This window comes from Flavobacterium sp. TAB 87 (assembly GCF_001529295.1).
Lineage (GTDB): Bacteria > Bacteroidota > Bacteroidia > Flavobacteriales > Flavobacteriaceae > Flavobacterium.
In genome coordinates this window covers 173,014-288,356 of sequence record NZ_LLWK01000037.1, presented here as the reverse complement: position 1 = coordinate 288,356, position 115,343 = coordinate 173,014, and the positions used below count along the sequence as shown (strand labels likewise).

The window sequence follows — 115,343 nt, the reverse complement described above, 5'->3', positions numbered from 1 at the left end:
TCATGAGACCAAATAGACATATCGCCACGCCAATGACCGGCAACATAACCAGATTCCCATTGTGAGGCTAACGGGCCCCCGCCTAATGCAGCTTCTCCACCAACCATTGCCATGTTTAACGTTCTTCCGTCAAGGTAATTCCAATAAATTTGTTCTATTTGCGTTTGAGATAAATAGTCATAAGTTCCGTTGGAATCGTCTGCGTTACCATGCCAATTGGTAGCGCCGTTAACAGCTCTTCCTGCCACGGTAGCTTGATCTTGTTTGTATTTGTCAAAATTCACAAAAGCTTCGTAGTATAATGGATGACTAAGAGCATAGGAATAATTTAGAATCATCGTTATTGCTTCTTTTGCTAAAACAGGATTCATTGGTAAAAATTTACCTAATTCTCCTTTATGGTATTGATCGCTAAACTGTACTAGGTGCGATGACTTAATTTTTTTCAACTTGGTATACAAGGAATCAGTTGACTCAATAGAAAATTCGATCGAACCAGTTGAAAACCCCTCAATTTTATCAATAGTAACTGTCTTTCCGTTTTCTAATAAATAGTCATTTTTACCAGCTGTCAAGGGAAGTTGGTGAAAAGAACGATGGAATGCCGGAACTTTACTAAAATGGTACAAGACAAAGCGTTTGTCATAATTTGGAAGTTTAGCATATACCTTTACATCCGTAAGTCCGACAGGAGAATACAGAGATAATTGTACTGAATCTTTACCTTTTTGAAGCACCTGCAAAGGTTGATTGACTCTAAACCATCTGTCACTATTATTGTACATTTTTGCAGAGCTTTCCCCATCTTCAAACATGGTCATTGCATGGTTTCCCGCGGGTAAATTACTAGCGTCTATGATAGCCAAGTAGTTGGCATTGTAATTTGTTTCGTTACTGTTATCGTCGCAGCTGCTGAATAACAAAATGTTGGCAAGTAGTAGGTTTAAAACTAGCCATTTGTTTCTTTTTAAGTTCATTTAAATAAGTTAGAGCATTTAGATTTTGGGTTATTTTTAATTTATGCAAAGATTAACAGTACTTTTATTAAAAAAAAATTGTTTTTTTAGTTTATTGTTTTCGAACACAAGTAAGTGCAATCGTTATAGTTGATTTGCTTGTACTTGAAAATCGTGAAATTAAAAAACAATAGGAATTATATTACATTTACATTTATAATACTATAATTATCAAACATGAAAACATTGTTTTTAGGTCTTACTATGCTGTTTTTTAGTTCTTGTCAAGTTACAGAAACGCTCGTTATTAATTCAGATGGAAGCGGTGAGATCACAATAGAAGAACTTCGCGTAGAGAATAGTTATATGAAACTAGCAGGAGAAAATTATTCAAGAGAAGATGTTTTTGTTGATACTACAACGGTATTTAAAGAGTACATTTTTAAATACATTGAAAATTATTTAAAATACTTGCCAGAGGAACGGAATTTATTCGACCGTTATAATGACGTGTTACTGTCTACTAAAAAAAGCTCTTTTGATAAAGAATTTATAGACCAAACATCACTAGCTTTTAAGGAGGTAAGTGCCATTCCCGATTTATATAAAGCTAAAAATTATGCCGATGATATAAAATTCAATTATGCTTTAACGGCCGAGAAACACTATTATAAAGTACAGTATGAATTTGATGGTACAACTTTTAAGCGGAAAGTTATTATTACAAACGAAAATTTGCTGCAAGAACAACAGGAGCAAATAGATTTGATAATCAAAAAAATAGCAGGCCAAAATCTTATAGAAGAATATGTTTTGCGGTATCAGTTTCCACGAAAAATAAAATCGGTATCCAATTCAAAAGCAGTTATTAGCAGTGATAAAAAATCAATTCATCTTACTTTTTTATTGACAGAGTGTTTGAGAAATCCCGAAAGCACTGCTGTCGAAGTGATTTTAGAGAATAAAATTTAATTATTTAATGTAGAGCCAATTTATAGACAAGCTCTAATTGTCTTTGTATCTTTGCAAAAAAAGAACCAAAATGAAAATTCATTACCTATTACTGGCCCTGCTTAGTGCTGTTTTAACGAGTTGCACTTTTACGGAAACTGTTACTATAGATGAAAATGGCACCGGACAATATACTGTAAATATGGATGGTTCTGCTTTAATGGCGATGGCCGGAGAGCAAATGGCTGCTGGATTGAGTGAAGAACAATCTAAAAATATTGATACTACTTTTGCTTTTAAACAAGTGTTTGCCAAAAAAAAAGATAGTATTGCTAAACTGCCGATTAAAACACAGCAAGAGTTAAAAAAGCTAGAGAACGTTGTTGTAGAGATGAAAATGAATGCAGAACAAAAGCAGTTTTTAGTAGCGCTTAAAAGTAATTTTACCAATGTGAATGAACTACAAGATATGCTAAAAGCGATGCAAACGTTGCAAAAATTAGATAAAAAATCAAATAGTGAAAATCCACTTGGAATGGGTAGCGATTTTGCTAATAACAATTCGAATGTAACCTATTCTTATACTGCAAAAAAATTCAACAGAGTAGTGACTGTAGCTCCAAAAGACAGCAATACAGTAAGTGAAGATTCGCTTGGAATGTATAAAATGATTTTTGCCTCGTCTAATTATGTTCTAAAGTATAATTTTCCAAAACGCATCAAAAAGGTTTCTAATCCCGATGCGCTTTTTAGTGCTGACCGCAAATCAATAACTGTTCGATATCCGTTTACTGATTATATGGAAAACCCCAAAAAGCTGGATCTAATTGTTGAGTTTGAATAATATTAAGTGAGATGAATAAAAAAATAAAACTGCAAGATCTAGGTCAGAAAGATTATAAAGACACGTGGGAGTATCAAGAAAAAATATTCAAGGATATCGTTGATTTAAAGATCAGAAACCGCCGCGAAGAATTGAATTTGCCGACTCCAAATTACTTACTTTTAGTCGAGCATCCGCACGTATATACGCTAGGGAAAAGTGGAGATCTACAAAACTTGCTCTTATCTGAAAAGCAACTCGAGGCCAAAGGAGCTACTTTCTACAAAATTAATCGAGGTGGAGATATTACGTACCACGGTCCAGGACAAATTGTAGGTTATCCTATTCTAGATCTAGAAAACTTTTTTACTGATATTCACAAGTACTTGCGTTTCCTAGAGGAAGCAATCATTTTAACCCTAAAAGATTTTGGTTTAGAATCGGGTAGAAGTGAAGGCGAAACAGGAGTTTGGTTGGGAGTAGGAACTCCATTTGCTCGTAAAATTTGCGCTATGGGTGTCCGAGCATCGCGCTGGGTTACCATGCATGGTTTCGCTTTAAATGTAAACGTTGACTTAGGCTATTTTGATAATATCATTCCCTGCGGAATACGCGGTAAAGCAGTTACTTCGCTACATGTCGAACTAGGAGTAGAGAATGTCGACGAAGCTCAAGTGAAAAAGCAAATAATCAAGCATCTTTCAGAATTGTTTGAAGCGGATTTTGACCATTGTGAAGCTTGAATACAGTTCTCCAAGTTTCAAATTTTGAGAGTATCACGCTAGTAAACTTGGAAACTAGAGAGGTTTTTCCACTTTTTTAGAATGTTTGAATCTTTAGTGCTTCTCATAGATATCTTATACTTTTTAAACGAGATATAAGTTTAATATTACAAGTCCAATACGAGTTGATCTGGCAAAAGACGAAAACTCATTCGGTGGTATTTGGTAGTTCCGTATTTTTTAATAGCCTCCCGATGTTCTTTGGTAGGATATCCTTTATTCTTCTTCCAATTGTACATTGGAAACTCTTCGTGTATTGTATTCATATATTCATCTCGATAGGTTTTTGCCAGTATCGAAGCCGAAGCAATACTTAAATACTTGGAATCTCCTTTTATAATACTTTCATTTGGAATAGATTGTAAGAGATCCATTTCGAGTGTAGAAAATTGTTTTCCTGTCTTGCTTTTTATTCCCAACTTGGCATTCAATGCCCGATTTCCATCTACAATAATAAATTCAGGGACCGGATTTAAACGCAATATGCTTTCTTGCATGGCTTTCATCGATGCATTCAAAATATTAATTTCATCGATCTCTGGCGGATAAAGATGTGTCACTGCAAACGATATTGCCTCAAATTCAATAAGTGGCCGCAGTATTTCTCTAGTTTTTTCAGATAATTGTTTGCTGTCGTTTACTAATAGGTTATTAAAATTTGTAGGAAAAAGAACCGCAGCTGCTGTAACTGGTCCAGCCAAACACCCTCGACCAGCCTCATCTGTCCCAGCCTCGTAATCTGCGGTAGAATGGGAAATTTTTAACAAAATATATACTTTATGTGTTAATAATCTATGATAATGAAAATCAGTAGCTCACGTTTTTATTTGTAGGACAAAATTAGCATTTAATATTTAATTAACACAAATGTTAATTAAATATTAAATAAAGCGACCCTACCTGTTGCTTTATTAAGATATTATTATGATTTTTGCGTTCTAACTAATTCAAAACTTAAATGTATGAAATTAAAATTTAAATGGATTTTTACGCTATTGATAGCGTTATCTGTACAGTTTTCTTTTGCACAAGAAAAAACTGTTTCTGGAGTTGTTTCAGATTCATCTGGACCTATACCAGGTGTAAATGTACTTGTAAAGGGTGGTAAAATTACTGCTCAAACAGATTTTGACGGGAGCTATTCCGTTAAAGCAAAAACGGGTGATGTTTTGTTATTTTCATATGTGGGTATGAACGACAAACAAATTACCGTTGGCGCAACTAATGCAATAAATGTTAAAATGGAATCTTCAGCTCAACAAATGGATGAGGTTGTTGTTGTAGCATATGGACGTGTTAAAAAATCTGAATATACTGGTTCAGTTTCGTCAATAAAAGCAGCAGACATCGAAGATAGAGCTTTAACAAATGTTTTAGCAGGATTGGATGGAGCTACTTCTGGTTTGCAAGTTCAAAGTTCAGCAGGTCAGCCAGGTTCTGCACCAGCAATTAGAATTAGAGGTTTTAGCTCGATAAATGGCTCTAATACACCTTTATATATTGTCGATGGTGTTCCTTACACCGGAGACATTAGCACTATTAACAGTGCTGATGTTGAAAGCATGAGTGTTTTAAAAGATGCGGCATCAACTTCTTTATATGGGTCAAAAGCTGCGAATGGTGTAATTATTATTACAACAAAAACAGGAAAATCTTCAAAAGATAAATTTACTTTAAACATAAGCCAAGGTTTGTCGTCAAGGTCAATTCCTGAATACAATAGAGTTAATGCGCAACAATATTACCCATTAGAGTGGGAAGCAGTAAGAAATAGTAGACCAATGAGTACTCCAACTCAAATGGATGCTGCTAATCTTTATGCAAGTAATAATATTGCTGCTTTGTTATACACAAACCCATTTAATGTGGCAGATAATCAAATTGTTGGCGTTGATGGTAAATTGAATCCAAATGCATCATTATTATATCCTGGTGATTTAGATTGGGAAAAACCACTTTCTAGAGCTGGTGTAAGAAGAAATGTAGATTTCTCGTACCAAGGAAAAAGCGAAACTTCTAATTATTTTGTTTCGATAAGTAATTTAAATGAACAAGGAAATATTAAGAAGTCAGATTACGAAAGAACGACTGCGCGTGTTAATATCAATTCAAAATTTAAAGAATGGTTTAAAACTGGTTTGAATTTATCAGGAGCGCTTACAGATTCTGATCGTGCAGTTGATGGAGCTGATAATAGTTCATCATTTAATAATCCATTTAGAACGATCAGATACATGGGGCCAATTTATCCTGTTTTCGATCATAATGCTGATGGTAGTTACCTAGTGGATGACGCTGGTGATAAAGTATACTCTACATTAAGAGGTACGGGAGCATCAAATGGTCGTAATGTTATTTATGAAACTTTATACAATAGTGATCGTGCGGAATCGATAGCTTTATCAGCAAGAACTTTTGCTGAGTTTAATCTTTACGAAGGACTTAAATTTACAGCAAACTACGCTATCGATAAGAGATCTGTAAATTCATCAGATTACAAGAACAAAGTTATCGGAGATGCAGCTGGTTTAGGTGGTGCATCAAAAGATTCTAATGGATATACAGGCGTTACTTTTAATCAAATTTTAGATTATTCTAAATCTTTTGGTGTACATAATTTAACAGCGTTATTGGGTCATGAAAGTTTTGATTATGAAACTACATACGTAACAGGTACTAAAAGAGGACAGGTTGTAAATGATAATTCAGAATTAATTAATTTTGTTACCGTAACTAACTTAGAATCGTATAAAAGAAATTACGCTACAGAAGCTTATTTCTCAAGACTTGGATATGATTACGACGGAAGATATTTAATTTCTGGGTCGTTCCGTAGAGATGGTTCTTCTAAATTTGCAAAAGACAACCGTTGGGGTAATTTTTACTCTGTTGGAGCAGCTTGGAACATTTCAAAAGAAAATTTCTTAGCAGATAGTTCATGGATTGATGATTTAAGAATTAGAGGTTCGTACGGAGAGGTTGGTAATGATTCTCATATCAGCAATACAGGATTAAGTTTTTACGTAAGTCAGCCAACTTATGCTTTAGGTTATGACAATGATTCAGAAGGAGGTATTCTTTCTAACGGTATTGGAGCTCCTAATTTAAAATGGGAAAAAAACACACAATCAGACCTAGCGCTTGAATTTGCTGCTTTTAAAAACCGATTTACTGGTACAGTTGAGTATTACAATCGTAAAACAGACGGATTAATTTTTGATGTTCCTAATCCTTTGTCATTAGGTTTAGATACAAGAGTTGAAAATATTGGTTCTATGTTTAATCAAGGTATAGAAGTTTCATTAAATGCAGCGATCATTAAAACAAATGATTTCTCTTGGGATTTCACTGTTAACGCTTCAACAATAACTAATGAAATTACTTCTCTTCCACAGAAAGAAATTATCAATGGTACTAAAAAATATACAGTTGGTAGTTCTATTTATGAATATTGGTTGAGAGACTGGTACGGTGTTGATTCTGCAGATGGTTATGCATTATATGTTGCAGACCCAGCACTAATTGTTGCAGGAGATACAGAGCAACGCGTTGTAAATGGTATGAATGTTACGACAAACCATACGAAAGCTTTATACAAATATGCCGGTTCTGCATTGCCAGATTTATATGGTAGTTTTTCGAATACCTTTAATTATAAAGGCTTAGAATTAAGTGTAATGTTTACGTATCAAATGGGTGGTAAAACTTACGATAGTAATTATCAATCTTTAATGCATACAGGAAATGATTATGGATCAGCTTTAAGTACTGATATTTTAAACAGATGGCAAAAAGCGGGAGATGTAACAAATGTACCGAGGTTAGACGTTACCACAAATACAGCATCTTCAGCATCTTCAGACAGATGGTTAGTTGATTCAGATTATTTGTCATTTAGACAAGCCAACTTATCGTATAAATTACCTATAAATTTTACAGAAAAAATTGGTGTTGATAATATGAGATTTTTTGTAAATGGAGAAAACTTACTTCTTTTTACTAAGAAACAAGGAATGGATCCAACTCAAAATTTTAATGGTACTACTCAAAACAGGTTTTCTCCTGCTAGAATTTTTTCATTAGGACTTAATTTAAACTTTTAATTTTAAATAGTATGAAAATTAATTTATCAAAATATATAATAATCGCAGCTTCAACTCTAGTATTAGGGTCGTGTTCAAGCGATTTTTTAGACCAAACTCCTACTGAATTTATCAGTGAGGATGCTGCCACCGCAGACACCGATGCATTGTATTTGGCATTGAACGGTATTCACCGTTCGATGTACATTAGATATGAGAGTCAAGGACAAACTGGCGTGGGAGGAATCATGCAGCAAATGGATATTGCAGGAGAAGACTTAGTGTACACCGCTTCGAATAGCTGGTTTTCTAGTGTTTATAACTGGACTGCTCCTTCCAATGAAAATTCATCTGAAGTACGATTTCCTTACAGAACATTTTATCAAATTATTAGAAACGCAAATGCAATTATAAACAATGCAGATGCAGCTTCAGGACCTCAAGCAGACAAAGACATTACAAAAGGGCAAGCACTGTTATATAGAGCTTTCGGCCACTTTCAGTTGGTTCAGATCTATGGTAAAAGATACGTTAGTGGTGCTGCAAATACTCAAGATGGAGTACCTCTTGTTTTATCAACTACAGATATTGTTGGAAGATCTTCTGTTGAAGATGTATACAAACAAGTTAATGAGGACATTGATGTAGCTATTGGATTATTGAATGGATATAAAAAAAAGAACAATTCTCATCTAGATTTACCAGTAGCTTATGGATTAAAAGCTCGTGTTAATTTGGTACAAGGAAATTGGTTAATTGCGGCGGATAATGCAGCTAAAGCGAGAGCAGGAAAAAATTTAATGACCATTGCAGAGTATACTGCTGGTTTTAATGATAACTCTAATAAAGAATGGATGTGGGGAAGCCACGTTGTTGAGGTTCAAACTGCTTATTTTGCAAATTTTGGAGGATACATGTCTCGTAATTTTAACTCGGCTGTAATTAAGGCGTGTCCAAAAGCAATAAATAGCAAATTGTACAATCAAATTCCTGCTACAGACGTTCGTGCTGCTATATTTAGTAAAACGGGTGCTCATCCAAATGTGGTTTTAGTTGCTGCTGCTAAAAAATTTCCTTATACAAGTCAAAAGTTTTTATCAGTAAGTACTGGAGATAGCCGTTGTGATGTTCCTTATATGCGTGCTGCAGAGATGTATTTAATTGAAGCAGAAGCAAAAGCTAAATTAGGTGCTGCTGATGCCGCTCAAGTTTTATTTGACTTGGTAAAGAAGAGAAATCCATCATATGTACTGTCAACAAATACAGGTCAAGCTTTAGCAGATGAGGTAATGTTTCAACGTCGAATTGAATTATGGGGAGAAGGATTTAGATTTATGGATCTAAAAAGAACCAATTCAGATTTAGATCGTACCGGAGCAAACCATAACTCGACATTAACTGGAGGTGTTTTATCTGTACCGGCATCAGATAAAAGATGGCAATGGCTTATACCTCGCGATGAGATTAATGCAAATCCATTAGTAAAACAAAATGATTTGTAGTTTACTCTATAATAAAAATTTTAAACCCGATTACTTTATGTAATCGGGTTTTTTCTTTAAGAACTAATTTTTTATTTATACCTTTTTATATTTTACCTTTGCTTTACTAAAAATTATTCAAATAATTACCCATATAGCGATCATACAATGAGGATTCTCTTTTTTTTATCTTTTTTAATACTGCCTTTAGTGTTATTTGCTCAAGGAAAACCGAATTCGAAATTTGATATACACGATACGCATAAAAGTATCAATGACACCGTTCAAAAAGTAAAACAAAAGGTTGCTACTATAGATCAGTATCAAATTTTTACTTTAGAACATGATACTATTTATGCCGATACGTCGCTCACAATACAAAAGTATTACAAGCACAATTACTTACGAAAAGATAACTTTGGACTGTTAGCTTTTTCTAATATTGGACAAACGTATAATACGCTCGATTATAGTTTGACTAGCTTTGATCCTTATCCTGAATTTGGATTTAAGGCCAAGCATTTTAATTTCTTAGAAGCCAATCAAATTCAGTATTATTCGGCTGCAACGCCATTTACCGAATTATTTTTTAATAGTACAATTGGTAAAGGACAAAATGTCGATTCTTTCATTACTTTAAATACATCTAAGAACCTTAATTTTTCTGCAGCTTATCGTGGTTTACGTTCGGAAGGAAATTATATTAATCAATTGTCAAGCACAGGCAACTTCAGATTTACGACGAGCTATCATACTACTGATAAAAGATACGTTCTTAATTTGCACGTAACCTATCAAGATATCTTAAACAGTGAAAATGGTGGAATTACCACACCAGATGATTTTGAAAGTGGTAATGCCGATTATAAAAACAGACAGCGTTTACAAGTTTTTTTAACAGATGCCCGTTCTTTTTTAAAAGGAAGACGCTTTTTTGTAGATCATGCTTTTAGAATCAACACTAACGATGTCAATAATAATTTATATGTTACGCATCAGTTCAATTACGAAAATAAAGATTTTGAGTACACGCAACCCACAGTTGCATCGACGGTAGGCACAAGTCAGGCAGTTCGTTTTGGTCAACCTTATATTTTTAGTGATATTAATGATCAAACGCATTACAACAAAATGTATAATAAATTTGGTTTAGCATACGAAAATGTACTTTTAGGAAAGTTTTACTTTTTTGCAGATGATTTTAGAAGCAACTATTATTATAATCGTGTGCTTATTAATATTGATCCAAATACAGGTGTTGAAGATATTATACCAAGTACTTTAAGTCAGAATATAAATAATGTTGGAGGACAATATGAATACCAAAAGAATGATTGGAATGGACGATTTTTATACTCTCGCTCAATAACAGAGCAATCGTTGTCTAATTTGGACGCTCAGTTAAAATACTCTTTTAATGAAAAGATTCAGGTTGAGCTGCAGTATCAAAATATAAATAAATTACCCAACAACAACTATAATTTGTTTCAAAGTAGTTACGTACAATACAATTGGTCCAATAATTTCAAGAACGAAAAAATAAATTCGCTTCACGCTTCAATTATTAATCCGTGGGTTAATTTCTCGGCGACTTATTCAGTTTTAGACGATCATTTGTATTTTGAAGATAGCAGTACAATTCAAGAAAAAGCAAATTTCACACAAATCATCGCTCCACAACAATATGAGAATAGTATCAATTATCTCTCGGTAAAAGTAGGTAAAGAATTTAAATTTGGTCGCTTTGCTCTCGATAATACTCTTTTGTATCAAAATGTGAAACAGTCTGATTTGGTCTTGAATGTGCCAGAATTTGTTACTAGAAATACGATTTATTACACCAATTATTTGTTTAAAAAAGCATTGTATTTGCAAACTGGTATTTCATTCAATTACTTTACTAAGTACTACGGTAATAATTACAATCCGTTGATTGGAGAATTCTTTGTTCAAAATGAAAAGGAAATAGGCAATTATGCTAATTTCGACTTTTTTGTAAACGCACGCATTCGTCAAACTCGTTTGTTTTTTAAAGTGGAGCATTTTAATGCAGCTTTCACAGGAAATGAATATTATGCAGCACCAGATAATCCGTATCGTGACCTAACGATTCGCTTTGGTCTGGTTTGGAATTTTTTTCAATAAAATTTATAAGTAGCGTACAACCAAACTCAACACTAATGAATTATTCAAATAACATATTAGGAACTATCGGGAACACCCCTTTGGTTAAATTAAATAAAATAGTAGCAGGAGTAGATGCTTTAGTTTTAGCTAAAATCGAAACCTTTAATCCGGGTAATTCTGTCAAAGATCGAATGGCCGTAAAAATGGTGGAAGATGCAGAAGCCGATGGTCGATTAAAACCTGGTGGAACGATCATAGAAGGAACTTCTGGTAATACCGGAATGGGATTAGCTTTGGTTGCTATTGTGAAAGGATACAAATTAATTTGTGTAATTTCTGACAAGCAATCCAAAGAAAAGATGGATATTCTTCGTGCTGTTGGAGCCAAAGTAGTGGTTTGTCCAACCGATGTAGAGCCAACCGATCCGCGTTCGTATTACTCGGTTTCAAAACGATTGGCCGAAGAAACTCCAAATTCGTGGTATGTGAATCAGTACGATAATTTGTCTAATTCGTTAGCACATTATGAGCAGACTGGTCCTGAAATTTGGGAACAAACCAATGGAAAAATAACTCATTTTGTTGTTGGAGTGGGAACAGGTGGGACAGTTTCTGGTGTTGCTAAATTTTTAAAAGAAAGAAATCCAAACATTAAAATTTGGGGAATAGATACCTACGGTTCAGTCTTTAAAAAATATCACGAAACGGGTATTTTTGACGAAAATGAAATCTATTCCTATATTACTGAAGGCATCGGTGAAGACATTTTACCTAAAAATGTAAACTTTTCTTTAATTGATGGTTTTACCAAAGTAACCGATAAAGATGCTGCTGTTTATACGCGTAAAATTGCTTTAGAAGAGGGAATTTTTGTCGGTAATTCTGCTGGTGCTGCGATTAAAGGATTGTTGCAATTAAAAGAACATTTTAAACGAGAAGATGTGGTTGTAGTGTTGTTTCATGATTCGGGAAGTCGCTACATAGGTAAAATGTTCAATGATGATTGGATGCGCGAACGTGGTTTTCTTGAAGAGAATATTACCAAAGCCGAAGATGTAATTAAAGATCATTTGCATAGGGAATTGATTGTTGTTCGTACAGAAGAATTGGTTTCGCATGCCATTGAAAGGATGCGTAAGTATAAAATTTCGCAAATTCCCGTAGTTGATATTTCTGGCTTTGTTGGTTCTGTAGATGAAACGGATTTGTTTCAGAGCTATGTAGCTGATAAAGACGTGGCTGATCGACCAATAAAAGAAGTAATGGGAGAACCTTTTCCTATTGTAAAATTAGGAACACCAATTGAATCCGTTTCTAAATTATTTACCAAAGAAAATGCCGCTGTTTTGCTCGATTTAGGAAATGGTAAGCATCATATCATCACAAAGTATGATATTATAGGGGCAATAAAATAGCATACAATTTATGGGTAATTTTGCAGCAATAGATTTTGAAACAGCCACAGCTTATCATCCGTGTTCGGTAGGTATTGTCACTGTCGAAAATGGAATTATTGTGGATGAGTTTGTTACGCTTATTAAGCCACCAAACAATACTTATTCGCCATTTACAATTGCAGTTCATGGTATTCGTCCTGATCAAACAATAAATGCGAAGAGTTTTTTAGAAGTTTTTCCAGAAATACAAAAACGGTTAAAAAATCGTATTGTTGTGGCACACAATGAAAGCTTTGATCGCAATGTTTTAATTAAATCTATGGCGCTCTATGGTTTAGATTATGAGTCTTTAAATATTAACTCGCGGTGGGAATGTACTGTAAAGATTTATCGTGCGAAAGGAATTAAACCAACAAAGTTAAGTGATTGCTGTCGCGAAATGAAAATTGATCTCAATCATCATGAGGCTCTTTCTGATGCTCGTGCTTGTGCGAAGTTATTCTTAAAAAAATAAATATCTAGAAGTAATTATTGTAAGTTTTTTCATTAATTTAGTATTTATAATAAGCAGAAATTGTTTATTTAAATCTAATCTATGAAAGAAGATTTTTTACATTATTTATGGAGGTATAAAAAGTTTGATGTTTTAAATCTTAAAACTACTATTGGTGAAACTGTTCAAATTATTTCGTCCGGAAGTTACCTCGAGTTAGCGGGCCCAGATTTTTTTAATGCTCAGTTAGTAGTTGGGAATCAAAAATGGGCTGGTAACGTCGAAATTCATATCAAATCGTCTGATTGGTATGTTCACAATCACGAAAAAGATAATGCCTATCAAAATGTAATTTTACACGTGGTGTGGGAGCACGACACAATTATTTTTAGAGAAGATAATTCAGAAATTCCAACTATTGAGTTGCGCGATTTCGTCTCTGCTGAAGTGCTTGTAAATTATAAAAAGTTAGTTCAACCTAAAAGCTGGATTTATTGTGAAAAAGAAATTGCTACGATTGATAATTTCATCTTTAGTAATTGGAAAGAGCGCTTGTTTTTTGAGCGTTTAGAAAGAAAATCTAAATTAATATTTGATTTATTATCGAGCACCAATAATGATTGGGAAGCTGTTCTTTTTTGTCTTCTAGCTAAAAACTTTGGATTGAATACGAACGGTGAATCCTTTCTTGCCATCGCAAAAGCGTTGCCTTTTTCTATTATTCGAAAAGAAAGCTTTGAAGTTGAAAATCTAGAAGCACTCCTTTTTGGGAAAGGTCAATTGTTGGTCGACGAAAAAGAAGATGTATATTTTAGCGATTTAAAATTTCGATACTATTACATGCTTCATAAATATCGAGTAGAGGAAGGATATGTGCAACCGTTGCAATTTTTTAAACTTCGCCCAGATAATTTTCCAACGATTCGTTTGTCACAATTGGCACATTTGTATCATCACCATCAAAACTTATTCACTAAAGTTATTGACTTAAAATCAAATGTTGATGGCTATGAATTGCTTCAAGTAAGTGTTTCTGATTACTGGCAAACGCATTACACTTTTGATAAAGTAAGTTCGAAAAAAAGCAAGAAACTCTCTAAAGCATTTATTGACTTGCTACTCATTAATACGGTAATTCCGATTCAGTTTGCGTATGCACAATCTAGAAGTGAATCTAATTCTGAACAATTATTACAATTTATGAATCAAATTGTTGCCGAGAAAAACAGTACAATAGATAAATTTACTTTCTTTAAAGTTGCCGTAAACACTGCTTTTGATTCGCAATCGCTATTGCATCTTAAAAAAGAGTACTGTGCTAAAAATAAATGTTTGTCTTGTGCGGTTGGAATGGAGTTATTGAAAGTAAAAAGCGAAATGAAAGTACTTTAAATATTTTGTACTTTTGTAGGCAATTATAAAATAGAGAAAGAAAATGTCTGCAATTTTAAAATTAAAATTTTTTTTCGAAAAATATGGTTTTCATGTATCGTCACGTTTAGCTGATAAGCTAGGAATGCGTGTGACGAGCGTTCGTTTGTTTTTTATTTATATTTCGTTTGTAACAGTAGGTTTGGGTTTTGGAGTATACTTGACCTTGGCGTTCTGGATTCGATTAAAAGATTTAATACGTGCCAAACGTACTTCGGTTTTTGATTTATAAAGAATTTTACATGCATAAAAAAACGGATTAAGAAGCTATTCTTAATCCGTTTTTTTTATTATCTCAAAAAAGTTATTTGTCAGGGTTGTTCAATTTACTGTTTTTCTTTCCGTAAACGAAGTAGATAATTACACCTAATGCCATCCAGATTACTAAACGTGCCCAACTCTCGTTAGGAAGCGAATACATTAAACCTACACAAACTAATACGCCTGCAATTGGAACATAAGGAACAAACGGTGTCTTGAACGCTCTTGGGGCATCTGGCATTTTTACGCGCATCACCATCACTCCAATACAAACCAATACAAACGCTAGTAAAGTACCGATGCTCACCATATGGCCTAAATCACTTACCGGTACAAAACCAGCAAATAAACTTACAAAGAATAAAAAGAAAACATTTGTTTTCCAAGGCGTGCGAAAGCGGGGGTGAATATCACTAAAGAATTTTGGCAACAAACCATCTTTACTCATGGTATAAAAAACACGACTTTGTCCCATTAACATTACCAACATTACAGAAGTATAACCGGCGAGAATTGCAACAATTAACCCGGTTTGTAAAAAGTCATATCCTGTTTTAGCAAAAGCTGTTGCTGCTGGTTTAGCGTCACCTGCAAATTCGTAATACGGAACTAAACCGGTCATTACATACGCAAATAATACATACAAAATGGTACATACAACTAATGAACCTAAGATTCCGATAGGCATTCCTTTTTGAGGATTTTTTGCTTCTTGGGCGGCTGTAGAAACTGCATCAAAACCGATGAAAGCAAAAAATACAGTTCCTGCCCCTGCAGCAATACCCGACCAACCAAAATGTCCAAATTCCCCTGTGTTTTCTGGAATATATGGAACATAGTTTTCAGGATTGATATAACTCCATCCTAAAACAATAAAAACAATAACTACCGCTACTTTTAGAATTACCAAAAAGTTGTTTATAGAAGCTGATTCTTTTGATCCGCGAATTAATAATAAGGATAACATAGAAACGATAAGAACAGCTGGGAGATTAATTATGCCTCCTTCTATTACCGTTCCATCACTTAATTTTAAATGTTCCCACGGAGAACAAATTAACTGCGTGGGCAGGTGAATGTCGTATTTGCTAAGTAATTCGAGTAGATACCTGGACCAGCTCACACCAACCGTTGCCGCACCCAATGCATATTCTAAAACTAAATCCCAACCAATTATCCAAGCCATAAATTCTCCCATAGTGGCGTAAGAGTATGTATAGGCACTACCCGCAACTGGAATCATCGAAGCAAATTCTGCGTAACAAAGTCCTGCAAAAGCACAACCTACTGCTGCCAATATAAAAGATAAAGTTACTGCTGGACCAGCGTGATCTGCAGCGGCAATTCCGGTTAGTGAAAATAACCCCGCACCAATAATGGCACCTACACCAAGAGCAACAAGTGATCCTGAAGAAAGAGTCCTTTTTAGGCCATCTTCTGTTTCAGATGATTCGCCAAGCAATACCGAGAGAGGTTTGGTTTTCCAAATAGACATAAAATTGTTGGTTTAAAATTACTAGGCCTCAAATGTATCGTTTTTTCGAAAAAATAAAAACAAATTAAGATATTTAAGTTACAAAATTGACTGTGTAAGACTTAATTAAATACGAATAGCTCTCTAACTGCTGAGTTTTGTTACGGTTACTTCGTTTTTTTTTGAATAATCCTGCATAGTATTTAGTTTGTATTCAATTTTTTCTTACAAAAAATAAATTTTAGTGTTATTTTTATATTCGAAATCTTATGAACCATGAACTTTCAATTTTTAAACTCTTTTTTCAAATATACCAAAGCACAACAAATAGGGATTTTGCTGCTTTTTACTATAATTGTTGCTTTGCAATTTGTATTTCGCTATTCTGATTTTACAGAAGTTCAATTGGTAACTAAAGAAGAAAAAGAATGGCTGGGCTTGCAGCAGAAACTCGATGTAATTAAAGAAGAGAAATCTGAATCTACATTAAAAAGACGGCCTTACAATCCCAATTTTATTACAGATTACAAAGGGTATAAGCTGGGGATGTCGATAAATGAAATTGACAGACTATTCGCTTTTAGGAAACAAAATAAATACGTGAATTCCGCACAGGAATTTCAAGATGTAACGAAAATTTCAGATTCTCTACTCAAAAGCATGGCTCCTTATTTTAAGTTTCCAGATTGGGTTAAAACCAAGAAAAGTAGTATCAGTAACTTACCTGCCAAGAAAGAAGCTACTATTAAAACAGTAATTGTAAAAGATATCAACCTGGCAACTGCCGAAGATTTAATTGCAATTTATGGCATAGGTGAAGCATTGTCGCAACGTGTTCTGAGTTACAAACAAACTGTTGGTGGTTTTGTTTCTATGAATCAAATTAATGAGATTTGGGGACTTTCGCCCGAAGTTATTTATATGATTAATAAAAACTTTAAAATTATTTCTAAACCAACAATTTCTAAAATTGCTATAAACGATGCTTCTTTGAAAGAGTTGAGTCAGTTTTATTATTTTAAAAATGGCCTAGCTAAACAAATACTGATTTATCGAAGTATGAACGGAAATTTTAATAATATTGAGGATTTAGCAAAAATTAAAGGTTTTCCTGTTGATAAGGCAAGTATAATTGACTTATATTTGGAGTTCTAAAACAAATAGCAACATGGATTTTAATTATAATGAAACGCAATCGATGATTGCACAGTCAATAAAGGATTTTGCAGCTGTACATATTCAACCATTTATAATGGAGTGGGACGAAGCACAAACATTTCCTGTTCCGTTATTCAAAAGATTAGGAGAAATGGGTTTTATGGGTGTTTTAGTACCGGAAGAATATGGTGGTGCAGGTTTAGGTTATCATGAATATATTACTATTGTTGAAGAAATATCAAAAGTAGATCCTTCTATTGGTCTTTCAGTTGCGGCGCATAATTCGTTATGTACTAATCATATTTTAACTTTTGGAAATGAAGAACAAAAGAAAAGATGGTTGCCAAAATTAGCTACCGCAGAACATATTGGAGCTTGGGGGTTAACCGAGCATAATACAGGATCTGATGCTGGAGGAATGAATACTACAGCAAAAAGAGATGGAGATGATTGGATTGTAAATGGAGCCAAAAACTTTATTACACATGCCATTTCTGGCGATATTGCAGTAGTGATTGTTCGTACAGGAGAAAAGGGAGATTCGAAAGGAATGACTGCCTTTGTATTCGAAAAAGGGATGGCTGGTTTTACTTCGGGTAAAAAAGAAAATAAATTAGGAATGCGTGCTAGTGAAACTGCCGAACTAATTTTTGATAGTTGCCGTATTCCCGATGCAAATCGCTTAGGCGAAGTCGGACAAGGATTTATTCAGGCCATGAAAATTTTAGATGGTGGTAGAATATCGATCGGAGCACTTTCTTTAGGAATTGCAAAAGGAGCTTATGAAGCCGCTCTAAAATATTCTAAAGAACGCCATCAATTTGGACAGCCGATAAGTAGCTTTCAAGGTATCTCATTTAAATTGGCCGACATGGCTACCGAAATTGAAGCTTCGGAATTGTTGTTACACAAAGCGGCTTTCTTAAAACAAGACCACAAGCCAGTTACCACTATGGGAGCTATGGCCAAAATGTTTGCTTCGGAAGTGTGTGTTAAGGTCGCAAATGAAGCCGTACAGATTCACGGAGGTTACGGATATACCAAAGATTATCCGGTCGAAAAATTCTATCGTGATTCTAAATTATGTACTATTGGAGAAGGAACGACCGAAATTCAGAAACTTGTAATTTCACGAAACTTACTAAAAGAGTAAGCTCTTAAGCGACTTTAAAATTTATTTGTACTTTATAAGTCATAAGTGGTATTTAATAGCTACTTTTGCAGCCTTAACGAGAGGAGGTGTCAAAATTATGTTAATTATACCGATTAAAGACGGAGAAAATATCGATAGAGCGCTAAAACGCTACAAAAGAAAATTTGATAAAACAGGAACTGTTCGTCAATTAAGATCACGTACTGCGTTCTTAAAACCATCAGTTGTGAAAAGAGCAAAACTTCAAAAAGCTGCTTACATTCAAAACATGAAAGACAACTTAGAGAATTAATCTTTTTTCTATGTTAAAAATAAATACCGTTAGTGGTCAAAATTTTATAATTTTGATGCTAACGGTTTTTTTATGAAAAAAAATACAGCAGCATTTCAGGATTATTTGCAATTAGAGAAAAAATATTCTTTGCACACCGTAAATGCGTATCTTAAAGATATAGCAGATTTTGAGTTGTTTAATACAATCAATTTTGAGCAAGATGTAATCGACACTGCAAATTACAGTCAAATTCGATCTTGGATTGTTTTTTTGATAGATGCAGGTTTAGAAAACATCTCTGTTAATCGTAAGATGGCATCTCTAAAAGCTTTCTATAAATTTTTATTAAAAACAAAACAATTGGATGTGAGTCCAATGTTAAAGCATAGAGCTTTAAAAGTTTCAAAATCAATTCAAATTCCATTTTCTGAAAATGAATTGCAGTTGGTTTTAAAGGAGTTTCAAAACGCAGTTGGTTTTGAAGAAATTCGAGATAAGTTAATTATTGATTTATTGTATGCTACTGGAATTCGGCGATCCGAATTAATTGGTCTTCGTTTGGATGCTGTAGATTTATACCAAGATAGTTTGAAGGTTTTGGGAAAGAGAAATAAGGAACGAATAGTGCCTTTATTGCCTGTGATAAAAGAACAAATTAAGAGGTATTTGGGCGAGCGTATATTGCTAGAGGTTATTATAGATGAAAGGTATTTTTTTGTTTCTAAAAAGGGCGTAAAATTGAATGAAACTTTTGTCTATCGATTAATTAATTCTTACTTTAGTAGAGTCTCCGAAAAAGTAAAAAAGAGTCCGCACATGCTTCGGCATACATTTGCAACTCATTTGTTAAATAACGGAGCAGATCTAAATTCGGTAAAAGAATTATTAGGACATTCAAGTTTGGCTTCTACCCAAGTATATACGCATAACAGTTTAGCTGAACTTCAAAAAGTATATCAGGAAGCGCATCCTCGAAACAAGAAATAGTTTTTTATGTTTAATCTTAAAATTTTGTATTATGAAGGTAAATGTTCATGCAGTTAACTTTGTTGTTGACGGAAAGCTGTTAGATTTTATTCAGTCACGAATGGATAAATTAGAAAAGTATTATGATAAGGTGGTCTCGGCTGATGTGTATTTGAAGGTCGAGCGAACGAGTGATAAAGAAAACAAGTGTGTTGAGATAAAGGTTAATGTACCAGGAGATGATTTTTTGGTTAAAAAACAATGTAAAAGTTTTGAGGAAGCAGTGGAGCTTTCGGCCGAATCATTGGAGCGTTCGCTTGTGAAAAGGAAAGAAAAAATAAGAACTCATATTTAATGTCAAAATTTTTTTAAAAAAATGTTTTGAATCAAAGATAAAATCTATACATTTGCAGTCCGTTAGAAATAGCGGACTTTTTTATTGATATTGCCAGCGTAGCTCAGTTGGCTAGAGCAGCTGATTTGTAATCAGCAGGTCGTGGGTTCGAGTCCCTCCGCCGGCTCTAAAATTCCAACGCGATTTGGAAGGTTCATGGTTTTATTGATAAAAGAAGGGGAGATACTCAAGCGGCCAACGAGGGCAGACTGTAAATCTGCTGTGTAAACTTCGCAGGTTCGAATCCTGCTCTCCCCACAAAATTGATTGGAGGTTTAGATTTCTAAATTGAAAATCAAATATCCTTAACAAGGATTCTGCCGACTTAGCTCAGGGGTAGAGTGCTTCCTTGGTAAGGAAGAGGTCACGGGTTCAATTCCCGTAGTTGGCTCAAGTAAGTAGGAAATTGAAAATTAATATATAACTAAGATTAAAAATTAAGTAAAATGGCAAAAGAAACCTTTAACCGTTCGAAACCACACTTAAATATTGGTACGATCGGACACGTGGATCACGGTAAAACTACTTTAACAGCAGCAATCACAAAAGTGTTATCTGATGCTGGTTACTGTCAAGCTAGATCATTTGATCAAATTGATAATGCTCCTGAGGAGAAAGAAAGAGGTATTACAATTAATACATCTCACGTTGAGTATGAAACTGCTAATCGTCATTACGCTCACGTTGACTGTCCAGGTCACGCGGATTACGTAAAAAACATGGTTACAGGTGCAGCTCAAATGGATGGTGCTATCTTAGTAGTTGCTGCTACAGATGGTCCAATGCCACAAACTCGTGAGCACATCCTTTTAGGACGTCAGGTTGGTATTCCAAGAATCGTTGTTTTTATGAACAAAGTGGATATGGTAGACGATGCTGAGTTGTTAGAGCTTGTTGAAATGGAAATTAGAGATTTATTATCTTTCTACGAATATGATGGAGATAATGGACCAGTAGTTCAAGGATCTGCTTTAGGTGGATTGAATGGAGATGCTACATGGGTGCCAAAAATCATGGAATTAATGGCAGCTGTTGATGCTTGGATCGAAGAGCCAGTGCGTGATATCGCTAAGCCATTCTTGATGCCAGTTGAAGATGTATTTACAATTACAGGACGTGGAACTGTTGCTACAGGTCGTATCGAAACTGGTATTGCTAATACAGGAGATGCTGTTGAGATCATTGGTATGGGAGCTGATAAATTAACTTCTACTATTACAGGAGTTGAGATGTTCCGTAAAATCCTTGATAGAGGTGAAGCTGGAGATAACGTAGGTTTATTGTTAAGAGGTGTTGATAAAGAATCTATAAAAAGAGGAATGGTTATCGTTAAGCCAGGATCAGTAAAACCACACGCTACTTTTAAAGCAGAGGTTTATATCTTGAAAAAAGAAGAAGGTGGACGTCATACTCCATTCCATAATAACTACCGTCCACAGTTTTACGTACGTACAACTGACGTAACAGGAGTTATTACTTTGCCAGAAGGAGTAGAGATGGTAATGCCAGGAGATAACTTGACTATTAATGTTGCTTTGTTAAGCCCAATCGCAATGAGCGTAGGTTTACGTTTCGCTATCCGTGAAGGTGGTAGAACAGTAGGTGCAGGTCAGGTAACTGAAATCGTAGGATAATCCTATAAAAATTATAAGGCCAGTTGATTTTCTTAACTGAAATAATACTGGCTTTTACTACGGGCGTAGTTCAAGGGTAGAATAGCGGTCTCCAAAACCGTTGATGGGGGTTCGAATCCCTCCGCCCGTGCAATAAAAAAATTAGATCAAATGGCAAAAGTTGTTAATTACATATCGGAATCATTCGAGGAATTAAAGTCAAATGTGACTTGGCCTACATGGGCAGAAGTGCAAAAATTGACAATTATTGTCGCTGTTTTTTCAGTCTTATTCGCTTTGGCAACATGGGGAGTAGATGAGTTTTTTGCAAGTGTATTGGAGAAATTTGCCATCTGGATAAAAGCTTAATTTTTTTTATGATGACTGAAAATAGTATTAAAAAGTGGTATGTAGTTCGAGCGGTAAGCGGTCAAGAGAATAAAGTGAAAGCTTATATCGAAACTGAGATTGCTAGATTGGGTATGGAGGATTACGTTTCTCAAGTCTTGGTGCCGACAGAAAAAGTGGTTACTGTAAAAGACGGAAAGAAAATAGCGAAGGATAAAGTTTATTTTCCGGGCTATGTAATGATCGAAGCTAATTTAGTGGGTGAAATACCTCATATTATCAAGTCTATAACGAGTGTGATTGGTTTTTTAGGTGAGGTGAAAGGTGGAGAACCTGTGCCGCTTAGAATATCAGAAGTGAATAGAATGTTAGGTAAAGTTGACGAGTTGGCAGTAAATACTGATACGCGAGCAATACCTTTCAACTTAGGGGAAACGGTAAAAGTGGTCGATGGTCCTTTTAATGGTTTTAACGGAACAGTTGAAAAAATAAATGATGAAAAGCGTAAGCTTGAGGTAATGGTTAAAATTTTCGGAAGAAAAACACCATTAGAGTTAAGTTTTATGCAAGTTGAAAAAGTATAATTTTATTGTTACATATAACAACCATTGCAATCGCTTCCAAGAGATTGTAATGTTTAAATTTTTTTAAAAATGGCTAAAGAGATAAGTAAAGTAGTTAAACTACAAGTTAAGGGAGGTGCTGCGAATCCGTCGCCACCGGTTGGACCTGCTCTAGGAGCTGCTGGTGTTAATATCATGGAATTCTGTAAGCAATTTAATGCTAGAACTCAAGATAAACCTGGCAAAGTTTTACCAGTACAAATTACTGTGTACAAAGACAAATCATTTGACTTTGTTGTTAAAACACCTCCGGCGGCAGTACAATTGATGGAAGCTGCAAAGCTAAAATCAGGTTCTGGTGAGCCTAATCGTAAAAAAGTAGCTAGTGTTACTTGGGAACAAATTAGAACTATTTCTGAAGACAAAATGCAAGATTTAAATGCATTTACGATGGAATCTGCTATGAGTATGATTGCTGGAACAGCTAGATCTATGGGTATAACAGTATCAGGAGACGCTCCTTTTTAATTTAAAAAAAGACATGGCAAAATTAACAAAAAAGCAAAAAGAGGCTGCTTCGAAAATTGAAAAGAACAAACTATATTCTCTTAAAGATGCTGCGGCATTATTAAAATTAGTTGCTTCTGCAAAATTTGATGAGTCTGTTGATATCGCAGTTCGTTTGGGTGTAGATCCAAGAAAAGCGAATCAAATGGTTAGAGGAGTGGTAACATTACCTCATGGAACTGGTAAAGACGTTAAAGTATTAGCATTGGTTACTCCAGACAAAGAAGCGGAAGCTAAAGAAGCTGGTGCAGACTATGTAGGTCTTGATGAGTACTTGCAAAAAATTAAAGACGGTTGGACAGATGTTGATGTAATTATCACTATGCCTTCTGTTATGGGTAAATTAGGTCCATTAGGTCGTATTTTAGGACCTAGAGGTTTAATGCCAAACCCTAAAACAGGTACTGTAACTATGGATGTTGCAAAAGCTGTTCAAGAGGTTAAGGCTGGTAAAATTGACTTTAAAGTTGATAAAACTGGTATCGTGCATGCAGGAATTGGGAAAGTTTCTTTTGGAGCTGAGCAAATTTATGATAACGCACACGAAATTATTCAAACATTAATCAAACTTAAACCAACTGCTGCTAAAGGTACCTACATTAAAGGTATTCACCTTACAAGCACTATGAGTCCAGCGATTGCGTTAGACCCAAAAGCAGTATAATTAGTAGTTAAAAATTTTTAGTATGACTAGAGAAGAAAAATCAATCGCGATTGAAGATTTAACTGCACAGTTAGCCGGGGCAAATATTGTTTATGTAGCAGATATTTCTGGACTTAATGCAGAGACTACTTCAAACTTGAGAAGAGCTTGTTTTAAAGCAGGTGTTCAATTAGAGGTGGTAAAAAACACATTGCTTGCAAAAGCGATGGAAGCATCTGATAATGATTATGGAGATTTACCTTCTGTATTGAAAGGGAACACTTCTATCTTAATTGCAGATATTGCTAATGCACCTGGTAAAATTATTAAGGATTTCCGTAAAAAATCGGATAAACCTATTTTAAAAGGAGCTTTTATTAATTCTGAAGTTTATATTGGAGATGATCAATTAGATGCATTAGCAACTATCAAATCTAAAGAAGAACTTCTTGGAGAGCTTATCGGATTGTTACAATCACCAGCTCAAAGAATTATTGCTGCTCTTCAAAATAAATTTGCAGGAGAAGAAGCATCTGAGGAAGTATCAGAATAATACAAACAACATAGTTGCTTGTATTTAAAAAGAACGCACATAAATAAATTATATTTTTACAAATCATTTTAAAACGATAGAAAAAATGGCAGATTTGAAACAATTCGCAGAACAATTGGTTAACCTAACAGTTAAAGAAGTTAACGAATTAGCAACAATATTAAAAGACGAGTACGGAATTGAGCCTGCTGCAGCTGTTGTAGTTGCTGGTGGTGGTGGTAGCGAAGCTGCTGCTGAAGAAGCTCAAACTGAATTTACAGTTGTATTAAAAGAAGCTGGTTCTTCTAAATTAGCAGTTGTTAAATTAGTAAAAGAACTTACAGGTTTAGGTCTTAAAGAAGCTAAAGACATAGTTGATAGTGCTCCAAGCAATATCAAAGAAGGTGTTTCTAAAGAAGAGGCTGATGGTCTTAAAAAATCTTTAGAAGAAGCTGGAGCTGTTGTTGAGCTTAAATAGTAAAACTCAGTTTTAAGAAGTAGGTTTAGGTCTTGAGTTTTATTGCTCAATGACCTAAACCATTTTTCGTATAACAAATGTTTGTCTTATTTCTTTATAAGATACCGTTTGAAATTAGATTCATTTTACCCATTACGAGGAAAAAAAATTAACAGATAATAAGAAAGTAGTTATCTTAAAATTGGTTTTTAAAGATGTAGTGGTTGTAAAAGAAGCGCATAAATACAATCGTATGTATGCAAAAAAATTACTTTTTTAATCAAAATTTTGTCCATTGATGTTAACAAATCAGACTGAAAGATTGAATTTTGCCTCAACGAAAAATATTCCTGCATATCCAGACTTTTTGGATGTACAGGTTAAATCGTTTAAAGATTTTTTCCAATTGGAAACTAAATCTGACGAAAGAGGCGACGAAGGGTTGTACAACACCTTCATGGAAAACTTTCCAATTACAGATACAAGAAACAACTTTGTATTGGAGTTCCTCGATTATTTTGTTGATCCTCCACGTTATACTATTCAAGAATGTATAGAAAGAGGTCTTACGTATAGTGTACCTTTAAAGGCTAGGTTAAAACTATATTGTACAGATCCAGAGCACGAAGATTTTGAAACTATTGTACAAGACGTTTATCTTGGTACAATTCCTTACATGACGCCAAGTGGTACTTTTGTTATCAACGGAGCAGAACGTGTTGTTGTTTCGCAACTACACAGATCACCAGGTGTATTCTTTGGACAATCGTTCCATGCAAATGGTACTAAATTATATTCTGCCAGAGTAATTCCTTTTAAGGGATCTTGGATAGAATTCTCTACAGATATTAATAGCGTAATGTACGCGTATATCGACAGAAAGAAAAAATTACCAGTTACTACTTTATTCCGTGCAATTGGGTTCGAGAGAGACAAGGATATCCTTGAGATTTTTGACTTAGCTGAGGAGATTAAAGTTTCAAAAACAGGTATTAAAAAATATATTGGTAGAAGATTAGCTGCTCGTGTGTTAAATACATGGCATGAAGACTTCGTAGATGAAGATACTGGCGAAGTTGTTTCTATCGAACGTAATGAAATCATCCTTGATCGTGATACTATTATCGATAAAGATAATGTTGAAGAGATAATTGATGCTAACGTTAAATCTATTTTGTTACATAAAGAGGGTAGTAATCAATCTGATTACGGAATTATCCATAATACGTTACAAAAAGACCCGACAAATTCAGAAAAAGAAGCTGTTGAGCATATTTACAGACAACTGCGTAACGCAGAACCGCCTGATGAGGAAACTGCTCGCGGTATTATTGATAAATTGTTCTTCTCAGATCAACGTTACAACTTAGGTGAAGTTGGTCGTTACAGAATGAACAAAAAACTTGGTCTAGATATCCCAATGGAAAAGCAAGTGCTTACCAAAGAAGATATTATTACTATTGTGAAGTATTTGATTGAATTGATCAACTCTAAAGCAGAGATTGATGATATTGATCACTTATCAAACCGTCGTGTTAGAACAGTTGGAGAACAATTGTCACAACAATTTGGTGTTGGTTTAGCTCGTATGGCTAGAACTATTCGCGAGAGAATGAACGTTAGAGATAACGAGGTGTTTACACCAATTGACTTGATTAATGCTAAAACATTATCATCAGTTATCAACTCGTTCTTTGGTACAAACCAGTTGTCTCAATTTATGGATCAAACGAATCCATTAGCTGAGATCACGCACAAAAGAAGATTGTCTGCACTAGGACCTGGAGGTCTTTCGAGAGAGAGAGCTGGTTTCGAAGTACGTGACGTTCACTATACACACTACGGACGTTTATGTCCTATTGAAACTCCAGAGGGACCAAACATTGGTTTGATTTCATCTCTTGGAGTATATGCTAAAGTAAATGGAATGGGATTCATTGAAACACCGTACCGTAAGGTAACTAATGGTGTTGTGGATTTGGTATCTACTCCTGTTTATTTAAGTGCAGAAGAAGAAGAAGGAATGTTGATTGCTCAGGCAAACATCGAAATGGAAGATTCTGGAAAAATTATTGCTGAAAATGTAATTGCCAGAGAAGAGGGAGATTTCCCTGTGGTTGAGCCATCACGAGTAGATTATACTGATGTTGCGCCAAACCAAATTGCTTCTATTTCAGCTTCTTTGATTCCTTTCTTAGAGCATGATGATGCGAATAGAGCCTTGATGGGATCTAACATGATGCGTCAGGCAGTACCTTTAATTCGTCCAGAAGCTCCAATTGTTGGAACTGGATTAGAACGTCAAGTTGCTTCTGACTCTAGAGTATTGATCAACGCTGAAGGAGAAGGTACGGTAGAATATGTTGATGCTAATATCATCACCATTAAATACGATCGTACGGACGAAGAAAGAATGGTTAGTTTTGAGAATGATGATAAAACGTATAATTTAATCAAATTCAGAAAAACGAATCAAGGTACAAGTATCAACTTGAAACCAATCGTTAGAAAAGGAGACAGAGTTACTTTAGGTCAAGTATTATCAGAAGGATATGCTACTCAGAACGGAGAATTGGCTTTAGGTCGTAACCTAAAAGTGGCGTTTATGCCATGGAAAGGATACAACTTTGAGGATGCAATTGTAATTTCAGAGAAAGTAGTTCGTGATGATATATTTACTTCTATTCACGTAGATGATTATTCGTTAGAGGTTAGAGATACGAAATTAGGTAACGAAGAGTTGACTAATGATATTCCTAACGTTTCTGAAGAAGCGACTAAAGATTTAGATGAAAATGGTATGATTAGAATTGGAGCCGAGGTTAAACCTGGTGACATTTTGATCGGAAAAATTACACCAAAAGGGGAATCAGATCCTACTCCTGAAGAGAAATTGCTTCGTGCAATCTTCGGTGATAAAGCAGGTGATGTAAAAGATGCGTCGTTAAAAGCATCTCCATCTTTACATGGTGTAGTTCTTGATAAAAAATTATTTGCAAGAGCCGTAAAAGATAAACGCAAACGTACCCAAGATAAAGATGCTTTAGGCGCTTTAGAAATGGAATTTGAAACCAAATTTGTTGAATTAAAAGACAGATTAGTAGAAAAATTATTCGTGATCGTCAACGGAAAAACGTCTCAAGGTGTAATGAATGATTTGGGTGAAGAAGTATTGCCAAAAGGTAAAAAATACACTCAAAAAATGCTTTATGCTGTTGAAGATTTTGCTCACTTAAGCAAAGGACAATGGGTTGCTGATGATGCTACAAATAAAATGGTCAATGAATTAATTCATAACTATAAAATTAAGCTGAACGACCTACAAGGTTCTTTACGTAGAGAGAAATTTACAATTACGGTTGGAGACGAACTACCAGCAGGTATTTTGAAATTAGCAAAAATTTATATTGCTAAGAAACGTAAATTGAAAGTTGGGGATAAAATGGCAGGACGTCACGGTAACAAAGGTATTGTTGCTCGCATTGTTCGTCATGAAGATATGCCTTTCTTAGAAGATGGAACACCAGTTGATATCGTATTGAATCCACTTGGAGTACCTTCTCGTATGAACATCGGACAAATTTATGAGACTGTTTTAGGATGGGCTGGACAAAAATTAGATAGAAAATTTGCTACTCCAATTTTTGATGGTGCTTCTCTAGATCAAATTAATGAGTTTACCGATGAAGCTGGAATTCCAAGATTCGGTCATACGTATTTGTATGATGGAGGAACTGGAGAACGTTTCCACCAAAGAGCAACCGTTGGAGTTATTTATATGTTGAAATTAGGACATATGGTTGACGACAAAATGCATGCTCGTTCTATCGGACCATATTCGTTGATTACACAACAACCACTTGGAGGTAAAGCTCAATTTGGAGGTCAGCGTTTTGGAGAGATGGAAGTTTGGGCACTTGAAGCTTATGGAGCATCAAGTACGCTAAGAGAAATTTTAACAGTTAAATCTGATGATGTTATTGGTAGAGCTAAAACTTACGAAGCTATCGTAAAAGGAGAAGCAATGCCAGAACCAGGACTGCCAGAATCATTTAATGTATTAATGCATGAATTGAAAGGTCTTGGTTTAGATATTCGTTTAGAAGAATAAATTTATAGTATTCAGTGTTCCGTTTTTTAGTTTTCAGTTGGTAACTGTTTACTAATTACTGAACACTGAACACTTTTTTTAATTAGTTTTCAGGATTTATACCCGTCAACCGTTCCGATTTTTTATAAATACGTTTATAATTAGCGCTTCACATTTAATTATGAAGTTTAGAGAAGTAATCCGAGGTAGAAGTAAAAGTCTTAGAGTCGCAAGTCATAATTGTTTAAAGTCTAAATAGGCTTTTGATGTTTAACTTTCGATGTTCAACTTTTTTTCACAATCAATTTTTAATTGCAAATAAATCAATAGTAAAAACTATGATGAATAATAGAAATAATAACAACAACAATAAAGATAAGAATCCTGTTAAAAGATTCAGTAAAATATCTATTGGATTATCTTCACCTGAGGCGATTTTAAAAGAGTCTAGAGGAGAAGTTTTAAAGCCAGAAACAATCAACTACAGAACGCACAAACCGGAACGCGATGGTCTTTTTTGCGAAAGAATCTTCGGACCTGTTAAGGATTTTGAGTGTGCTTGTGGTAAATATAAAAGAATTCGTTACAAAGGGATCATTTGCGACCGTTGTGGTGTTGAAGTTACAGAGAAAAAAGTACGTAGAGACAGAGTAGGACACATCAATTTGGTAGTGCCTATTGCTCATATCTGGTATTTCCGTTCTCTTCCAAATAAAATTGGATATATCCTTGGATTACCATCTAAGAAATTAGATATGATCATTTACTACGAAAGATACGTAGTAATTCAAGCAGGAATTGCTAAAAATGCAGAAGGTGAATCAGTAAAAAGATTAGATTTCCTTACGGAAGAAGAGTATTTAAATATTTTAGATACACTTCCGCAAGACAATCAATATTTAGATGATATGGATCCTAATAAATTTGTTGCCAAAATGGGAGCAGAATGTATTATGGATTTATTAGCACGTATTGACTTAGACGAATTGTCATATCAGTTGAGACATAATGCTAATAACGAAACATCTAAACAACGTAAAACAGAAGCGTTAAAACGTTTAAATGTTGTAGAATCTTTCCGTGAGTCTAACTTAAACCGTGAAAACCGTCCAGAATGGATGATTATGAAAGTGGTTCCAGTTATTCCACCAGAATTACGTCCGTTAGTTCCACTTGATGGAGGTCGTTTTGCAACTTCAGATTTAAATGATCTATACCGTCGTGTAATTATACGTAACAACCGTCTAAAAAGATTAATGGAGATTAAAGCTCCAGAAGTGATCTTGAGAAACGAAAAACGTATGTTGCAAGAATCAGTAGATTCCTTATTTGACAACACACGTAAAGCGTCTGCTGTTAAAACAGAATCAAACAGACCATTAAAATCATTATCAGATTCCCTTAAAGGTAAGCAAGGACGTTTCCGTCAAAACTTACTTGGAAAACGTGTGGATTATTCTGCTCGTTCTGTAATTGTTGTTGGACCAGAATTAAAATTATTTGAATGTGGTCTTCCTAAAGATATGGCTGCCGAACTTTACAAGCCTTTCGTTATTCGTAAATTAATCGAAAGAGGTATTGTTAAGACAGTTAAATCGGCTAAGAAAATCATAGATAAAAAAGAGCCTGTAGTTTGGGATATTCTTGAAAATGTAATTAAAGGACACCCAGTATTACTGAACCGTGCACCTACTTTGCACAGATTGGGTATTCAAGCTTTCCAACCAAAATTAATTGAAGGAAAAGCGATTCAATTACACCCATTAGTATGTACGGCGTTTAACGCGGATTTTGATGGAGATCAAATGGCAGTTCACTTGCCATTAGGACCAGAAGCTATTTTGGAGTCACAATTGTTAATGTTGGCTTCTCATAACATCTTGAACCCTGCAAATGGTGCTCCAATTACGGTACCATCTCAGGATATGGTCTTGGGTCTTTATTATATGACTAAAGAACGTTTGACTACACCAGAACACCCGATTTTAGGAGAGGGTTTGACTTTCTATTCTGCTGAAGAAGTAAATATTGCTTTGAACGAAGGAAAATTAGAATTGAATGCTCGCGTTAGAATTAGAGCTAAAGATTATAATGACGAAGGAGATTTAGTTTATAAAATTATTCAAACAACTGCAGGACGTGTATTATTTAATGAAGTAGTACCAGAAGCAGCTGGATATATCAATGATGTATTAACTAAGAAAAACTTAAGAGATATTATTGGGCACGTTTTAAGCGTTACTGATGTACCTACAACAGCTGGTTTCTTGGATAATATGAAAGATATGGGGTATAAATTCGCCTTCCGAGGTGGATTATCATTCTCATTAGGAGATATTAGAATTCCAGATCAAAAACCGAAGTTAATTGCAGATGCTAGAGAGCAAGTTGAAGGTATCTCTGCAAACTACAACATGGGGCTTATTACCAATAACGAACGTTACAACCAAGTTATTGATGTATGGACTTCTGCGAATGCACAGTTAACCGAGTTAGCAATGAAAAATATTAGAGAAGACCAACAAGGTTTCAACTCTGTATACATGATGCTTGACTCTGGTGCAAGGGGATCTAAAGAACAAATTCGTCAGTTAACTGGTATGCGTGGTTTGATGGCTAAGCCTAAAAAATCGACTGCTGGTGGTGGTGAAATTATTGAAAACCCGATTCTTTCTAACTTTAAGGAAGGTCTTTCAATTTTAGAGTACTTTATTTCTACTCACGGTGCTCGTAAAGGTCTTGCAGATACGGCGCTTAAAACTGCCGATGCGGGTTACTTAACGAGAAGGTTACATGACGTTTCTCAAGATGTTATTGTAAACATCGAAGATTGTGGTACATTACGTGGTGTTGAAGTTTCTGCATTGAAGAAAAATGAGGAAATTGTTGAAAGCTTAGGTGAGCGTATCTTAGGACGTGTTGCTTTGCAAGATGTTATTAATCCGCTTACAAATGAGGTTATTGTAACGTCTGGTACGCAAATTACTGAAGCACTTGTAAAAGCGATTGATGCGTCTCCAATCGAAAGATTAGAAGTTCGTTCTCCGTTAACATGTGAAGCTCTAAAAGGTATTTGTGCGAAATGTTACGGTAGAAACTTAGCTACTGGAAAAATGACACAAAGAGGTGAAGCAGTTGGTGTAATTGCAGCACAATCAATTGGAGAGCCAGGTACACAATTAACACTTCGTACGTTCCACGTTGGAGGGGTTGCTGGAGGTATTTCTGAAGAGTCTAGCATTGTTACTAAATTTAAAGGTCGTTTAGAAATCGAAGATTTAAAAACGGTTAAAGGTGAAAATAATGAAGGTGTTGAAGTTGATATTGTTGTTTCTCGTTCTACTGAATTAAAATTAGTTGATGAGAAAACAGGTATTCTTTTAAATACACATAATATTCCTTACGGTTCAAGTATTTTTGTAAAAGACGGTCAGTCAGTTGCAAAAGGAGATGTGATCTGTAAATGGGATCCATATAATGGAGTTATTGTTTCTGAGTTTACTGGTAAGATTGCTTACGAAGAGTTAGAGCAAGGTCAATCGTTCATGGTTGAAATTGATGAGCAAACTGGTTTCCAAGAAAAAGTAATTTCTGAGTCAAGAGCGAAGAAATTAATTCCAACTTTATTGGTTTACGGTAAAGACGGAGAGTTAATTCGTTCTTACAACTTACCGGTTGGAGCTCACTTAATGGTTGATGATGGAGAGAAAATTAAAGCAGGTAAAGTATTGGTTAAAATTCCACGTCGTTCTTCTAAATCAGGAGATATTACAGGAGGTTTACCAAGAATTACAGAATTGCTTGAAGCTCGTAACCCATCTAATCCGGCTGTGGTTTCTGAAATTGACGGTGTTGTTTCATTCGGTAAAATCAAACGTGGTAACAGAGAGATTGTTATTGAGTCTAAATTTGGAGAGATTAAAAAGTATCTAGTTAAACTTTCTAGTCAAATTTTAGTTCAAGAAAATGACTTTGTTAGAGCGGGAGTTCCTTTATCTGATGGAGCTATTACTCCAGAAGACATTTTAAGAATTCAAGGTCCAGCTGCTGTTCAACAGTACTTGGTTAATGAAATTCAAGAAGTGTACCGTTTGCAAGGGGTAAAAATTAACGACAAGCACTTTGAGGTAGTTATTCGTCAAATGATGCGTAAAGTAAGAGTTCAGGATCCAGGTGATACTTTGTTCTTAGAAGATCAATTGATACATACAAAAGATTTCATCGTTAGAAATGATGCATTGTATGGTATGAAAGTAGTAGAAGATGCTGGAGATTCTTCAGTGTTGAAACCAGGTCAAATTGTATCTCCTCGTGAATTGCGTGATGAAAACTCACTTTTGAAACGTACAGATAAAAACCTAGTGGTTGCAAGAGAGGTAGTTACCGCAACTGCAACACCAGTTTTACAAGGTATTACAAGAGCGTCTCTTCAAACTAAATCATTTATTTCTGCTGCTTCTTTCCAAGAAACAACAAAAGTATTAAATGAAGCTGCTGTTGCAGGTAAGATTGATTACTTAGAAGGATTGAAAGAAAATGTTATCGTTGGACACAGAATTCCTGCAGGAACAGGTATGAGAGAATACGATAATATTATTGTAGGATCGAAAGATGATTACAACGAAATGATGGCTAATAAAGAAGAATATATTTACTAATTAGGAAATAACTATGAGTAATTCGAAACAACAACAAGAGCAAATTAATATTGAGTTAGATGAAACTATTGCTGAAGGAATTTATTCCAATTTGGCGATTATCAATCACTCGTCTTCTGAATTTGTTTTAGATTTTGTAAGTATTATGCCAGGTATTCCTAAAGCCAAGGTAAAGTCAAGAATTGTCTTGACACCACAACATGCTAAACGATTGTTGACTGCGATAGGTGAAAATATTCACCGATTTGAACTTGCCCATGGCGAGATTAAAGAAGCTGAACAAGCACAGATTCCGTTGAATTTCGGTCCTCCAGGACAAGCATAAAAATTAAAAGCTCCAGAAATGGAGCTTTTTTTATATCTTAAAATGTAGTTTATCTGAAGTTTAATGCCATTGGTCGACTATTGTTTTTTAAGATTTGCATTCGTCGTACTTTAACAGCTGTTAGTTTTAACTTCTGTTTAATTGATTTTTAAATTTGGTTAATTTATAATTCAAAAAAAAGCGCTACAATAATTGTAGCGCTTTTTTATTTTTATTCCTTTTTTTATTCGAATTCCGAAGTAAAATATAGTTTTACCGTGGGATATTTGCTTTGAGTCATTTGAATGGTAAAATCAGAATCGGCTAAGAAAACCAATTGCCCGTATTTATCATGTGCTAAGAATTTCTGTTTAATACGTCTAAATTCTTTAAATTGATCATTTTTTGCGTCATCAGGTTTTACCCAACAAGCCTTATGAACGGGAAAGTTTTCATAGGTACATTTCGCTCCATATTCATGCTCTAAACGATATTGAATTACCTCATATTGGAGTGCTCCGACGGTTCCAATAATTTTTCTGTTGTTCATTTCTAGTGTAAACAATTGTGCAACACCTTCATCCATTAATTGGTCGATACCTTTGTCCAATTGCTTGGCTTTCATAGGGTCGGCATTATTGATGTATCTAAAATGTTCAGGAGAGAAACTCGGAATTCCTTTAAAGCTCATCACTTCGCCTTCGGTTAATGTATCGCCAATCTTGAAGTTTCCGGTATCGTGCAGACCAACAATATCACCTGGATAGGAAATATCTACAATTTCTTTTTTCTCAGCAAAAAATGCATTAGGACTAGAGAACTTCAAATTCTTTTTTTGGCGTACATGTAAATACGGCTTGTTTCTTTCAAAAGTGCCCGATACAATTTTTATAAATGCCAAACGGTCGCGGTGTTTAGGATCCATGTTGGCATGGATTTTAAAAACAAATCCAGTCATTTTTTCTTCCTTGGGATCAACCAATCTCGATTCCGATTCTTTTGGTCTTGGCGATGGTGCGATAGTAACAAAACAATCTAATAATTCACGAACACCAAAATTGTTTAAGGCAGAACCAAAGAAAACAGGCTGTAAATGACCATCCAAGTATTCTTGACGATCAAATTTGGGATAAACTTCATCAATTAATTCCAACTCTTCACGCAACCTATCGGCTGGTTTTTGACCAATTATTTTCTCTAATTCGGGATTTTGGACATCCGAAAAAGCAATGGTATCTTCAATGTCTTTGCGGCTGTCTCCAGTATATAGATTTATATTTTTTTCCCAGATGTTATAAATACCTTTAAAATCGTAACCCATTCCAATTGGAAAACTCAATGGTGTGACGCGCAAACCTAGTTTTTGCTCCACTTCGTCCATTAAGTCAAAAGCATCTTTTCCTTCACGGTCTAGTTTGTTGATGAAAACGATAATTGGAATTTTGCGCATTCTACAAACCGAAACTAATTTTTCTGTTTGTTCTTCGACTCCTTTTGCAACGTCGATCACAACAATTACACTGTCAACCGCAGTTAAAGTTCTAAAAGTATCTTCTGCAAAATCCTTATGACCAGGGGTGTCCAGAATGTTTATTTTTTTGTTTTTATAGTTGAAGGCCAATACAGAGGTCGAAACAGAAATCCCCCTTTGACGTTCAATTTCCATAAAGTCACTGGTTGCTCCCTTTTTTATTTTATTGTTCTTTACGGCTCCTGCCTCTTGAATGGCACCACCAAAAAGCAACAATTTTTCTGTTAATGTTGTCTTACCTGCATCGGGATGCGCGATGACTCCAAATGTTCTCCTGCGCTGTATTTCTTCTAAAAAACTCATACTTTATCAATAATGTGCAAAAGTACTATTATTTAACACCGAATAAAAATATTCGTTTCTATAAATCATACTCTTTTTTTGAAAAAAGAAGAGTTGTAATTCTCTAGTATCTGCCACAACAGATCCGGGAATTTACTGATTAATGGACCAAATAGAGTAGCCATTAGGTGGACATTGAATTTTTACCCATTTATCTGCTTGAGTAGTTGGATACCAGGATGAATTACCAGTAAAATCTTTTAGTTGTTTATTAGACCAATTAGTCTCTATCCACCTTTCTTGCCATGAATTCGAGTTATTGATATAAACTATAAGGCCAGGATTTCCATTGTAACCATTTCTTCTCGCTACATATTCATCATTGTCACAAAACAAAATGGAGGTGTTTCCTGTAGCTTTATTGTTATGGATCCAAATCAGATTATTTAATTTGTTTTTATCTAATGAGTGCTCATAATCACTATAAAAAATTGTTGGATAACCTTCGTGAGTTAGTATATAGGAATAAGCTAGCATTTTATTGCTTATTTCGTCAGTGTCGTGATTAGCGACAAAAGTGACAGATTTGTACGGATTTCTTTTCCACATCATATCGTCATTTAATGCATTTAAATTATTTCCATCAAATGCATCGTTCATTTTATAGTAGCAAGCAAAATCAAAAACACTGCTATTGGCATTATTTGCCCACCACTCCAGAGTATTAACATTAGAATCCCAATATTCTCCTACTGAAAAACCGCCGACGTTAGCGTTCCACGAATTTACAACCCATGGTGCAAAACCTTTTACGTAGTCAAATCTCCAACCGTCAAATTTCATAATGTTTTTATAGTATTTACCTACGCCGTCTGTTCTATTCCACAGCCAATCTTGTACATATGGATTGGCGTGACACAAATCTGGAAACCCACCAAAAGATCCTTCGTCGTTATTTCCGTAGCTATTTTTATAAAAGTCGTTGTACGTTCGTTTAAATTTGCCTGATGCCACTGCAGTAAAATCGGTCCAAGTACTTGTCCCTGTAAAGGGGTTAGTTTCTGATTGACCACCACTGTTGTGATTGAGTACTATATCTGCATATACTTTTAAGTTTTCTGAATGTGCTTTGGTAATTAAACTAATTAGTTCCGATTTAGATCCAAAACGTGTTTCTGTAGTTCCATTTTGATTGTAATTACCAAAATCAAAATAATCTGTTGGATCATAGCCCATGGAATATGGTCCGTTCTGCGCTTTAGATACTGGAGGTAACCAAATAGCTCCAATACCAGCGTTTGCCCAAGAAGATAATTTACTATTAATTGTATTCCACCAGTTACCACCAGCAGGCACATCCCAGTAAAAGGCTTGCATCATCACTCCACCACCTGGATTCGTAACATACTTACGTGTTAAATTAATTTGAGAATCTCCGGTACTGAAAGATTTTCCATCATGAGTTGTTACATGAACAGTTTTAAAAGATGCATCATCGTTTTTTGACTGGTATTCGAGATTGTTTTCATTTGAAGTGCACGAGAAGAAAAGCGCACCAAAAGCCGATAATAAGATTGCTTTTTTGATTTTTTTCATAATAAATTTTATTTGTTAGGCATCTGATTCCTTTGTCATTAATTCTTATTAAATGTGTTTATTTTACGGTATTGCTAATTATGTATGACTTTAATTGTCTTATTGTCGAAAGTAATACATTTTCATATTCAAGCTTTATTTTTAAAATAATTGTAGGTACTCAAACGTTGTAGTATTGATAACTTTTTGATTATGTGAGTTTTAATTTATTCCTTGTTCTTGTTTTTTATGGAATGAAAACTAATTCTGTTTTTTGTTGAAAGGATTTCAGTTTAAATAACATTTTTAATTCACAGATAAAACAATATTATTGCTGTATAATTTTTTGTTAATAGTATAACGTATAGTTGCATTATGTAATTGAATTGTTATTTTTGTTGCGCATAAATTAGTTTTTGACTACGTTAGAGGTGATTTACGTGATTGAAAACGATGCGACTACGAGTTTTACATTTAAATTAAATTAATATAAATAATGTTTTTAAAAAAATCAGTGAATGCCACAATGAATTATAGAGCTGTAATTGCATTGTGTTCTCTTCTTTTGTTTGGTTCGTTAGCTCAAGCACAAGAGATTCTAAAAGAAGATGTTGCTGAAAAACCAACAGAGACTTTATCTAATCAAAAACGTAAAATAGATGGAATAATCGCTACAGTTGGAGATTATATCGTTTTAGATTCGGATATCGATAAGGCTTTTTTAGAAATTACGGTACAAGGAGGGTCTGTAAAAGACATTACGCGTTGCCAGATGTTGGGTAAGCTTTTAGAAGATAAATTATATGCTCACCAAGCTATTCAAGACAGTATAATCGTTACTGACGCAGAAGTTAAAGGCTTAATGGATCAGCGTTTGGATTATATGTTGCAGCAAGTAGGTACGATGGATAAGATCGTAGAATATTATAAAAAAGGTTCAGTAGAAGAATTTAGATCGTACTTTTTTGATATTTTGAAAGAGCAAAAATTATCTTCAGAAATGAGAGATAAGATTGTGAAAGATGTTGAAATTACGCCTGAAGAAGTTAGAAATTTCTTTAAGAAAATTCCAAAAGAAGAATTACCTCAATTTGGTGCCGAAATGGAAGTGGCACAAATCGTAATAAAGCCTAAAGTTTCTCAAGCCGAAAAGCAGAAGATAATTGACAAACTTAATGAGTATAAGAAAGAGGTAGAGGATGGCGCAAGTTTTGCGACAAAAGCGGTATTGTATTCTCAAGATAAGGGTTCAAGTTCAAACGGAGGATATTACAAAATGAATCGGAAAACTGCCTTTGTAAAAGAATTTAAGGAGGTCGCTTTTAGTTTGCAAGAAGGTGAAATATCAGCTCCTTTTGAAACAGATTTTGGATACCATATTATAAAGGTCGAAAAAATAAAAGGACAAGAAGTTGAGTTACGCCACATATTAATATCTCCAAGTGTTTCTGAAGAAGCTCTAACGGAAGCAAAAGATAGAATAGCAGTGATTCGCAATAAAATTGTGAGTAAAGAAATTTCTTTTGCAGATGCTGCGCGAACAGAATCGGATGAAAAAGAAACGAGAGCAAATGGCGGAACCTTGATTAATCCGAATACCCAAGACACTCGTTTTGAGTTGACAAAAATGGATCCAGCGCTTTACGGTCAAGTTTCTAATTTAAAAGATGATGAAGTTTCGCAGCCACTTTTAGACGTTAGTGAACGTGAAGAAAAAAGTTATAAGTTGATAACAGTGACTAATAGAATTAACGAGCATACTGCAGATTATTCACAAGATTACATTAAAATTAAAGACTTAGCTCTTAAAGAAAAACAGATCGATGCTATTGGTAAATGGTTTGACGAAAAAATTAAAGAGACTTACATTAAGATTATTGGTGAGTATAGAGATTGTGAATATGTAAACAATTGGTTAAAAAAATAATGTGTTATAAATACAGAAAAAGAGTTAGTTTTATGAGTTCATAAGACTAACTCTTTTTAATTTAAATCCTTTTAATAATGTCTGACGTAGCAGCGATTAATAACTTAGTACAGAAAAGAAATCAACTTAAAGCAGAGATTGCAAAAGTTATTGTTGGGCAAGACGATGTAGTTGATCAAATTTTGGTTTGTATTTTTTCAGGTGGGCATGCCTTGTTAATTGGTGTTCCTGGTTTGGCAAAAACACTATTGATTAACACGCTGTCGCAAGCTTTGGGGCTGAATTTTAAAAGAATTCAGTTTACGCCAGATTTAATGCCTTCTGATATATTAGGAAGTGAAATCTTGGACGAGAACAGACATTTTAAATTTATAAAAGGTCCTGTTTTTTCAAATATTATTTTAGCAGATGAAATTAACAGAACGCCACCTAAAACTCAGGCTGCACTTTTAGAAGCCATGCAGGAACGTTCGGTAACTATTTCTGGACATAATTATAAACTAGACTTGCCTTATTTTGTTTTGGCTACTCAAAATCCAATTGAGCAAGAAGGAACTTATCCTTTGCCAGAAGCACAATTAGACCGTTTTATGTTTGCGGTAAAGTTAGAATACCCAAGTTTTGAAGAGGAAGTAGAGGTTGTTAAACGCACGACTTCAGGTCAAAGTCAAGTCATTAACCCGTTGTTTACTGCTGAAGAAATAATCGATTTTCAACAATTAATTAGAAGAATTCCTGTTGCAGACAATGTAATCGAATATGCTGTTCAATTGGTTTCTAAAACAAGACCAGACAATATGTTGGCAAATGAATATGTGAAAAATTATTTAGATTGGGGAGCTGGTCCAAGAGCGTCTCAAAATTTAATATTAGCTGCAAAAACATTTGCTGCTTTCAAAGGAAAATTTTCGCCAGATATCGAAGATGTTCAGGCTGTTGCGGTTGGTATATTGCGACACCGAATTATAAAGAACTATAAAGCGGATGCTGAAGGGATTTCGGAAGAAATGATCATTCAAAAACTATTGTAAAATAAGCGTAGAGTCAATTAATAGCGGTTCTTTGTCGATATTTAGACAAAGAACTTTTGTAATTTTTATCAGTACTATCGACTTTGATAATGATGAGAATAAAATTTGCTAATACTTCATTATTTTAACTTAAAAATGATGTTTTGCTATTATTATTCGGTGATAATTCGTTTTTAATAATAATAATTTTTCAAAAGGTGTCTTCTGTTATATTTTTTTTAAATGTCATCTTTAATTTTTAAATTTGCGTACAAAAAATAACAGACTCCTACATATTATGAATACTTATAACGATTACATTAAAGAGATCGAAGATAGAAAAGGCCAGGGACTTCATCCAAAGCCTATTGATGGCGCTGAATTACTAAGCGAAATTATTGCACAAATTAAAGATTCAGATAACTTAAATCGCGAGGATTGCCTTAAGTTTTTCACCTACAATACTGTTCCAGGAACTACGCCGGCAGCTGCTGTGAAAGCAAAATTTTTGAAGGAAATTATCGTAGGAGAATCTACATTAAAAGAAATAACCCCTGCTTTTGCTCTAGAGCTATTAGCACACATGAAAGGTGGACCTTCGATTGAAGTACTTCTCGATTTAGCCTTAGGTAATGACGTTGCTATTGCAAAAGAAGCTGCTGCAGTTCTTAAAACACAATTTTTTCTGTACGATGCTGATACGAATCGTTTAGAAGAATCATTTAAAAAGGGTAACGAAATAGCAAAAGACATCTTAGAAAGCTATGCTAAGGCAGAATTTTTCACGAAACTTCCAGAAGTAGTAGAAGAAATTAAAGTGGTTACATATATCGCTGGCGAAGGAGATATCTCGACAGATTTACTTTCTCCAGGAAACCAAGCGCACTCGAGATCAGACCGTGAGCTTCATGGTAAATGTTTAATTTCTCCAGAAGCACAAGAGGAAATTAGAACGTTACAAATGCAACATCCTGATAAAAGTGTGATGTTAATTGCAGAAAAAGGGACTATGGGTGTTGGTTCATCTAGAATGTCAGGTGTAAACAATGTCGCTCTTTGGACAGGAAAACAAGCAAGTCCGTATGTTCCGTTTATTAATATCGCTCCAATTGTAGCGGGTACAAACGGTATTTCGCCAATCTTCTTGACAACAGTTGATGTTACAGGTGGTATTGGTTTAGATCTTCAGAACTGGGTAAAAGTTGTTGACGAAAATGGAAATGCAGTTCGTAACGAAAATGGTGATGTTGTTTTAGAAGAGGCATACTCTGTTGCTACTGGAACAGTATTAACTATCAATACAAAAAGTAAGAAATTATATAATGGTGACAAGGAGCTAAAAGATATTTCTAAGGCATTTACCCCTCAGAAAATGGAGTTTATTAAAGCTGGTGGTTCTTACGCTATTGTATTTGGTAAAAAATTACAAACTTTTGCTTCTAAAGTTTTAGGTATCGATATACTTCCTGTTTTTGCTCCTTCTAAGGAGGTTTCTGTCGAAGGGCAAGGACTTACAGCAGTAGAAAAAATATTTAATAAAAACGCAGTAGGAACAACTCCAGGTAAAGTTTTACATGCAGGTTCTGATGTGCGTGTAGAGGTTAATATTGTAGGATCACAAGATACTACTGGTTTGATGACATCTCAGGAATTAGAGTCTATGGCGGCAACTGTGATTTCGCCAATTGTTGATGGTGCATATCAATCAGGTTGTCATACTGCATCAGTTTGGGATAATAAGTCTAAGGCTAATATTCCGAGATTGATGAAATTTATGAATGATTTTGGTTTAATTACAGCGAGAGATCCAAAGGATCAATACCGTCCGATGACCGATGTAATTCATAAAGTTCTTAATGATATTACTATTGATGAGTGGGCTATTATTATTGGTGGTGACTCTCATACAAGAATGTCAAAAGGAGTAGCTTTTGGTGCAGATTCAGGAACTGTTGCTCTTGCACTTGCAACTGGTGAGGCTTCTATGCCAATTCCGGAGTCAGTAAAAGTGACTTTTAAAGGAGAAATGAAAACATACATGGATTTCCGTGATGTCGTTCATGCTACACAATCTCAGATGTTGAAGCAATTTGGTGGAGAAAATGTTTTTCAAGGAAGAATCATTGAGGTTCACTTAGGAACTCTTACTGCTGATCAAGCTTTTACGTTTACAGATTGGACTGCAGAGATGAAAGCGAAAGCTTCTATTTGTATTTCTGAAGATGATACTTTAATCGAATCTTTAGAGATTGCTAAAGGTAGAATCCAAATTATGATTGATAAAGGAATGGACAATGCAAAACATGTCCTTCAAGGTTTAATCAATAAAGCTAGTAAGAGAATTGAAGAGATTAAAACAGGTATTAAACCTGCTTTGACGCCAGATGCAAATGCGAAATATTACGCAGAAGTTGTTATAGATCTTGATGTGGTTGAAGAGCCAATGATTGCAGATCCAGATGTTAATAATGCGGACGTTTCTAAACGATATACGCACGATACGATTAGACCACTTTCTTTTTACGGAGGAGTTAAAAAAGTAGATCTTGGTTTTGTGGGATCGTGTATGGTTCACAAAGGAGATTTAAAAATCCTTTCTCAAATGCTTAAGAATATTGATGAGCAATTTGGTAAAGTAGAATTTAAAGCACCTCTTGTTGTAGCGCCACCAACATACAACATCGTTGATGAGCTTAAAGCAGAAGGTGATTGGGAAGTTTTACAAAAATACTCTGGTTTTGAATTTGATGACAATGCTCCAAAAGGAGTGGCACGTACAGGGTACCAAAACATTCTATATTTAGAACGTCCAGGTTGTAATTTGTGTATGGGTAATCAAGAAAAAGCAGCGAAAGGAGATACCGTAATGGCTACTTCGACACGTCTTTTTCAAGGTAGAGTTGTTGAGGATTCTGAGGGTAAAAAAGGAGAGTCATTACTTTCTTCTACGCCAGTTGTTGTATTGTCAACAATATTAGGTAGAACGCCAACAATGGAAGAGTACAAAGCAGCGGTGAAAGGAATCAATCTTACTCAATTTGCTCCATCTCATAAATTATTAGTGCAATAATAGTACGATTTTTTTCTAAAATAGAAGAAAGCCTGAGCAATAAACTCAGGCTTTTTTTATTATAAATACTCTATTTTTTTGTATCTTGTGATGTATAAAATAACAAAACAAAACAATTATACTATGGCTTTTGATATTGAAATGATTAAAAAAGTGTATGAGAACATGCCAAGCCGTGTTGATAAAGCACGCGAAATTGTCGGACGTCCACTTACCTTAACTGAAAAAACGCTGTACAACCACCTTTGGGACGGAATGCCAACGCAAGCCTTCGGAAGAGGAGTTGAATATGTTGACTTTGCGCCAGATCGTGTCGCTTGTCAAGATGCGACCGCACAAATGGCATTGTTGCAATTTATGCACGCTGGAAAACCTAAAGTTGCAGTTCCTACAACAGTACACTGTGACCACTTGATTCAAGCGAAAGTTGGTGCTGAAGCCGACTTAAAACGTGCGAAATCGCAAAGTAATGAAGTTTTCGATTTCTTATCTTCTGTATCAAATAAATATGGTATCGGTTTCTGGAAACCAGGAGCTGGAATTATTCATCAAGTTGTTTTAGAAAATTATGCTTTTCCAGGCGGTATGATGATTGGTACCGATTCTCACACTGTAAATGCAGGTGGTTTAGGTATGATTGCCATTGGTGTTGGTGGGGCTGATGCAGTTGATGTGATGTCTGGAATGGCATGGGAACTAAAATTCCCAAAATTGATTGGAGTGAAATTAACTGGTAAATTATCAGGTTGGACGGCTCCTAAAGATGTGATCTTAAAAGTTGCTGGAATTCTTACTGTAAAAGGTGGAACGGGAGCAATTGTTGAATATTTTGGTGAAGGTGCAACAGCTATGTCATGCACAGGAAAAGGAACAATTTGTAATATGGGTGCCGAAATTGGAGCTACAACTTCTACTTTTGGTTACGACGATTCTATGGGACGTTATTTACGTGCTACTAATAGAGCAGATGTTGCAGATGCTGCTGATAAAATAGCGCCTTATTTAACTGGAGATCCTGAAGTGTATGCAGAACCAGAAAAATATTTTGATCAAGTAATTGAAATTAATCTTTCTGAATTAGAGCCTCATTTAAACGGTCCATTTACACCCGATTTAGCTACGCCAATTTCTAAAATGAAAGAAGCAGCAATTAAAAATAATTGGCCTTTGCAAATTCAAGTAGGATTAATTGGTTCTTGTACGAACTCTTCATACGAAGATATTTCTCGTGCAGCATCATTGGCTAAACAAGTTGCAGATAAAAAATTAAAAACAAAAGCAAAATTTGCCATTAATCCAGGTTCAGAAACGATTCGATATACAATTGAACGTGATGGATTTATTGATACTTTCGAAAAAATTGGAGCTACTGTATTTGCTAACGCGTGCGGACCATGTATTGGAATGTGGGATAGAGAAGGAGCTGAAAAAGAAGAACGCAATACGATTGTGCACTCTTTTAACCGTAACTTCTCAAAAAGAGCAGATGGTAATCCAAATACACTCGCTTTTGTTGGTTCACCAGAATTGGTAACTGCTTTAGCGATTGCTGGAGATTTAGGGTTTAATCCTTTAACAGATACTTTAATTAACGAAGATGGAGAAGAAGTACGTTTGGAAGAGCCAACGGGAGATGAATTACCTCCCAATGGTTTTGATGTCGAAGATCCAGGTTTTCAAGCTCCTGCACACGATGGTTCTAATGTAGTAGTTTCTGTAAATCCTGAATCAGAACGTTTGCAGTTATTGGCTCCATTTAAACCATGGGATGGTCAAAATATTGTAGGTGCTAAATTATTAATCAAAGCATTTGGAAAATGTACTACTGACCATATTTCTATGGCTGGGCCTTGGTTGCGTTTCCGAGGACACTTAGATAATATTTCAAATAATATGTTGATTGGTGCTATTAATGCATTCAACCAAAAAACAAATAGCGTTAAAAACCAATTAACAGGTGTTTATGATGCCGTTCCTGCTGTAGCTCGTGCTTACAAAGCAGCTGGAGTTCCCTCTATTGTAGTTGGAGATCATAATTATGGTGAAGGTTCTTCTCGTGAGCATGCGGCTATGGAGCCCCGTTTCTTAGGGGTAGAAGCGGTCTTGGTAAAATCTTTCGCTCGTATTCACGAAACCAATCTTAAAAAACAAGGTTTGTTAGGATTGACTTTTGCTAACGAAGCTGATTACGATAAAATTCAAGAGAATGATACCATCAACTTCCTTGACTTAGTTGATTTTGCACCCGGAAAACCATTATCAATTGAATTCGTGCACGAAAATGGTTCTAAAGATGTAATTGTTGCTAATCATACGTATAATGAAGGGCAAATTGGTTGGTTTATTGCAGGTTCTGCATTAAACTTGATTGCCGCTGATAATGCATAAATATCAGATTTTATAACTATCAACGCGCTGTGAAAATGGCGCGTTTTTTATTGTTTTTAATTTGAGCAAAAACAGATGTTAAAAAACTGGGTGTTATTATTATAAAAAGTTAAATTCGCAAACATAATAGTTTTCGATATTTTTCGTTTCGATAGTAAGACGAATTTCGAATGAGTAGTTAAAGGAGAAGTAACGAAAGGAAGTAATGATGGGATTTAAATTATTTTTAGGATTGTTTTTTTGTAGTATTTTGGCTTTTTCTCAAGAAAAGTACACCAAGCACGTAATATCAAAAGGAGAAAGTGTTTATCAAATAGCAAAAAAATATAATGTCAAGCCACAGGAGATTTTAGACGCAAATCCTAAAACTAGTGCTGTTTTAAAATTAAATTCAGTTTTGTTAATTCCTAATCTGGCAAATACTGTGATCGCTGTCAGCGAAGCAAAAAAAACAAGCATACACGAAGTCCAACAAAAACAGACATTATACGGAATTGCAAAAGAATATAATGTAAGTGTTGCTGATTTACAAAAAGCAAATCCACTTATCGAAAGTGAAAACTTAAAAGCAGGACAAGAGCTTATAATTCCAAATCAAGAAAATAAGAGTGTTGCTGAAAACCCTCAGTTAACAAAGCCTCAAATCTCAAGTAAACCTGCTGCCTCAAAGCTTGAAGCTGTATTAGAGACTCCAATAGCTGCCGAACCAGCGATAGTTAAAAGTTTTACGCACGAAGTTTTACCTAAAGAAACAAAGTACGGAATAGCAAGACAATATGGTATCTCGGTTGCCGAATTGGACAAACTAAATCCTGGAGTAAAAAATGCATTACGCGTTGGGCAAAAAGTGAGTATTGTTACAAGTAAAGAAGTGCAGATTCCTACTCAAGATTCTCCAAATAAAATAAATGCATTTCAAGTTCTTGCAGAAAATGATAATGTAATAAAAGATGCAAACGCGTCTATGTATACGTACGATGGCGATTTTGTGAATCAATTAATTTCGACTGCATCTGACAATATAGGAACGCGTTATCGCACTGGCGGAACGTCTAAATCAGGCTTTGATTGTTCTGGCTTAATGATGACCACTTTTGGTAATTTTGATATAAAATTACCTAGAACTTCTGTAGAGCAATCGCATTATGGAACCAAGATTGATTCGGATGAAGCGCAAAAAGGAGATTTGATTTTCTTTAAAACTAACGGCCGTCGTCAAATAAATCATGTCGGAATGGTTGTAGAAGTGAACGATGGAGAGATCAAATTTATTCATGCTTCGGTAAGTAGCGGAGTAATAATCTCCTCTACAAAGGAATCTTACTACGAGAAAAAAATCGCACAAGTAAACCGCGTTTTAAGTCAAAGAAGTCAAATTAGATAAAACTTTCACTGCTAAGCATAATTTTTAAGTGGAGCACTTTCTTCAGTTTATCTTAAAAATTTTCTCAAACATAAATAGAAATCAGGACATCGATTTTAGTGTCTAATTCGACAATTAAAAGTAGCAATGCATTTGCAAGATGTACCCGCGACCGATTCTCTTAAACTTTGTGTTTTTTCTTATTATGTAAAAGTCTTATAAAGAAATTATGATGGAGCGGGGCATAATCAGGATATTATTCACTTTTATTAAATCCAATTGTTCAGAAAACAAGCTAAACCTTTCGACGAAATCCAATTCATTGATTTGATGTCTTAAACTGATATTTTCTAGGTGCTTAATTATTAATTTTAATTGTTCTACCCATTTATCATCTAGCGAACTGGATTTTAACTTCTGAAAGGAAACTACAAACTAGACAAGATTATTTCTAAATTGGATGTAGTATTTACCAACTATTTTTAGAAAATACCGATGCATTTGCAAAAGCGGTGAAGAAAGCAGTTTGCACTAAATTTTGTTCGGTAAAGATTGCTATCAGTCGAATTCGTTTGGTTTTTTCGATAATTTGATCGATTTTCTGCTTGATTTTTTTGGGAATTAAAGTAGAGTCCGTTTCCTGAAAGAATGTAACTGCAATTTCTTCATAAATTAAATATTGATTTACATCCTCAATAAAAAACCACTCTTTTTATCGTTATGCTTTTCTTCGTTTACAGATAGCAGAACCACATAGACTAAGCTATGATATTGATTGAGAAATACATTAAATGAACCTCTATTATTTGCTGTAAATAAATTGACTCATTCGGTTGACTCTTGTTCGATATTTAAATTTTTGTCCAACTGTACAAGACAGGATAGGAGCGTTTTATATTTAACTATTATTTAATGTTTCGATTTGAAACATATACAAAGTAGGTAAGTACAAGGAATTGTGGTCATAAGAGTATAAATGAACAATATAATTAATGTTTTTTAAGAAGAATAATAGAAAGAACGGTTGTTATTTTGTGATCGTAACGATAGTTCGGTTACGGTACGGAATCAAAGCCACTAGCAATAATAACGACGATTAATACACTAACTGCTTCGTAATAATCGATGCCGTACCGAATTTGATTTTGTGAATTTATCGAATTGATGAGCATTTTGTCTGCCGCTTTTTTAGCATAGGTTGTCGTGGTTCCATACTCTAGTAAAATTGCTTCACACTGTTTTAGCTTTTCAAGAGTGCTAATAGAGTCATATGAAATGTTATTTTGAAAAGTATTGTAATGTTTACTCTGTCTGAACTAATTTTTTATAACACTCTAATTCTAATTTTTGGTTGGTTTGTTCGGCTTTGGATACATTAATTTTAGAGCTGTTGACTTTAGTAATTTCTTTCAAACTTTCGACCTTTGTTTTCCAAACTTGCCATTGCGCTTTGGCATTTATCAAGGCATTTATCGGTCACAGTGTATTGATTTTTAGTTCTCATTTTTTAAAGTTTTTCTAAGTGCCATGTTTCCAAAAGCGGGCGGGCAATAGGTGTGTCTTCAAGAAGCTTACAATAAATTAATTGCTTTTTTGTATGGATGGAGCTTCTGTGCTGTCATTCAAACGGGTACAATTGCGGCTGTTGGTGTGGCATTTTCTAATTTTTCTGCTTATTTGTACGAGCCACTTGGCGAACAAAATATCTTATTTAGCATTGCTTCTTTTCAAATTAATGCAGCCCAAGTTTTAGCCATTGTGATGATTGTAATTTTGACCAACATTATGTACCTCGCAGTAGTTCCTTTTGATGCTATTGCCACAGCAAAATACGATAGAGTAGCGGTAGTAGTAGCCGATAGCATTTTTGGAAATATCAGAACTTTAATTATCGCTATAATCTTCATGATTTCAACCTTTGCCTGTAACAATGGTCTGATTATGGCCAGAGCACGAGTATATTATACGATGGCACAAGATGGTTTATTCTTTAAAAAAGCTGCTGATTTAAACCGCTCAAATGTACCTGCTTGGGCATTGTGGTTGCAGTGTGTTTTGGCGTCTGCATTGTGTTTGACAGCAACGTACGGTGCGCTTTTAGATTTTGTCATTATTATCGTTTACATTTTTTATATTTTAACCATTTACGGGATCTTTATTTTACGCAAGAAAAGTCCAAATTTAGAGCGACCGTATACAGCATTTGGTTATGCTTTTATACCGATGATTTATATTGTTTTCTCCACCGCACTTTGCATCGCGTTATTGCTTACTGAATTTTCAACTTGTGGTTGGGGAGTTTTAATTATGCTTAGTGGAATTCCAATTTACTATTTAACGAAATCAAAAGTTTAGGAAAAACAAAAGGCCTCTCAAACAATTTTTGAGAGGCCTTTTTATATTGATTATGTTTACTTACAATTTAAACCCGTAAGCTAATCTTAATGCAACTTGGTTCGTATGAAAATCAGGTAAATCTTCGTATCGAACACTTACATCTACATATTTATTTGCGTAACCAATTCCTGGTGCCCATAAAAAAGTAGTTTTATTATTTCCTTCAGTAACGCCAAATCCAGCACCTACTTCTCCTAAAAGGTAAAAACTGTCTTCCCAAACAAAAGCTTTAAAACCGGCCTTAGCTGGAATAAATCCTAAGTCTTTCACTTTTACTCCATCAACTTTATCGTTGTTAAAAAGATTAGTATAACCAGTTGTCAATGTCAAGGACGTTTTTTTAGATAAATCGTATTGTAAACGAACATCACCACCTAAAGCCCAATTGTAATCTCCATCTGTTGGAACTCCACCATTAAGTCCAACTCCTAAACGGAATCCTTGATCGTAGTTTCTAGCTTCTGTAGCTGTTTGAGCTTGAGTACTTGAGGTAATAAAAAGTGCGCAAACCGCTATTGCTACTGTGTTGATTTTTGTTGTAATTTTCATTTTCTAATTTTTTGAGTTTGTAATGATGCAAATGTAAACGGTGCATATTGCTATATTCTTATAGAATTTTTCATAATTATTACATAAATGTTAGTTCTAACATTATTGCAAGGCATAAAAAAAAGCACCAGTATGGTGCTTTAGCATTGAAAGGAGAAAAAGTCTTTATATCTTAAAACTATAAGCAACTCTGAAAATAATTTGATTACTCTCAAAAGCCGATAAACTCTCATATCTAATACTTAAATCATAAGCAGATGGTGTAATGTATCCGATAGTAGGCGCCCATAAAAATCCAACACCATTATAACCATTCGTTGTAGCGACTCCCATTCCAGTTTCGCCTAATAAATAAATTTTACCAGTCTGTACAAAAGTTTTAAATCCTGCTTTTAACGGGATGTATCCTAATGCTTTAGCATCGCCATCAAAAGTATAATTGTAACCAAAGGATAAAGTAGCCGCGTTTTTTTTAGAAAAATAATACTGTAAACCAGCTTCGGCCCCAACAAGCCAATTGAAGTTTTTTGTGGTAGAAAAACCTAGATTTCCACCGTATTCAAAGCGCAAATGCGGTTCAAATTTTTTAACTTCCCCTTCGTTTTCAAGAAAAGTCTTTTTTTGAGCAAATACATTGGGAGTACACATCAAAATAAAAAGTAGTAAAGAGACTATTGTTAATTTTTTTGCTTGTTTCATAAATAAAATAGTTTTTAAATAAAGACTGTAAGTATTTCTGTTGTAGGCTATTACTTTATTTTGTTGCTTGTAATAGTATAAAAAAAAATTAAAAGTAGTATATAATATCAATAATGCAATAGAATTGCTGCGTTCTAATTATCTTTGCCGACCTAAAATACCCTCAAATTGAATTTATCGCAATACACCAAAGAGTTCTCGTATAATCTAAAATTAGCCTATCCCATTATTTTAGGAATGGTCGGGCATACCGTTGTCGGAATTGTAGATAATATAATGGTCGGACAATTGGGCCCAACCGAATTAGCAGCCGTCTCTTTAGGAAATAGCTTTGTATTTGTGGCCATGTCTATTGGTATCGGATTTTCAACTGCAATTACACCTTTAGTTGCCGAAGCCGACGGTAAGAAAGACATTGCCAACGGAAGAAGTGCGTTTCATCATGGATTGTATTTGTGTAGTATTTTAGGAATCGCTTTATTTTTATTAATTTTCTTTTCAAAGCCACTTATTTCATTAATGGGACAACCTGACGACGTGGTCGAAATGGCAAAACCTTATTTGGATATTGTTGGATTTTCTTTGATTCCGATGATTATGTATCAAGCCTATAAGCAATTTGCAGATGGGTTAAGCGAGACTAAATATTCAATGTGGGCAACTATTTTGTGCAACATAACCAACATAATTATCAATTACTTTTTAATTTACGGGATATGGATTTTTCCAAAAATGGGAATTATTGGGGCTGCAATCGGTACGATCGCCTCGCGCTTTGTGCTTTTGGGTTTTATGCATTATATGATGCAACTGAAACCAAAATTCCACCCTTACTTTAAAAATTTTAGTTTCAAAGAAATAAATAAAAATGTAACTCGGAAGATTATTAATTTAGGAACACCATCGGCCTTACAAATGTTTTTTGAAGTGGCTTTGTTTACCGGTGCTATATGGTTGTGCGGAATGGTTGGAATTACCAGTCAAGCAGCCAATCAAATTGCATTGAGTTTAGCATCGCTTACCTTTATGGTTGCCATGGGATTAAGCGTGACCGCAATGATTCGCGTAGGAAACCAAAAAGGTTTGGGAGATTACGTTAAGTTGCGACGTGTTGCGTTCTCGATTTATTTGCAAGCCATTATTTTAGAAATTATTTTTGCAATCATATTCATTGCCTTTCACAACCAGATGCCCAAACTTTTTGTAGATTTGAGCGATGTTGAGAACCTTGCTAAAAACAGTGAAGTTATGGTTATTGCCTCGCAACTTTTATTGGTTGCTGCTATTTTTCAAATTTCAGACGGAATTCAAGTGGTCGTTTTGGGTGCTTTGCGTGGATTACAGGACGTAAAAATTCCGATGTATGTAACTTTTCTAGCTTATTGGGTAGTTGGTTTTCCAATTTCAATTTATTTAGGATTGTATACAGAGCTTAAAGCAGTTGGAGTTTGGATTGGATTATTGGCTGGTTTAACTACCGCTGCCATATTTTTATATTGGAGATTTGATAGACTTACCAAACAATTAATAAAAAATCAAACAGTTTCTACGTCGGTTATCGAATAGAGACTTTAATATTTATACTATGGAATTACCAAAATTTTTACTTGGAGACAATACCGATTTTCCTGAAGATATTTTCATCATTCATTTGGATTATCCGCGGTTTATTATCAATCTTAAAGATGATGAGGTTGAGTTTTTAGAAGATGCAGAAGATCTGGATGAAGCAGAATTAAATGCCGAAATGGAAGGATTGATAGAGTTAGCCAATAGCTTTTACGATCGTGAAATGGAACTTTACGAGAAAGAATAAACGTGTTCAAAATACGTTAATAAAGTGCTGATACATTTTGCTTACCGATTCGTAAAGCAAAATGTATCGGCTTTTTTACTTTTAGATATTTTATTTTTTTACTTAAATGAGAAAGTTAGCTTACTTAAAACCTGTTCTTAATTTCATAGTAATCGGTTTGTTGATCACCACATTAAGCCGTTTATTTTTGTTCTTTGCTTTTAAGGAACGCGTGATAGAAACTGAAAATTTCTGGTATATTTTTCCAATCGGATTACGAATGGACTTGATTTTACTTTGCTATCTCGTTTTGCTTCCAGCACTGCTTGTTACTTTTGTACCTAATAAATGGATCAAGTTTGTCAATTCATTCGTAGTGGGGTATAGCTTTTTATTCCTAATGCTGCTCTTGTTTGTCGAATTGGCAACTCCCGATTTTGTGCAACAATACGATACGCGACCAAATAAAATTTTCTTAGACTATCTTATTTATCCAAAAGAGGTGGTTGGTATGTTACTTAAAAGTTATCTCACCTCAATTATTTTCACTCTTTTAATTTTAGCTTTAGTACTTTTCTTAGCGATCAAAAAAGGAAAATTTTTGTTTCAGACAACTGTTGCTCCCTATAAAACTAAACTAATTTTATTTCCGTTAGTTGCTTTTCTGCTGTTTTTTGGGGCACGTTCTAGTTTAGTTTCTAAACGACCAATAAATGCAAGTAGCGCTGTTTTTTCTACCGACCAACTGACCAATTGTTTGGGGCTAAATTCACTGTATACTGTTGCATTTGCGGCTTATTCTATGAAAAACGAAGGAGACAGCAAGATGTATGGCAAGATGGAAGAAACTGAAGCCATTGCGCGTGTTAAGAAATATATGAACGTCGCAAATGTGCATTTTAATGATCCTGAAATTCCGTTTTTACACGTTCAAAAAGCAGATTCTCTTCGAAATAAACCCTATAACCTAGTGATCTTTTTGCAAGAAAGTTTAGGTGCAGAATATGTTGGTATTTTAGGAGGCAAACCTTTGACGCCAGAGTTTGATAAATTGTCAAACGAAGGATTATTATTTACCAACTTGTACTGTACAGGAACGCGAAGTGTAAGAGGAATAGAAGCGGTTGTTACCGGATTTTTACCGTCCCCGTCAGAGAGCGTTGTAAAATTAGGCAATTCGCAACAAGGCTTTTTTACTGTAGCGGAAGCGTTGAAACAGAAAGGATATGATACCAGTTTCATTTATGGCGGACTATCAAATTTTGACAATATGGCTTCGTTCTTTAACGGTAATGGGTTCGAAAATATTATCGATCAAGACGATTTAGATAGCGATGGAAAAAAATATGCATTTAAAGGAACGTGGGGATATTCAGATGAAGATTTAGTGATAAAAGCGAATGATTACTTTAAAAAGCAAGGAGATAAACCTTTTTTCTCCTTAATGTTTTCGACCAGTAATCACGAACCTTTTGAATATCCTGCGGGTCGATTTAAACCGTATGATACAAAACCAGCAACCGTTAACAATGCAATGAAGTATGCCGATTTTGCAATTGGTAAGTTTTTTGAAATGGCCAAAAAAGAAGCCTATTTTAAGAATACTATTTTTATCGTAATTGCCGATCATAATACCAGAACCTATGGTAAAAACCTAGTGCCTATTCATAAGTTTCATATTCCGGCTTTAATCATTGGACCTAATGTTCCTAAAGGGAAAAGCTATGATAAGTTGGCATCTCAAATTGATATTCCGCCAACATTATTAAGTTATTTAGGAATAGATATTGAAAACCCGATGGTAGGCCGAAATTTGAATGACATGTCTGCGACCATAAAAGGAAGAAGTATTATGCAGTTCAATGACATCAACGCTTTTAGAGTCGAAAATCAAGTAGTTATTATGCAGCCTAATTTAAAACCCTTGCAATTTGAAATTAAAAACGACACCACTTTGGTTCCCGTAACTTTAGATCAAGAATTAGCCAAAGATGCACTAGCACATGTAATAACCGCTGGAAATTTATATAAAAAACGGAATTATACATTACCAAAAGTTAAAAAGTAAACTTTTAGGTTTAAAGTGAAAGGGAGAAAGGTGCGTAGGAAGAAAGTTGTATCAGAGTCCTAGAAGTTAAATGTTCACTTTCCAAAATGACCTCTTTGTTACCTTGTAACTTTTTTAAAATTACTTTATATCTTTCTCAAAATAGAACGACAACAATTCGTGAGCTGCTTCAAAAGGTGATTTTTCATTATTTTGAACAGCTGTTTTGTTGCTTTCAATTTGATCGATCATATTCGGATTGTTATAAAATTGAGACTGCAATTGCTCATTAATCGTCTCGAACATCCAAAACTGATTTTGGCTTTGACGCTTTTCGTCAAAAAAAGAAGTACTTTTCACTAAGTCAAAATATGAGGTAAGCGTTTCCCAAACTTCTGGAATTCCCTCAGTAGTGATAGCGCTGCACGTACTTACTTTTGGAATCCAGCCTGAAGATTTGGCAGGAAATAAATGCAAAGCTCTGTTGAATTCTACTTTCGCAAGCTTTGCTTTTTTAATATTATCACCATCTGCTTTGTTAATCACAATCGCGTCGGCCATTTCCATGATGCCCCGTTTGATGCCTTGTAATTCATCTCCTGCACCTGCAATTTTAAGGAGTAAAAAGAAATCGACCATACTGTGCACCGCAGTTTCACTCTGTCCTACGCCAACGGTTTCAATAACAATGGTATCAAAACCCGCCGCTTCGCATAAAATTATAGTTTCTCTTGTTTTTCGGGCAACTCCACCTAAAGTTGTTCCAGAAGCGCTCGGTCGAATAAAGGCGTTGGGATCTTTTACTAATTCTTCCATTCGGGTTTTATCGCCAAGAATACTCCCTTTAGAAAATGAACTACTAGGATCAACAGCAAGAACGGCTACGTTTTTCCCGAGCGAGGTCAAATATTTACCAAAAGATTCAATAAAGGTACTTTTTCCAACACCAGGAACACCTGTTATTCCAATGCGAAGAGATTTATTTGAATGAGGCAAACAGCCGTTAATTACTTCATTAGCTTTTTCAAAATGAATAGAGTTTGTACTTTCAATTAAAGTTATAGCGCGACTTAGAGCAGTGCGATTTTTGTTTAAAATGCCAGAAATTAATTCAGCTGCAGCAGGTTGTTTTCGTCTGAATTTCTGAATGGTAGCAATACTTTTGTCACTGGTCATTTCGGGAGACGAAATTCCAGCTTTTTCATTTAAAGCGCTTTTTTGTGAAGGGGTGGCTTTCAAAATAAATTGTTTTGAACTGTAAAAGTAATCAAAACAAAAACAGTTTCAAAAGTACAGAAATAGCTTTGCTGAAAAATAGCAAATTGTAGTACTTTAGCCTTTTTTACTTAAATGAAAAACATAATAATCATTTTTGTCAGTTTATTTCTGGGAATTGCGTGTCAGTTTGTTGGGAGATTTCCAAAAGAAATTTATAAAACGTTAAACAAAATTGTTCTATACTTTTGTTTACCTGCTTTGTCATTATATTTCATTCCAAAAATAGTATGGCAAAACGAATTATTATATCCCATTGGTGCGGCTTGGATTAGTTTTGCCCTATCAATTATCTTTTTTGCTTCAATAGGATCTTATTTCCGATGGTCTAAAAAACTCACGGGTTGCCTTATTATAACGGGAGGTTTTAGTAATACCTCTTTTCTTGGCTTTCCAATAATTGAAGCTTTGTACGGTAAGCCAGGATTAGAAACTGCTATTTTAGTTGATCAACCTGGTGGCTTTGTGGCCATGTCTACTTTGGGAATTCTAGTCGCTATTTTTTATTCTTCAGGCAGTACAACTGCTACTTTGATTGCGAAGAAAATTTTACTTTTCCCTCCGTTTATTACTTTCTGCATTGCCGTTTTGATGAATGTATTTGAGTATGATTTTCTTGATAACATTCAATTTGGACTGCTAAAAGTGGGCAGTTTAGTTACTCCTTTAGCTCTATTTTCAATTGGACTCCAACTTAGTTTTGATCGTAAAAGCAAGCATTTTAAATTTTTAACACTTGGTTTAGTTTTTAAACTGATCCTAATGCCTTTATTTTTACTCGTTTTATATGTTTTTATTTTAAAGCAAAAAGGATTGCAAATTGAGGTATCAATTATGGAAATGGCTATGGCTCCAATGATTACAGCCAGCATATTAGCATCTGCGTACGGATTGAAACCGAAATTATGCAGTTTAATGATTGGTGTTGGAATACCGCTCTCCTTTATAACGTTATTTTTCTGGTGTATTATACTTAATTTCGTGAAATAATTATTTTTAGGACTCTTATGAATTCATCTACAGCTACCGTTAAAATTGACAACGGTACATTAGCTCAAAAAACTGTTTATTCCGTTTTATTTTCTATCGCATTTGCACATTTGCTGAACGATTTGATGCAGTCCGTCGTTCCGTCAATTTATCCAATTTTAAAGGAAAGTTTTAGCTTGAGTTTTACGCAAATCGGATTAATAACTTTCGTTTTTCAACTCACAGCTTCTTTATTACAACCTTTTGTTGGTTTGTACACCGATAAAAAGCCATTGCCGTATTCGCTTGTTTATGCAATGGTTTTTACTATTGTAGGATTGAGCTTATTGTCTATTGCTACATCATTTTATATGCTGTTGGCCTCCGTAGCATTTATTGGCATTGGCTCGTCTATTTTTCATCCAGAGGCTTCTCGCGTTGCCTTTTTAGGTTCTGGTGGTAAACGCGGTTTAGCACAATCTATCTTTCAGTTGGGAGGAAATGCTGGTAGTGCTATTGGTCCTTTGCTGGTTGCATTGGTTGTTGCGCCTTACGGTAAATCGTATGTAATTTGGTTTGTAATTACCGGCTTTATCGGAATTGCTCTTTTGTCGAGAGTGGCTTTATGGTATCAAAATCATCTGAGCTTGCGTGCAGCTAATAAATCAAGTTTTGAGGAAGATAAAGTGGAGTTGTCTAACAAACAAATTACGATTGCCATTATTGTTTTATTAACTTTAATTTTCTCTAAGTTTTTTTACATGACTAGTATGACTAGTTATTTTACTTTTTATTTAATTAGCAAATTTGGGGTAAGCATTCAAGATTCTCAATTTTATTTGTTCTTGTTTTTGGCTTCTGTTGCTGCAGGAACTTTAATAGGAGGCCCGTTGGGTGATCATTTTGGAAGGAAATATATTATTTGGTTTTCTATATTAGGCGCCGCTCCGTTTACGCTTTTATTGCCACACGCTAACTTATTTTGGACTGCAGTTTTAGCGGTTGTTATTGGTGTAATAATTGCATCTGCATTTTCGGCTATTTTAGTTTTTGCACAAGAACTAAAACCAGGAAAAGTTGGAATGATTTCGGGCTTGTTCTTTGGATTTGCTTTTGGAATGGCAGGATTAGGTTCGGCTATTCTAGGATATGTAGCCGATCAAACGAGTATTGAATATGTGTATCAGCTAAGTGCTTATCTTCCTTTAATTGGTGTTCTAGCTTATTTTTTACCTAATTTGAGAAAGAAAAAGAATTAGAGTTAGATGGGATTTTTCGCTTTATTTTAGATATTCTCCGTAATTTTTTGATTAACTTTAGGGGAATTTAAAAACTATACAATCATGTCAACATTACGTTTAGGGGATATTGCTCCCGATTTTGAAGCTGTAACAACACAAGGAAAAATTAAATTTCACGAATGGTTAGGTGATTCTTGGGGAGTTCTTTTTTCGCATCCAGCTGATTTCACACCCGTTTGTACCACAGAATTAGGAACAGTAGCCAACTATTATCCTGAGTTTGTGAAAAGAAATACTAAAGTTATCGCATTAAGTGTCGATGGTTTACAATCGCATTTAGATTGGATTAAAGATATTAATGAGACTCAAAATACAGTTGTTAATTATCCTATAATTGCCGACGAAGATAAGAAAGTAGCAAATTTGTATGATATGATTCATCCAAATGCAAATGATACTTTTACAGTTCGCTCAGTTTTTGTTATTGGTAATGACAAGAAAATTAAATTGATTTTAACTTATCCGGCTTCAACAGGTAGAAACTTTGATGAAATTTTACGTATAATTGATAGCTTGCAGTTAACAGCTAATTACAGCGTGGCAACTCCAGCGAACTGGAAAGATGGTGAAGATGTAGTTATCTCGCCAGCAATTAAAGACGAAGATATTCCGACTAAATTTCCAAAAGGACATACGCCTATCAAACCGTACTTGCGCATGACGCCACAACCAAATAAATAAATTTTTTATTTTTGTAACTTGTCTCAGCTCTTCTCATTCAACTATTTTATTTTAAATAGGCAGCGAGGAAAGTTGAGACATTTTTTTGTCTCTCTTGACTTATACTTTCTTGGTATATTGCGCAATAAGTTTTTTATCGCCAACGATCCATAAAATATCATTTTTTTCTAAAACGACATCCGATTCTGGATTTAAAAGTCTTTTTCCATTTCGTTCGATTCCAACAACTAAGCCATTGGTTTTAGAGCGCATATGGCTAATATTTTTTCCAACAAATTCTTGCTCATCGAGTTCTAATTGTCGCAAAACAATATCACTTTTTTCTTTTATTTCAGGTACTTCAATTTCATTCTGGTTCAAATAGTCTCTAAACTCATCTACTTGTTTGTCTGTTCCAATGATACAGATTTCATCACCAGGAAAAAGTCTTTCATTTTTACTCGGAATTTTGATCGTTATGTCTCCTCTTTTAATGAAAGCAATATTGACTCCCATCTGTTCTCTCATTTTTAATTCTAGCAACGTTTTGCCCGCTAAGTTTGATTCTTTTGCAATTCCAAAAGTGGTCATATGTCCGTCCCAAGGCGTTAAATTGGCGTAACGTCTGTCAATTTTAGCAATCTCACGATCGTGAAAGTTTCTTAAAAAGTGACTTTCAATTTTATGGTACTGTTCGTGTAATTTCTTCGGGAAAAATTGATAAAACGCAATTGCAATTACGAGCGCTACAAAAGAAACCAATGGAGAAAAGAAAATATTAAGTAAAAAACCAATGTAAAATATTCCGAGTCCAATTCTAAATAAAAACATCATTGTAATTGGTCCTCTGTATTTACGCTCTCTCCACAGCGTCTCTACTTCTCTTACAGAAACGCGTCTTAGCGATAGCGCCCATAAAAACGGCGAAATTGCAATTAGCGTAACGATCGCTGCAATGCTATTTCCAAAGCGAATGTTTGCTACTAAAGGGACTAGATATTTAGAAGAAAGCAATATGATTGCTAATATAATAATAGTATGCAGTATAATTTGAGTCAGATACGATCGAATTACAATTTGCCAGATACTAACCGATTTAATGGCTTGCGTGTTGGTGCTATAGCGACTGATGTTTTTAAGCCATTTTCGCGGCAACTTTCGTTCTAAAAACTCAGAAAATGGTAAGGCAGCCTTGATCATAAAAGGAGTTGTGAAAGTAGTAATAGCAGATACAGCGACCACAATTGGATATAAAAATGAACTCGTTACATGCAAGGTCATTCCTAAAGTCGCAATGATAAATGAGAATTCTCCAATTTGTGCTAAACTCATTCCCGTTTGCACGGATTGTTTTAATGGTTGCCCTGATATTAATGCACCTATAGTTGAACTAAACGATTGGCCAAAAATAGTAACTACAGTTAAAATAAGTACTGGAAGCCAATGTTCAGCCAACATCTCTGGATCAATTAACATACCAACCGAAACAAAGAAAATAGCACCAAATAAATCCTTTACTGGCTTTATTAAATGTTCAATGTGTTCTGCTTGCGTAGTTTCAGCAATAATGGAGCCCATTATAAAAGCACCTAGTGCAGGAGAAAAACCGACATTTGCAGCCAAAATTACCATCGTTAAACAAAGCGCTAAGGAGATGATCAGCAACATCTCGTCTGTCAATAAATGTTTCGTTTTTTTAAGAAGTGTCGGAATAAAAAAGATTCCACCTACGAACCACGCTGTCAAGAAAAAGATCAATTTTAAAAATGAAAATAACAATTCACTACCCGAAAATTGCTGACTTACGGCCAATGTTGAAAGCAAAACCATCAGCAAAATGGCCACAATATCTTGTACGATCAGTGATCCAATTACGATACCTGCAAACTTTTGTGCCTTCACACCGAGTTCATCAAAGGTTTTTAAAATAATAGTTGTAGAGGAAATGGATAAAATAACTCCCAAGAAGATACTGTCCATCGACGACCAATCCATCCATTGACCGACGAGATACCCAATTAGTATCATGGTTATTATTTGGGTCAGCGCAGTAATGGAGGCAGTTCCACCAACTTTCATGAGCTTTTTAAAACTAAATTCGAGCCCGAGACTAAATAATAGAATAATTACACCAATTTCGGCCCAAGTTTCTACACTTTTAATATCAGAAACAGAAGGAAAAAAGTCAAAATTATTACCCGCCAAAAAACCAGCAATTAGATAGCCTAAAACTAAAGGCTGTTTCATTTTTTTAAACAATAAAACAGCAATCCCTGCGGTCATTAAGATTAACCCCAGGTCAGTTATTAACGGTTTTAAATGTGTGGTGGCTTCGGCCGCAGCGAATAAAGAAATCATAGATTAAATGGTTTTTTTGGCAAAAAAAGCTATCGATAAAGATAGCTTTTTTTCTGAAATATATTTTTAGATCAAACTAAATACCGCAATAATTGCTCGGTGTTATATTTAATAGTTCGTCTTTTATGTCATCTGATACGTTAAGTGTGTTGATAAAACTATGCATAGAGGCTTTTGTAATTGCTTCGTTAGTTCTCGTCAACCCTTTTAAAGCTTCGTACGGATTAGGATAGGCTTCACGACGTAATATGGTCTGAATAGCTTCTGCAACAACTGCCCAGTTTCTCTCTAAATCTTCTGCAAACTTAGGTTCGTTCAATAATAATTTATTCAAACCTTTCAAAGAAGCCTCAAACGCAATGATTGTGTGCCCAATTGGAACACCAATATTTCTTAAAACTGTACTGTCAGTCAAATCGCGCTGTAGTCTAGATACGGGTAATTTTGCTGCCAAATGTTCAAAAATAGCATTTGCAATACCTAAATTTCCTTCAGAATTTTCAAAGTCAATTGGATTCACTTTATGTGGCATCGCCGATGAACCAATTTCACCTTCTTTGATTTTTTGCTTGAAATAATCCATAGAAACATACGTCCAAATGTCTCTATCTAAATCGATAACTATAGTATTGATTCTTTTTAAAGCATCAAAAAATGCAGCAAAATGATCGTAATGTTCAATTTGTGTGGTTGGGAACGAATGGTGTAAACCCAAAGCATTTTCTACAAAGTTATTTCCAAACTTTTTCCAGTCAATTTGTGGATAGGCCACGTGGTGTGCATTATAGTTTCCAGTTGCTCCACCAAATTTGGCTGCAAATGGAATATTGAATAGTAATCGAATTTGCTCTTCTAAGCGTTCTACGAAAACTGCGATTTCTTTTCCTAAGCGAGTAGGTGAGGCAGGTTGTCCGTGCGTACGAGCCAACATCGGGATGTCCTTCCATTCTACACTTAAATCCTTCAATTTTGCAATTAAAGTAATTAGCGACGGCATGTATACTTTCTCAAAAGCTTCTTTAGTAGAAAGTGGAATCGCGGTATTGTTGATATCCTGAGAAGTTAATCCGAAGTGAATGAATTCTTTATGTGCTGATAAACCTAATTTTTCAAAAGCTTCTTTTACAAAATATTCAACCGCTTTTACATCATGATTAGTCACTTTTTCGGTTTTTTTTATCCAAAGCGCATCTTCGGTAGAAAAATTTCTATAAATGTCACGTAAACTTTCAAATACATTTGAATTTACATCTTTTAACTGTGGCAATGGTACTTCGCATAAAGCAATGAAATATTCAATTTCAACCAGTACACGGTATTTGATTAAAGCTTCTTCAGAAAAAAAAGGAGCTAATGAAAGCGTTTTGTTTCTATATCTTCCGTCAATTGGAGATATAGCATTCAGTTCGTTTAAAGTAGTCATTGTTATGTTGTTTGTTCGAAAAGCACAAATATAAGGTATTGGCAAAACTTTTGAAAGCTACCGATGAGTTATTATATCTTACCTAATGTCTTAAATCAGAGTTTTAAATATTTTATCCCAAATAGTGAAATAAAAACCGTAGTTGTGCGATTTGTTTTTATGATGATTGTTGTGAAATTGTGTGCTTGAAATCCATTTTCTGATTGTGTTGTTGTACCAAAAAGTAGGAAAGTGATCTTTTTTTAGGTGGCCAAACATGCCATACAGTAAGTTTAAAATGAGATAGATAATAATGCTTAGATAATTTAAGCGAATTACTATGAGTAAAGAGAGCCAAATTAATTCAAAGCCCAGCGTTTCGATGGGATGAAGTACAAAAAGACGGTACACATTGGTGTCGATATCCGTACGATGCAACTTGTGAATGGATTGTAACAATTTGAGTCGATGCGCTAAGTAATGAAAGCAAAACATAAAAAAATCCATGGCACAGTAGATCTGTGCATACGGCAAGTAGAGAAGGTGTATAGTCTATTTTTAGTAGATTCAATTGATACAATTCAAATCCCAGTACAGTAATTATAGTATTGCAAATTTGCGTATAAATTACCCATTTGCGGTCGTTTTTTGAAGTAACGTATTTTTAGGTTCAATGATTTTACCGATTGCTATCGATAAACAAATCAAAAGTAAGTTTTGAAATGAGAAGAAAGTAAAAAAACTGAGGAAATTATTTGGAGATAATTGAAACAGCCAATTTTGAAAAATTTTATCTTCTAAATGTTAGTGTATAATTTATCTCTTAAAATACCTACGCCTTTTGACGCTATTTCAGGAATAACTTGCAGAGGGTTTCTTAAATTCGGAATCGAAATTGGTTTTGGGTCAATGTAAAATATAGGCGTTTTTGAGGTTGTGTAAGAAATCAATCCTGCTGCTGGATAAACCTGCAGAGAAGTTCCGATTACGGCAAAATAATCGGCACTTTCTGTAATTTCTATGGCGGCTTCTAGTGCTGGGACAGCTTCTCCAAACCAAACAATATGAGGTCTCAATTGATGTCCTTTTTCATCTAAATCTCCTAAAATTAGATCGTGCTTCCAATCTTGAATATCGTCTTCAAATTGAGTGCTGCGAGCTTTTAATAATTCACCATGCAAATGCAAAACCTTTGTACTTCCAGCACGTTCATGCAAATCGTCGACATTTTGAGTAATAATAAATACGTCAAAATCGTTCTCGAGTTCCGCTAAGATTTGATGTCCAATATTAGGCTTAACCTCTTTTAGTTGCACTCTTCGTTTGTTGTAAAAGTCTAAAACTAGTGCTGGATTTCTGCGAAAGCCTTCAGGAGTTGCTACTTCCATAATGTCGTGTCCTTCCCATAAACCATCACTATCTCTGAAGGTTTTAATTCCACTTTCGGCACTGATTCCTGCGCCTGTTAAAACTACTAATTTCTTTTTCATCTGTACTTTAAATTGTAGAATTTCAAATTTAAGACAATTAATTTAGAAAAGAGTAATCGCTTTGAAAAGCCTTCTTTTTTGTTATTTTTGTGGCAAATTGAATTATAATGACTGATGTAAAGTACCTCGAATTTTTAGAAAATATTTTAACTGATAATAGAAAAGAGCGTTTTCTAAACGTTTTACAAAACCGAACGAAGCATTTTACGGTTGCTGTCGAAGACGTTTTTCAAATGCACAATACGAGTGCTGTCATGCGCAGCTGTGAGATTTTCGGGGTACAAGAGTTACAGGTCATCGAGCAACGGTATGGAAAAAGTATTGATAAAGAAATCGCTATGGGAGCCCAAAAGTGGGTAGATATTCATCAATACAATACGGTTTCTAATTGCGTTGAGTCCTTAAAAAGCCAGGGCTATCAAATCATTGCCACGACTCCACATGAAAATGATTGCTTGTTAGAAAATTTTGACATTTCAAAACCAAGTGCTCTGTTTTTTGGAACCGAAAGAGATGGATTATCCGAAGATGTTTTAAAGCAGGCAGATGGGTTTTTAAAAATTCCGATGGTTGGTTTTACAGAAAGTTTAAATATATCTGTTTCGGCCGCGATTATTCTACAAGATTTAACCAATAGACTGAGACGGTCTGATATTCAATGGCAATTGACAGAAGATGAAATTTTAGAAAAAAGAATGGTTTGGGCAAAAAGTTCGATTAAAGATATCAAACGAATTGAAGCCAGGTATTTTGAAGAAAATTCTCTTTAGAATGGGAGATGAATTTTATAGTTTAAGCGATTTAAAGTTTGGAAATAAAAGAGGATTTGAAAAGTGAAATTTAGCGTTATGCTGCTATTATTTACCGTTTTAGACCTTGTTGATGTTGCGGACTTCGAAGACTAGTGTTTTCGGCTAATCGAAAGTAGAATTTAAAAAGACGAATTCCACTAAATTCCGCAATAGCCGCAGAAGTATGTTAGCAAATGGCCATTTTTTTTTATTAATCAATTTCGATTTTATTATAAATAATCCATCGTTTTAGATTACCTACAAATCTTTTTAAATGGTCTTCATTTAAAAAAATGTTTGTCCAATTTTCATACCTGTCACATTGAATACTTATATAATATAGCATAATTGATAGGCAAACAAACGGCAAAATACGTTTTTCTTCTTTACTAATTTCAGTTATATTTTCATATCCTTTTAGAAAATTTTCTGCTTTTAGTACGTAATCATTGTCATTCGGATTTGTAGTGAATAACTGAAATAAAAAGTATGAAATATCTAGACATAACCATCCATTGCCACAGAAATCAAAATCAAAAAGCGTAACTTTATTTTCATCATTAAAATGCATATTATCAAACCAAACGTCGAGATGAACGGCTCCAAATCTTATTTGTTCATTTTTTACATTGTTAAATTTATTTTGAAGAAATTTAGCGGTTCTTTCTAAAAATTTTATCTCGTCATTTTCTTCTTTAAAGAATTTACGTGTTTGTTTTAAAGAATGTATAAGCAAAACATTATTGTCGTATGTTATTCTGTTTAAAGTGAAGTTCTCTGTCGATTTGTGAACTTTTGCTAAGGCTTGCCCAATAAAAAAGCTTGTTTCTGCTGTAAATTTTGCTGATTTTGCTCCATCGGCAAAAGAAAATAATACACCAAATCTCTTTCCTTCAGGAGCATTTAATTCTTGAATATATTCATTAAAATTATCTGCAATTGGGAAAGAAACTGGAGCTTTGTTTTTATTTAAATGACTTAATAATCTCAATTCTTCGCCTATTTCTATTTTTGTTCTCCAATCAAAAGTATAGACACGAAAAACATATTTTTCATTAACATCCGTAACCATATAAATGTGGTTCATTCCTGTTCTGAAAAGTGTACATTGAGTGTTGTTGCTTAATTTATATTTTCGCTGAATAAATTCGCCAAGTTTATTTGCTGAAAGTGTTGAGTTTATTACAGGAAATTGTGTTGTCATTTACTTTGTTTTTCTAGCTATCTGCTAACTACTAATTATCGATTCAATTAAATATATTTTAAAATATATTTATGCAAAATTTAGTGCAGTATTATATTTTAAATTCAATTTTACTAATGAAATTTAGATAAAAAAAGGCCTCAATTTCATTTGAAATTGAGGCCTACTACTTTATAAGTATTCGTGAATTATTTTACTAAAACCCACGTGCCAGAAGCGATTAAAGTTTCTGCTTTTTTAAATTTCATCGTTTCGATTTGACCATTTGCTACGTTTTGAACGGTAACAGTGTCATTGCGATTGATTTTTGGCATATCTCTTACAATTGTTTCTGTAATCTGACGCTCTTGCGTTTGTCCCGCTTCACGGTTGGCGCTTTCGCTGTTTACGATTTCGTCTTTACTTGTTTGGTAATTTTCTGGTTGACGACGCTCAACTGCTTCTTGAATTTCAGGAACGTTTTGAGCGGGCAAATCTCCCTTAAATAAAAATGAAATAACATCTTTATTCACGTTGTCTAACATTGCTCTAAACAAGTTAAATGCTTCTAATTTGTAAATTAGTAATGGATCTTTTTGTTCGTGAACTGCCAATTGAACTGATTGTTTCAATTCGTCCATTTTACGTAAGTGCTTTTTCCAAGCTTCATCAACAATAGAGAGCGTAATGTTTTTCTCAAAATCAGAAATTAGCTGTGTTCCTTGAGAATCGTATGCTTTTCTTAAGTCAGTAACAACGTTCAGCGTTTTAATTCCATCTGTAAACGGAACTACAATACGCTCAAAACGGTTGTTTGGTTCTTCAAATACGTTACTGATTATTGGGAATGCCTCTCTTGCGCTGCGTTCTGTTTTTTCAGTGTAATATGCTAAAGTTGCTTTGTATATTTTTCCTGTAATTTCAAGATCTGTTCCTTTTACGAAATCAGCTTCTGAAATTGGAGAAGTAATAGAGAAGTAACGAATCAATTCGAATTCAAAATTTTTGAAATCGTTCGTCATTTTATTTTCACTCACAATTAATTCGCAAGTATCATACAACATATTAGCAATATCCAGTTTTAAACGTTCTCCGAATAAAGCGTGACGACGACGTTTGTATACTACTTCACGTTGTGCATTCATCACATCATCATATTCTAACAAACGTTTACGAACTCCAAAGTTATTTTCTTCTACTTTTTTCTGAGCACGTTCAATAGATTTGGTCATCATAGAATGCTGAATCACTTCACCTTCCTCTAATCCCATTTTATCCATTACTTTGGCTACTCTTTCTGAACCAAATAAACGCATTAAATTGTCTTCAAGAGAAACATAAAACTGTGAGCTTCCTGGATCTCCTTGACGACCAGCACGACCACGCAACTGTCTGTCTACACGACGCGAATCGTGACGTTCTGTACCCACAATTGCTAAACCACCAGACGCTTTTACTTCGGCAGATAATTTAATATCGGTACCACGACCAGCCATATTGGTTGCAATAGTAACTACTCCTGGTTTTCCTGCTTCTTCAACAATTTGTGCTTCTTGCTTGTGCATTTTTGCATTCAAGACGTTGTGTGTCACACCTCTCATTTTAAGCATACGGCTTAATAATTCAGAGATTTCTACCGAAGTGGTACCAATTAATACGGGTCTTCCAGCTTTTGATAATTCACTAACGTCTTCAATTACCGCGTTAAATTTTTCACGAGTCGTTTTATATATAAAATCTTCTTTATCGTGTCTTGCCATCGGACGATTCGTTGGAATTTCAACAACGTCCAATTTATAAATTTGCCACAACTCACCAGCTTCAGTAACAGCAGTACCTGTCATTCCACCTAGTTTATTGTACATTCTAAAGTAGTTTTGTAACGTTACTGTAGCAAATGTTTGCGTAGCTGCTTCAATTTTTACATTTTCCTTCGCCTCGATCGCCTGGTGTAAACCGTCAGAATAACGACGACCATCCATGATACGACCTGTTTGCTCATCGACAATCATAATTTTATTGTCCATGATCACATATTCTACATCTTTTTCGAACAAAGCGTATGCTTTTAAAAGTTGTGTCAATGTATGTATGCGCTCACTTTTTATTCCAAAATCTTGAAATAAGCGTTCTTTCGCTTCCGCTTCCGCATCTTTATCTAATTTTTGTCTTTCAATAGCGGCGATTTCAGTTCCGATATCTGGAAGTACAAAGAAATTAGAATCTGTATCTCCAGAAAGGAAAGATATTCCGTTATCTGTTAATTCAACTTGATTGTTTTTTTCTTCAATCACAAAATACAACGGTTCATCTGCTTTTGGCATTTCACGATTGTTGTCTTTCATGTATTCGTTTTCGGTTTTTTGAAGCAAATGCTTGATACCGTCTTCACTTAAAAACTTAATTAAAGCTTTATTCTTTGGTAAGCTTCTGTAAGCTCTTAATAAATAGAGACCACCTTCTTTAGTGTTTCCTTCTTTGATTAAGCGTTTCGCTTCCGTTAAAAAGCCAGTTGCCAATTGACGTTGTAAACCAACTAATTTTTCAATATTTGGTTTTAATTCGTTAAATTCATGACGATCTCCTTGAGGAACTGGTCCAGAAATAATAAGTGGTGTTCTTGCATCATCAATTAAAACCGAATCGACCTCATCGACAATAGCATAATTGTGTTTTCTTTGCACAAGATCACTTGGCGAATGGGCCATATTATCTCTCAAGTAGTCAAAACCAAACTCATTGTTTGTCCCGTAAGTAATATCAGAGTCGTACGCTTTTTTTCTAGCTTCTGTACTTGGTTGGTGGTTGTCAATACAATCGACAGTCATACCATGAAACTCAAATAAAGGTGCTTTCCAAGTACTGTCACGTTTGGCCAAGTAATCATTCACGGTTACTAAATGCACTCCGTTTCCTGTCAATGCGTTTAAATATAAAGGTAGTGTTGCTACCAAGGTTTTACCTTCACCCGTTTGCATCTCTGCAACTTTACCTTCGTGTAACACCATTCCACCAATTAACTGAACGTCGTAGTGAATCATGTCCCAAGTTATTTGCTTTCCAGCCGCATTCCATGTATTTGACCAAAATGATTGCTCACCTTCAATTGTAATGTACGGTTTGATCGCAGATAATTCGCGGTCTTTAGCAGTTGCTGTAACTACAATTTGAGAATTGTCTTTAAAACGACGTGCTGTTTCTTTTACCACTGCAAATGCTTCAGGTAAAAGGTCTAATAATGTTTTCTCAGATATTTCGTAAGCTTCTTTTTCTAAAACATCAATCGCATCATAAATGTCTTCGCGTTTGTCAATGTCGCTTATGTTTTCAACCTCAGTTTTAAGAGAAGCAATTTTAGCATCTTTATGTGCTCTAGCTTCTTTTATTTGCTCTTTAAAAAAAGTCGTTCGAGCGCGCAATTCATCGTGTGAAAGGGCTTGGAGACTGGTTTCAAAAGTTTTAATTTTTGTTAAATAAGGTTGTAAAGCTTTGACATCTTTTTGTGATTTATCACCTACAAAGACTTTAATTATGCTGTTTATGAAGCTCATGATTTGTTGGTATTTTTAATTTTTGTAAACTAATGCAAAAAAAAAGCCTCTTTGTTGAGACTTTTTCTTTGATTATTTTTTAATATTCATCCTCATTCCAAAGATAGTCTTCGTCAGTCGGATAATCTGGCCATATTTCTTCCATTGATTCGTATATCTCACCTTCGTCTTCAATCGACTGTAGGTTTTCTACTACTTCCAAAGGAGCTCCTGCTCTAATTGCGTAGTCGATAAGTTCATCTTTGTTAGCAGGCCACGGTGCATCACTTAAATATGAGGCTAATTCTAATGTCCAATACATGTTTAGTCGATTTAGTTTGTGCAAAAATAATTTTTTTACCGAAAAATACAAGTAAAAAACGATTTATTTTTATAAAAATTTAAGAACGTGTTATTTTTTAATTTTCAAATGCCGAATTTACCGAAGTTCTTCTCAAAAACTTTTAATATTTTGTTATTTTTTTAACGAATTTTAAGAAAGATTACTTTCTTGGAATCCACTGTACTTCGTCAGCTTTGAGGTCTAAAGTCAACTTCCGTGCCAACACAAAAAGGTAGTCAGAAAGTCTGTTTAAGTACTGAATTGCGATTTCAGGAACAACTTCATTGTGACTTAAATGTACAGCCAAGCGTTCTGCTCTGCGACATACACAACGGGCAATGTGACAATATGACACAGTTGGATGGCCTCCTGGTAATACAAAGTGTGTCATTTGAGGCAAAGATTCATCCATAGAATCGATTTCTTTTTCGAGGAATTCAATATCAGTTGGAATTATACCTAATTTTTTTAAGCGTAATTCGCCATTTTTCAGTACTTCTTTTTCTGCTGGAGTAGCTAAGATAGCACCAACTGTAAAAAGGCGATCTTGAATTTCAATCAACACAGATTTATAGTGGGCACTCATTTCTTGATCGCGAATGAGTCCGATATGCGAATTTAATTCGTCTACCGTTCCGTAACTTTCAATTCTTATGTGATCTTTAGGAACGCGATCTCCACCAAAAAGAGATGTGGTTCCTTTGTCTCCTGTTTTTGTATATACTTTCATTTGTTTAAAATTTGTAACGGAAAATTTAATTACTGTATACTATTTACCTATTTAAATTATCGCTTTCGATAAGTCCATCTCTTAATCGAATAATTCTATGAGCGTATTCGGCAATTTCTTCTTCGTGTGTAACTAGAATTACAGTATTTCCTTGAGCATGTATTTCATCAAAAAGGGCCATAATTTCTAGAGATGTTTTACTGTCTAGATTTCCTGTTGGCTCATCTGCAAGAATAATAGATGGTTTATTGACCAAAGCTCTAGCAATAGCAACACGTTGGCGTTGTCCTCCAGAAAGTTGGTTGGGTTGGTGATCCATCCGGTCGCCAAGACTCACTTGTTGTAAAACTTCGGTAGCTCTTGCCACGCGTTCCGATTTTGAATATCCTGCATAAATCATGGGTAATGCAACGTTGTCCAATGCAGTAGTTCTTGGCAATAGATTAAATGTTTGAAATACGAAACCAATTTCTTTATTTCGAATACCTGCCAACTCATCGTCTTTCATTTGACTAACGTCTTTACCATTTAAGATGTAATTTCCTGAAGTAGGCGTATCCAAACAACCGAGCAAATTCATTAAGGTTGATTTTCCTGAACCCGAAGGTCCCATCAATGCGACGTATTCTCCTTTATTAATTTGTAAATCGATGCCTTTTAGTACGTATACGATTTCATTACCAAGTACGAAATCTCTTTTAATATTGGTAATATTGATTAGCGGATTTGCCATATTATTTCTCAAAATGAGTTATTGATTCAATTTTTAAAAGTACAAAAATGATTTTTGTTACAAGCATTGGTTGTCATTTTTACTTTTTTGTTACAGTACCTATATATAAGGTATAAATCAACTGGAATTTTATTTGTAAAAACTGGACTACAAGTTTGGTTTTTTTCGTGGAATGTAAAATGCCTGAAACTTCTCTTACATAATTTTTTAATCCGTTTATATAATTATCATTTTTTATAAAAATAATTGAATTTAATTTCTTAAAATTTGTAAAAAACTGATAATTATATATTTTTATTTAAAATATTGTGTATATTTGCTAAACAATAATCAAAAATTAAAATTATGAAAAACGCAAAATTATTAGTAGGAATCGCATTTATAGGTTTGGCATTTACATCTTGTAAAGATGAAAAAGAAACTCAAGCGGAGAAAAAAGTAGATCGTTACGTGAGTTATGTTGACTCAGTAAAAAATGTAGCTGAGGAAGATGTTAAAGCAAACTGGGAAACAGTAGAATCACAATACGACATGCGTGTTAGCGAAGCAGAATTAGCTTTGGCAGATTTAAAAGACAAAACAAAAGCAGAAGAGCGTGTAAACGAAGCTAAAGCTAAGTACGATACTTTTAAAGCTAACTTGACACCAACAGCTCCTGTAGTGACTAAAAAGCAAGTAATGCGTGATAACTTATTTGGTGCTGGAAATGTAGGTGATGACATGAGTTTTGCTTGGGTAAATGCAAAAAACATTCACGAAGTGTATCAAAATTTTGTTCATACAGTAGAGAACAATAAAGATAATTATTCTCGTGAAGATTGGGATGAAATTAAATTAATGTATGAAGCATTGGATAACCGTAAAAATACAGTTGAAAAAGAAGGACTTTCTTCAGAAGACAATCGTAAAATTGCAGGTTTAAAAGTTAAATTTGCTCCAATGTATACAATCAACAGAACTACAGCAAAATCAGATGAAAATGCTGAAGCTAAAAAATAAGCTTTAAAGTTTAGGTTAGATTTATAAAGAAAAAAGGCAGTCATTTATGGCTGCCTTTTTTTATGTTCTAAGAATAAAATGTTGTTTGACTTGCTCTTTTCTAAAAAATACAAAACCCCATTGAAACGAATCTATAGTAACGCGAACTTTTGGATGTTGTTTGATTACTTCCCAGGCCTCTTCCATTTCTAAAGACCAATGAATATCATCAAAAATCCAAACTGTATCGTTGCTTACAGTAGAAAGCAAATGGTGAAAATAACGTAACGTTGCTTTTTTAGAATGATTGCCATCGAAATAAATAAAGTCGAAAGTTAAAAGTTGAAAATCTAAAGAACTAAAGTAAGATTCAAATTCGGCAGTAATACAATTGACATTTTTAAAATTGAATTTCTGCAACAGTAATTCACATTCACTCATTGTATTTGCACACCCTTCTAAAGTGGTAATTTTTGCCTTCGGATTTGCCAGTGCCATCGCAGAAGTGGCCAATCCTAAAGAAGTTCCAATTTCTAAAATAGTTTTTGGTTGGTAATACTGAACGACTCGAAATAGTAATTCGGCTCTTTTTTGAGAAATTCCTGCAGTTGCTGCAATAGCCGAAACTTTACGGATATTACTTTTAAAAATTTTAGAACCAGCACCAAAATCACTTACTTCAATAGTGTTTGTATTACGTAGAAGTGTTTTTCGATACTCATTTAAAACCGTATATTCCGCCTTGTTCTTTTTATCATACCAACATTTCGTTAATAATAAAAAAACAAAGGGAGAGTGAACTCCATGTTCGTTTTCGGACTTCCACAGGAATTTTAGATACGATTTTATTTGAAATAACATAGAGGATTGTTGCACAGCGTTTCACAAAGAAAACGCGAAGATAGTAACAGTTTTATTTATTTTAACCAAAAAAAGAAAACTTTGCGAGCGTTAATTTATTGATGGACTGGTACAAAGTATTTTTTGTAATCGATTCAAAAAAAGCAATCGCCTCCAAACTTTTAAAAAACTATATTTGCGGCCTTGGAATTTACACCACGAATAACTCCGCTTTATATGATAACGAAAGATGAAAGTGCAACTACAATTGCCATAACTTCAGATGAAATTGAGAGATGTATCGCTATTTTGGCACAGTTAAACGCCGATACCGACCAAATATTTGATATTGAAAAAGAGCAAAGAACTGCGTTAATTAAAGCAGCTGGACTTTTTTCTAGACCCGATCGGGATGAACTTTCTCGAAGAAAAAAGGACGGAAAGTTAGTTGCTAAAAGAAAAAAGGAAAAGCAAGATAAAACCGCCCGTAAGGAAACTGGAATTCGATATGCGCGTGAAGCCAGTGTGTTTGTAGCACCAAAACTATTGGCTTATACCGAGTTGAACAGTAAAGAACAACTAGAACTCGAAACTCCTAGAAATTGTTACGTTTGTAAAACACCATTTACTAAAATGCATCACTTTTACGACACTATGTGTACCGATTGTGGTGATTTTAATTATGCCAAACGTTTTCAGACTGCCGATGTAAAAGGTCAAATTGCCGTGATTACCGGTTCTCGTTTAAAAATTGGATATCATATTACATTAATGCTTTTGCGAGGTGGAGCGACTGTTATTGCTACCACTCGTTTTCCGGTAGATTCGGCTTTACGATTTTCTAAGGAAGCCGATTTCATGGATTGGGGCGACCGATTAAAAATTCATGGATTGGATTTAAGGCACATTCCAAGTGTGGAAATCTTCTGTAATTTTATTGAGCAAAAATACGATCGATTGGATATACTGATCAATAATGCCGCCCAAACGGTCCGACGCCCTTCTGGATTTTATGCCCATTTAATGGAAAATGAGGAGCGTTCAATCTCGTCTTTACCCAAGCAAGCACAAGAATTATTGTTGGATCACACTGACTGCTTGAATGAATTGAAAATATTGACTTTAGGAGCTTCTTCCAATCAAAATATGCCCGTAACTTGGCACGGACCCGAACCAGGAATAGGTTTGCGCGCTTCGGCCAAATTATCTCAGATTCCGTATTCGTTTGACAATGCTTTGGTGGCCAACGAAGTTTTTCCGGAAGGAGAATTAGATGCCGATTTACAGCAAGTCGATTTAAGAAAAACGAACAGTTGGCGCTTGAAATTAGGTCAGATAGAAACCACCGAAATGATCGAGGTACAATTGGTAAACTCGGTAGCTCCTTTTGTGTTGTGCAACCGCCTTTCTGAAGTTATGAAAAAAGACAATACGGGACAAAAACACATCATCAATGTTTCGGCAATGGAAGGTAAGTTTCACCGTTTCTTTAAAGAAGCGCGCCATCCGCATACCAATATGGCTAAAGCAGCTTTGAATATGCTTACGCATACTGCGGCAGGAGAATTGGCAAAATCTGGAATTTTTATGAACGCCGTAGATACCGGTTGGGTAACCGACGAAGATCCAGCAGAATTAGCCAAAAAGAAACAAGAAGAGGAAGACTTTCAACCACCATTAGATATTGTGGATGGGGCAGCCCGAGTAATGGATCCGCTATTTGACGGAATTAATACAGGTAAACATTGGTGTGGCAAATTCTTGAAAGATTACAACCCCATTCCTTGGTAGAACCTTCTAATTTATAAAACAAAACCACAACAGGATTAAATTTTGTTGTGGTTTTTTTAGTTTTAAGCTGTTTTGTTTGACTGATAAAGAAATAAAAGTAAGATGTTGATAAAGTTGACGAGTTTTTTAATGACTCGCTTTAAAGCGCTTCATTTCTTCCTGGGGTTCTAAAGCATTAAACTCTTTCCAGATTTTAGAATCGTACGATTTGATGTTTATAAACTTAAAGTCAGCTTCCTTAATTTTTTCAATTGATGTAGCTGTTATATTTGATCGAGAGATGTTTAAAAATTCAGTTCGGGAACTCGCATTTCCTTCTACTTTAAGATCAAGTGAGAGCACGTCTTTTGCAGCACTGGTTAATTCGATAAATTTTACAGGTCGATTTAAGTAGAAATATTGTCCACTTTCTACAGTGGCATATTGCAAATAGTAGCCACTACCATCTGCTTTTTTTTGGTATCTAAGAGTTCCTTTACTCAGGTTTGCAGCCGCTTTAACTCCCAAAAGTAATTTCATGTTAAAACTATTCAATTTTTCGCCCTCTTCTAACGTATAATCTACTCTTAATACGGCATAATCGTTTTCAGAAATATATAATTTTCCTGAATATTTCGCTTTACTGCGCTTGGGTTTGAACGTTAGCACATAGGCAAATTCATTTTCAGCAAAATAAGTGGTTTCTTCATAATTGTAACTGTAAAGCTCTGGATTCGTAATGAAATTAAATTTCTTGCTTGTTGAAAAATTATTTTTAGAAAGAAATGAGGTTATATTTCTTTTAGTAGTTGTAATTTGGCTGATTGTTTCTTTTGATTTTTTTTGTTCTTTCTTTCTATTAAAATCTTTTCGCAGCGATATTGAGTCGCGAGAGCCAAAAAGTCCGCTTTTAAAACGATAGTATTTAGTAGAATCTAGGTGTTGTAAAATTAGGTTCATCGCTTTTTTTTCTAATTCATCAGAGGAAGCTGCGCTGCCTTCATTTTTTAACTTCGTAGCTTTTAACACCTCCAGTTTTGCTACAAATGCGCTTTTATCATCCTTTTTTACATTTGTGGTGTAATAATTAGAAAGAATATCAGTGAACTCTTTTGGCGGGTTAGCAACTAAGTCATTAGAAAAAGTTTTAAGATCGCTATTTACCTTTTTAAGTGCTTGTTTTGTAAATCCAGTTGATTTCTCTATTTCTACATCAATAACTTTCGGTTTAAAATAGTCTGCTCGTCTGTAAAACAATAGGTCTTTAGAAGGTGCGCCATCACTTTTATAATTGCTAGCTAAGTTTGCTTTAACATTGGCCATGATCTCATAAGGATTGGGTTTTTCGTTAGAAACATTGACATCGCTAAGTTCAAAAATCACGGGAGCAATTGAAATCACAAAATCTAATTTTTTTAACGTACCAACAGTGATTTGCTGATTAGCATAACCGATATAAGAAATAGTAAGTGCTGTTTCGTCTGCGCTGTTGCTTTCTGAGAGTGAGAAAAAGCCTTCGGAATTAGAAACTAGATTTTCTGCGTCATTTACTTTAATGTTTGCATACGGAATACTTTCGTGCGTCTCAGCGTCTATGATTTTTCCCCTAATGTTTTGGGCTATTCCTGTTTGGTGTATCGACAGCAGCACAAATAAAGTAATGATTGTTTTTTGCATTTTTTGCAGAAATATTAATAGATTATTACTGATTGATGATATGTCAAATTGAGCCTTATTTATTTGAATATAAGAGTAAAGCTCTCTATTTGAGTTTTCAAATATAGAAGGTATTCGATTAAAGTAAGAAGGCGTGTAACAATTTATTAACATTTTTCTTACTACTCAAAATTAAATTTATATAAAAAAGCAACCCAAATAATTTTAGTTCGCACACTAAAATTATTTGGGTTGCTAATTGAAAAATAATATAACTAGATCATTAAAAGGAATGAAACGAACTAAAAATTTTAGCCTTCCATTTTGGCAGAAAGTTCAAACCAACGTTCTTCCTTTTTTTCTATTTTATTGATGATATTCTGCAGCTCATTTCCTTTTTTCTCAATAGAGTCATCGGCAACTTTTCCTTCAGAAAATAATTGTTCGATAGTCTCTTTTTGCGCTTCTAAATCTTTTATTTCTCTTTCTGTTTTTTGAAACTCTTTTTGCTCGTTAAAAGTTAAATTTCCAGTTGGGTTATTTTGCTTCCAATCTTTTTTATCCGCTTTGTTTTCTTCTTTCTGCGCCACATCTGCACTGTCTTCGTAAGCTCTGAAATCAGAATAGTTACCTGGGAAATTTTCGATGATTCCTTGTCCTCTAAAAACAAATAAGTGGTCTACAATTTTATCCATAAAGTAACGGTCGTGAGATACCACAAGCAAACAGCCTGGATAGTCCAATAAAAAACTTTCCAACACATTTAGCGTTACAATATCCAAATCGTTTGTTGGCTCATCTAGAATCAAGAAGTTTGGATTCTGAATCAAAACCGTACACAAGTACAGACGCTTCAGCTCGCCACCACTTAATTTTTCGACAAAATCATATTGTTTTTTAGCATCAAAAAGGAAACGCTCTAACAATTGCGAAGCTGAAATGATGCGTCCTTTAGACAGCGGAATAAATTCTCCGTATTCTTTAATAATATCAATAACGCGTTGTCCTGGTTTAGGATTGATTCCGCTTTGTGTATAATAACCAATTTTGATGGTTTCACCAACCACAACTTTACCTGCGTCTAATGGAATAGTTCCAGTCAACAAGTTCAAGAAAGTTGATTTTCCAGTCCCATTTTTACCGATAATTCCGATGCGTTCTCCGCGTTGAAAATCAAAACTAAAGTTATCTAAAATAGTTAAATCCTTGAATTTTTTAGAAACCTTGTGAAGCTCGATAATCTTGCTTCCCATGCGCTCCATATTAATTTCTAGTTCAACTTTATTTTCGCGACGGCGGCTTTGTGCTTTTTCTTTGATATCGTAAAAGTCATCTTGACGCGATTTAGATTTGGTGGTTCTCGCTTTTGGCTGACGGCGCATCCATTCTAATTCTTTAACAAATAAATTCTGCGCTTTGTCCACACTTGCGTTTTCAGACGCAATTCGCTCCTCTTTTTTCTCTAAATAATAAGAGTAGTTCCCTTTGTATTGGTATATTTTACCATTGTCCAATTCGATGATTTCATTACACACACGCTCCAAGAAGAAACGGTCGTGCGTAACCATGAACAACGTAATATTTTCTTTAGAAAAGTAACTCTCTAACCATTCGATCATTTCTAAATCCAAGTGGTTGGTTGGCTCATCCAAAATCAATAAATCAGGACGGTTGATCAAGATAATTGCCAGCGAAAGTCGCTTTTTTTGCCCACCCGAAAGATTTTTTACTTTTAGTTTAAAATCTTCCAATTTCAATTTAAACAAAATCTGCTTGTACTGCGTCTCAAAATCCCAAGCATTGTGTTGGTCCATTCCGTCAAAAGCTTTTTGATAAGCATCTGCGTCGTCTGGATTTTCTAATGCTTTTTCATACGCTTGAATCACTTTTAATGTCTCATTATCTGAGGCAAAAATACTCTCTTCAATGGTTAATTCTTCTTGTAATTTATTGTCTTGCGACAAAAATGCCATTCGAATACTTTTACGCAAAACCACTTGCCCAGTATCGGGTTCGTCAAAACCATTAATAATATTCATAATGGTGGTTTTTCCAGAACCATTTTTGGCAATAAAGGCAATTTTTTGATCCTTGTTAATTCCAAAAGAGATGTTGTCAAACAAGGTGCGTTCGCCAAATGATTTCGATATGTTTTCTACTGAAAGGTAATTCATGTGATCTAATATGACGCCAATGGCGTATTTGTAAATTATAAAAGTTGTAATTATAAAAGTGATACTTCTAGAATTAAAACGCTGCAAAGATAGTTTACCAACGGACTTAAAAAAATATCCTTTTACTTATCTTTGATATAAATGAAATAAAATGGCTATTCAAGATTTTTTCGATATTGTTAATAGATCATATTTTGAAAAAAATGGGCTAAAAACCTATGAACTAGTGCGTTTGTTGTATCTAGACACCGGTTTAATTGCAGCTTTCGAGAAAAATTTAAAACTGACGTTTGTTGCAGAGAAAGTGATGGGAAATGTTTGTTTTGCATCTAATTCGGATATTCGTGCAGAGTTTCGAACAAATTTTCGTGCAATTCATGTCGTAGATTATTTTTGCGCGATCTTAAATCAATCTGAAGTTCCAGTAGAATTAATAAGTTTTCAGTTCCCAACAGATACTGCTGTATTTTGGAAATATGTTGCGTTAGGTTCGCAACTTCGAAAAGATATATAGATAATTTGGGCAAATCACCCTCTTCAAAATTGAAATTTCAATCATTGATTTCTTTGCTTGAAAGCTGTTCTTTTGTTTTTTGATTCATTAAAAAAAAGGCTGCTAACTTTAGTTTTTATAAGTTGCTCAAATCAACTTTATGCAGTTTTTGCGGCACATTGATAATTGGTTTTCTAACCAGATTTTCGTTGGTTATATAAAAATGTAAACCATCGAAAGTAGCAATTCCTTCGATTTGATGAAAAGGAATTTTCAACTTAATTCGCTGCTTTGTAGCTTTATCAAGATCATTGATGTTGTAATCTGATAAAACGTATAAAAAAGGTTTTCCTTGCTTCGTATAACCACACAGCACAATTCTATTATGATTTGGAGTTAAACTGGCTCCCGTAATTAATCCTTTAACGTTTAGAGTAGCTTTAATTTTTGCAATGTGATATCCAGCTGAATTAGGCAAAACATAAACAGTTGCTCGTTGATTTTTCCATTGCTTGGTAAATAAATAAATAGAATCGTCTTTGACTATAAATGCTTCACAATCAAAATTGGTAAAATTGTTTCTTTCAGCTGTAAAGTCTTTTTGATTTTCATACGAAAATTTGATCAACGCTATTTTTGGATCAGTATAAAAACTACTTTTTTCAATCTTTAAAATTTGCAAGTTGTTTCTAGTTCCGCTACTGTTATTCCCGAAATCACCAACATATAAATAGGTATCATCTTGCGAAACTGCTTCCCAATCTTGGTTAGGCACATTAGGCAAAACGATTTTTTTTTTAATATTGCCTAAAGTGTCCAATCCGTAAAGAGTAGTGTCACGATCATCATTGTGCGTCCATAGCAATCCATCAAAAGCAATTAAACCCGATGTTTCTTGAATAGAATCGGAGAGTACGGAGGTAAAGATTGGTTTTATTTTTTTCGTAGATCGCTGAATCTTAGCTTGCCCATAGCTGCTTAATGAAAGTAGAAGTACAAAAACAAAAAATGATTTTGACATGGGAGTGGATAATTTTATACATCAAATATAAAAGATTCTTAGACAAAGTGCCACTTTCGACCCTTCTTTAAGCGCAACTCTCTATATTTGTAAATCTAACTTTACCAAAAAAACCTATTTTGAAATTATGAAAATTAAAGAAAATCTCTACAATCAGCGTATTATTTCTATAGATGCGTTTCGCGGAATCACTATTTTTATTATGATTTTCGTGAATGAGTTGGCTAGTATTAAAAATGTGCCCCAATGGATGAAGCACATGCCAGCCGATGCGGATGCGATGACTTTTGTAGATGTTGTTTTTCCTGCCTTTTTATTTATTGTAGGAATGTCGATTCCGTTTGCGTTTAATGCAAGATTACTTAAAAAGGATTCGCCGACCGTCATTTGGAAACACACCTTAAAGCGTTCTCTAGCACTTATAGTTATGGGACTTTATATGGTCAACTCCGAATATGGTTATGATGCTTCAAAAATGTTAATTACGCCCGCTTTCTGGGGATTATTAGCGTATTCAATGCCCATTCCTCTTTGGAATAAATATCCCAAAACTTTTCCACTCTGGGCAAAATATTGTTTGCAATATGGAGCAATAGCTATATTAATTGCTTTGTACTTTTTATATGTTCAGGATACAGGAGTAGTGGGAATGACGCCAAAGTGGTGGGGAATTCTAGGACTTATTGGTTGGGCGTATTTGTTTAGCGTGGTTTTGTACTGGATAGTAAATGGAGATTTGAAAGTGCTAATTGCTTTACTCATGTTGTGTATTGTTGCAACCGTAATCAGTTCCACCGCAGGATTAGCGATAAATGAAAATGCCATTTTTAGATTTGTGTCAGGAAATTTAGGTTTAGCGAGTTTAGTGCTATCTGGAACTATTATCTCCCTATTGTTTTTTGAAGAAAAAATTACGACCAAAGTAAATTGGCCAGTTATTGGCTTTATCGTCTTCTTTTTAGTGCTCGGTTTTATGCTGAGACCATATTACGGAATTTCTAAAATTAAAGGAACGCCGTCGTGGATTTTGTACTGTGCGGCCATTTGCACCACACTTTTCTATGTGTTGTATTGGATAATGGAAATTAAGAAGGAAACAAAATGGAGTGCCTTTTTCATGCCCGCAGCAGCAAATCCTTTGTTGATTTATATTTTACCTGGAATTATTTATTATTTTAATCTCACATTCGGAATTCATATTTTGCCTGACTACATGACGGAAGGAACTCCCGGAATAATATGGGCATTAGTATTCTCTGCCATTATGTTGCTGGTTATGAAAGTCTTTAACCGCTACAAAATACAATTGCATTTATAAAAAAAAATGCGATAGGGCTGAAATTTACACCTAGCGCTTACAGATTTAATTGAGCAATTGGTGTTAAGTGAGTAAATACTATCTTTTAAAAATTCTATTTTGCCATAGATTACAGTGATTTCGATTAGAGAAAATCAACGTAATCTGTGGCATTTTTTATTTTTAGAGCACTATGATTTTATAAAATTCAATTTGTGATAGTAGATTTTGGACTTTGAATTTATCTTCGTTTAGTTCACTTTGATAAAAGTAATTGCGCCACTTCTATTTTTATTGTCAGAATATGTTCCTTCTAAACGTTTACCATCTGAAGAAATAACCAAAGTATGAATACCTTCTGTTGCCCAGCCTTCAATTGGTGTGGTGACTTTTACAGTGTACGTAATGGTGTTTCCATCTCGAATACCGATTCCGTTTTCGATAAATTTTTGATCGTTCCACTCCAAATAATGAGCAAAGACAACTTGATTGTTGTCCTGTTCAGAAAAAATAGCTACCGCATTACTAACAGCAGCATTATCATCTTTCCAAACACCATCAATCGAAATTTTGTGCTGAGCAAAGCCTATTTGAATACTTAAAAGAGCAAAGAGGAGGAATAAAGAGTTTTTAATTTTCATGTTTTTAGTTGAAGTTTTCAATGGTTATTGATCTTATTTGAAGTGTTGCTCCAGCAATCGGGTGATAATTAACAAAGTTGAGTTTACAAATATTATGAATGTCCAAACGCTTGCCATTTGGTAGCTCATCTTGTTTAAAATCAGACCACTTAATTTGTATAGTCGAAAAAAATTTTGGTGAAGCAGGCAAATTCACTCTTGGATGAGAACCACCATGAACGCAACCTGTTCCTTCAGTATTTCCTTCGCGAGCCTGTAATTTTATTTCTTGTGAAGATTGATAAGTAATGCTCAAGTAATTTGAACTATCTGGCAAATTAGTGGGTTTTCCGTCATTAGAAGACGAAGGAGTAACCATCACATTCAACTCAATTTCTCCCACAGGATTACTATTGGCAGTAACGTTAATAACTTTCTTTTTTACGCGTATCAGATTTATGTTTTCTTGATTTTCTAGTGTTGGTCCAGCGACAAACCAGCTATTTTGAATAACTAAGTCAATTGGTTTAGTTGTGCTAGCAGTTTGTTTGGCACCGCATCCGTAAAACAACAGCATAATAAGGGCTAGACAATGGTACGGTTTAGATTTCATAATAAATTGTAAACGCTAATAAATGAAAATCAAATATAATGCTTCTCTGGGAAATAATCTTTCAGTAAAATAAATGATACGAATTGTGATTTGAATTATATAACATTTTAATTTTTTAGTACTAATTAACATCAAATAATACTTCTATTTTTGTAACTGTTACAAAATACAGACAAGAAAATGAAACAATCTATTTCAAAAATTTCGATAGTACTTTTTTTTGCAACTGCCTTTGCACAAGCTCAAAAGATTGATTCTTTGGTGGTAAATAGCCGTGATATAACGGATATTTTACGAGAGCTTTTTCACAAACAAGACACCACTAAATTAAATAACAAAAAAGTTGCCTATTCATTTTTGCCAGTTCCAGTAGATGCAACTGCCAATACAGGTTTAGTAGTTTCTTTAATGACTTCGTTTTATCTGGGCGAAGACCATGAGAAAACAAAAATGTCGCAAGTCACTTTTGCGCCTTATTTTAGTTTTTCTAATCAATACGTTTTTCCTATTCGATCGTATATTTATACCAAAGAAAATAAGTACAGCTTCATTGGAGATTATCGTTTTTTGATATATCCACAACCCACTTACGGTTTAGGAACTCACACTTCCGACAAAGAAATGTCAACGCTAAATTACAAACAATGGCGTTTTTACCAATTTGCTACCAAAAAGATCTATAAAAGTTTTCGTTTGGGAGGCGGTATTTTAATCGATAATTATCAAAATATTTCTGAAGAGTCTGAAATTGAATCACCAACTGATTATGATATTTATATGAATGGAAATTACGATGATGTAAATTCTTTAGGTTTAGCCGCACAGATTTTATCAGATACGCGCCAAAGTTCGATTAATCCGACTCAGGGCCATTATTTAGAAATAGATTATCGCGTAAATACCAACGGAGGAGTGGATAAAAAAGGCTGGCAATCTGTTTATCTCGACGCACGAAAATACCATTCGTTTAGTGAAAGAAGTCACAAAGTACTGGCATATCGTGCTTTCTATTGGGCGACATTTGCAGGAAATCCACATTATTTAGATTTGCCAAGCATCGGATGGGACCGAGATGGACGAACGGGTCGAGGCTTTACTCGAAACCGTTTTAGAAGTAATTCGTTATTGTATTTTGAGGGAGAATACCGTACAGATATTTCGAGAAATGGCTTTTTAGGAGCTGTATTTTTTGCCAATGTATCATCGGTCTCAAAATTGAACACCTACTATTTTTCACAGTGGAATCCGGGAGTTGGAACAGGATTGAGAATCAAATGGAACAAACGAAGCAATACAAATGTGGGATTAGATTTCGGAATAAGTAAAAATGATTACTCATTTCGTTTGGGTCTGTCCGAAAATTTCTAACTTTCGACTTTTAGAATTTATACATGCAATTATCAGTTGTTATTCTCAATTATAATGTTCGATATTTTCTGGAACAATGTATTTGTAGTGTTCAAAAAGCACTCGAAAATATTGATGGAGAGATAATTGTAGTTGATAACAATTCTTCAGACGGAAGTTGTGTGATGATGCAACAACGATTTCCTCATATAAAACTCATTCAAAATACCGAAAATTACGGTTTTCCAAAAGGGAATAATATAGGTGTTTCTGCAGCACAAGGAAAATATATTTGTATTTTAAATCCAGACACGGTCGTTTCCGAAGATACTTTTTTAAAAGTGTTGGCTTTCGCCGAAGAAAAACAAAATCTAGGTATTGTTGGATGCAAACTAATAGATGGAACAGGTGCTTTTTTACCTGAAAGTAAACGGGGCATTCCAACCCCTTGGGTGGCATTTACTAAAATGTCAGCTTTGTACAAATTGTTCCCGAATTCAAAGGCATTCAATCAATATTACGCGCAACATTTATCTAAAGAACAGTCAGGTGAAGTAGCTATTTTAGTCGGTGCTTTTATGGTTTTACAACGAGAAATTTATAGTGAACTAGAAGGTTTTGATGAGAACTGTTTCATGTATGCTGACGATATTGATTTGTCATACCGATCGTTACTTTTAGGGAAGTCAAATTATTATTTTGCAGACACATCAGTACTTCATTATAAAGGGGAAAGCACCACAAAAGACGCGAATTATATGTTGCGTTTTCAAGAGGCAATGACTTACTTTTACAAAAAGCATTTTAAAGTTCCGTTTTTATTTACAATTTTAGTGCAAGTGGGAATTTTGTTTTTTGCACTTTTTAAGAGATTGAATATAAACATGCAACCGTCGAAATTTCCTGATAAGTATGTTTTGTACTCCAATAACCAAAATTTATCGGGACAGTTAGAACTTGTTTTTCAAAATAAAGTTCTGATTTGTGAGTTAAAAAAGGAAAAAGCGGTAAATTTGCAGCTAAAATTTAGAGGGAAAAGAGTAGAGTTTCTATTAGATAATCACTACTTAAGTTTTAAAAAATGTATCAATATCATAGAATCGATGCACAATAAACAATATACCTTCAAAATTTTACCAAAAAGCAGCAAATTTTTAATAGGAAGCAATTCGAATTCTGGTCGAGGGGAAGTGGTAAAATTTCAAAATAATTATATTTAGTATAATTTATATATAAAATTTTGAGTAATTTCGCAATATTAAATCCAAAATCATCTCTTAAGTTAATAATATGGCAAAGTATGAATTAAAACTTCCATCAATGGGAGAAAGTGTGGCCGAAGCGACAATAACCAATTGGTTAAAAGCAGTCGGTGACAGAATCGAAATAGATGAGGTCGTTCTAGAAATTGCTACCGATAAAGTAGATAGTGAAGTTCCGAGTGATGTTTCGGGAGTTTTATTGGAGCAGTTGTTTGGTAAAGATGATTTAATTCAAGTAGGACAGACTATTGCTATTATTGAAACGGATGGAGAAGATGGCGTTGTTGCAAAAGTGGAAACAAAGATCAAAAATGAACCAGCCGAAGTAGCAGAATTAGAAGAAAACGTCGCTAAAGTACAAGATCGTATTGCTGCACCATTGGATGTGTCTGGGTCAGATAAATTCTTTTCACCTTTAGTAAAAAATATTGCCAAAGAAGAAGGAATTACTGTAACTGAATTAGAGAATATTCAAGGAACAGGAAAAGATAGTCGAGTAACTAAAGACGATATTTTAAAATATGTTGAAAGTAAAAAGTCCATAAAAACTACTATTCCTGCAGCGAAACCAGTTACGCCAGTGCAGTCCCCTGTTGCAAAAGCAGTTCCAACATCGGTAAACGGTGGTGATGAGGTAGTAGAGATGGATCGCATGCGCAAGTTAATTTCTGGTTACATGACAGCTTCTTTGCAAACTTCTGCACATGTGCAGTCGTTCATTGAAGTAGATGTGACGAACATTGTAAAATGGAGAGAAAAAGTTAAAGGGCCTTTTGAGAAACGTGAAAATGAGAAATTGACCTACACGCCAATTTTTATGGAAGCTGTGGCGAAAGCACTGAAAGATTACCCCGGTATGAATATTTCGGTAGATGGGGATTATATTATCAAAAAGAAAAATATAAATATCGGAATGGCAGCGGCCCTTCCCAACGGTAATTTAATTGTTCCTGTTATTAAAAACGCAGATCAACTCAATTTGGTTGGAATGGCAAAAGCAGTAAATGATCTTGGTAATCGTGCCAAAGCAGGAAAATTAAAGCCAGATGACACGCAAGGTGGTACCTATACTGTAACAAATATTGGTTCTTTCGGTAGTGTATTTGGTACTCCAATTATCAATCAACCACAAGTGGGAATTCTAGCTTTAGGTGCGATTCGTAAAGTTCCTGCAGTGATTGAAACTCCAGACGGAGATTTTATCGGAATTCGTCAAAAAATGTTCTTAACACACAGTTACGATCATCGTGTCGTAGATGGAGCATTAGGTGGGAGTTTTGTAAAACGTGTAGCCGAATATTTGGAAGCATTTGATCCGAATAGCGATTTTTAATAGATGTAGAAGTACTATAGAAAATCCGAATTGTTTTAAAAAACAATTCGGATTTTTCATTTTGTGTAAAAAGTAAAATAAAGCAATTGCATAGCTTTTAAAGCAATTAGAGTAGTAATTTCAGTTTTTGACATTTTTTGCATTTCCGATTTGATGGTTAGGAATTCTCTTTCGTCGGGATGACAATATAATTTGTTTATAGTACTGCTTTTCGGAATTAGAATTTTGATTACAATAACTCATACATAAAATTAACTAGCTTTTTTAAACACTAAAGCTTACAAAACTTTCTTTGAACTATCGACTGGCACAGTTAAATAGTTGAATTAAAAATTTATTTTCTTCTACAAGTTAAATTAAGTGGTTTATAACATTTCAATTGTGTTTTTTCGGCTTTAAAAATTACATTTGTATTCTTAATAAAATTTGTAAATGGAACTCAAACTCAGCAAACCAATTTGCTTTTTCGATCTAGAAACGACAGGAATTGATATCGGAAAAGATAGAATAGTGGAAATTTCAATATTTAAAGTTTTTCCAAACGGAAATAAAGAAAGTAAAACGTGGTTGGTTAATCCGACTATTCCAATTCCCGCACAAACAACGGCAGTTCATGGAATAACAAATGAAAAAATTGCCAATGAACCCACTTTTATAGAATTGGCTCCGCAAGTCTACAATATGATCAAAGACAGTGATTTGGCTGGTTTTAATTCTGATCGATTTGACATTCCGTTATTGGCAGAAGAATTATTGCGTGCAGGAGTTGATTTTGACATGAAAAATAAAGTTTCGGTAGACGTACAAACTGTTTTTCATAAAATGGAAGAGAGAACCTTAAGTGCGGCCTATAAGTTTTACTGCGGTCAAAGTTTAGAAAATGCACATTCTGCGGAAGCAGATACTATGGCAACCTACGAAATTTTAAAAGCGCAGTTGGATCGTTATCCCGAGTTGGAAAATGATATGAAATCGCTTTCTGAATTTACTACGCGAAAGAAAATAGCCGATTTTGCTGGAATGATTGCTTTTGATAAAGACGATCAAGAAATCTTTACTTTCGGTAAGCACAAAGGTAAAAAAGTAGATGCTATTTTAGAGTCAGAGCCAGGATATTTCAGTTGGATTCAAAATGCTGATTTTCCGCTGTATACCAAGAAAGTGTTAACGGCCATTAAGCTCAGAAAATTAAATACGAAATAAGTTTTTAAGACGCTAAGCTGCTAAGTCTTTAAGTTTTTTTACTTTTTGTCTTAGTAGCTTAAGTGCTTGGTAACTTAGCAACTTTAAAAGAAATGAAAATTATTTGTATTGGTCGCAACTACGCAAATCACATCGCGGAGCTCAAAAATGAACGTCCGACAGAACCTGTGATTTTTATGAAGCCTGATTCTGCCGTTTTGTTAAAGCAGCATCCTTTTGTGATTCCCGAATTTTCTGACGATATTCATCACGAAATCGAGTTAATTGTTAAAATTAATAAGGTAGGAAAGTACATTGAGCCAAAATTTGCGCATAAGTATTATGATGAAATTAGTGTGGGTATTGACTTTACAGCCAGGGATTTACAATCTAAATTAAAAGAAAAAGGATTGCCGTGGGAGAAAGCAAAAGCCTTTGATGGCTCGGCAGTGCTCGGTGATTTTTTACCTAAGTCACAATTTAGTTCACTAGAAAATATTACATTTGAATTGACTAATAATTCTAAAACGGTTCAAAAAGGCAATACCGATTTGATGTTGTGGAAGGTAGACGAATTGATTTCGTACGTTTCTCAATATTTTACGCTTAAAATTGGCGATATCATTTTTACAGGGACGCCAGAAGGTGTTGCTGCGGTAAAACCCAATGATGTTTTAGAAGGATTTTTAGATGGACATAAATTATTTCGAATTCAAGTAAAATAATGGCTTTAAAATACAACCTTTCCAAAGTGTACGCACTTTCAGATAACGATCCAGAATTTGTAAAACAGATTTTAAGCTTATTTGTTACCGAAGTTCCAGAGGACTTAAAACAAGTTAAAGAAGGAATTAAAAAGAAAGATTACAAACATGCTTACGCGTACGCCCACAAAATCAAACCTACTTTGGATTTAATGGGTTTAAATGTAGCATTTGAAGAAATTTTGCAAGTGGAAGCTTGGACAAAATCGGAAGGAAAAAAGAAAGATATTATAGAGACTTTTAAGAGTGTAAAAACACAAGTAAAAGACGCTATAAAAGAAATTAAAAAAGATTTTGATTTAGATTAAAGTAGTTTTTAGATTACTAATTTAAATTTTGTAAAAGCATTCTTTGTAAATTATTTTTAATTTATAGAGAATGCTTTATTATTTAGTAGAAACAAGTGTCGTAAAGAATAAACTAATTGTAATTTTGTATAAAAACAAAAGTATTAAATATATGAAGGCAGCGATTATTACAATTGGAGATGAAATTTTAATTGGACAAATTGTAGATACCAATTCAGGTTTTATAGCCAAATCTCTAGATAAAATTGGAGTGGAAGTTCACGAAATGCTTTCGATCAGTGACGATAAAAAACAAATTCTAGATACTTTTGGACAGTTGCAAAATAGAGTAGATTTGGTGATTGTAACGGGCGGTTTAGGGCCAACCAAAGACGATGTTACTAAAAAAACCTTTTGCGATTATTTTGATGATGAGTTGGTTGTCGATGAACTAGTTTTAGCGCATGTGACCGAATTAATTGAGGGTTATTTTAAACGACCAATTACGCAAATTAATAAAGATCAAGCTTTGGTCCCTTCAAAATGCACGGTTCTTTTTAATCAAGTGGGTACTGCGCCTGGAATGTGGATGAAAAAGGAAAATACTGTGTTTATTTCGTTGCCTGGAGTGCCCTACGAGATGAAACATTTAGTAGAACATCAAATCATTCCAAAAGTAATAAAAGAATATAAACGCCCTTATATTTTACATCAAACGGTTTTGACTTATGGACAAGGCGAAAGTCTGGTTGCAGAGCGAATTGAGGAATGGGAGGATAGTTTACCAGAATTTATCAAATTGGCCTATTTGCCAAGTCCAGGACGCGTTCGTTTGCGATTGTCTGCGCGTGGCACTGATAAAGAAATGTTAGAAAATGAATTGGCCACACAAATTAAAAGTTTGGATGCTATCATTCATGATATTATTGTTGGGTTTGATGAAGACGAAACATTAGAAGTGGTGGTCTTAAAGATGTTGAAAGAACAAAATAAAACGATAACAATTGCCGAAAGTTGTACAGGAGGTAAAATTGCTGCAACAATTACTGCGGTTCCAGGCGCTTCGTTGTGTTTTAAAGGTGGCTTAGTTTGTTATGCAACGCAAACAAAAATTGATGTTCTAGATGTTTCTGAAAAATTGATTGCAGAACATTCTGTTGTAAGTGCTGCTGTTGCTTCAGAAATGGCAATAAAGGTAAAAGCGCTTTTTAATGCTGATTATGCCATTGCAACGACAGGAAATGCAGGACCGTCAAAAGGAGATGCTGCTGCAGAAATCGGAACTATTTTTATCGCAATTGCGACACCAAACGCAGTAATTGTAGAAGAATTTAATTTTGGTCAACCGCGTGAAAAAGTGACTGATAGAGCGGTAGTCAAGAGTTTAGAAATGTTACAGAAAGAAATTTTAAAAAATGTGTGCTAATTTTTTTGCTACATCGTTTATTTTTCTTTTCTTTGCACCCTGATTTTGAATAACGATAAAAGATAAGTATAATGTCAAGAGTTTGTGACCTTACAGGTAAAAGAGCGATGGTAGGAAATAACGTTTCTCACGCTATGAACAAAACTAAGAGAAAATTTTCTGTAAACTTAGTTAAGAAGCGTTTTTATCTTCCAGAAGAAGATAGATGGATTACTCTTAGAGTAGCAGCATCTACGATAAAAACAATTAATAAAAATGGAATCTCTGCTGTTTTGAAAAAAGCACAGTCAGAAGGATTTATTAAATAATCTTTTTCCAAATAAATATATAGCAAGATGGCAAAGAAAGGTAATAGAATCCAGGTAATTTTAGAATGTACTGAGCACAAGACTTCGGGTGTTGCAGGAACTTCAAGATATATAACAACTAAGAACAAAAAAAACACTCCAGACAGATTAGAGATTAAGAAATTTAATCCAGTCTTGAAACGTGTAACTGTTCATAAAGAAATAAAATAATACGTCATGGCAAAGAAAACAGTAGCATCGTTACAAACAGCATCTAAGAGATTATCTAAAGCCATCAAAATGGTGAAATCTCCTAAAACTGGGGCATATACATTCGTAGAATCTATTATGGCTCCTGAAGCAGTTGATGAATTCTTGAAAAAGAAATAATTACAATTACATTATATAGATAAGCTACTTTCATTCGGAAGTAGCTTTTTTATTTTTATATTTACTGTCGGAAACTAAATAGCAGTACTTTTTGTTATTTCCTTCATTATTAATACGAACCATACTATGAGTTTTTTTAAAAAATTATTTTCATCTGAAAAAAAGGAGACTTTGGATAAGGGTCTTGAAAAATCAAAGGCTACGTTTCTTAATAAACTTACCAAAGCAGTTGCAGGAAAGTCTAAAGTAGACGATGAGGTTCTGGATAATTTAGAAGAAATACTAGTAGCTTCGGATGTAGGGGTCAATACTACCCTTAAAGTAATTGAGCGTATTGAAAAACGCGTGGCAGAAGATAAATATGTTGGTACAGAAGAGCTGAATCAAATTTTAAGAGAAGAAATTGCAGGTTTGTTGTCGGAAACCAATTCTGGTAATGCAACTGAATTTGTCATTCCCAACGTGCAAAACAAGCCTTATGTTTTAATGGTGGTAGGTGTAAATGGAGTGGGTAAAACAACTACGATTGGTAAATTAGCTTATCAGTTTAAAAAAGCGGGCCATAGCGTTGTTTTAGGTGCGGCCGATACTTTCCGTGCGGCAGCTATAGATCAACTACAAATTTGGGCAGATCGCGTGGGAGTTCCAATTGTAAGACAAGATATGGGGAGTGATCCTGCTTCTGTCGCGTTTGATACCTTGCAATCGGCAGTAGCGCAAAATGCGGACATAGTTATTATAGATACAGCCGGTCGTCTGCATAACAAAATTAATTTAATGAATGAATTGACCAAAGTAAAACGAGTAATGCAAAAAGTGGTTATCGACGCACCTCATGATGTTTTATTAGTTTTGGATGGTTCAACTGGCCAAAACGCCTTTGAGCAAGCGAAGCAGTTTACTGCTGCTACAGAGGTGACTTCATTAGCGGTAACTAAATTAGATGGAACTGCAAAAGGTGGAGTGGTAATTGGTATTTCGGATCAATTCAAAATTCCTGTAAAATACATTGGTGTTGGTGAGGGAATAGAAGATTTACAGGTTTTTAATAAACACGAGTTTGTAGATAGTTTTTTTAAATAATAGTTTCCCATTATGCCTTTTTCTTCTTTCAAGAACATACCTCCGTTAGTTTTTTATTTCGCAAGTATTATTTGTTTTGTCACTGCCAATGTTAGTAAAGATAAAAGTCTTTCTTTTTATTATATTTTACTTGGTGTTGGACTCGTTTTGTTTTTGATCGGACTTTTGCGAAAACTGAAACGATAAAAAATCGATTATTATTTATTGATTTTTACCTGTGTAAATCGTTTTTTTAAATATCTAAAATTGCAAAACAATGGCCACATTATCTGTAGAAGAAAAGCTAAGAGAACGTACCAAGGAATTGACCTGTTTGTACGAGGTTTCTGAAATTATACTTTTACACAAGAACAATATTCATGAGACATTAGAATCAATTTGTGCAGTTTTAAAAAAAACGTGGCGATTTGAAGAAGATGTAATAGTTGAATTGCAAACAAACGACGAGCATATTTTTGTTGGTTCCTTATCAGCAGAAACTATTTTTCAAGAAGCAAATATTACTGTCAATTCCTTTGAAATTGGTTCAGTTAAAATGCATTACCCCGCTTTACAATATTCGTTAGATTCTTTTTTAGAAGAGGAGCAAATCTTGCTTTTTAAAATTGCGCAAGATATTGGTTCTTTTTATGAAAAACACCTCAATAAGGTAAAGGAAGAATTACTAAAAAGCAGTGCGCAACGAATTGACAGACTTTCAATTCTGGGTGAGATTACTGCTGGTATCGCCCATGAACTTAATACTCCCTTGGGAAATATATTAGGCTTTGCCGAATTTATTCAGGATTCTACCAAAGAATCGCAATCTAAATTAGACAGCGCAAAGATTATTAAATCGGCTGTTTATTCGCGTGAAGTAGTTAAGAAATTGATGTTTTTCTCTTGTGAAATGCCGCAAAATCGATTATTTGTAAAAATAAAACCCGTAGTTACTCAAGCGCTCTCGCTATTAGGTCTTAATTTTAAAAAACATAAAGTAGATTGTAAATTAATTTTTGACAATCAAAACCTCGAAGCGCAAGTGGATGAGATTCAGTTTACGCAGGTGTTGTTTAATATCTTAATCAATTCAATTTACGTAGCACCTGAAAATTCAGTTATTGAAGTAAAAGTTTACGATGATGAGTGTAATTTTTTTATTGAAATAAGTGATGAAGGTTCGGGAATTGCCGAAGCTATTAAATCAAAAATATTTGAGCCCTTTTTTACTACAAAGCCAATTGGTGAAGGTTCAGGATTGGGTTTGAGTGTGGTGCATGGAATCATAAAAAGTCACCAAGGAGATATTAGTACCTTTGACAATCAACCCAGAGGAACGGTTTTTTTAATTCGATTGCCGCTAAAAGTTTCTGTATGAAATTAAAGAAAGAAAATATATTAATTGTAGATGATAATTTTGATATGCTCGAACTGTTGCAACGCAGTTTAAAGGCGCAAAATTTTCATACGTACCGCGCATCTTCTGTGTCGGAAGCTATTGATATACTTAAAAATAGTACAATAGATTTATTAATTACCGATTTGCAAATGCCGGGAATTAATGGCATGGAATTGATTAAATATGTAGAAGAGCATTTTCCAGATATTCAGAAATTGGTTATTACGGGTTTTCCTTCAGTAGATTCTGCACTTGATGCTGTAAAAGCCGGTGCTGTAGATTACTTAGTTAAGCCGTTTACGAACGACGAATTAAAAAAAGCAGTTCAGAACTTAATTTCTAATTTACATAAAAACAAAAAATTAGAAACTGCGCAAAATGATTCTAGTAGTGCTGCAAATTATGCGGGGATCGTAGGACAGTCGGCGCAAATTACCTACTTAGTAGATTTAATTGAGCGGGTAAAAAATAACCGAGCTACCGTTTTAATAGAAGGAGAAAGTGGTACTGGAAAAGAATTAGTGGCTCGTGCAATTCATTACAAAGGCGCATATGCAGCTAACCCGTTTATTGCTGTAAATTGTGGTGCAATTCCAGAAAATTTGTTAGAGTCAGAATTGTTTGGTTATGCCAAAGGCGCGTTTACAGGTGCTTTAGAAACAAGAAGTGGTTTTTTTCAAGCAGCAGATGGTGGAACTATTTTTTTAGATGAAATTGGTACGGCATCGCATAGTGTTCAAACTCGATTGCTTCGTGTCTTACAAGAGAAAGAAGTAACTATGATTGGGTCGCAAAAGCCACAAAAATTAGCGCTACGTGTGATAGCGGCAACAAATAATGACTTGCAAAAAATGGTGCAAAATGGCTCTTTTAGAGAGGATTTGTTTTACCGTCTGAATGTAGTTAATATTGAAACACCACCGTTGCGAGAACGTAAAGAAGACATTGTGCCATTAGTACTGACTTTTATAAAAAAATATAGTGTTGAGTACGACAAACATACTGTCACAATTACAGATCAGGTTTTTGAGATTTTAAAACGCCATTCTTGGCCGGGTAACGTTAGAGAATTAGAAAATGTGGTGCAACGCATGCTAATTATGTGTGAAGAAACAATCGATATCGTCACTATTCCTGAATATTTGCGCTATCCTAAACCGCTGCAGCATGATGAATTATTGCCCTTAAAGACTATTGAGAAAGACTATATTTTGAAAGTTTTGCAGCAAGTGGATAATAACAAAACTAAAGCAGCTGAAATTCTCCAGATTGACCGTAAGACCCTGCGTCAAAAGTTGCTGTAATGGGCTTCTAATTCAATTTGGGGTGTTTTTACCCTTGCGAGGAGTTTTTACTCAGTTCATTCTCTTTTTGTCTGTTTTTCGTAAAAGTTAACAAGTTGTTTTATATGTTATTAGTAATTTCAATCGATTGAAATTTGTGATTGGCATACAGTTTGCTTTAAAGGTAGAGGTCTACATTCGTATGGTAGTTTTAAAACTAAGCTAAATGGAAGCAATAAAAGAGAAAAAAAGTAAAGGCTCTTCTTTGTACAAAGAAGAAGCATTGCTATTGAGTGCAATCAAGTGGAATTTTGAGGCGTATGCTGCAAAGAAAGAAGTAGTTACAGATGCAGGACTTTGCATGAACTGTAACCGAAGATCAAATTGTGTTTGGCAAGACCAAGAGACCCTATTCTGTGAACATTACCAATAAAAAATATGAGCATTACTAAAGAAGTTAAGAAAAAAAGCATGTTTGATACTGTTATTGGACAGTTCAATAAAACTGCTGATTTGATCGAATTAAACCCCAATATTCGAAAAATTCTATCTGTTGCGAATAATGAAATAATTATTCATTTTCCAGTAAAGAAAGACAACGGAGAAGTTGAGATTTTTACGGGATACCGGGTTCAACACAATAATGCATTAGGACCATACAAAGGCGGGTTGCGTTACCACCCAACTGTCGATGTAGAAGATGCTAAAGCATTAGCAATGTGGATGACTTGGAAAACTTCGTTGGCAGGTTTGCCTTACGGAGGAGCAAAAGGAGGTATTCAAATTGATCCAAGACAGTATTCGATTGGTGAATTGGAGCGTATTACAAGAAGATTTACGTATGCGTTAGGAGAGAATATCGGACCAGAACATGATATACCTGCACCAGACGTTAATACGAATGCGCAAACAATGGCTTGGATTGCAGATACATATATGTCTACTAAATCAAGTTCAGAGCGTTCAAAAAACCAACACGTTGTTACCGGTAAGCCAGTAGGATCAGGAGGTTTAGAAGGAAGAAACAGATCTACAGGATATGGTGTATATTTAACAATTAAATTATTCTTTGAAGGAAAAGGAGAAAGTTTAAAAGATAAGACGTTTATTGTACAAGGATACGGAAACGTAGGATATTGGGTTTCCCATTTCTTAACAAGCGATGGAGCGAAGTTAATTGCCGTTCAAGATGCGCATGCAACGATCTTCAATGAAACAGGAATTGATTCAGAAGCACTTTTTGAGCACTCTAAAAACCGTATTGATTCGGTTGAAGGATTTGAAGGTGCAGTAGAGATGAATCCAAAAGATTTTTTCGGAATCGAATGTGATATTATCATTCCGGCTGCCTTAGGTAATCAAATTACAGCAGCTAACGCAGGAAATGTTAAAGCTCGCTTAATTGCTGAAGGTGCAAACGGACCTATAGATGTAGAAGGAGAGAAAATCATTTTAGAAAAAGGAATTACGATTATTCCCGATATTTTATGTAATTCAGGTGGTGTAATAGGAAGCTATTTTGAATGGTTGCAAAACCGAAATGGTGAATTATGGTTTCTAGAAGAGGTAATGGATAAACTGGAGAAGAAATTGACCCAAGTATATAAAAGCGTTGCTAGCATGGTTGCCGAGAAACAAATAGATTGGAGAACGGCCGCATATATAATAGCAATTACAAGAATCGAAACAGCTTACAAACAAAGAGGTATATTTCCATAAAGAACCAAATTGTTTCTAATTCTTGAAAACCTTTATAATAATTACAAAATTATTATAAAGGTTTTTACTTATGAATAAAAATGAACTATAAAAAAAATGGACATGAAGTATAAAAAATTATTTGTCGAAAAAAAGGATCACGATTTATTAATGCGTAATCTTTCTATGTTAAAAAACAATCACGATGGCTCGTTAAAAAAATCATTAGATAAATTAAATGAAGAGCTTAAAACTGCCAGCATCGTAGATATGGATAAAATGCCAGTAGATGTAATTCGTTTGAATTCAACAGTGCATTTTACAACGTCGTTTAAAACTGATAAAACATTTCAATTGGTTGCTCCAGAGAAAAGTAATTTGGCACAAAATAAAATTTCTATTTTGACTCCAATGGGCTTAGCATTATTTGGATATGCGGAAGGTGATGTTATTGATTGGGAATTTCCAATTGGAACAGGAACAATTACTATTTTGAAGGTTGAGCAGCTGGTAGTTGTAAACTAAGAGTAGGATAGAATGGAAACAGAGAATAAAAAACTTTGGAAAGATACCGTTGTATTCATGCAAGAGGACATTAAACACCAGCGAAACATGTTTGATAAAAGAGATTTGGATACTGTAAAAAAAAATGAATCGTATCAAGTCATTGCAGAAAGATGCAATGACTTTTTGGTCAGTAGCGATTTAGTTTTGGAAGAATTGATTCGCTATCCTATTTTTATGGAGAAAGGTCTGGAATGTGACGATGTGCAATGCGATACGTACTTTACTAATTACGAAAGTACTTTTGAAGAAGAGATAAAAACTCATTTTGAGCGGTACAACGAGCTGAAAAAGGCTTTTACGGATCAACTCTTATAAGAATGGATTTTTAAGAATTTTTTTGTTTTTAATTTGGAATTTATAACGTTAACTTTGTATTTGAACGTTAGAATTTCTAATGTAATCTGAATGCCTAGCCCTGATGGGAGCGGCATCCTTTTGTGCCGTTGTTCGGCATAAAAGATACAGTGCACAGCAGGAAAATGCTCCTTAAAAATAGAATTATGATTAAAAGAGTGCTTATTTTACTAGTGTTTTTGGTTGTTTTGATGAGTTGTAGTCAATCAATTCAGAAAGCGGATATCCAGAAACTTAATGGGTATTGGGAAATTGAAAAAGTGGTTTTTGACGGTGGCGAAGATAAAGAATATACCATAAACGAGACCTTTGATTATTTTAGGATTGATACTGCTGGAGTTGGAATTCGAAAGAAAGTGATGCCACAATTGGATGGAACTTTTTTGACGAATGATACTTTTGAAAATGTGAAAGTTCGGTTTAAAGACGGAAAGGTATATTTGGATTACAGTACTTTTTATGCCAAATGGAGTGAGGAGTTGGTACAAGTCAATGACACGAAGTTGGTCTTGAAGAATAAAGAGGACAAAGAATACCATTACAAGAAAACCGATAAAATTGACTTAGTACACGATGGCAAAAAGAATAAATAATCAGAGTACGATTGGCGATGTGTTGAATCGAATTATTCAAGTGAACAAATTGCAGCCCGGAATGGACCAAATAGACGTAAAGGAAGCTTGGAGGCAGTTAATGGGCAATGGTGTGAATAGCTATACTAGAAATGTGGTTTTGAAAGGGCAAACCTTATACGTGGAGTTGACGTCTGCAGTCTTACGTGAAGAATTGAGTTACGGTAAATCTAAAATTGTTACGATGATTAACGAAGATTTAGGTAGAGAAGTGATTAAAGATGTCGTATTAAGATAGGATTTTCTAATTCTTATTTTAACGATTTAATATTTATAAAAAATGCCGTTTCCAATTGGAAACGGCATTTTTTTATTTTGTATAATTTTAGTTTGTATCGCAATACATTTAAAACTTATTTCTGTACACTAGAATTGCTCTCTTCCTGCAAAATGGAAAGCACCTTCAATTGCAGCATTTTCATCGCTATCTGAACCGTGAACGGCATTTTCTCCGATAGAAGTTGCATACGCTTTACGGATAGTTCCTTCAGCAGCATCAGCTGGATTTGTAGCACCAATTAAAGTTCTGAAATCTTCAACAGCATTTTCTTTTTCTAAAATAGCAGCAACAATTGGCCCGCGAGACATGAATTCAACCAATTCTCCGTAAAAAGGTCTTTCTGCGTGTACTGCATAAAAAGCTTTTGCATCTGCTACAGTTAATTGTGTTAATTTTAAAGAAATGATTTTGAAACCTCCGTTTGTAATCATTGCTAAAATATTTCCGATGTGTCCGTTTTGAACTGCATCAGGCTTAATCATTGTGAACGTTCTATTAGTTGCCATTGTATTTGATTTTTAAATTTTGTGCAAAAATAGTCTTTTTTTGGTAATTTATTTTAATAAAATCATAAAATACGGTTAACGGAATGACTTTATGATAATTTATTTCACCATTGTGTTTTTCTTATTTTTTAATTTAAGGATTATAATAATTATAAAAACAATGTTCTATACTTTGAACAGAAGTTTGTTTTTATAAAACAACCATAGAATAAAAGTCCATATGGCTACATAAATTAGTGCACCTGCCAAAGATGCTGCCATAGGATTGCTGAAAAAGGGTGCAATTCCGAATGTGTAGAAATAGCTTAAGAGATTAATTTGTTCTAATGGATTTTTTGGATCCTGAAACTCAATCATTACCAAAGCTTGCGGAATAATCTGTGAGAAGAAAAACACTATCATTGGATTAACGCCCCAAATTAAAAATAATTTAGATCCTTTTTTAATATCGGCGACATCAATTATATAGTAGAGAACTGCCAAAGTGGTTGCTGCTAATCCGCCTGTGTAAAGCACAAAACTACTAGTCCAAAGCGATTTATTTATTGGGAAAACGATGTTCCAAATTAGTCCAACTATAATTAATGCTACGCCACTTAGCATTAATTTTTTAGTAATTTCTATTTTAGGCACCGATAAGTGTAAAATTTGTCCAATCACTAAACCAACAATTCCAGTGGCGACGGATGGAACTGTGCTTAAAATTCCTTCGGGATCCCAAGTTTTGGTTCCTCGGTACATGTGATTTTTAAGTAGAATGCTGTCCAGCCATGAAGCTAAATTAGTTCCTATTTCTAAATTTGGAGCGCCAATTCCAGGTACAGGAATTAAGGTCATTATTGCCCAGTACCCCAATAGAATTACGGATCCTACTCCGATTTGGGTTCTGATTGACGTTTTTAAATACAGTAATGAAATGATGAAATAAACAATAGCAATACGTTGTAATACGCCAGGAATACGAACATCTTGATAGTCTTGGAAACCTCCGTAAGCTAGGACGAAATATAGTGTTAAGATTCCGAATGCTAAGATGTTCTTTATTTTTGAACTAAAATTACCCATTAAAGCATAGCCGATTCCGATGGTAATTGCCATTCTAACTGCAAGTAATGCAGCACCCTCTAACCCGAAAAGTTGAATTTTGCTAAAAAAATTAAAAAACAATCCAAGTCCGAACATACGAACAGAGCGGACCAAAATTTTGTTGAAAGTTGCACTATCATAGGTTTTTGTTGGCATTGCAAAAGAAATGGCTACTCCCATTATGAAAATAAAAAAAGGAAAAACTAAATCTGTGGGTGTGCAACCGTGCCAACTAGCGTGAAGCAGCGGCGCATAAACGTTTCCCCAATCTCCTGGATTGTTGACTACTGTCATTAGTAAAATAGTGAGTCCACGAAAGACATCTAGCGAAATTAAGCGTTCTCTTACCATGTTTTTTGGGTAAAAAGGTTAGTTCATTCATTTTAAAAGTCGCTATTTGGTTTGAGAAACATTTTTTTTAGGAAGAGAGTGGTTATTTGTATCCTTAAAATTATGCTGTATTTTTTTAAATCGTAATTATCGAAAATTCATTTTTTAAAGGTTGTAATTTTTGAAATATATTCGGAATTAATTCTGTTCCTTTTTCTAAATAAAATTCAGAGAAGTTAGCTTGCCGTTCTTGCAAACTTTGATTTGGAAATAATTCGTTCTGAAGTTCGGTTACACGCTCTATTTGGTCGCCCAATTTGCGTTTCTGCGCTTTTAGTAATCGTTTTTCTAAATTGGCTAATCCTTTTGTTTGTTTTGCTTCCTGCGCTTTTACAGCTCCAGTAAAAGATAGGTCCGTTTGCGCTGCGATTGCAAATAAGTCTGCAAATTGTTTTTGTAATGCGTTTTTTTGAGCAGTCAAATCAATAGGAAAACCAGAAATACGATGCGTGATTTTATTTTCTAACTCTTGTTGTTTTAAAAATAAATCACTCCAGCTCAGCTCTAATTTCTCGGCTTTGTTGCTTTGTTTTTCGGTTGCTAAAAGTACAGAATTACGAACTAGCAAAATAGGAAAAGTAATTTTTACTGCATCAAAAAAGGATTTTAATTCTAACCAATACGCTATTTCACCGCCGCCGCCAATGTAGCATAAATTGGGCAAAATAACTTCTTGGTAAAGCGGACGCATGATTACGTTTGGACTAAATTTTTCGGGATGTTGATCGACTAAATTAAAAAGTTCTTCTTTAGAAAACTGAATTTTAGTATTGTTTATAAAGTACTTATTATCTTCAAAAATAATTCGCTCACGCAAATCGTCTTCAATATAAAATAAATTGATTTCGCGCGGAGTAACCTGAATTTTGTAATCGGCAAGTTTCTTTCCTGTTTCAATTACGTTTTTATAAGCAGTTTGCTTCTCTAAATCTTCTTTTATGAAAGGAATGAAGGTTTGCTTTAGTTGAGTGTCGTCTGCATCTAAGATAACTAATCCGTATGCGCCAAATAATATATTGGCTAAATATCTTGTAGCATCGGCTAAATTTTTATGCTCGATATACGATTTTTCAAATAATGATTTTAAATACGAAGCATTTGTACTGGCGCCTAATTCTTTCGAATAAATCTCGAGAAATTGATCTAAGCCGTTAGTAGACAATCTTCCAACAGGACCAGTACTTTTTGTATTCCAGCGAAACTTTTTGCCCTTAAAATTAAAATAATTAATTTCCTCAAAATCGTGATCTTCTGTTGCCATCCAATAAATTGGCACAAAATTATAAGCAGGATATCTTGCTTTTAATTCTGCCGTTAAATTAATTGTCGAAATGATTTTATATAAAAAATACAAAGGACCAGAAAACAAATTGAGTTGATGACCCGTAGTAACCGTAAAGGTATTGTTGACTTTTAAAGACTCAATATTTTGTTGCGTCAGTTGCGAAATTTCAAGTTTGCTGTATTGCTTATGCAAAACTTTGGTCAGTGTCAAGCGGTTTGTATTATCAAAGTTTGCTTGTTTCTCGATTATTTGTTCTTCGAAATTTTCAAGTAGAGGAAACCGATTGTATATATCGTGTAAATTTTTAGTTTGATCTAAATAATCATTCATCAAAGGAGAAAAATAACCTGAATTTTGATAGCTGATACAGTCGGTTGGCATAGATTTTTATTTTAATGCTAAAATAACAAAAATAATCCGAGGACAGTTGTTAAAAAAAAGGTTGTCTTTTGATGGACAACCTTTCTTACGAGAAATCGAAAATTTTAGTTTGACATCTAATTCAGTAGTATATAAGTAAATGACGTTTAAAAAATTTTAAAAACTTTCATTAAAGAAATCACTTATACTGTTTTTTAGTAATAGTTTTCTTTTGTTAAGAAAAAGAAAACGATTAATACAACTGACATGATCAACATTCTATAAATGGCTGATTGAAATGTTTTTGTATCATTTAACTTGTCTTCTTTTTTTTGTTTTACAAGATCGAATAGTAGTAATAAAATGATGATTGGAAGTGACAGGTAAAAATAATACATCGTGTAATCTGGATAGGTGTTTGATATAAGAATGTAAATCAAAAACCATAATAACAAAACTATATTTATCGGTGTTTTATGTTTTTTCATATTATGATTTGTTTTAATTAAGAATTTAAAAATAGCTGATACTTGTTTTTTACTATTTATTTAAGCGAGATTGGATTTTTTATGTATTAGGTTTCGGGCAGTACTGGTTGTTATATGAAAATTTACAAATGCTGTTAAAAAAAAAGGTTGCCTTTTAAAGGGCAACCTTTCTCGCTAAATTCAAAAGTACTTATAATGTATATGTTGTCATTCTAAAACTGCTGGATGCACTCGTAAAGGTGTAAATAACGTTACTGTAAGTAACCTTGAAATTCTCCTTTTTAACATATAATCCTTTTGGATTTGTCAACTCAGCATCCAAATCTTTTAGGAAAGCTCTATTTGCTGCTGACTGAGTCCAACCGTCATCAGTTAAAATTAAAGTTTTATTAGCTGCATCCTCTGTAGTAGTCACAAAATGAACTATAGAAGGCTTTCCACCATTAAATTGATATTGAATGTAACTTCCATTTACAGCGTTATTAAATACCAATTGCACTCTACTAACAGATTGATTCGCTGGTAAAGTCGCATTCACTTTATTTATTAGTTGCTTAAACAACGAAGAGGTCGTTGAAGCGTTATACAAATTAGCTGCAATGTAACCATAGACTGCTTGTTTGTTACCTTCTAGTAAAGCTTTGTAATCGTCTGTTAAAACAAGAGGTTTACTAGAGTATCTGATGGTTGCGCTTACGCCCCCCGTTCCAGTTGCCGTAAAACTACCTTCTGCTTCATTATAGATGAAATTTGTTAATTTTTGATCGGCAACGACTACTGGTGGGCTAACGATTATGCCGTCTGCGGTGTAGCCGATACCCATATCGTAGGTTACAGGATATCCTTCTTCAATCGAATTTGCTTCGGCATATCTAGTATTTTTATCAAATGCAAAATCAAATTGGTGTACTGTTTTTCCATCGTTTGTTTCGAGTAATCTAAAAAGAGGTCTAGAATCACTTCCAACAACATTATCAATCATGTCAATGTTTTTTGACAAATTAGTCCAATCGTCTGCTGTAGCTTTTACAAAACGCAACTCTTTATTTTCTCTGTTGGTTTTAAATAGTATTGTGTTGGTCTCTTGTCCGTAGTACAAAAACTGAAAGTCACCAAGATACCCTTTGCTTCGTAGCGCAGCAGTTGGATAGCTATTCGAATCAGATAAGAGATGAATTCTACTTTTAGTTGTAAATACTAAACTTACAGTACTACCAAGCTGAATTTCGTACTGACTTTTTAAAACGCTAGTGTCTTCGTCGAAATCAGATGCCATTTGCACTGTTCCATCTGCGGCAAACTTAAATAAATGAGTATAACCTCCCAATTGCGAGTCATCTGTAAAATAAACGGCCTTCCATCCAAATTCAGAAGAGAGTAATAAATCTTTTAACTCTTTTTGCTGTGCATTCAATCGTTCGGTCGGACTTTGATCAAACTTTTGTTCTGCATCATTGTTGGTGCAGGAAGTTAATTGTAAGATCAAAAAGCTTACAATTAAATATTTTAATATATTTTTTGCTTTCATGTCTTTTTATTTATTGTTTATAACAAAGTTTGTGTTTTTTTCTGCTTCGTCTCGCAAAGCATAAAAATCCATATTAAAAGCATCTTTGAAATACTTAACAACAAGTGCTTCTTTTGCTTTAAGAGCGGCATATGCTGTCGGGCTTTCAATTCCATCCAGAAATTCTGCGTACTCTACTTTTGAACTTATCAGTATCATAGCTGCAGTTTCAGCAAAATCTTCGTTGATATTTGATCTGGCATAACTGGTTATAAAACCAATTTCATTTGACTCTGGAACATCAAAGTTGTACCAATCTGCGGTATAACCGCCTGGAGTAAGCACCGCCCACGATTTTTCATCAAAAGGTTTGTTTTGATTTAAGATGTGAATGTACTCGTGTTGAATTGTATGTATAAATTCAGAAACATTCGCACGGTCATTTTTATCAATATAATCTGTTTCAAAAAGAGTTACACGTTGACCTCCTTCAGCAATACCTAAGGTTCTTGTTCCAACACTGTTTAAATTAACTCCTCCTATTAAAACGATTTCTCTCGGAGCAATTTTTTTCACAAAATCAGCACCTCCAATTGTAGAATAACTATCAAGCCAAATCTTTTGAACAATTTCTAATGCAGGCTTTACCTTTTCTACAGCAGGTGGAAATAAGAAGCGATTATTGTCTACCGTATTTTGGTTCCATTTGTATTGCACATTGATATTGTAAGAATCAAGATAACTAGCACCAATCCAGTTGTCAAGAGGTGTTTTTTCAGGCTGAGTGTAGTCCAGTTGGCTTGCTGTGGGTTGCTCTTCATGCGAACAGGCATTCAAGGCTACCAAAACAGAAGCAAAGACTGCTATTTTATAATATTTTACTTTTTTCATGAGTTTCATGTTTTGTTTATCTTGGATTTAGTTCTACGCCAGTCGTTGAAGCATGTAGCGGTATTTGCAAAGCTCTGCGTTTGTCATCTTTTACCAAAATGTTATCTGGTTTGTTATACGTTTGATGATTGACTACGATATTAAATCGTTTGACATCAAACCAGCGCATTCCCTCATGTACAAAATCACGACGTCTCGTTTCTGTAAGTGCGTTAATAAATGATGTTTGTTCTGCAGTTATGGTGTAAAACGGTGTGAACTGATCTGCAACAACAGGATAGAAATCTAAAATATCTTCTTCTGTTAAAATATCAGTAGCTGGATTATAATTTAGTGTTCTTGTAGATAAAAAGTATTGCAGTTCAGCAGTAGCTTCGGCAAACTGATTTTTCATTACGTGTGCTTCAATTCGATTCAAGAAAAATTCATCGTTACTCAATAAAACTTCGGCAGTATAGGGTTCTCCAATTCCTGCTGAGACATTGGTGTATTTAAAATATTCGTAGAACTTTGGTAAAAAAACAGTTATACTACTATTGCTAGAATAAAAATTATAGTACCATTGTTTTCCAAATAAACTCTCATTTGGGCTAAAAATTTCTTGATATCGATCTCCAGAAAGATAAAATCTACTTTGGTTCGAAGATCTTTGAATGATTGAATTTGGAGAACCAATTAATAGGTTAGTTGGTTCATCGCTGCTCGCGTAAGCTACCCGTTGTTCATTTACTGCAATAGATTCATACTTAAGGTAATTTCTTAATTTACCCACTGGTTTAGACCCTAAGTCTGCTGTAAGTTCTAATACACGATCCCAATTTCCTCTTATCAAGTAAAAACGGCTTGCAAATGCTTTGGCTGCATCTTTATTAAAATGAAATTTAGGTTGGCTGTACGAATTGGTTACAATTGGCAATCCTTCTTCGATGTCTTTTTGAATAAAATCAAAAACTTCAGCGACCGTATTGCGCTTGTAGTTGGCAACTAATTTTGTTTCAGGTTCTGTTACATAAGGAATTCCTAGGTCAGTAGCTGCAGTTGCAGGATTATATCTTTGCGACCACAATGAAACTAGCATAAAGTGCGAATACGCTCTCGCTAGTAAAGCTTCACCTTTTTGTCCTTGTAAGTCAGCCGTATTGCCAAGATCTTCAATTGCTTTTAGCGCTGTATTTGCATGAGCAATCGCATTGTAACAAGCATCCCAATAATAGGCCTGCGTGTCAATGTCATTGGCTTCTGTTTGTATTAACCAATTGTAATTTTGCTCATTTTTTGGCAATGTTGATGCCATTCCACTGTCAAATACGTTATCAGACATTGTTTCGGCAATGTCAAAGTAGCTCATCTGTGGATAAGCATTTACAAGTACTTCTGCTATTTTATCTGCAGTATCAATTTCGGTTCGATTGTCTGGTTTTTCCGAAAGGAAATCATCGCAGCTACTACTACCAATAAGTATTAATAGTGCTAATGTTATTTTTAATTTTCTCATAATTTTCTCTTATTATAACGAAATGTTTAAAGCTAAAGTATATTGACTTGTAACTGGTAAAGCTACCCCACCTGTATTGCGAAACTCAGGATCTTGACCATTCAATCTTTTGTCAGAATAGATTAACCACGGGTTTACCGCAGAACCTCTTAAGGTAAAAGTGTTCAGTCCTAATTTTCGCTTAAAGTCTTTTGGGAATTCAAAACTTAGAGATATATTTTTTAATCGAACGAAGTCGCCATCTGCAATACGTACATCAGAGTAGTTGTAAGTGTTGTATGCTCTCGCAAGTGTTCTTTCTCCTCCGTAATTAGTATTTAGACGTTGATCTGCAATAACTGGAACGTTAGTAGTATTCTCGTCCCCAGGATTTAGCCAACGATTGGTGAAATCTTTTGTAAATACAGTCAAATCATCATAAGTACTGTCATACACAGGGTTTAAACGTACTTTGTTTCCTCCAGATCCAACTACAAAAACATATAATGACCAATTTTTGTACGTAAACGTATTTGCTAAACCAACCGATTTGTTCGGTTCGATAGATCCTTCGTATTTTAAATAGTTCGTTACATTATCATTGTCTTGAAAATTAGCACCTGTAATTTTATCATTTTCGCCTTCTGGCATTACGAATGTTGGCAGACCTTGATCATTTAATCCAGTAAATGCGTAAGAATAAATAGAGTTTCTAGGATGCCCCACTGCGTTCCCACCATTACCATCAATTAAATCAAATACCGTAGGTTTGTTCTCTAACTTTGTAATTTTTTGATCGTATACCGAAAAATTTAAAGTTGTTGACCATTTAAAATCACTAGTGTTGATATTTCTAGTGGTAAAACCAACTTCAACTCCCTTAGTTTCCATATCGGCATTATTTCCTTGCTTGATTCTTTGTCCTCCAATTCCAGAAGTAATTACATAATCAACTAAATCAAAAGCTTTTCGGCTGTAAATATCTGTTGTTAGTTGCACTCTGTTGTTAAACATTCCGATGTCTAAACCTATGTTAGTTTCAAATTGCTTTTCCCAAGTTAATTCTCCATTTTGTAACGCATCAATTCGTACCCCTGTTTCTCTGTCAGAAAGACCTAAACGGTCGGTTACAAAGCTTTTGTAAATGGCTAACGAGTTTGTTGCAGGTCCTGCGGTTGCTGTTAGACCATAAGAAGCTCGAAGTGCTAATGTATTTACAGAAGAAACATCTTTCATAAAGTCTTCTTCAGCAACATTCCATTTTCCACTAAAAGTATAGGTAGGTAACCATCTTGAAGAACCGCTGTCTCCTTGTCTGTTTGATCCATCGTAACGACCAGTTACCGAAGCAGTATATCTTCGGTCGTAGGTATATCCAACTTTACCAAAAAATCCAACAGTTCTTTCTCTTTCTTCATTAAAGGCAAAATAAGAATCTCCACCATTAATAATTTTTTCGATAAGTCTAGGATCCGTAAATGCAGTAAGTCCTCTGTCGTACTGAAGTCCAGCAGCAGTAAAATTATCACTACTTCTGTTGACTACTCTTAATTCTGTACCAAAGAAACCTTCTACCTCATGTTGATCACTGAATGTATTTCTATAATTAACGCTGTTTCTTACATTGTAAGAAGTTAAGTCATTAGTGAATTTTCTTAAAAACCCACCATTTGGTAAAACCGAAATTTTTGGAGCGGTTAGGTCATTTGGATCTTGATATAAAAAGATATTATCATCTCTCACCAAAGTGTTAACACCGTCTTCTCCTATTGGAGTTCCAGCTTTGTAAGCACCTACAACATTTGAATTTTCAAGTATCTTATGCTCACGATTTGTGTTGGCATAGCGAGCAGATCCTGTTAAATTGTAAGTTAAATTAGGGCTGATTTTATAGTCCAGATCCAATTGAAAACGAATGTCTTTTACTTCGATTTCCATATAATTGTTTTTCAATTCATTTATAATGTTCATTGAAGCCCAATTGTTTCTGTAATATTCTAAATTTCTGTTTTCATCATATGGACGTAACGTTCTACTTGTATTTAATACATAGTTAAACGGATTGATGTCAAAATCTCTAGTCACCTTTCCAAAAACCACATCTTTTTCACTCTCGTAACTACCTGGTGCGCCTTGATCACGAACCGAAGCCAAAGTAGATAAGGTGACGTTAAGCTTATCGTTTAAATAAAATGTTCCTTTGATGTTTGATGAAATTTGTTTTACATCATCAGCAATAGTCCATCCTGGATCACTGTAGTATCCTAAAGAAGCATAAAAAGTATTGTTTTTACCACCACCACTAAAACTTAGCGAGTGATTTTGAGTAATCGAAGGTCTAAATAATACATTAAACCAATCCGTATTTGCTAACTCATATTTTTTTAAGAATTGATTGCGACTAACGGGATCGTTTTGTACTAAATAGCTATCCGTTCCAGGAACATAGGTGTTAATGGCTCTACCTAAAATATTATAAACTCCACCATATCGTCCATTTACGGTCGACGGCAAATCTAAATATCCTTTCGATTCCATTTCTTTAAAAATACTCATGGATTCTTGAGAGTTTAAGATATCAAACTGATTGTAATTTGGTACCGTTCTTAAACTTTGTTCTAACGAATAGGTTACACTCAATGGCGCATCTCTTCGGCCTTGTTTGGTAGTAACAACAACAACTCCGTTTAATGATCTCGATCCGTAAATAGAAGTTGCAGAGGCATCTTTTAATATTTCAATGCTTTGAATGTCGTTTGCGTTTAAACCAGCAATAGACGAACTTAACAAGGTTTCTGAATTTCCTGAAGCTAAGTCAGCAAAGGTAAGATTGATTATATCTTCTTGAACAACACCGTCAATAACCCATAATGGTTTAGTATCTCCAAAAATAGAAGATGATCCACGAACAGTAATTTTTGGAGCAGTTCCAAAAGTACCCGTAACGTTCTGTACCGTTACACCAGCAGCTTTTCCTTCGATCATGCGGCTTACATCAACCACACCATCTACCTTTAACTCGGTACTATTGATCTTACTAATCGCTCCTGTAAAAGTTCTTTTAGATGTTTTTTCATATCCAGTCGTAATCACAACTTCATTAAGATTTTCTCCTAATTCAGACAGTACCACTGTAACAAATTTGCTTGTTGCATCAATTTCTTTGGTTTTCATGCCAATGTAGCTGATTACAATTTTTGAAACATTTTCTGGCATTTCGATGGTAAAATTCCCGTCGAAATCGGTTAAAACGGCAACTTTAGTTCCTTTGGCCATTACGGTTGCACCCGGTAAGGGATTTCCATTTTCATCAGTAATTTTTCCATTAACGATAATGCCAGCATAGACGGTGCTGTTAAATAGGTTTTTAATGCTATAAATGGAGGTTTCATTTTCGATTTTGTTTTGCAAAACAATCTGATCGCTTACTTCTGCAAAATCAATATTGAGTGGCTTAAAAACTTCCGATAAAACATTGTAAAGTGTTTCTTCGCTCGCATTTATAGTTACTTTTTGGTTGAGTTGACTGATTCTCGAATTATATGAAAATTTAACATCAGCTGACTTTTCAAGTTTTGCTAATGCATTTGATAAACTCATATTAGTTATTGAAATGGTAACTTTTGTATCCAGTTTTTTTTGACCCTTGACGCTATTAGCCGTCATGACGGTCGAGAAAACAAAAGCCAACACCATTTGAAAGAGCGTTATTTTCATGATTCGATAGAGTAAACGTTGTTTAACAACAGGTTTTTTCATAATTTTGAGTTTGTTTTGATTAATACTTTTTAACAGGGTGTTTGGATAAACGCACCAAAATACTTTTTACAGAAAGTGTTTTGATATTTCATTGGCGTCTAAAGTGTTACAGCACATTAGGCGCTTTTTTTTTGAGTACTTTTAAATTTACATAGGCATTTTTTTTAATTACATCCAGTAGAAATAATGGTGATATTATTTCCGTTCATTTCATAACTGGTATTGTTTCCAAGACTTTTACAAATAATTTTTAATTTCTCCGGCAACGGTTGGTCACTTAGAGAAGTGGTTAAATGACAATTTTTTAATTTTTCTTTTGGAAAATCGACTGCTACGTGGTACGCTTGTTCTATGGTTTTAAATATTTGGCTTACCGGAATATCTGTAAATTCAAAACTTAATTGTTCAATGCTTTTTATATTTTGCTTCACGGTAATGTCCGCAGTGATATCTGTAATTTTGTCAAACTTTGAGGTCTCTCTTTCAAAACGTAATGCTTCATTCGGCAACAAAACAATTTCTTCTTTGGATTGTTTAGTCGCTTGTTGGTTGGAGTGTACTTTTACTTTTCCTGTTCGTACAATTACTTCTACATTGGGTTGATTTTCAAATGCAGAAATACGAAAACTGGTACCAACCACTTTAGTTACAATTTCGTTTGCATACACGTAAAACGGCTTCTTCGGATTTTTACTGATTTCAAAAAATGCCTCACCCGATAAATAAACCTTTCTTTCGTTTCCTACAAAAGTTTTAGGATAACTTAATTTACTTTGCGGCTGCAATAAAACCGAGCTGCCATCTGACAGAGTTATAATTTGAGAAAAATCAGAATTATTTGTTTGCTCGACTAATCCCTCTTTGGTTTCAGAAATAAGTTTTTTATAAACAGTGTTAGCATCTTCAGTAAACGAGGAGTTAGTATACGACCAAGAAAAAAATAATGCAAGAACCAAAATAGCAGCTATCCATTTGAACCAGTCGTTCTTCCAGATCGAGATCTTTATATTTTTATTTTTACTTCTTTTTTTTAGGGTAATTTTTCTCCAGGTATTTTCTAAAGCTGCCTCTACCGTTATTGCTAACATTTTTGTTTCGTCCACTTTGAGTGCCAAAAGAAACAAACGCGCTTCTTTTACTAAATGTGCTCGACTACTATTTTCAAATGTCCATGCTTCCCAATTTTGAGCATTCGTATTATGAAGGATCCAAGAATGAAAGGACTCATCTCCTAAAAAATCTTCTATTTTGGTATAATTATTACGTTTTTGCATCTCACAGTACGGGTTACGAAAACAATAAGAACAGTTTTATTATTATATACTCACTTAATTAGGAATATTTTTTTACTTCGAAATAAAAAGTAGTAGTAATGCTAGGTAAATTGCGAAGATAAAAGCAAAAGAATTGACAAATTCTTTTTCCAGTCCTTTCGAAGTTTTTGAATTGCCCTAAAAATTAAATTATTTGCAGACTGATAATTTACATCTAACATTTCGGCAATTTGATCTACAGAAAGCCCTTGATGATACCGTAAGTACAATGCTTCTCTTTGTCTCGAAGGTAGATTATTAAGTAAAGTGTTAAGGTGTAAAACTTTTGTAGCGGTAGTTTCATCTGAAATTAACTGGTGTTCAATAGAAAAATCAAATAAAAACTTTAGTGTATCGATAGTGCTTACATGTCTAAAAATTTTATCTTTTTGATACAATTTTGCGATTCTTTTGCGTACACATGATAATAGATAGGCCTTTACAACAATATCTTCTGAGACTGATTTTCTGTAAATCCAAACGTCAGTAAAAACATCTTGAACACAATCTTGCACTTTATCATCAAAAGCACACAATGAGTTTCCATAACGCACCAATTCCGCATAATATTTTTTAAAAAGTAACGAAAAAGCATTTTCATCACCTTCCTTCATATTGCTCCAGATAGTTAGATCGTCAACGGTTAATGTGTTTTTTGCTGTGCTTTTCAAATTAGATTGCTTTATTTTTTAACATTTAATTATTGTTAAATATATTATAATTTTTTGATTTATTTAAATCAAATTAAAAATAATAGGCACAAGTATTTAAAGTTACAAGCCCTACTATTACCGAATTAGCAAATTGATTTTGATAAAAAAACGTTGCAACTGTTGCAAAAATTGAACTTCGCATGCTTTTTTACTTTCTTAAAATAAATAAGTTTTAAAATAAATAAGTTGCATTGTTAAGATTTGTTTTTATTCGTTAAATGTGATAAAACGTTCCAAATAACCCGTATTTTTGCTCAAAATTATTCCTCTTGAAAAGCAACATATTTATCATCACGCCGCCTTTTACGCAATTGAACACGCCCTATCCAGCGACCGCTTACATTAAAGGTTTTTTAAATACGCTACGTATTGGATCAGTGCAAGCCGATTTGGGTATTGAGGTTATTTTGGCGTTATTTTCAAAGAAAGGAATGAGCGATTTATTTGAGAATGCGATTATCGATAGTGCGGTTTCAGACAATTCCAAACGTATTTTTGCACTGCAAGACGAGTACATTAAAACGATCGATGCTGTGATTCAGTTTTTACAAGGTAAAAATCCAACTTTAGCCTTGCAAATTTGTCAAGAAGATTATTTGCCAGAAGCGTCACGATTTGCACAATTAGAAGAATTAGATTGGGCCTTTGGAAGCATGGGAACGCAAGATAAAGCCAAACATTTAGCCACTTTATATCTTGAAGATATCTCTGATTTTATTGTAGAATGTATTGATGAGAACTTTGGTTTTAGTCGTTATGCCGAACGTTTGGGAAGAAGCGCCAACTCATTTGATGAATTGTACGAAAGTCTGCAGCAGTCGTTAACTTACGTTGATGAAATTTTAATTGCTATTTTAAAAGAGCGAATCGAGACCATTGAACCGACTTTATTTTTAATTTCAGTTCCCTTTCCGGGAAATTTGTACAGTGCTTTTCGATCGGCACAATGGGTAAAACAAAATCATCCTGAAATTAAAATTACGATGGGCGGTGGTTTTCCAAATACCGAATTACGCTCGTTATCAGACGCTCGAGTTTTCGAATTCTTTGATTTTATTACTTTGGATGATGGAGAATTGCCAGTCGAATTACTGATTGAAGCGGTGGCATCGGGAGAAGCTGATATGCCGTTAAAACGAACTTTTGTTTTAGAAGAGGGTAAAGTAGTTTACAAAAATAATTCGGCACGATCTGATTACCGACAATCTCAAGTCGGTACGCCAGATTACACCGATTTATTTCTAGATAAATACATTTCGGTTATCGAAATTGTCAATCCAATGCACCGCATGTGGAGCGACGGCCGTTGGAATAAGTTAACTATGGCGCATGGATGCTATTGGGGAAAATGTACTTTTTGTGATATTTCGTTAGATTATGTAAAGATTTACGAACCGATTGCTGCCAATTTGCTGTGCGATCGCATGGAAGAAATGATGGAAAAGACAGGTCAAAATGGTTTTCATTATGTCGATGAAGCGGCGCCACCAGCGTTGATGCGTGCTTTAGCTTTAGAAATTATTCGAAGAAAACTCTCGGTGACCTGGTGGACAAACATTCGTTTTGAGAAAAGCTTTAGTAAAGATTTGTGTGTGTTGCTTAAAGCCTCTGGCTGCATCGCAGTTTCTGGTGGTTTAGAAGTGGCTTCAGATCGTTTACTGAAATTGATTGATAAAGGAGTAACAGTAGAACAAGTGGCACGCGTAACCAGCAATTTTACTGAAGCGGGCATTATGGTTCACACCTATTTAATGTACGGATATCCAACGCAGACCGTGCAAGAAACCGTGGATAGCCTCGAAATGGTGCGCCAACTATTTGAAGCAGGAATTTTACAATCGGGCTTTTGGCATCAGTTTGCCATGACTGCACACAGTCCGATTGGGATGCATCCAGAAAAATTTGGAGTGGAAAAAGAAACAGAAATTATAGGAACGTTTGCTAATAATGATGTCAACTTTATTGATAAAACCGGAATTGATCATGATAAATTCAGCTTCGGATTGAAGAAATCACTATTTAATTTCATGCACGGAATTTGTTTTGATTATGAATTGCAAGATTGGTTTGATTTTAAAATTCCGAATACCAAAATTCCGCATGACTTTATAGAGAATGCCTTAAACGAAGACAATAACTTTAATACAAAACCCAATGCAAAAATAGTTTGGTTGGGCGGAAAGCCTGAGATTTCATCGTTTACAAAATCAAAAAAAGGAAATTCATGGGAAATGATGAGCTTGACTTTTCACGATAAAAAGGAAGCCTTTACGATTCAAACCAATAAAAATGAAGGCGAATGGTTAGTTGCGTTATTGCATAAAATTTCGGTATACAATGACAAGCAATTGACTTTTCAGCAAATCAAAACCGAATTTGAATTGGACTTAGAAGATTTTGAATTGTTCTGGTTTTCAAAACCAATTCTAACTCTGAAAGAATACGGATTACTGCAATTGTAATTTTTAAATATTAAAACGAAATCCAATTCCGTGTAGGTTTTCGATCGAAATTTCTTTCTCGCTGCTTAAAATTTTACGCAGTCGCGAAATAAAAACATCCAAACTTCGACCCATAAAATAATCGTCGTCGCCCCAAATTGAAGTTAGAATTTGTTCTCTTTTTAAAACACTATTCTTATTGTTTAGAAAAAATTGCAGCAGTTCAGCTTCACGCTGAGTCAAGCTCACTTTTTCAGTTTTATTAAAAAGAATTAAGTTTTTGGTGTCAAAGCAGTAGCGTCCTATTTCATAAAGAGACGGTTCAACGATGTGATTTTTAGTTGAACGCTTTAAAAATATTTCAATTTTAAGTAATAGTTCTTCTATGCTAAACGGTTTTACGAGGTAATCATCAGCACCCAAGCGCAAACCTTTGATGCGATCTTCTTTTAAAGTTTTTGCCGAAAGAAAAATTATTGGAATGTCGGAGTTGTTCTTTCTAATTGCGGTAGCCAACTCAAATCCATCCATTTTTGGCATCATAATGTCAAAGATGCAAATGTCAAAATCTTCTTTATGAAAGGCTTCTAAACCTATTATTCCGTTGGGACAATGCGTTACCTGATAACCGCTCTGTTCTAAATTATCTTTAGTCAAGAAGGCTAACGTTTCGTCATCTTCGGTATATAAAATTTTACTTTTTTTCATTTTTATAAGGAATGGATAGTGTGATTGTGAT

Annotated in this window: 96 protein-coding genes, 4 tRNA genes and 1 pseudogene (2 of these 101 only partly in view); 66 read left to right on the top strand and 35 right to left on the bottom strand. The window is 34.5% G+C overall.

Features of this window, described 5'->3' with window-relative positions; all coding sequences use genetic code 11:
- On the bottom strand, positions 1–977 hold the 5' portion of the coding sequence (locus AP058_RS10510; protein WP_066310251.1) for a hypothetical protein. 256 nt of this gene lie to the left of the window's left edge; 977 of the gene's 1,233 nt are visible here — the first part of the coding sequence; it begins with the start codon at positions 975–977; its stop codon lies beyond the left edge, outside the window.
- Between the two features lie 216 nt (positions 978–1,193).
- On the opposite strand from AP058_RS10510, the gene AP058_RS10505 reads away from it, so the two are divergent.
- From AP058_RS10505 to lipB, 3 genes are all read left to right on the top strand, one after another.
- Positions 1,194–1,928: a hypothetical protein gene (locus AP058_RS10505; RefSeq protein WP_066310247.1), complete on the top strand. Its 735-nt coding sequence runs from the start codon at positions 1,194–1,196 to the stop codon at positions 1,926–1,928.
- Positions 1,929–1,998: 70 nt separating this feature from the next.
- Positions 1,999–2,751 carry a hypothetical protein gene (locus tag AP058_RS10500; RefSeq protein WP_066310244.1) on the top strand — a complete coding sequence of 251 codons (753 nt, stop codon included), beginning with the start codon at positions 1,999–2,001 and terminating at the stop codon, positions 2,749–2,751.
- Between the two features lie 11 nt (positions 2,752–2,762).
- Positions 2,763–3,473, top strand: a complete 711-nt coding sequence (gene lipB / locus AP058_RS10495; RefSeq protein ID WP_066310242.1) for a lipoyl(octanoyl) transferase LipB — start codon at positions 2,763–2,765, stop codon at positions 3,471–3,473.
- Between the two features lie 146 nt (positions 3,474–3,619).
- Here the strand turns inward: lipB and AP058_RS10490 are convergent, their stop codons facing one another.
- Positions 3,620–4,279, bottom strand: coding sequence for a ribonuclease HII (locus AP058_RS10490; protein WP_066310240.1), 660 nt, complete (start codon positions 4,277–4,279; stop codon positions 3,620–3,622).
- Positions 4,280–4,474: 195 nt separating this feature from the next.
- Between AP058_RS10490 and AP058_RS10485 the strand changes: the two genes are divergently transcribed.
- The 7 genes from AP058_RS10485 to AP058_RS10455 all read left to right on the top strand — a co-directional run bounded on the left by AP058_RS10485 (position 4,475) and on the right by AP058_RS10455 (position 14,755).
- Positions 4,475–7,615 (top strand): TonB-dependent receptor, encoded by a 3,141-nt coding sequence (locus AP058_RS10485; RefSeq protein ID WP_066310238.1) that lies wholly within the window; start codon positions 4,475–4,477, stop codon positions 7,613–7,615.
- Between the two features lie 11 nt (positions 7,616–7,626).
- Positions 7,627–9,096: a RagB/SusD family nutrient uptake outer membrane protein gene (locus AP058_RS10480; RefSeq protein ID WP_066310237.1), complete on the top strand. Its 1,470-nt coding sequence runs from the start codon at positions 7,627–7,629 to the stop codon at positions 9,094–9,096.
- Positions 9,097–9,243: 147 nt separating this feature from the next.
- Positions 9,244–11,220, top strand: a complete 1,977-nt coding sequence (locus AP058_RS10475) for a putative porin (protein ID WP_066310236.1) — start codon at positions 9,244–9,246, stop codon at positions 11,218–11,220.
- A 35-nt stretch (positions 11,221–11,255) separates the two neighbouring features.
- The gene (locus tag AP058_RS10470; RefSeq protein ID WP_066310234.1) at positions 11,256–12,617 is read left to right on the top strand and encodes a pyridoxal-phosphate dependent enzyme; all 1,362 of its coding nucleotides are present in this window, start codon (positions 11,256–11,258) and stop codon (positions 12,615–12,617) included.
- A 10-nt stretch (positions 12,618–12,627) separates the two neighbouring features.
- Positions 12,628–13,113 (top strand): 3'-5' exonuclease, encoded by a 486-nt coding sequence (locus tag AP058_RS10465; RefSeq protein ID WP_066310231.1) that lies wholly within the window; start codon positions 12,628–12,630, stop codon positions 13,111–13,113.
- Between the two features lie 81 nt (positions 13,114–13,194).
- Positions 13,195–14,484 (top strand): DUF2851 family protein, encoded by a 1,290-nt coding sequence (locus AP058_RS10460; protein WP_066310226.1) that lies wholly within the window; start codon positions 13,195–13,197, stop codon positions 14,482–14,484.
- A 43-nt stretch (positions 14,485–14,527) separates the two neighbouring features.
- Entirely contained in the window at positions 14,528–14,755 is a 228-nt protein-coding gene (locus AP058_RS10455) for a PspC family transcriptional regulator (protein WP_066310221.1), read from the top strand.
- A gap of 72 nt (positions 14,756–14,827) precedes the next feature.
- Here the strand turns inward: AP058_RS10455 and AP058_RS10450 are convergent, their stop codons facing one another.
- Positions 14,828–16,279: an amino acid permease gene (locus AP058_RS10450; protein WP_066310219.1), complete on the bottom strand. Its 1,452-nt coding sequence runs from the start codon at positions 16,277–16,279 to the stop codon at positions 14,828–14,830.
- 255 nt (positions 16,280–16,534) lie between these two features.
- Between AP058_RS10450 and AP058_RS10445 the strand changes: the two genes are divergently transcribed.
- From AP058_RS10445 to AP058_RS10355, 19 genes are all read left to right on the top strand, one after another.
- On the top strand, positions 16,535–17,413 hold the full coding sequence (locus tag AP058_RS10445) for a helix-hairpin-helix domain-containing protein (protein ID WP_066310218.1): 879 nt from the start codon (positions 16,535–16,537) through the stop codon (positions 17,411–17,413).
- A gap of 13 nt (positions 17,414–17,426) precedes the next feature.
- Positions 17,427–18,569: an acyl-CoA dehydrogenase family protein gene (locus AP058_RS10440; protein WP_066311124.1), complete on the top strand. Its 1,143-nt coding sequence runs from the start codon at positions 17,427–17,429 to the stop codon at positions 18,567–18,569.
- Positions 18,570–18,666: 97 nt separating this feature from the next.
- Positions 18,667–18,861, top strand: coding sequence for a 30S ribosomal protein S21 (gene rpsU, locus AP058_RS10435; protein WP_066310215.1), 195 nt, complete (start codon positions 18,667–18,669; stop codon positions 18,859–18,861).
- Between the two features lie 72 nt (positions 18,862–18,933).
- The gene (locus AP058_RS10430; protein ID WP_066310212.1) at positions 18,934–19,830 is read left to right on the top strand and encodes a tyrosine-type recombinase/integrase; all 897 of its coding nucleotides are present in this window, start codon (positions 18,934–18,936) and stop codon (positions 19,828–19,830) included.
- Positions 19,831–19,861: 31 nt separating this feature from the next.
- Positions 19,862–20,164 (top strand): ribosome hibernation-promoting factor, HPF/YfiA family, encoded by a 303-nt coding sequence (hpf, locus tag AP058_RS10425; RefSeq protein ID WP_066310208.1) that lies wholly within the window; start codon positions 19,862–19,864, stop codon positions 20,162–20,164.
- Between the two features lie 92 nt (positions 20,165–20,256).
- Positions 20,257–20,330 (top strand) — tRNA-Thr (locus tag AP058_RS10420).
- Between the two features lie 50 nt (positions 20,331–20,380).
- Positions 20,381–20,461, top strand: a tRNA-Tyr gene (locus AP058_RS10415).
- Positions 20,462–20,522: 61 nt separating this feature from the next.
- Positions 20,523–20,594 (top strand) — tRNA-Thr (locus AP058_RS10410).
- Between the two features lie 55 nt (positions 20,595–20,649).
- Positions 20,650–21,837, top strand: a complete 1,188-nt coding sequence (gene tuf / locus AP058_RS10405; protein ID WP_066310205.1) for an elongation factor Tu — start codon at positions 20,650–20,652, stop codon at positions 21,835–21,837.
- Between the two features lie 59 nt (positions 21,838–21,896).
- Positions 21,897–21,967, top strand: a tRNA-Trp gene (locus tag AP058_RS10400).
- Between the two features lie 20 nt (positions 21,968–21,987).
- Positions 21,988–22,185 carry a preprotein translocase subunit SecE gene (gene secE, locus AP058_RS10395; protein WP_066310177.1) on the top strand — a complete coding sequence of 66 codons (198 nt, stop codon included), beginning with the start codon at positions 21,988–21,990 and terminating at the stop codon, positions 22,183–22,185.
- Positions 22,186–22,196: 11 nt separating this feature from the next.
- Entirely contained in the window at positions 22,197–22,748 is a 552-nt protein-coding gene (gene nusG / locus AP058_RS10390) for a transcription termination/antitermination protein NusG (protein ID WP_066310174.1), read from the top strand.
- Positions 22,749–22,817: 69 nt separating this feature from the next.
- Complete coding sequence (rplK, locus tag AP058_RS10385; protein WP_066310171.1) at positions 22,818–23,255, top strand: 50S ribosomal protein L11; 438 nt, start codon at positions 22,818–22,820, stop codon at positions 23,253–23,255.
- Positions 23,256–23,268: 13 nt separating this feature from the next.
- Positions 23,269–23,958 (top strand): 50S ribosomal protein L1, encoded by a 690-nt coding sequence (rplA, locus tag AP058_RS10380; protein ID WP_066310169.1) that lies wholly within the window; start codon positions 23,269–23,271, stop codon positions 23,956–23,958.
- Between the two features lie 22 nt (positions 23,959–23,980).
- Positions 23,981–24,490, top strand: a complete 510-nt coding sequence (rplJ, locus tag AP058_RS10375) for a 50S ribosomal protein L10 (RefSeq protein ID WP_066310167.1) — start codon at positions 23,981–23,983, stop codon at positions 24,488–24,490.
- Positions 24,491–24,575: 85 nt separating this feature from the next.
- The gene (rplL, locus tag AP058_RS10370) at positions 24,576–24,947 is read left to right on the top strand and encodes a 50S ribosomal protein L7/L12 (protein ID WP_066310164.1); all 372 of its coding nucleotides are present in this window, start codon (positions 24,576–24,578) and stop codon (positions 24,945–24,947) included.
- Positions 24,948–25,224: 277 nt separating this feature from the next.
- Positions 25,225–29,037 carry a DNA-directed RNA polymerase subunit beta gene (gene rpoB / locus AP058_RS10365; RefSeq protein ID WP_066310161.1) on the top strand — a complete coding sequence of 1,271 codons (3,813 nt, stop codon included), beginning with the start codon at positions 25,225–25,227 and terminating at the stop codon, positions 29,035–29,037.
- A gap of 317 nt (positions 29,038–29,354) precedes the next feature.
- The gene (rpoC, locus tag AP058_RS10360) at positions 29,355–33,674 is read left to right on the top strand and encodes a DNA-directed RNA polymerase subunit beta' (RefSeq protein ID WP_066311122.1); all 4,320 of its coding nucleotides are present in this window, start codon (positions 29,355–29,357) and stop codon (positions 33,672–33,674) included.
- Positions 33,675–33,687: 13 nt separating this feature from the next.
- On the top strand, positions 33,688–33,999 hold the full coding sequence (locus AP058_RS10355; RefSeq protein ID WP_066310159.1) for a DUF3467 domain-containing protein: 312 nt from the start codon (positions 33,688–33,690) through the stop codon (positions 33,997–33,999).
- 223 nt (positions 34,000–34,222) lie between these two features.
- Here the strand turns inward: AP058_RS10355 and AP058_RS10350 are convergent, their stop codons facing one another.
- Together AP058_RS10350 and AP058_RS10345 are read right to left on the bottom strand one after the other, a co-directional pair.
- Entirely contained in the window at positions 34,223–35,812 is a 1,590-nt protein-coding gene (locus AP058_RS10350) for a peptide chain release factor 3 (RefSeq protein ID WP_066310156.1), read from the bottom strand.
- A 132-nt stretch (positions 35,813–35,944) separates the two neighbouring features.
- The gene (locus AP058_RS10345) at positions 35,945–37,387 is read right to left on the bottom strand and encodes an alpha-amylase (RefSeq protein ID WP_157492691.1); all 1,443 of its coding nucleotides are present in this window, start codon (positions 37,385–37,387) and stop codon (positions 35,945–35,947) included.
- A 475-nt stretch (positions 37,388–37,862) separates the two neighbouring features.
- On the opposite strand from AP058_RS10345, the gene AP058_RS10340 reads away from it, so the two are divergent.
- The 5 genes from AP058_RS10340 (at position 37,863) to AP058_RS10320 (ending at position 47,145) form a co-directional block, all read left to right on the top strand.
- Positions 37,863–39,293: a peptidylprolyl isomerase gene (locus tag AP058_RS10340; RefSeq protein ID WP_066310151.1), complete on the top strand. Its 1,431-nt coding sequence runs from the start codon at positions 37,863–37,865 to the stop codon at positions 39,291–39,293.
- Between the two features lie 77 nt (positions 39,294–39,370).
- Entirely contained in the window at positions 39,371–40,324 is a 954-nt protein-coding gene (locus tag AP058_RS10335; RefSeq protein WP_066310149.1) for a MoxR family ATPase, read from the top strand.
- A 277-nt stretch (positions 40,325–40,601) separates the two neighbouring features.
- Positions 40,602–43,373, top strand: coding sequence for a bifunctional aconitate hydratase 2/2-methylisocitrate dehydratase (locus AP058_RS10330; RefSeq protein ID WP_066310147.1), 2,772 nt, complete (start codon positions 40,602–40,604; stop codon positions 43,371–43,373).
- A gap of 123 nt (positions 43,374–43,496) precedes the next feature.
- A complete protein-coding gene (locus tag AP058_RS10325; protein WP_066311118.1) occupies positions 43,497–45,761 on the top strand; it encodes an aconitate hydratase in 2,265 nt (754 codons plus the stop codon).
- A gap of 205 nt (positions 45,762–45,966) precedes the next feature.
- Positions 45,967–47,145, top strand: coding sequence for an NlpC/P60 family protein (locus tag AP058_RS10320; protein ID WP_369815145.1), 1,179 nt, complete (start codon positions 45,967–45,969; stop codon positions 47,143–47,145).
- 1,281 nt (positions 47,146–48,426) lie between these two features.
- On the opposite strand, the gene AP058_RS16905 is transcribed toward AP058_RS10320, so the two are convergent.
- Positions 48,427–48,588 (bottom strand): hypothetical protein, encoded by a 162-nt coding sequence (locus tag AP058_RS16905; protein WP_157492689.1) that lies wholly within the window; start codon positions 48,586–48,588, stop codon positions 48,427–48,429.
- A 54-nt stretch (positions 48,589–48,642) separates the two neighbouring features.
- On the opposite strand from AP058_RS16905, the pseudogene AP058_RS10315 reads away from it, so the two are divergent.
- A pseudogene (locus AP058_RS10315) lies at positions 48,643–49,479 on the top strand (APC family permease); the annotation flags it as partial.
- Between the two features lie 60 nt (positions 49,480–49,539).
- On the opposite strand, the gene AP058_RS10310 reads toward AP058_RS10315, so the two are convergent.
- Together AP058_RS10310 and AP058_RS10305 are read right to left on the bottom strand one after the other, a co-directional pair.
- A complete protein-coding gene (locus AP058_RS10310) occupies positions 49,540–50,070 on the bottom strand; it encodes a hypothetical protein (protein WP_066310141.1) in 531 nt (176 codons plus the stop codon).
- 165 nt (positions 50,071–50,235) lie between these two features.
- The gene (locus AP058_RS10305; RefSeq protein WP_066311113.1) at positions 50,236–50,769 is read right to left on the bottom strand and encodes a hypothetical protein; all 534 of its coding nucleotides are present in this window, start codon (positions 50,767–50,769) and stop codon (positions 50,236–50,238) included.
- 168 nt (positions 50,770–50,937) lie between these two features.
- Between AP058_RS10305 and AP058_RS10300 the strand changes: the two genes are divergently transcribed.
- The 3 genes from AP058_RS10300 to AP058_RS10290 all read left to right on the top strand — a co-directional run bounded on the left by AP058_RS10300 (position 50,938) and on the right by AP058_RS10290 (position 54,632).
- A complete protein-coding gene (locus tag AP058_RS10300; protein WP_066310138.1) occupies positions 50,938–52,335 on the top strand; it encodes an MATE family efflux transporter in 1,398 nt (465 codons plus the stop codon).
- 19 nt (positions 52,336–52,354) lie between these two features.
- Complete coding sequence (locus tag AP058_RS10295) at positions 52,355–52,585, top strand: hypothetical protein (RefSeq protein WP_066310136.1); 231 nt, start codon at positions 52,355–52,357, stop codon at positions 52,583–52,585.
- 106 nt (positions 52,586–52,691) lie between these two features.
- On the top strand, positions 52,692–54,632 hold the full coding sequence (locus AP058_RS10290) for an LTA synthase family protein (RefSeq protein ID WP_066310134.1): 1,941 nt from the start codon (positions 52,692–52,694) through the stop codon (positions 54,630–54,632).
- Between the two features lie 120 nt (positions 54,633–54,752).
- Here the strand turns inward: AP058_RS10290 and meaB are convergent, their stop codons facing one another.
- Positions 54,753–55,850, bottom strand: coding sequence for a methylmalonyl Co-A mutase-associated GTPase MeaB (meaB, locus tag AP058_RS10285; protein ID WP_066310128.1), 1,098 nt, complete (start codon positions 55,848–55,850; stop codon positions 54,753–54,755).
- A 111-nt stretch (positions 55,851–55,961) separates the two neighbouring features.
- Between meaB and AP058_RS10280 the strand changes: the two genes are divergently transcribed.
- From AP058_RS10280 to AP058_RS10270, 3 genes are all read left to right on the top strand, one after another.
- On the top strand, positions 55,962–56,876 hold the full coding sequence (locus tag AP058_RS10280; protein ID WP_066310125.1) for an AEC family transporter: 915 nt from the start codon (positions 55,962–55,964) through the stop codon (positions 56,874–56,876).
- A 17-nt stretch (positions 56,877–56,893) separates the two neighbouring features.
- A complete protein-coding gene (locus AP058_RS10275) occupies positions 56,894–58,114 on the top strand; it encodes an MFS transporter (protein WP_066310122.1) in 1,221 nt (406 codons plus the stop codon).
- Positions 58,115–58,198: 84 nt separating this feature from the next.
- Positions 58,199–58,837: a peroxiredoxin gene (locus AP058_RS10270; RefSeq protein WP_066310120.1), complete on the top strand. Its 639-nt coding sequence runs from the start codon at positions 58,199–58,201 to the stop codon at positions 58,835–58,837.
- A 99-nt stretch (positions 58,838–58,936) separates the two neighbouring features.
- Here AP058_RS10270 and AP058_RS10265 read toward each other — a convergent pair whose 3' ends face one another.
- From AP058_RS10265 to AP058_RS10250, 4 genes are all read right to left on the bottom strand, one after another.
- Positions 58,937–61,174 carry a cation:proton antiporter gene (locus AP058_RS10265; RefSeq protein ID WP_066310118.1) on the bottom strand — a complete coding sequence of 746 codons (2,238 nt, stop codon included), beginning with the start codon at positions 61,172–61,174 and terminating at the stop codon, positions 58,937–58,939.
- A 76-nt stretch (positions 61,175–61,250) separates the two neighbouring features.
- The gene (gene purB / locus AP058_RS10260; protein WP_066310116.1) at positions 61,251–62,597 is read right to left on the bottom strand and encodes an adenylosuccinate lyase; all 1,347 of its coding nucleotides are present in this window, start codon (positions 62,595–62,597) and stop codon (positions 61,251–61,253) included.
- A gap of 90 nt (positions 62,598–62,687) precedes the next feature.
- Entirely contained in the window at positions 62,688–63,083 is a 396-nt protein-coding gene (locus AP058_RS17125; RefSeq protein WP_255357093.1) for a sterol desaturase family protein, read from the bottom strand.
- Between the two features lie 290 nt (positions 63,084–63,373).
- Complete coding sequence (locus tag AP058_RS10250; protein ID WP_066310111.1) at positions 63,374–64,066, bottom strand: NAD-dependent deacylase; 693 nt, start codon at positions 64,064–64,066, stop codon at positions 63,374–63,376.
- Between the two features lie 107 nt (positions 64,067–64,173).
- Here AP058_RS10250 and AP058_RS10245 point away from each other — a divergent pair, with 107 nt between their 5' ends.
- Positions 64,174–64,836, top strand: a complete 663-nt coding sequence (locus tag AP058_RS10245; protein WP_066310109.1) for an RNA methyltransferase — start codon at positions 64,174–64,176, stop codon at positions 64,834–64,836.
- 232 nt (positions 64,837–65,068) lie between these two features.
- On the opposite strand, the gene AP058_RS10240 is transcribed toward AP058_RS10245, so the two are convergent.
- From AP058_RS10240 to AP058_RS10220, 5 genes are all read right to left on the bottom strand, one after another.
- Positions 65,069–66,061: a phosphotransferase enzyme family protein gene (locus AP058_RS10240; protein ID WP_066310107.1), complete on the bottom strand. Its 993-nt coding sequence runs from the start codon at positions 66,059–66,061 to the stop codon at positions 65,069–65,071.
- A 188-nt stretch (positions 66,062–66,249) separates the two neighbouring features.
- Positions 66,250–69,591, bottom strand: a complete 3,342-nt coding sequence (gene secA / locus AP058_RS10235; RefSeq protein WP_066310099.1) for a preprotein translocase subunit SecA — start codon at positions 69,589–69,591, stop codon at positions 66,250–66,252.
- Positions 69,592–69,670: 79 nt separating this feature from the next.
- Complete coding sequence (locus AP058_RS10230; protein ID WP_007138072.1) at positions 69,671–69,892, bottom strand: DUF2795 domain-containing protein; 222 nt, start codon at positions 69,890–69,892, stop codon at positions 69,671–69,673.
- Positions 69,893–70,073: 181 nt separating this feature from the next.
- Entirely contained in the window at positions 70,074–70,643 is a 570-nt protein-coding gene (locus AP058_RS10225) for a cob(I)yrinic acid a,c-diamide adenosyltransferase (protein WP_066310096.1), read from the bottom strand.
- Positions 70,644–70,686: 43 nt separating this feature from the next.
- Entirely contained in the window at positions 70,687–71,376 is a 690-nt protein-coding gene (locus AP058_RS10220) for an ABC transporter ATP-binding protein (protein WP_066310094.1), read from the bottom strand.
- A gap of 345 nt (positions 71,377–71,721) precedes the next feature.
- Here AP058_RS10220 and AP058_RS10215 point away from each other — a divergent pair, with 345 nt between their 5' ends.
- A complete protein-coding gene (locus AP058_RS10215) occupies positions 71,722–72,375 on the top strand; it encodes a hypothetical protein (protein WP_066310092.1) in 654 nt (217 codons plus the stop codon).
- Between the two features lie 60 nt (positions 72,376–72,435).
- On the opposite strand, the gene AP058_RS10210 is transcribed toward AP058_RS10215, so the two are convergent.
- The gene (locus tag AP058_RS10210; RefSeq protein ID WP_066310087.1) at positions 72,436–73,215 is read right to left on the bottom strand and encodes an O-methyltransferase; all 780 of its coding nucleotides are present in this window, start codon (positions 73,213–73,215) and stop codon (positions 72,436–72,438) included.
- Positions 73,216–73,431: 216 nt separating this feature from the next.
- Here AP058_RS10210 and AP058_RS10205 point away from each other — a divergent pair, with 216 nt between their 5' ends.
- Positions 73,432–74,985: an SDR family NAD(P)-dependent oxidoreductase gene (locus tag AP058_RS10205; protein ID WP_197413399.1), complete on the top strand. Its 1,554-nt coding sequence runs from the start codon at positions 73,432–73,434 to the stop codon at positions 74,983–74,985.
- A gap of 126 nt (positions 74,986–75,111) precedes the next feature.
- Here the strand turns inward: AP058_RS10205 and AP058_RS10200 are convergent, their stop codons facing one another.
- Positions 75,112–76,641: a carboxypeptidase-like regulatory domain-containing protein gene (locus AP058_RS10200; RefSeq protein WP_066310079.1), complete on the bottom strand. Its 1,530-nt coding sequence runs from the start codon at positions 76,639–76,641 to the stop codon at positions 75,112–75,114.
- Positions 76,642–76,931: 290 nt separating this feature from the next.
- On the bottom strand, positions 76,932–78,794 hold the full coding sequence (locus AP058_RS10195; protein ID WP_066310076.1) for an ABC-F family ATP-binding cassette domain-containing protein: 1,863 nt from the start codon (positions 78,792–78,794) through the stop codon (positions 76,932–76,934).
- Between the two features lie 151 nt (positions 78,795–78,945).
- Between AP058_RS10195 and AP058_RS10190 the strand changes: the two genes are divergently transcribed.
- Entirely contained in the window at positions 78,946–79,308 is a 363-nt protein-coding gene (locus AP058_RS10190) for a hypothetical protein (RefSeq protein WP_066310072.1), read from the top strand.
- A gap of 115 nt (positions 79,309–79,423) precedes the next feature.
- Here the strand turns inward: AP058_RS10190 and AP058_RS10185 are convergent, their stop codons facing one another.
- Positions 79,424–80,308 (bottom strand): hypothetical protein, encoded by an 885-nt coding sequence (locus tag AP058_RS10185; RefSeq protein WP_066310066.1) that lies wholly within the window; start codon positions 80,306–80,308, stop codon positions 79,424–79,426.
- 127 nt (positions 80,309–80,435) lie between these two features.
- Between AP058_RS10185 and AP058_RS10180 the strand changes: the two genes are divergently transcribed.
- Positions 80,436–81,626, top strand: coding sequence for a DUF5009 domain-containing protein (locus AP058_RS10180; protein ID WP_066310063.1), 1,191 nt, complete (start codon positions 80,436–80,438; stop codon positions 81,624–81,626).
- Between the two features lie 230 nt (positions 81,627–81,856).
- Here AP058_RS10180 and AP058_RS10175 read toward each other — a convergent pair whose 3' ends face one another.
- A complete protein-coding gene (locus tag AP058_RS10175) occupies positions 81,857–82,246 on the bottom strand; it encodes a hypothetical protein (RefSeq protein ID WP_157492687.1) in 390 nt (129 codons plus the stop codon).
- Positions 82,247–82,250: 4 nt separating this feature from the next.
- Complete coding sequence (locus AP058_RS10170; protein WP_066310058.1) at positions 82,251–82,838, bottom strand: hypothetical protein; 588 nt, start codon at positions 82,836–82,838, stop codon at positions 82,251–82,253.
- Between the two features lie 180 nt (positions 82,839–83,018).
- On the opposite strand from AP058_RS10170, the gene AP058_RS10165 reads away from it, so the two are divergent.
- The 19 genes from AP058_RS10165 to AP058_RS10075 all read left to right on the top strand — a co-directional run bounded on the left by AP058_RS10165 (position 83,019) and on the right by AP058_RS10075 (position 98,349).
- On the top strand, positions 83,019–84,206 hold the full coding sequence (locus tag AP058_RS10165; RefSeq protein WP_231739634.1) for a hypothetical protein: 1,188 nt from the start codon (positions 83,019–83,021) through the stop codon (positions 84,204–84,206).
- A 23-nt stretch (positions 84,207–84,229) separates the two neighbouring features.
- Positions 84,230–85,405, top strand: coding sequence for a glycosyltransferase family 2 protein (locus AP058_RS10160; protein ID WP_066310056.1), 1,176 nt, complete (start codon positions 84,230–84,232; stop codon positions 85,403–85,405).
- A 70-nt stretch (positions 85,406–85,475) separates the two neighbouring features.
- Positions 85,476–86,780 (top strand): dihydrolipoamide acetyltransferase family protein, encoded by a 1,305-nt coding sequence (locus AP058_RS10155; protein WP_066310054.1) that lies wholly within the window; start codon positions 85,476–85,478, stop codon positions 86,778–86,780.
- A gap of 432 nt (positions 86,781–87,212) precedes the next feature.
- On the top strand, positions 87,213–87,983 hold the full coding sequence (locus tag AP058_RS10150; protein WP_066310053.1) for a 3'-5' exonuclease: 771 nt from the start codon (positions 87,213–87,215) through the stop codon (positions 87,981–87,983).
- 92 nt (positions 87,984–88,075) lie between these two features.
- On the top strand, positions 88,076–88,687 hold the full coding sequence (locus tag AP058_RS10145; protein ID WP_066311106.1) for a fumarylacetoacetate hydrolase family protein: 612 nt from the start codon (positions 88,076–88,078) through the stop codon (positions 88,685–88,687).
- Positions 88,687–89,034 carry an Hpt domain-containing protein gene (locus AP058_RS10140; RefSeq protein WP_066310052.1) on the top strand — a complete coding sequence of 116 codons (348 nt, stop codon included), beginning with the start codon at positions 88,687–88,689 and terminating at the stop codon, positions 89,032–89,034. The genes AP058_RS10145 and AP058_RS10140 overlap by 1 nt, the downstream gene beginning before the upstream one ends.
- Before the next feature lie 151 nt (positions 89,035–89,185).
- Positions 89,186–90,439, top strand: a complete 1,254-nt coding sequence (locus AP058_RS10135; protein ID WP_066311104.1) for a CinA family nicotinamide mononucleotide deamidase-related protein — start codon at positions 89,186–89,188, stop codon at positions 90,437–90,439.
- Positions 90,440–90,510: 71 nt separating this feature from the next.
- On the top strand, positions 90,511–90,747 hold the full coding sequence (rpmB, locus tag AP058_RS10130) for a 50S ribosomal protein L28 (protein WP_007805815.1): 237 nt from the start codon (positions 90,511–90,513) through the stop codon (positions 90,745–90,747).
- A gap of 27 nt (positions 90,748–90,774) precedes the next feature.
- Positions 90,775–90,957, top strand: a complete 183-nt coding sequence (gene rpmG, locus AP058_RS10125) for a 50S ribosomal protein L33 (protein WP_016988713.1) — start codon at positions 90,775–90,777, stop codon at positions 90,955–90,957.
- 6 nt (positions 90,958–90,963) lie between these two features.
- Positions 90,964–91,116, top strand: a complete 153-nt coding sequence (locus tag AP058_RS10120; RefSeq protein WP_066310049.1) for a DUF4295 domain-containing protein — start codon at positions 90,964–90,966, stop codon at positions 91,114–91,116.
- A gap of 126 nt (positions 91,117–91,242) precedes the next feature.
- Positions 91,243–92,199 (top strand): signal recognition particle-docking protein FtsY, encoded by a 957-nt coding sequence (gene ftsY / locus AP058_RS10115; RefSeq protein WP_066310048.1) that lies wholly within the window; start codon positions 91,243–91,245, stop codon positions 92,197–92,199.
- Positions 92,200–92,455: 256 nt separating this feature from the next.
- The gene (locus AP058_RS10110) at positions 92,456–93,556 is read left to right on the top strand and encodes a sensor histidine kinase (protein WP_066310046.1); all 1,101 of its coding nucleotides are present in this window, start codon (positions 92,456–92,458) and stop codon (positions 93,554–93,556) included.
- On the top strand, positions 93,553–94,881 hold the full coding sequence (locus AP058_RS10105) for a sigma-54 dependent transcriptional regulator (protein ID WP_066310045.1): 1,329 nt from the start codon (positions 93,553–93,555) through the stop codon (positions 94,879–94,881). Before AP058_RS10110 ends, AP058_RS10105 begins: the two co-directional genes overlap by 4 nt.
- Positions 94,882–95,086: 205 nt before the next feature.
- Positions 95,087–95,293, top strand: a complete 207-nt coding sequence (locus tag AP058_RS10100; protein WP_066310043.1) for a hypothetical protein — start codon at positions 95,087–95,089, stop codon at positions 95,291–95,293.
- Between the two features lie 5 nt (positions 95,294–95,298).
- A complete protein-coding gene (locus AP058_RS10095) occupies positions 95,299–96,579 on the top strand; it encodes a Glu/Leu/Phe/Val dehydrogenase (protein WP_066310041.1) in 1,281 nt (426 codons plus the stop codon).
- 102 nt (positions 96,580–96,681) lie between these two features.
- Positions 96,682–97,083, top strand: a complete 402-nt coding sequence (locus AP058_RS10090; protein ID WP_066311103.1) for a GreA/GreB family elongation factor — start codon at positions 96,682–96,684, stop codon at positions 97,081–97,083.
- 12 nt (positions 97,084–97,095) lie between these two features.
- The gene (locus tag AP058_RS10085; protein WP_066310039.1) at positions 97,096–97,440 is read left to right on the top strand and encodes a hypothetical protein; all 345 of its coding nucleotides are present in this window, start codon (positions 97,096–97,098) and stop codon (positions 97,438–97,440) included.
- A 185-nt stretch (positions 97,441–97,625) separates the two neighbouring features.
- Positions 97,626–98,072, top strand: coding sequence for a hypothetical protein (locus AP058_RS10080; RefSeq protein ID WP_066311101.1), 447 nt, complete (start codon positions 97,626–97,628; stop codon positions 98,070–98,072).
- Positions 98,053–98,349, top strand: coding sequence for a DUF721 domain-containing protein (locus AP058_RS10075; protein WP_066310037.1), 297 nt, complete (start codon positions 98,053–98,055; stop codon positions 98,347–98,349). The genes AP058_RS10080 and AP058_RS10075 overlap by 20 nt, the downstream gene beginning before the upstream one ends.
- Before the next feature lie 128 nt (positions 98,350–98,477).
- Here AP058_RS10075 and AP058_RS10070 read toward each other — a convergent pair whose 3' ends face one another.
- From AP058_RS10070 to AP058_RS10025, 9 genes are all read right to left on the bottom strand, one after another.
- Complete coding sequence (locus tag AP058_RS10070) at positions 98,478–98,897, bottom strand: nucleoside-diphosphate kinase (RefSeq protein ID WP_066310035.1); 420 nt, start codon at positions 98,895–98,897, stop codon at positions 98,478–98,480.
- 165 nt (positions 98,898–99,062) lie between these two features.
- On the bottom strand, positions 99,063–100,334 hold the full coding sequence (locus AP058_RS10065) for an acyltransferase family protein (protein ID WP_066310033.1): 1,272 nt from the start codon (positions 100,332–100,334) through the stop codon (positions 99,063–99,065).
- Between the two features lie 115 nt (positions 100,335–100,449).
- Positions 100,450–102,039 carry a bacillithiol biosynthesis cysteine-adding enzyme BshC gene (gene bshC / locus AP058_RS10060; RefSeq protein WP_066310031.1) on the bottom strand — a complete coding sequence of 530 codons (1,590 nt, stop codon included), beginning with the start codon at positions 102,037–102,039 and terminating at the stop codon, positions 100,450–100,452.
- Positions 102,040–102,696: 657 nt separating this feature from the next.
- Positions 102,697–104,034 carry a DUF4302 domain-containing protein gene (locus tag AP058_RS10050; RefSeq protein ID WP_066310027.1) on the bottom strand — a complete coding sequence of 446 codons (1,338 nt, stop codon included), beginning with the start codon at positions 104,032–104,034 and terminating at the stop codon, positions 102,697–102,699.
- 6 nt (positions 104,035–104,040) lie between these two features.
- Entirely contained in the window at positions 104,041–104,904 is an 864-nt protein-coding gene (locus AP058_RS10045; protein WP_082706648.1) for a substrate import-associated zinc metallohydrolase lipoprotein, read from the bottom strand.
- Between the two features lie 16 nt (positions 104,905–104,920).
- Complete coding sequence (locus AP058_RS10040) at positions 104,921–106,399, bottom strand: RagB/SusD family nutrient uptake outer membrane protein (RefSeq protein WP_066310023.1); 1,479 nt, start codon at positions 106,397–106,399, stop codon at positions 104,921–104,923.
- A gap of 12 nt (positions 106,400–106,411) precedes the next feature.
- A complete protein-coding gene (locus AP058_RS10035) occupies positions 106,412–110,137 on the bottom strand; it encodes a SusC/RagA family TonB-linked outer membrane protein (RefSeq protein ID WP_082706630.1) in 3,726 nt (1,241 codons plus the stop codon).
- A 164-nt stretch (positions 110,138–110,301) separates the two neighbouring features.
- Entirely contained in the window at positions 110,302–111,411 is a 1,110-nt protein-coding gene (locus AP058_RS10030; protein ID WP_066310019.1) for a FecR family protein, read from the bottom strand.
- 101 nt (positions 111,412–111,512) lie between these two features.
- Positions 111,513–112,121: an RNA polymerase sigma factor gene (locus AP058_RS10025; RefSeq protein WP_231739631.1), complete on the bottom strand. Its 609-nt coding sequence runs from the start codon at positions 112,119–112,121 to the stop codon at positions 111,513–111,515.
- A 311-nt stretch (positions 112,122–112,432) separates the two neighbouring features.
- On the opposite strand from AP058_RS10025, the gene AP058_RS10020 reads away from it, so the two are divergent.
- The gene (locus AP058_RS10020; RefSeq protein WP_066310018.1) at positions 112,433–114,625 is read left to right on the top strand and encodes a radical SAM protein; all 2,193 of its coding nucleotides are present in this window, start codon (positions 112,433–112,435) and stop codon (positions 114,623–114,625) included.
- 3 nt (positions 114,626–114,628) lie between these two features.
- Here AP058_RS10020 and AP058_RS10015 read toward each other — a convergent pair whose 3' ends face one another.
- Positions 114,629–115,312 carry a response regulator transcription factor gene (locus tag AP058_RS10015; RefSeq protein WP_066310016.1) on the bottom strand — a complete coding sequence of 228 codons (684 nt, stop codon included), beginning with the start codon at positions 115,310–115,312 and terminating at the stop codon, positions 114,629–114,631.
- Positions 115,299–115,343: the 3' portion of a sensor histidine kinase KdpD gene (locus AP058_RS10010; protein ID WP_066310014.1), read on the bottom strand. 1,227 nt of this gene lie beyond the right edge of the window; only the last 45 of its 1,272 coding nucleotides appear in the window; the start codon falls outside the window, past its right edge; its stop codon occupies positions 115,299–115,301. The genes AP058_RS10015 and AP058_RS10010 overlap by 14 nt, the downstream gene beginning before the upstream one ends.

What these genes read in the sequence shown, in the direction of transcription:
- AP058_RS10505 (WP_066310247.1), top strand. Translation starts at nt 1,194, where the DNA reads ATGAAAACATTGTTTTTAGGTCTTACTATGCTGTTTTTTAGTTCTTGT.
- AP058_RS10500 (WP_066310244.1), top strand. Translation starts at nt 1,999, where the DNA reads ATGAAAATTCATTACCTATTACTGGCCCTGCTTAGTGCTGTTTTAACG.
- lipB (WP_066310242.1), top strand. Translation starts at nt 2,763, where the DNA reads ATGAATAAAAAAATAAAACTGCAAGATCTAGGTCAGAAAGATTATAAA.
- AP058_RS10485 (WP_066310238.1), top strand. Translation starts at nt 4,475, where the DNA reads ATGAAATTAAAATTTAAATGGATTTTTACGCTATTGATAGCGTTATCT.
- AP058_RS10480 (WP_066310237.1), top strand. Translation starts at nt 7,627, where the DNA reads ATGAAAATTAATTTATCAAAATATATAATAATCGCAGCTTCAACTCTA.
- AP058_RS10475 (WP_066310236.1), top strand. Translation starts at nt 9,244, where the DNA reads ATGAGGATTCTCTTTTTTTTATCTTTTTTAATACTGCCTTTAGTGTTA.
- AP058_RS10470 (WP_066310234.1), top strand. Translation starts at nt 11,256, where the DNA reads ATGAATTATTCAAATAACATATTAGGAACTATCGGGAACACCCCTTTG.
- AP058_RS10465 (WP_066310231.1), top strand. Translation starts at nt 12,628, where the DNA reads ATGGGTAATTTTGCAGCAATAGATTTTGAAACAGCCACAGCTTATCAT.
- AP058_RS10460 (WP_066310226.1), top strand. Translation starts at nt 13,195, where the DNA reads ATGAAAGAAGATTTTTTACATTATTTATGGAGGTATAAAAAGTTTGAT.
- AP058_RS10455 (WP_066310221.1), top strand. Translation starts at nt 14,528, where the DNA reads ATGTCTGCAATTTTAAAATTAAAATTTTTTTTCGAAAAATATGGTTTT.
- AP058_RS10450 (WP_066310219.1), bottom strand. Translation starts at nt 16,279, where the DNA reads ATGTCTATTTGGAAAACCAAACCTCTCTCGGTATTGCTTGGCGAATCA.
- AP058_RS10445 (WP_066310218.1), top strand. Translation starts at nt 16,535, where the DNA reads ATGAACTTTCAATTTTTAAACTCTTTTTTCAAATATACCAAAGCACAA.
- AP058_RS10440 (WP_066311124.1), top strand. Translation starts at nt 17,427, where the DNA reads ATGGATTTTAATTATAATGAAACGCAATCGATGATTGCACAGTCAATA.
- rpsU (WP_066310215.1), top strand. Translation starts at nt 18,667, where the DNA reads ATGTTAATTATACCGATTAAAGACGGAGAAAATATCGATAGAGCGCTA.
- AP058_RS10430 (WP_066310212.1), top strand. Translation starts at nt 18,934, where the DNA reads ATGAAAAAAAATACAGCAGCATTTCAGGATTATTTGCAATTAGAGAAA.
- hpf (WP_066310208.1), top strand. Translation starts at nt 19,862, where the DNA reads ATGAAGGTAAATGTTCATGCAGTTAACTTTGTTGTTGACGGAAAGCTG.
- tuf (WP_066310205.1), top strand. Translation starts at nt 20,650, where the DNA reads ATGGCAAAAGAAACCTTTAACCGTTCGAAACCACACTTAAATATTGGT.
- secE (WP_066310177.1), top strand. Translation starts at nt 21,988, where the DNA reads ATGGCAAAAGTTGTTAATTACATATCGGAATCATTCGAGGAATTAAAG.
- nusG (WP_066310174.1), top strand. Translation starts at nt 22,197, where the DNA reads ATGACTGAAAATAGTATTAAAAAGTGGTATGTAGTTCGAGCGGTAAGC.
- rplK (WP_066310171.1), top strand. Translation starts at nt 22,818, where the DNA reads ATGGCTAAAGAGATAAGTAAAGTAGTTAAACTACAAGTTAAGGGAGGT.
- rplA (WP_066310169.1), top strand. Translation starts at nt 23,269, where the DNA reads ATGGCAAAATTAACAAAAAAGCAAAAAGAGGCTGCTTCGAAAATTGAA.
- rplJ (WP_066310167.1), top strand. Translation starts at nt 23,981, where the DNA reads ATGACTAGAGAAGAAAAATCAATCGCGATTGAAGATTTAACTGCACAG.
- rplL (WP_066310164.1), top strand. Translation starts at nt 24,576, where the DNA reads ATGGCAGATTTGAAACAATTCGCAGAACAATTGGTTAACCTAACAGTT.
- rpoB (WP_066310161.1), top strand. Translation starts at nt 25,225, where the DNA reads ATGTTAACAAATCAGACTGAAAGATTGAATTTTGCCTCAACGAAAAAT.
- rpoC (WP_066311122.1), top strand. Translation starts at nt 29,355, where the DNA reads ATGATGAATAATAGAAATAATAACAACAACAATAAAGATAAGAATCCT.
- AP058_RS10355 (WP_066310159.1), top strand. Translation starts at nt 33,688, where the DNA reads ATGAGTAATTCGAAACAACAACAAGAGCAAATTAATATTGAGTTAGAT.
- AP058_RS10350 (WP_066310156.1), bottom strand. Translation starts at nt 35,812, where the DNA reads ATGAGTTTTTTAGAAGAAATACAGCGCAGGAGAACATTTGGAGTCATC.
- AP058_RS10345 (WP_157492691.1), bottom strand. Translation starts at nt 37,387, where the DNA reads ATGAAAAAAATCAAAAAAGCAATCTTATTATCGGCTTTTGGTGCGCTT.
- AP058_RS10340 (WP_066310151.1), top strand. Translation starts at nt 37,863, where the DNA reads ATGTTTTTAAAAAAATCAGTGAATGCCACAATGAATTATAGAGCTGTA.
- AP058_RS10335 (WP_066310149.1), top strand. Translation starts at nt 39,371, where the DNA reads ATGTCTGACGTAGCAGCGATTAATAACTTAGTACAGAAAAGAAATCAA.
- AP058_RS10330 (WP_066310147.1), top strand. Translation starts at nt 40,602, where the DNA reads ATGAATACTTATAACGATTACATTAAAGAGATCGAAGATAGAAAAGGC.
- AP058_RS10325 (WP_066311118.1), top strand. Translation starts at nt 43,497, where the DNA reads ATGGCTTTTGATATTGAAATGATTAAAAAAGTGTATGAGAACATGCCA.
- AP058_RS10320 (WP_369815145.1), top strand. Translation starts at nt 45,967, where the DNA reads ATGATGGGATTTAAATTATTTTTAGGATTGTTTTTTTGTAGTATTTTG.
- AP058_RS10310 (WP_066310141.1), bottom strand. Translation starts at nt 50,070, where the DNA reads ATGAAAATTACAACAAAAATCAACACAGTAGCAATAGCGGTTTGCGCA.
- AP058_RS10305 (WP_066311113.1), bottom strand. Translation starts at nt 50,769, where the DNA reads ATGAAACAAGCAAAAAAATTAACAATAGTCTCTTTACTACTTTTTATT.
- AP058_RS10295 (WP_066310136.1), top strand. Translation starts at nt 52,355, where the DNA reads ATGGAATTACCAAAATTTTTACTTGGAGACAATACCGATTTTCCTGAA.
- AP058_RS10290 (WP_066310134.1), top strand. Translation starts at nt 52,692, where the DNA reads ATGAGAAAGTTAGCTTACTTAAAACCTGTTCTTAATTTCATAGTAATC.
- AP058_RS10280 (WP_066310125.1), top strand. Translation starts at nt 55,962, where the DNA reads ATGAAAAACATAATAATCATTTTTGTCAGTTTATTTCTGGGAATTGCG.
- AP058_RS10275 (WP_066310122.1), top strand. Translation starts at nt 56,894, where the DNA reads ATGAATTCATCTACAGCTACCGTTAAAATTGACAACGGTACATTAGCT.
- AP058_RS10270 (WP_066310120.1), top strand. Translation starts at nt 58,199, where the DNA reads ATGTCAACATTACGTTTAGGGGATATTGCTCCCGATTTTGAAGCTGTA.
- AP058_RS10265 (WP_066310118.1), bottom strand. Translation starts at nt 61,174, where the DNA reads ATGATTTCTTTATTCGCTGCGGCCGAAGCCACCACACATTTAAAACCG.
- purB (WP_066310116.1), bottom strand. Translation starts at nt 62,597, where the DNA reads ATGACTACTTTAAACGAACTGAATGCTATATCTCCAATTGACGGAAGA.
- AP058_RS17125 (WP_255357093.1), bottom strand. Translation starts at nt 63,083, where the DNA reads ATGGATTTTTTTATGTTTTGCTTTCATTACTTAGCGCATCGACTCAAA.
- AP058_RS10250 (WP_066310111.1), bottom strand. Translation starts at nt 64,066, where the DNA reads ATGAAAAAGAAATTAGTAGTTTTAACAGGCGCAGGAATCAGTGCCGAA.
- AP058_RS10245 (WP_066310109.1), top strand. Translation starts at nt 64,174, where the DNA reads ATGACTGATGTAAAGTACCTCGAATTTTTAGAAAATATTTTAACTGAT.
- AP058_RS10240 (WP_066310107.1), bottom strand. Translation starts at nt 66,061, where the DNA reads ATGACAACACAATTTCCTGTAATAAACTCAACACTTTCAGCAAATAAA.
- secA (WP_066310099.1), bottom strand. Translation starts at nt 69,591, where the DNA reads ATGAGCTTCATAAACAGCATAATTAAAGTCTTTGTAGGTGATAAATCA.
- AP058_RS10230 (WP_007138072.1), bottom strand. Translation starts at nt 69,892, where the DNA reads ATGTATTGGACATTAGAATTAGCCTCATATTTAAGTGATGCACCGTGG.
- AP058_RS10225 (WP_066310096.1), bottom strand. Translation starts at nt 70,643, where the DNA reads ATGAAAGTATATACAAAAACAGGAGACAAAGGAACCACATCTCTTTTT.
- AP058_RS10220 (WP_066310094.1), bottom strand. Translation starts at nt 71,376, where the DNA reads ATGGCAAATCCGCTAATCAATATTACCAATATTAAAAGAGATTTCGTA.
- AP058_RS10215 (WP_066310092.1), top strand. Translation starts at nt 71,722, where the DNA reads ATGAAAAACGCAAAATTATTAGTAGGAATCGCATTTATAGGTTTGGCA.
- AP058_RS10210 (WP_066310087.1), bottom strand. Translation starts at nt 73,215, where the DNA reads ATGTTATTTCAAATAAAATCGTATCTAAAATTCCTGTGGAAGTCCGAA.
- AP058_RS10205 (WP_197413399.1), top strand. Translation starts at nt 73,432, where the DNA reads ATGATAACGAAAGATGAAAGTGCAACTACAATTGCCATAACTTCAGAT.
- AP058_RS10200 (WP_066310079.1), bottom strand. Translation starts at nt 76,641, where the DNA reads ATGCAAAAAACAATCATTACTTTATTTGTGCTGCTGTCGATACACCAA.
- AP058_RS10195 (WP_066310076.1), bottom strand. Translation starts at nt 78,794, where the DNA reads ATGAATTACCTTTCAGTAGAAAACATATCGAAATCATTTGGCGAACGC.
- AP058_RS10190 (WP_066310072.1), top strand. Translation starts at nt 78,946, where the DNA reads ATGGCTATTCAAGATTTTTTCGATATTGTTAATAGATCATATTTTGAA.
- AP058_RS10185 (WP_066310066.1), bottom strand. Translation starts at nt 80,308, where the DNA reads ATGTCAAAATCATTTTTTGTTTTTGTACTTCTACTTTCATTAAGCAGC.
- AP058_RS10180 (WP_066310063.1), top strand. Translation starts at nt 80,436, where the DNA reads ATGAAAATTAAAGAAAATCTCTACAATCAGCGTATTATTTCTATAGAT.
- AP058_RS10175 (WP_157492687.1), bottom strand. Translation starts at nt 82,246, where the DNA reads ATGAAAATTAAAAACTCTTTATTCCTCCTCTTTGCTCTTTTAAGTATT.
- AP058_RS10170 (WP_066310058.1), bottom strand. Translation starts at nt 82,838, where the DNA reads ATGAAATCTAAACCGTACCATTGTCTAGCCCTTATTATGCTGTTGTTT.
- AP058_RS10165 (WP_231739634.1), top strand. Translation starts at nt 83,019, where the DNA reads ATGAAACAATCTATTTCAAAAATTTCGATAGTACTTTTTTTTGCAACT.
- AP058_RS10160 (WP_066310056.1), top strand. Translation starts at nt 84,230, where the DNA reads ATGCAATTATCAGTTGTTATTCTCAATTATAATGTTCGATATTTTCTG.
- AP058_RS10155 (WP_066310054.1), top strand. Translation starts at nt 85,476, where the DNA reads ATGGCAAAGTATGAATTAAAACTTCCATCAATGGGAGAAAGTGTGGCC.
- AP058_RS10150 (WP_066310053.1), top strand. Translation starts at nt 87,213, where the DNA reads ATGGAACTCAAACTCAGCAAACCAATTTGCTTTTTCGATCTAGAAACG.
- AP058_RS10145 (WP_066311106.1), top strand. Translation starts at nt 88,076, where the DNA reads ATGAAAATTATTTGTATTGGTCGCAACTACGCAAATCACATCGCGGAG.
- AP058_RS10140 (WP_066310052.1), top strand. Translation starts at nt 88,687, where the DNA reads ATGGCTTTAAAATACAACCTTTCCAAAGTGTACGCACTTTCAGATAAC.
- AP058_RS10135 (WP_066311104.1), top strand. Translation starts at nt 89,186, where the DNA reads ATGAAGGCAGCGATTATTACAATTGGAGATGAAATTTTAATTGGACAA.
- rpmB (WP_007805815.1), top strand. Translation starts at nt 90,511, where the DNA reads ATGTCAAGAGTTTGTGACCTTACAGGTAAAAGAGCGATGGTAGGAAAT.
- rpmG (WP_016988713.1), top strand. Translation starts at nt 90,775, where the DNA reads ATGGCAAAGAAAGGTAATAGAATCCAGGTAATTTTAGAATGTACTGAG.
- AP058_RS10120 (WP_066310049.1), top strand. Translation starts at nt 90,964, where the DNA reads ATGGCAAAGAAAACAGTAGCATCGTTACAAACAGCATCTAAGAGATTA.
- ftsY (WP_066310048.1), top strand. Translation starts at nt 91,243, where the DNA reads ATGAGTTTTTTTAAAAAATTATTTTCATCTGAAAAAAAGGAGACTTTG.
- AP058_RS10110 (WP_066310046.1), top strand. Translation starts at nt 92,456, where the DNA reads ATGGCCACATTATCTGTAGAAGAAAAGCTAAGAGAACGTACCAAGGAA.
- AP058_RS10105 (WP_066310045.1), top strand. Translation starts at nt 93,553, where the DNA reads ATGAAATTAAAGAAAGAAAATATATTAATTGTAGATGATAATTTTGAT.
- AP058_RS10100 (WP_066310043.1), top strand. Translation starts at nt 95,087, where the DNA reads ATGGAAGCAATAAAAGAGAAAAAAAGTAAAGGCTCTTCTTTGTACAAA.
- AP058_RS10095 (WP_066310041.1), top strand. Translation starts at nt 95,299, where the DNA reads ATGAGCATTACTAAAGAAGTTAAGAAAAAAAGCATGTTTGATACTGTT.
- AP058_RS10090 (WP_066311103.1), top strand. Translation starts at nt 96,682, where the DNA reads ATGAAGTATAAAAAATTATTTGTCGAAAAAAAGGATCACGATTTATTA.
- AP058_RS10085 (WP_066310039.1), top strand. Translation starts at nt 97,096, where the DNA reads ATGGAAACAGAGAATAAAAAACTTTGGAAAGATACCGTTGTATTCATG.
- AP058_RS10080 (WP_066311101.1), top strand. Translation starts at nt 97,626, where the DNA reads ATGATTAAAAGAGTGCTTATTTTACTAGTGTTTTTGGTTGTTTTGATG.
- AP058_RS10075 (WP_066310037.1), top strand. Translation starts at nt 98,053, where the DNA reads ATGGCAAAAAGAATAAATAATCAGAGTACGATTGGCGATGTGTTGAAT.
- AP058_RS10070 (WP_066310035.1), bottom strand. Translation starts at nt 98,897, where the DNA reads ATGGCAACTAATAGAACGTTCACAATGATTAAGCCTGATGCAGTTCAA.
- AP058_RS10065 (WP_066310033.1), bottom strand. Translation starts at nt 100,334, where the DNA reads ATGGTAAGAGAACGCTTAATTTCGCTAGATGTCTTTCGTGGACTCACT.
- bshC (WP_066310031.1), bottom strand. Translation starts at nt 102,039, where the DNA reads ATGCCAACCGACTGTATCAGCTATCAAAATTCAGGTTATTTTTCTCCT.
- AP058_RS10050 (WP_066310027.1), bottom strand. Translation starts at nt 104,034, where the DNA reads ATGAAAGCAAAAAATATATTAAAATATTTAATTGTAAGCTTTTTGATC.
- AP058_RS10045 (WP_082706648.1), bottom strand. Translation starts at nt 104,904, where the DNA reads ATGAAAAAAGTAAAATATTATAAAATAGCAGTCTTTGCTTCTGTTTTG.
- AP058_RS10040 (WP_066310023.1), bottom strand. Translation starts at nt 106,399, where the DNA reads ATGAGAAAATTAAAAATAACATTAGCACTATTAATACTTATTGGTAGT.
- AP058_RS10035 (WP_082706630.1), bottom strand. Translation starts at nt 110,137, where the DNA reads ATGAAAAAACCTGTTGTTAAACAACGTTTACTCTATCGAATCATGAAA.
- AP058_RS10030 (WP_066310019.1), bottom strand. Translation starts at nt 111,411, where the DNA reads ATGCAAAAACGTAATAATTATACCAAAATAGAAGATTTTTTAGGAGAT.
- AP058_RS10015 (WP_066310016.1), bottom strand. Translation starts at nt 115,312, where the DNA reads ATGAAAAAAAGTAAAATTTTATATACCGAAGATGACGAAACGTTAGCC.